The 115,343-nt window shown below is 36.7% G+C and carries 101 protein-coding genes (2 of these 101 cut by a window edge); 32 read left to right on the top strand and 69 right to left on the bottom strand.

The window, feature by feature from the left end:
* Positions 1 to 241: the 5' end (the start) of a peroxidase family protein gene (locus AO058_RS15340; RefSeq protein WP_083634196.1), read on the bottom strand. It extends 1,214 nt beyond the left edge of the window; only the first 241 of its 1,455 coding nucleotides appear in the window; the start codon lies at positions 239 to 241; the stop codon falls past the left edge of the window.
* A gap of 626 nt (positions 242 to 867) precedes the next feature.
* On the opposite strand from AO058_RS15340, the gene AO058_RS15335 reads away from it, so the two are divergent.
* Both AO058_RS15335 and AO058_RS15330 read left to right on the top strand, forming a co-directional pair.
* Positions 868 to 1,473 carry a phosphatase PAP2 family protein gene (locus AO058_RS15335; protein ID WP_232228846.1) on the top strand — a complete coding sequence of 202 codons (606 nt, stop codon included), beginning with the start codon at positions 868 to 870 and terminating at the stop codon, positions 1,471 to 1,473.
* Positions 1,474 to 1,663: 190 nt separating this feature from the next.
* The gene (locus AO058_RS15330) at positions 1,664 to 2,455 is read left to right on the top strand and encodes a universal stress protein (protein ID WP_075327345.1); all 792 of its coding nucleotides are present in this window, start codon (positions 1,664 to 1,666) and stop codon (positions 2,453 to 2,455) included.
* Positions 2,456 to 2,488: 33 nt separating this feature from the next.
* Here AO058_RS15330 and AO058_RS15325 read toward each other — a convergent pair whose 3' ends face one another.
* Positions 2,489 to 2,971 (bottom strand): PAS domain-containing protein, encoded by a 483-nt coding sequence (locus AO058_RS15325; protein ID WP_075327344.1) that lies wholly within the window; start codon positions 2,969 to 2,971, stop codon positions 2,489 to 2,491.
* A gap of 717 nt (positions 2,972 to 3,688) precedes the next feature.
* Between AO058_RS15325 and AO058_RS15320 the strand changes: the two genes are divergently transcribed.
* The 6 genes from AO058_RS15320 (at position 3,689) to AO058_RS15295 (ending at position 9,187) form a co-directional block, all read left to right on the top strand.
* Positions 3,689 to 4,267, top strand: a complete 579-nt coding sequence (locus tag AO058_RS15320; RefSeq protein WP_075327343.1) for a Crp/Fnr family transcriptional regulator — start codon at positions 3,689 to 3,691, stop codon at positions 4,265 to 4,267.
* Between the two features lie 189 nt (positions 4,268 to 4,456).
* Positions 4,457 to 5,158: a DsbA family oxidoreductase gene (locus tag AO058_RS15315; RefSeq protein WP_075327342.1), complete on the top strand. Its 702-nt coding sequence runs from the start codon at positions 4,457 to 4,459 to the stop codon at positions 5,156 to 5,158.
* 11 nt (positions 5,159 to 5,169) lie between these two features.
* On the top strand, positions 5,170 to 5,820 hold the full coding sequence (locus tag AO058_RS15310; protein WP_075327341.1) for an NAD(P)-dependent oxidoreductase: 651 nt from the start codon (positions 5,170 to 5,172) through the stop codon (positions 5,818 to 5,820).
* A 37-nt stretch (positions 5,821 to 5,857) separates the two neighbouring features.
* Complete coding sequence (locus AO058_RS15305) at positions 5,858 to 6,430, top strand: YceI family protein (RefSeq protein WP_075327340.1); 573 nt, start codon at positions 5,858 to 5,860, stop codon at positions 6,428 to 6,430.
* A gap of 67 nt (positions 6,431 to 6,497) precedes the next feature.
* Entirely contained in the window at positions 6,498 to 7,331 is an 834-nt protein-coding gene (gene ygiD, locus AO058_RS15300) for a 4,5-DOPA dioxygenase extradiol (RefSeq protein WP_075327339.1), read from the top strand.
* Positions 7,332 to 7,501: 170 nt separating this feature from the next.
* Positions 7,502 to 9,187, top strand: a complete 1,686-nt coding sequence (locus tag AO058_RS15295) for a formate--tetrahydrofolate ligase (protein ID WP_232228845.1) — start codon at positions 7,502 to 7,504, stop codon at positions 9,185 to 9,187.
* A gap of 100 nt (positions 9,188 to 9,287) precedes the next feature.
* Here AO058_RS15295 and AO058_RS15290 read toward each other — a convergent pair whose 3' ends face one another.
* On the bottom strand, positions 9,288 to 11,360 hold the full coding sequence (locus tag AO058_RS15290) for an amino acid carrier protein (RefSeq protein ID WP_075327337.1): 2,073 nt from the start codon (positions 11,358 to 11,360) through the stop codon (positions 9,288 to 9,290).
* A 421-nt stretch (positions 11,361 to 11,781) separates the two neighbouring features.
* On the opposite strand from AO058_RS15290, the gene AO058_RS15285 reads away from it, so the two are divergent.
* Positions 11,782 to 12,222 carry a universal stress protein gene (locus tag AO058_RS15285; RefSeq protein WP_075327336.1) on the top strand — a complete coding sequence of 147 codons (441 nt, stop codon included), beginning with the start codon at positions 11,782 to 11,784 and terminating at the stop codon, positions 12,220 to 12,222.
* Between the two features lie 269 nt (positions 12,223 to 12,491).
* On the top strand, positions 12,492 to 12,695 hold the full coding sequence (locus AO058_RS15280; protein ID WP_075327335.1) for a dodecin family protein: 204 nt from the start codon (positions 12,492 to 12,494) through the stop codon (positions 12,693 to 12,695).
* A gap of 607 nt (positions 12,696 to 13,302) precedes the next feature.
* On the opposite strand, the gene AO058_RS15275 is transcribed toward AO058_RS15280, so the two are convergent.
* Positions 13,303 to 14,421: a GAF domain-containing sensor histidine kinase gene (locus tag AO058_RS15275; RefSeq protein ID WP_198036114.1), complete on the bottom strand. Its 1,119-nt coding sequence runs from the start codon at positions 14,419 to 14,421 to the stop codon at positions 13,303 to 13,305.
* A 310-nt stretch (positions 14,422 to 14,731) separates the two neighbouring features.
* On the opposite strand from AO058_RS15275, the gene AO058_RS15270 reads away from it, so the two are divergent.
* From AO058_RS15270 to AO058_RS15260, 3 genes are all read left to right on the top strand, one after another.
* Complete coding sequence (locus AO058_RS15270; RefSeq protein WP_075327333.1) at positions 14,732 to 15,286, top strand: hypothetical protein; 555 nt, start codon at positions 14,732 to 14,734, stop codon at positions 15,284 to 15,286.
* Between the two features lie 252 nt (positions 15,287 to 15,538).
* Complete coding sequence (locus AO058_RS15265; RefSeq protein WP_075327332.1) at positions 15,539 to 16,303, top strand: LytR/AlgR family response regulator transcription factor; 765 nt, start codon at positions 15,539 to 15,541, stop codon at positions 16,301 to 16,303.
* Between the two features lie 11 nt (positions 16,304 to 16,314).
* Positions 16,315 to 17,421 (top strand): sensor histidine kinase, encoded by a 1,107-nt coding sequence (locus AO058_RS15260; RefSeq protein WP_075327331.1) that lies wholly within the window; start codon positions 16,315 to 16,317, stop codon positions 17,419 to 17,421.
* Here AO058_RS15260 and AO058_RS15255 read toward each other — a convergent pair whose 3' ends face one another.
* The gene (locus tag AO058_RS15255; protein ID WP_075327330.1) at positions 17,422 to 18,504 is read right to left on the bottom strand and encodes a Gfo/Idh/MocA family protein; all 1,083 of its coding nucleotides are present in this window, start codon (positions 18,502 to 18,504) and stop codon (positions 17,422 to 17,424) included.
* Between the two features lie 149 nt (positions 18,505 to 18,653).
* Between AO058_RS15255 and AO058_RS15250 the strand changes: the two genes are divergently transcribed.
* On the top strand, positions 18,654 to 19,229 hold the full coding sequence (locus AO058_RS15250; RefSeq protein WP_232228844.1) for a DJ-1/PfpI family protein: 576 nt from the start codon (positions 18,654 to 18,656) through the stop codon (positions 19,227 to 19,229).
* Positions 19,230 to 19,309: 80 nt separating this feature from the next.
* Here the strand turns inward: AO058_RS15250 and miaA are convergent, their stop codons facing one another.
* From miaA to AO058_RS15215, 7 genes are all read right to left on the bottom strand, one after another.
* Positions 19,310 to 20,230, bottom strand: a complete 921-nt coding sequence (miaA, locus tag AO058_RS15245) for a tRNA (adenosine(37)-N6)-dimethylallyltransferase MiaA (RefSeq protein WP_075327328.1) — start codon at positions 20,228 to 20,230, stop codon at positions 19,310 to 19,312.
* A complete protein-coding gene (locus AO058_RS15240; protein WP_075327327.1) occupies positions 20,220 to 21,053 on the bottom strand; it encodes an ion transporter in 834 nt (277 codons plus the stop codon). The genes miaA and AO058_RS15240 overlap by 11 nt, the downstream gene beginning before the upstream one ends.
* Before the next feature lie 69 nt (positions 21,054 to 21,122).
* On the bottom strand, positions 21,123 to 22,493 hold the full coding sequence (locus AO058_RS15235) for an exonuclease domain-containing protein (RefSeq protein ID WP_075327326.1): 1,371 nt from the start codon (positions 22,491 to 22,493) through the stop codon (positions 21,123 to 21,125).
* A gap of 17 nt (positions 22,494 to 22,510) precedes the next feature.
* A complete protein-coding gene (locus AO058_RS15230; protein WP_075327325.1) occupies positions 22,511 to 23,167 on the bottom strand; it encodes a YggS family pyridoxal phosphate-dependent enzyme in 657 nt (218 codons plus the stop codon).
* Positions 23,168 to 23,178: 11 nt separating this feature from the next.
* Entirely contained in the window at positions 23,179 to 24,423 is a 1,245-nt protein-coding gene (locus AO058_RS15225) for a DUF1015 domain-containing protein (protein ID WP_075327324.1), read from the bottom strand.
* Positions 24,424 to 24,437: 14 nt separating this feature from the next.
* The gene (locus AO058_RS15220) at positions 24,438 to 25,325 is read right to left on the bottom strand and encodes a 3-hydroxyacyl-CoA dehydrogenase family protein (RefSeq protein ID WP_075327323.1); all 888 of its coding nucleotides are present in this window, start codon (positions 25,323 to 25,325) and stop codon (positions 24,438 to 24,440) included.
* A 56-nt stretch (positions 25,326 to 25,381) separates the two neighbouring features.
* Entirely contained in the window at positions 25,382 to 26,347 is a 966-nt protein-coding gene (locus AO058_RS15215) for a Gfo/Idh/MocA family protein (RefSeq protein ID WP_075327997.1), read from the bottom strand.
* 135 nt (positions 26,348 to 26,482) lie between these two features.
* Here AO058_RS15215 and AO058_RS15210 point away from each other — a divergent pair, with 135 nt between their 5' ends.
* A complete protein-coding gene (locus AO058_RS15210) occupies positions 26,483 to 27,124 on the top strand; it encodes a protein-L-isoaspartate(D-aspartate) O-methyltransferase (RefSeq protein WP_075327996.1) in 642 nt (213 codons plus the stop codon).
* Between the two features lie 174 nt (positions 27,125 to 27,298).
* Here AO058_RS15210 and yidC read toward each other — a convergent pair whose 3' ends face one another.
* The 6 genes from yidC to AO058_RS15180 form a co-directional block, all read right to left on the bottom strand.
* Complete coding sequence (gene yidC / locus AO058_RS15205) at positions 27,299 to 29,164, bottom strand: membrane protein insertase YidC (RefSeq protein ID WP_075327322.1); 1,866 nt, start codon at positions 29,162 to 29,164, stop codon at positions 27,299 to 27,301.
* 46 nt (positions 29,165 to 29,210) lie between these two features.
* Entirely contained in the window at positions 29,211 to 30,851 is a 1,641-nt protein-coding gene (locus AO058_RS15200) for a CTP synthase (RefSeq protein WP_075327321.1), read from the bottom strand.
* Positions 30,852 to 30,973: 122 nt separating this feature from the next.
* Positions 30,974 to 31,210, bottom strand: coding sequence for a DUF3820 family protein (locus tag AO058_RS15195; RefSeq protein WP_075327320.1), 237 nt, complete (start codon positions 31,208 to 31,210; stop codon positions 30,974 to 30,976).
* A 45-nt stretch (positions 31,211 to 31,255) separates the two neighbouring features.
* Positions 31,256 to 31,624, bottom strand: a complete 369-nt coding sequence (locus tag AO058_RS15190; RefSeq protein WP_075327319.1) for a response regulator — start codon at positions 31,622 to 31,624, stop codon at positions 31,256 to 31,258.
* Positions 31,621 to 32,487: a histidine kinase gene (locus AO058_RS15185; RefSeq protein WP_075327318.1), complete on the bottom strand. Its 867-nt coding sequence runs from the start codon at positions 32,485 to 32,487 to the stop codon at positions 31,621 to 31,623. Before AO058_RS15185 ends, AO058_RS15190 begins: the two co-directional genes overlap by 4 nt.
* Before the next feature lie 11 nt (positions 32,488 to 32,498).
* Complete coding sequence (locus AO058_RS15180; protein ID WP_075327317.1) at positions 32,499 to 33,071, bottom strand: carboxymuconolactone decarboxylase family protein; 573 nt, start codon at positions 33,069 to 33,071, stop codon at positions 32,499 to 32,501.
* A 170-nt stretch (positions 33,072 to 33,241) separates the two neighbouring features.
* Here AO058_RS15180 and AO058_RS15175 point away from each other — a divergent pair, with 170 nt between their 5' ends.
* Positions 33,242 to 34,801, top strand: coding sequence for an NAD(P)/FAD-dependent oxidoreductase (locus AO058_RS15175; RefSeq protein ID WP_075327316.1), 1,560 nt, complete (start codon positions 33,242 to 33,244; stop codon positions 34,799 to 34,801).
* Between the two features lie 107 nt (positions 34,802 to 34,908).
* Complete coding sequence (locus tag AO058_RS15170; RefSeq protein WP_075327315.1) at positions 34,909 to 36,435, top strand: GH3 family domain-containing protein; 1,527 nt, start codon at positions 34,909 to 34,911, stop codon at positions 36,433 to 36,435.
* On the opposite strand, the gene AO058_RS15165 is transcribed toward AO058_RS15170, so the two are convergent.
* The 4 genes from AO058_RS15165 to AO058_RS15150 all read right to left on the bottom strand — a co-directional run bounded on the left by AO058_RS15165 (position 36,432) and on the right by AO058_RS15150 (position 41,690).
* Positions 36,432 to 37,100, bottom strand: coding sequence for a hypothetical protein (locus tag AO058_RS15165; RefSeq protein ID WP_442974331.1), 669 nt, complete (start codon positions 37,098 to 37,100; stop codon positions 36,432 to 36,434). The two genes, AO058_RS15170 and AO058_RS15165, sit on opposite strands and share 4 nt — an antisense overlap.
* A 138-nt stretch (positions 37,101 to 37,238) precedes the next feature.
* Complete coding sequence (locus tag AO058_RS15160) at positions 37,239 to 37,721, bottom strand: DUF4168 domain-containing protein (RefSeq protein WP_075327314.1); 483 nt, start codon at positions 37,719 to 37,721, stop codon at positions 37,239 to 37,241.
* A 130-nt stretch (positions 37,722 to 37,851) separates the two neighbouring features.
* A complete protein-coding gene (locus tag AO058_RS15155; RefSeq protein ID WP_075327313.1) occupies positions 37,852 to 39,717 on the bottom strand; it encodes a DUF389 domain-containing protein in 1,866 nt (621 codons plus the stop codon).
* 101 nt (positions 39,718 to 39,818) lie between these two features.
* Positions 39,819 to 41,690, bottom strand: a complete 1,872-nt coding sequence (locus tag AO058_RS15150) for a S9 family peptidase (RefSeq protein ID WP_075327312.1) — start codon at positions 41,688 to 41,690, stop codon at positions 39,819 to 39,821.
* 145 nt (positions 41,691 to 41,835) lie between these two features.
* On the opposite strand from AO058_RS15150, the gene AO058_RS15145 reads away from it, so the two are divergent.
* On the top strand, positions 41,836 to 42,276 hold the full coding sequence (locus tag AO058_RS15145; protein ID WP_075327311.1) for a VOC family protein: 441 nt from the start codon (positions 41,836 to 41,838) through the stop codon (positions 42,274 to 42,276).
* On the opposite strand, the gene AO058_RS15140 is transcribed toward AO058_RS15145, so the two are convergent.
* Positions 42,273 to 43,085, bottom strand: coding sequence for an HAD family hydrolase (locus tag AO058_RS15140; protein WP_075327310.1), 813 nt, complete (start codon positions 43,083 to 43,085; stop codon positions 42,273 to 42,275). The two genes, AO058_RS15145 and AO058_RS15140, sit on opposite strands and share 4 nt — an antisense overlap.
* A gap of 233 nt (positions 43,086 to 43,318) precedes the next feature.
* On the opposite strand from AO058_RS15140, the gene AO058_RS15135 reads away from it, so the two are divergent.
* Positions 43,319 to 45,799 carry a TonB-dependent receptor gene (locus AO058_RS15135; protein ID WP_075327309.1) on the top strand — a complete coding sequence of 827 codons (2,481 nt, stop codon included), beginning with the start codon at positions 43,319 to 43,321 and terminating at the stop codon, positions 45,797 to 45,799.
* Positions 45,800 to 45,860: 61 nt separating this feature from the next.
* Complete coding sequence (locus tag AO058_RS15130; RefSeq protein ID WP_075327308.1) at positions 45,861 to 46,979, top strand: PepSY-associated TM helix domain-containing protein; 1,119 nt, start codon at positions 45,861 to 45,863, stop codon at positions 46,977 to 46,979.
* Here AO058_RS15130 and AO058_RS15125 read toward each other — a convergent pair.
* Both AO058_RS15125 and AO058_RS15120 read right to left on the bottom strand, forming a co-directional pair.
* Entirely contained in the window at positions 46,976 to 47,332 is a 357-nt protein-coding gene (locus AO058_RS15125) for a phage holin family protein (protein ID WP_075327307.1), read from the bottom strand. The two genes, AO058_RS15130 and AO058_RS15125, sit on opposite strands and share 4 nt — an antisense overlap.
* 119 nt (positions 47,333 to 47,451) lie before the next feature.
* Positions 47,452 to 48,084 (bottom strand): SanA/YdcF family protein, encoded by a 633-nt coding sequence (locus AO058_RS15120; protein WP_075327306.1) that lies wholly within the window; start codon positions 48,082 to 48,084, stop codon positions 47,452 to 47,454.
* Between the two features lie 127 nt (positions 48,085 to 48,211).
* Between AO058_RS15120 and AO058_RS15115 the strand changes: the two genes are divergently transcribed.
* Positions 48,212 to 48,844, top strand: a complete 633-nt coding sequence (locus AO058_RS15115) for an NAD(P)H-dependent oxidoreductase (protein WP_075327305.1) — start codon at positions 48,212 to 48,214, stop codon at positions 48,842 to 48,844.
* Here the strand turns inward: AO058_RS15115 and ribB are convergent.
* From ribB to AO058_RS15055, 12 genes are all read right to left on the bottom strand, one after another.
* The gene (gene ribB, locus AO058_RS15110) at positions 48,841 to 49,989 is read right to left on the bottom strand and encodes a 3,4-dihydroxy-2-butanone-4-phosphate synthase (protein WP_075327304.1); all 1,149 of its coding nucleotides are present in this window, start codon (positions 49,987 to 49,989) and stop codon (positions 48,841 to 48,843) included. The two genes, AO058_RS15115 and ribB, sit on opposite strands and share 4 nt — an antisense overlap.
* 30 nt (positions 49,990 to 50,019) lie before the next feature.
* Positions 50,020 to 51,399 (bottom strand): LptF/LptG family permease, encoded by a 1,380-nt coding sequence (locus AO058_RS15105; protein WP_232228843.1) that lies wholly within the window; start codon positions 51,397 to 51,399, stop codon positions 50,020 to 50,022.
* 70 nt (positions 51,400 to 51,469) lie between these two features.
* Entirely contained in the window at positions 51,470 to 52,111 is a 642-nt protein-coding gene (locus tag AO058_RS15100) for a LolA family protein (RefSeq protein WP_075327302.1), read from the bottom strand.
* 17 nt (positions 52,112 to 52,128) lie between these two features.
* Positions 52,129 to 54,498 (bottom strand): DNA translocase FtsK, encoded by a 2,370-nt coding sequence (locus tag AO058_RS15095; protein ID WP_075327301.1) that lies wholly within the window; start codon positions 54,496 to 54,498, stop codon positions 52,129 to 52,131.
* 191 nt (positions 54,499 to 54,689) lie between these two features.
* Complete coding sequence (locus AO058_RS15090; protein ID WP_075327300.1) at positions 54,690 to 55,052, bottom strand: diacylglycerol kinase; 363 nt, start codon at positions 55,050 to 55,052, stop codon at positions 54,690 to 54,692.
* Positions 55,052 to 55,552: a thiol peroxidase gene (gene tpx / locus AO058_RS15085; RefSeq protein ID WP_075327299.1), complete on the bottom strand. Its 501-nt coding sequence runs from the start codon at positions 55,550 to 55,552 to the stop codon at positions 55,052 to 55,054. The genes AO058_RS15090 and tpx overlap by 1 nt, the downstream gene beginning before the upstream one ends.
* A 131-nt stretch (positions 55,553 to 55,683) precedes the next feature.
* Positions 55,684 to 55,932 (bottom strand): DUF6952 family protein, encoded by a 249-nt coding sequence (locus AO058_RS15080; RefSeq protein WP_075327298.1) that lies wholly within the window; start codon positions 55,930 to 55,932, stop codon positions 55,684 to 55,686.
* Complete coding sequence (locus AO058_RS15075) at positions 55,913 to 56,227, bottom strand: thioredoxin family protein (RefSeq protein WP_075327297.1); 315 nt, start codon at positions 56,225 to 56,227, stop codon at positions 55,913 to 55,915. Before AO058_RS15075 ends, AO058_RS15080 begins: the two co-directional genes overlap by 20 nt.
* A gap of 22 nt (positions 56,228 to 56,249) precedes the next feature.
* Positions 56,250 to 56,888 carry a peroxiredoxin gene (locus AO058_RS15070; RefSeq protein ID WP_057480715.1) on the bottom strand — a complete coding sequence of 213 codons (639 nt, stop codon included), beginning with the start codon at positions 56,886 to 56,888 and terminating at the stop codon, positions 56,250 to 56,252.
* A gap of 186 nt (positions 56,889 to 57,074) precedes the next feature.
* Positions 57,075 to 58,562 (bottom strand): Na+/H+ antiporter NhaC, encoded by a 1,488-nt coding sequence (gene nhaC / locus AO058_RS15065; RefSeq protein WP_075327296.1) that lies wholly within the window; start codon positions 58,560 to 58,562, stop codon positions 57,075 to 57,077.
* A gap of 138 nt (positions 58,563 to 58,700) precedes the next feature.
* On the bottom strand, positions 58,701 to 59,279 hold the full coding sequence (locus AO058_RS15060; protein ID WP_198036113.1) for an outer membrane beta-barrel protein: 579 nt from the start codon (positions 59,277 to 59,279) through the stop codon (positions 58,701 to 58,703).
* A gap of 88 nt (positions 59,280 to 59,367) precedes the next feature.
* Entirely contained in the window at positions 59,368 to 60,582 is a 1,215-nt protein-coding gene (locus tag AO058_RS15055) for an aminotransferase class I/II-fold pyridoxal phosphate-dependent enzyme (protein ID WP_075327294.1), read from the bottom strand.
* Positions 60,583 to 60,740: 158 nt separating this feature from the next.
* On the opposite strand from AO058_RS15055, the gene AO058_RS15050 reads away from it, so the two are divergent.
* Complete coding sequence (locus AO058_RS15050; RefSeq protein WP_075327994.1) at positions 60,741 to 61,199, top strand: Lrp/AsnC family transcriptional regulator; 459 nt, start codon at positions 60,741 to 60,743, stop codon at positions 61,197 to 61,199.
* 100 nt (positions 61,200 to 61,299) lie between these two features.
* Entirely contained in the window at positions 61,300 to 62,706 is a 1,407-nt protein-coding gene (gene lpdA / locus AO058_RS15045) for a dihydrolipoyl dehydrogenase (protein ID WP_075327293.1), read from the top strand.
* A gap of 234 nt (positions 62,707 to 62,940) precedes the next feature.
* Here the strand turns inward: lpdA and AO058_RS15040 are convergent, their stop codons facing one another.
* Together AO058_RS15040 and AO058_RS15035 are read right to left on the bottom strand one after the other, a co-directional pair.
* Positions 62,941 to 63,579, bottom strand: a complete 639-nt coding sequence (locus AO058_RS15040; protein ID WP_075327292.1) for a hypothetical protein — start codon at positions 63,577 to 63,579, stop codon at positions 62,941 to 62,943.
* Positions 63,580 to 63,585: 6 nt separating this feature from the next.
* Positions 63,586 to 64,080, bottom strand: coding sequence for an RNA polymerase sigma factor (locus tag AO058_RS15035; RefSeq protein ID WP_075327291.1), 495 nt, complete (start codon positions 64,078 to 64,080; stop codon positions 63,586 to 63,588).
* A 178-nt stretch (positions 64,081 to 64,258) separates the two neighbouring features.
* Between AO058_RS15035 and AO058_RS15030 the strand changes: the two genes are divergently transcribed.
* Positions 64,259 to 65,566 (top strand): NAD(P)/FAD-dependent oxidoreductase, encoded by a 1,308-nt coding sequence (locus AO058_RS15030; RefSeq protein ID WP_075327290.1) that lies wholly within the window; start codon positions 64,259 to 64,261, stop codon positions 65,564 to 65,566.
* 53 nt (positions 65,567 to 65,619) lie between these two features.
* Here AO058_RS15030 and AO058_RS15025 read toward each other — a convergent pair whose 3' ends face one another.
* A complete protein-coding gene (locus AO058_RS15025; protein ID WP_075327289.1) occupies positions 65,620 to 66,054 on the bottom strand; it encodes a hemerythrin domain-containing protein in 435 nt (144 codons plus the stop codon).
* Positions 66,055 to 66,245: 191 nt separating this feature from the next.
* Here AO058_RS15025 and AO058_RS15020 point away from each other — a divergent pair, with 191 nt between their 5' ends.
* From AO058_RS15020 to AO058_RS15010, 3 genes are read left to right on the top strand one after another with little or no spacing between them, the layout of a single operon-like run.
* The gene (locus AO058_RS15020) at positions 66,246 to 67,571 is read left to right on the top strand and encodes a 2TM domain-containing protein (protein WP_075327288.1); all 1,326 of its coding nucleotides are present in this window, start codon (positions 66,246 to 66,248) and stop codon (positions 67,569 to 67,571) included.
* 2 nt (positions 67,572 to 67,573) lie between these two features.
* Positions 67,574 to 67,867: a 2TM domain-containing protein gene (locus AO058_RS15015; RefSeq protein WP_075327287.1), complete on the top strand. Its 294-nt coding sequence runs from the start codon at positions 67,574 to 67,576 to the stop codon at positions 67,865 to 67,867.
* On the top strand, positions 67,867 to 68,619 hold the full coding sequence (locus AO058_RS15010; protein ID WP_075327286.1) for a LytR/AlgR family response regulator transcription factor: 753 nt from the start codon (positions 67,867 to 67,869) through the stop codon (positions 68,617 to 68,619). Before AO058_RS15015 ends, AO058_RS15010 begins: the two co-directional genes overlap by 1 nt.
* 206 nt (positions 68,620 to 68,825) lie before the next feature.
* On the opposite strand, the gene AO058_RS15005 is transcribed toward AO058_RS15010, so the two are convergent.
* The 9 genes from AO058_RS15005 to AO058_RS14965 all read right to left on the bottom strand — a co-directional run bounded on the left by AO058_RS15005 (position 68,826) and on the right by AO058_RS14965 (position 77,581).
* Positions 68,826 to 69,629: an anti-sigma factor gene (locus AO058_RS15005; RefSeq protein ID WP_075327285.1), complete on the bottom strand. Its 804-nt coding sequence runs from the start codon at positions 69,627 to 69,629 to the stop codon at positions 68,826 to 68,828.
* Positions 69,629 to 70,159, bottom strand: coding sequence for an RNA polymerase sigma factor (locus AO058_RS15000; protein WP_075327284.1), 531 nt, complete (start codon positions 70,157 to 70,159; stop codon positions 69,629 to 69,631). The genes AO058_RS15005 and AO058_RS15000 overlap by 1 nt, the downstream gene beginning before the upstream one ends.
* A 101-nt stretch (positions 70,160 to 70,260) precedes the next feature.
* Positions 70,261 to 70,857 carry a superoxide dismutase family protein gene (locus tag AO058_RS14995; RefSeq protein ID WP_075327283.1) on the bottom strand — a complete coding sequence of 199 codons (597 nt, stop codon included), beginning with the start codon at positions 70,855 to 70,857 and terminating at the stop codon, positions 70,261 to 70,263.
* Between the two features lie 103 nt (positions 70,858 to 70,960).
* Positions 70,961 to 72,172 (bottom strand): bifunctional alpha/beta hydrolase/OsmC family protein, encoded by a 1,212-nt coding sequence (locus tag AO058_RS14990; RefSeq protein WP_075327282.1) that lies wholly within the window; start codon positions 72,170 to 72,172, stop codon positions 70,961 to 70,963.
* Positions 72,173 to 72,294: 122 nt separating this feature from the next.
* Complete coding sequence (locus AO058_RS14985; protein ID WP_075327281.1) at positions 72,295 to 73,074, bottom strand: 3-keto-disaccharide hydrolase; 780 nt, start codon at positions 73,072 to 73,074, stop codon at positions 72,295 to 72,297.
* A 9-nt stretch (positions 73,075 to 73,083) separates the two neighbouring features.
* Positions 73,084 to 74,139, bottom strand: a complete 1,056-nt coding sequence (locus AO058_RS14980; RefSeq protein WP_075327280.1) for a sugar phosphate isomerase/epimerase family protein — start codon at positions 74,137 to 74,139, stop codon at positions 73,084 to 73,086.
* A gap of 12 nt (positions 74,140 to 74,151) precedes the next feature.
* Positions 74,152 to 75,291: a Gfo/Idh/MocA family protein gene (locus AO058_RS14975; protein ID WP_075327279.1), complete on the bottom strand. Its 1,140-nt coding sequence runs from the start codon at positions 75,289 to 75,291 to the stop codon at positions 74,152 to 74,154.
* 22 nt (positions 75,292 to 75,313) lie between these two features.
* Positions 75,314 to 76,549: a nucleoside permease gene (locus AO058_RS14970; RefSeq protein WP_075327278.1), complete on the bottom strand. Its 1,236-nt coding sequence runs from the start codon at positions 76,547 to 76,549 to the stop codon at positions 75,314 to 75,316.
* Positions 76,550 to 76,567: 18 nt separating this feature from the next.
* Positions 76,568 to 77,581: a sugar phosphate isomerase/epimerase family protein gene (locus AO058_RS14965; RefSeq protein ID WP_075327277.1), complete on the bottom strand. Its 1,014-nt coding sequence runs from the start codon at positions 77,579 to 77,581 to the stop codon at positions 76,568 to 76,570.
* A 140-nt stretch (positions 77,582 to 77,721) separates the two neighbouring features.
* Here AO058_RS14965 and AO058_RS14960 point away from each other — a divergent pair, with 140 nt between their 5' ends.
* Both AO058_RS14960 and AO058_RS14955 read left to right on the top strand, forming a co-directional pair.
* On the top strand, positions 77,722 to 79,428 hold the full coding sequence (locus AO058_RS14960; RefSeq protein ID WP_075327276.1) for a GMC oxidoreductase: 1,707 nt from the start codon (positions 77,722 to 77,724) through the stop codon (positions 79,426 to 79,428).
* Between the two features lie 11 nt (positions 79,429 to 79,439).
* A complete protein-coding gene (locus tag AO058_RS14955; protein WP_075327275.1) occupies positions 79,440 to 80,084 on the top strand; it encodes a gluconate 2-dehydrogenase subunit 3 family protein in 645 nt (214 codons plus the stop codon).
* 63 nt (positions 80,085 to 80,147) lie between these two features.
* Here AO058_RS14955 and AO058_RS14950 read toward each other — a convergent pair whose 3' ends face one another.
* From AO058_RS14950 to AO058_RS14920, 7 genes are all read right to left on the bottom strand, one after another.
* Complete coding sequence (locus tag AO058_RS14950; protein WP_075327274.1) at positions 80,148 to 81,065, bottom strand: hypothetical protein; 918 nt, start codon at positions 81,063 to 81,065, stop codon at positions 80,148 to 80,150.
* 4 nt (positions 81,066 to 81,069) lie between these two features.
* Positions 81,070 to 82,404 (bottom strand): vanadium-dependent haloperoxidase, encoded by a 1,335-nt coding sequence (locus tag AO058_RS14945; protein WP_075327273.1) that lies wholly within the window; start codon positions 82,402 to 82,404, stop codon positions 81,070 to 81,072.
* Entirely contained in the window at positions 82,405 to 85,671 is a 3,267-nt protein-coding gene (locus tag AO058_RS14940; protein ID WP_075327272.1) for a VCBS repeat-containing protein, read from the bottom strand. It lies immediately after the preceding gene.
* Positions 85,655 to 89,026: a VCBS repeat-containing protein gene (locus AO058_RS14935; protein ID WP_075327271.1), complete on the bottom strand. Its 3,372-nt coding sequence runs from the start codon at positions 89,024 to 89,026 to the stop codon at positions 85,655 to 85,657. The genes AO058_RS14940 and AO058_RS14935 overlap by 17 nt, the downstream gene beginning before the upstream one ends.
* 139 nt (positions 89,027 to 89,165) lie before the next feature.
* Positions 89,166 to 90,764 (bottom strand): RagB/SusD family nutrient uptake outer membrane protein, encoded by a 1,599-nt coding sequence (locus tag AO058_RS14930; protein ID WP_075327270.1) that lies wholly within the window; start codon positions 90,762 to 90,764, stop codon positions 89,166 to 89,168.
* 11 nt (positions 90,765 to 90,775) lie between these two features.
* Positions 90,776 to 93,856: a SusC/RagA family TonB-linked outer membrane protein gene (locus AO058_RS14925; protein ID WP_075327269.1), complete on the bottom strand. Its 3,081-nt coding sequence runs from the start codon at positions 93,854 to 93,856 to the stop codon at positions 90,776 to 90,778.
* Between the two features lie 288 nt (positions 93,857 to 94,144).
* Positions 94,145 to 95,020, bottom strand: coding sequence for a diacylglycerol/lipid kinase family protein (locus AO058_RS14920; protein WP_075327268.1), 876 nt, complete (start codon positions 95,018 to 95,020; stop codon positions 94,145 to 94,147).
* Positions 95,021 to 95,088: 68 nt separating this feature from the next.
* On the opposite strand from AO058_RS14920, the gene AO058_RS14915 reads away from it, so the two are divergent.
* Positions 95,089 to 96,054, top strand: coding sequence for an App1 family protein (locus tag AO058_RS14915; RefSeq protein WP_075327267.1), 966 nt, complete (start codon positions 95,089 to 95,091; stop codon positions 96,052 to 96,054).
* Positions 96,055 to 96,136: 82 nt separating this feature from the next.
* The gene (locus AO058_RS14910) at positions 96,137 to 98,263 is read left to right on the top strand and encodes a Tex family protein (RefSeq protein WP_075327266.1); all 2,127 of its coding nucleotides are present in this window, start codon (positions 96,137 to 96,139) and stop codon (positions 98,261 to 98,263) included.
* Positions 98,264 to 98,312: 49 nt separating this feature from the next.
* Here the strand turns inward: AO058_RS14910 and AO058_RS14905 are convergent, their stop codons facing one another.
* The 6 genes from AO058_RS14905 to AO058_RS14880 all read right to left on the bottom strand — a co-directional run bounded on the left by AO058_RS14905 (position 98,313) and on the right by AO058_RS14880 (position 104,387).
* A complete protein-coding gene (locus AO058_RS14905; RefSeq protein ID WP_075327265.1) occupies positions 98,313 to 98,960 on the bottom strand; it encodes a hypothetical protein in 648 nt (215 codons plus the stop codon).
* A 17-nt stretch (positions 98,961 to 98,977) separates the two neighbouring features.
* Entirely contained in the window at positions 98,978 to 99,208 is a 231-nt protein-coding gene (locus tag AO058_RS14900; protein WP_075327264.1) for a hypothetical protein, read from the bottom strand.
* Between the two features lie 153 nt (positions 99,209 to 99,361).
* Complete coding sequence (locus tag AO058_RS14895) at positions 99,362 to 100,222, bottom strand: dienelactone hydrolase family protein (RefSeq protein ID WP_083634194.1); 861 nt, start codon at positions 100,220 to 100,222, stop codon at positions 99,362 to 99,364.
* 36 nt (positions 100,223 to 100,258) lie between these two features.
* On the bottom strand, positions 100,259 to 101,608 hold the full coding sequence (locus AO058_RS14890; protein WP_075327263.1) for a M28 family metallopeptidase: 1,350 nt from the start codon (positions 101,606 to 101,608) through the stop codon (positions 100,259 to 100,261).
* A gap of 138 nt (positions 101,609 to 101,746) precedes the next feature.
* A complete protein-coding gene (locus AO058_RS14885) occupies positions 101,747 to 102,034 on the bottom strand; it encodes a YtxH domain-containing protein (RefSeq protein WP_075327262.1) in 288 nt (95 codons plus the stop codon).
* A gap of 139 nt (positions 102,035 to 102,173) precedes the next feature.
* Positions 102,174 to 104,387, bottom strand: coding sequence for a bifunctional alpha,alpha-trehalose-phosphate synthase (UDP-forming)/trehalose-phosphatase (locus AO058_RS14880; RefSeq protein ID WP_075327261.1), 2,214 nt, complete (start codon positions 104,385 to 104,387; stop codon positions 102,174 to 102,176).
* Positions 104,388 to 104,483: 96 nt separating this feature from the next.
* Here AO058_RS14880 and AO058_RS14875 point away from each other — a divergent pair, with 96 nt between their 5' ends.
* On the top strand, positions 104,484 to 106,283 hold the full coding sequence (locus AO058_RS14875) for a glycoside hydrolase family 15 protein (protein WP_075327260.1): 1,800 nt from the start codon (positions 104,484 to 104,486) through the stop codon (positions 106,281 to 106,283).
* Here the strand turns inward: AO058_RS14875 and AO058_RS14870 are convergent.
* From AO058_RS14870 to AO058_RS14840, 7 genes are all read right to left on the bottom strand, one after another.
* Positions 106,270 to 107,337, bottom strand: coding sequence for a mechanosensitive ion channel family protein (locus tag AO058_RS14870; RefSeq protein ID WP_075327259.1), 1,068 nt, complete (start codon positions 107,335 to 107,337; stop codon positions 106,270 to 106,272). The two genes, AO058_RS14875 and AO058_RS14870, sit on opposite strands and share 14 nt — an antisense overlap.
* Before the next feature lie 6 nt (positions 107,338 to 107,343).
* A complete protein-coding gene (locus AO058_RS14865) occupies positions 107,344 to 109,119 on the bottom strand; it encodes a mechanosensitive ion channel family protein (RefSeq protein ID WP_083634193.1) in 1,776 nt (591 codons plus the stop codon).
* Positions 109,120 to 109,234: 115 nt separating this feature from the next.
* Positions 109,235 to 111,049, bottom strand: coding sequence for an acyl-CoA dehydrogenase family protein (locus AO058_RS14860; RefSeq protein ID WP_075327257.1), 1,815 nt, complete (start codon positions 111,047 to 111,049; stop codon positions 109,235 to 109,237).
* A 4-nt stretch (positions 111,050 to 111,053) separates the two neighbouring features.
* Positions 111,054 to 111,461 carry a four helix bundle protein gene (locus tag AO058_RS14855; RefSeq protein WP_075327256.1) on the bottom strand — a complete coding sequence of 136 codons (408 nt, stop codon included), beginning with the start codon at positions 111,459 to 111,461 and terminating at the stop codon, positions 111,054 to 111,056.
* A gap of 31 nt (positions 111,462 to 111,492) precedes the next feature.
* Entirely contained in the window at positions 111,493 to 112,683 is a 1,191-nt protein-coding gene (locus AO058_RS14850) for an acetyl-CoA C-acyltransferase (RefSeq protein ID WP_075327255.1), read from the bottom strand.
* Positions 112,684 to 112,747: 64 nt separating this feature from the next.
* Complete coding sequence (locus AO058_RS14845) at positions 112,748 to 115,156, bottom strand: 3-hydroxyacyl-CoA dehydrogenase/enoyl-CoA hydratase family protein (protein WP_075327254.1); 2,409 nt, start codon at positions 115,154 to 115,156, stop codon at positions 112,748 to 112,750.
* A 69-nt stretch (positions 115,157 to 115,225) separates the two neighbouring features.
* On the bottom strand, positions 115,226 to 115,343 hold the end of the coding sequence (locus tag AO058_RS14840; RefSeq protein WP_075327253.1) for a MarR family winged helix-turn-helix transcriptional regulator. The gene runs 335 nt beyond the window's last position; the window shows 118 of its 453 coding nt (coding positions 336-453); its start codon lies off the right edge, out of view; the stop codon is at positions 115,226 to 115,228.

Raw genomic sequence — 115,343 nt, 5'->3', positions numbered from 1 at the left:
ACTGACCAAAAAATACCATTCCTAACGGAACTGAATCAGTAAATTTAGGAGAATTACCTCCATTCATTGGTCCATCTATTTTCCCCAACCCAGCTAACTGCGATGGCGGATTATAAAGTGGAGGCAATTCTCTAAACATTCTGCCAAAACGGCCAAAACTTTCTTTTTCAAAAGAATGATGCGAACAAAGCACGTTTTTACCCTCAAAACTGTGCATTCCATGGTGATTTGAATCTGACATGATAAACTGGTTTTTAATTATTAATAAAATTTTTAATACGGTATATCCCTGGAGCCTATAGATATTTCATCTTGCGGGTGCAATTTGAAATACGCTAAGCCGGGTATAATAGTTTATCTATCACCTTCTAATTGATCATAAAAAATGACCGTCTAGGGTGAATAGAGCTAAAATCGGGATATAAATAACCCGGGATTATAAAAGATTGTAGGGGATATGTTGAGGGTATAATCTTAAAATAAACCTGTGTTGGGATTAGGGTTTATTTTCTTTGATTCTAATAAAAAAACTTGAAATTACACTTAATTTAGAAAGAGTTTCATTCAAATATAAATATCAAAAACTACTGAAAATTAGCGCTTTAAATCAACTTTGAAGCAATGTAATAAAAAATTTTAACTATTCTTCTTAAAAGAAAAATATTTTTCAGCTTCTATTTTATGCTACTATTTTTTAATAAATCATAATTTTTATCACTTTACCTCTAAAGGGGTATCTACTTAATAATAGTTTAACCTTTTTGAGCAATGTTTATGAAAAATTTAAAAAACCTTATTTTCTATAGTTAGAACCGGCACTTATTTTTACGAATTCACGCTATTAAAATAATTTTTTAAAACTAACTAATGATTTTTCAAAACTCTAACCTTCAGCAAAATGGGCCAAGTTATGTAATAAAGAAAATGTTTTTTGTCATTTTCTGTTGTATTTTTTTATTAACCACCAATAATACCTACGGCCAGTTTTTTGAAAAAGAAGATTCATTTATTGAAAAATCTGGAGATGCTTCGGTTATCTTGCTTCCGGTTTCGGCCTTTGCTATTTCTTTAATTTTAAAAGATAAAACCGGGTCCTGGCAATTTACAAAAGGGTTTTTACTCAATTTGGCAGTAACCGGCGCAGGAAAGTATTTAATAAATAAAGAACGGCCGCTGCAGGGTGGAGGTTATGCTTTCCCTTCGGGACATACCTCGGTTGCTTTCCAGGGAGCTTCATTTTTTCATCGTAGATATGGTTTTAAATATAGTATTCCTGCCTATATTCTTGCCGGTTTTACGGGATATAGTAGATTAAATGCGAAACGGCACGATGGATGGGATGTGCTGGCAGGTGCAGCAATAGGAATAGGTAGCACCTTCTTTTTCACCACTCCCTATGAAGATCAACAAATGGAAGTCACTTTTTCCAGTGGAGATGATGCTTATCTCCTGGGTTTCAGATACACGTTTTAAACAGTGATTTTTTTATTTATTTAGCTGTTTGGGAATACCGGGCGTAGGTTTATCACTAATTTCAAGGCTGAAAATGAATGTATTAGCTTTTTCCTTCCCGGCAAAAAATTAGGATAATGTGATTTTCATCATTTTTATAAAATTATTCTTGCTATAGGTTTGCATACTTACTGAACTAATTTACAGTGGTATGAATGTACTTATTTTGACAGATCTCTCTGAGGTAGCAAGAAACGCCGGAAGTTATGCAGTACAGTTTCTGGGCGATATTCCGGTGAATTTTTATATGCTTAATATAAGGGAATTTAATCCTGAAGCCGGCCTGGAAGAGGAAAAGAAGGAACTTGCCCTAAGAAAGTTGCACCAAAGAATGGACGAACTTCAGGAAATAAGCCAGAATAAAGATCACAATTTTTTCGCTTTATATTCAGAAAGTGATCTCCTAACAGCCACTCGTAAATATGCCGATGAGAAAAATGTAGACCTTATTGTTATGGGAGCGGCTCATAAAGGCCATTCTCCCTTCACAATTATTGGTAACCACACTTATGAAGTCATAAAAAAAATAAGATATAATATTTTAGCGGTAGCTGAGCATTGCCAGTATAAACCTATAGAGAAAATGATATTCCCAATAGCTTATTCCACTTCCCTAAACAAAGATGTTTTTGCCATCTTTAATAAACCACAAATAGCTGAAGGTACAGCTTTAACCGTGGTAGAAGTAGGTGATCCCGCGAAGGGAGTAGACGTGGAAGCCGGAAGAGAAATTTTCTCTCAAATTAAGAACAGGATAGTGAAAGTGATACCATTTAAAGATAAAAACATTTTTTCTGATGATAACCTACAAAAAATCCAGGATCGTTTTGATATGATCGTTATGATGGGGAAAAACCTGGGCTTATGCGATAGTTTTCTTCATACCAAGCGCGGTATTTATTCTAAAGTATCAAATTCACTTCCCATTCTGGTGTTACATTAATTTTTGAAACAATCTATTTTCCAAATCTCTTTATTATTTACCTGCCCTTGTAAGCTCCCGGTAAAGAAATTCTTTCAGCTCCTGGTTTTCCAATTCTAATCTACTGTTTTCTTCTAGTAAGTAAGACTGCACTTCCAGTTCAATAAAAGTTACTATAAGTCCGTTAATTACTTCTTCATTTTCAGAAAAACAAGGTTGAATGCACTTTAAGAATCTGCGTTCATCATTTATTTTAATTTCTTTTTTGAGCACGGTTTCAGTAATTAAAACACCTCTAATATTTTCAATAAAAGAGCTGTGTTTCATTTTTTCTTTAATCCCGCAAATATTCCTTTCTAAATGTTCTTTTTTCAGCTCAAAAAGTTTTCCAGCGGCCGGGGTAAAATCTTTTAAATATAATTCAGCATCAATAAAAAGTTGAGGAACAATAGAATTTTCAAAATACTGCTTTAAAAAATTATTCTGGATAGAACTATTGCGCATAGTATCTTCCTGAATTTTATGAGTAGAGATCATGATGTTACGATTATTGAATAAAACAAATTAGAGAATTCGGAGTGCCAGAATTCTGACAAACCGAATTCTCATTATAAAAATGCACGGGTAATTGTGGCTGGCTAAATCTTGTTTAGCCTTAGTTTAAATTAACCCCCGACTTTCCTTCTGCCTTTCATTTTCTTTTCTTCAAGTTTACGTGCAGCTTTTTCTTGTTTTCGTGCTTTTAAATCGACTTTTGAAGGTTTTAATTTTGTACCTCGCTTTGCCATTTTATTATAATTTTAATGTGAACAAAAATTTTAATTAAACACATGCCTGTAGTAAAACCTTTATATAGCGAGTTGGGTTTCCCGTTAAGGGAAATAATAAATACCTTGAGGCAAGCCTCAAAAATTTTTAAATCTCGATTATCGAGTAAGTTATAATTGAAATAAAGGATACAGATTACGTAAGCACACTCGCGAGTGCTTAATAAGTCGGAAAGATGATCTTAAGTTTAGAAAAAGCCTTGTTCATAGCTAAATCACTAAAAATTAAAATATTAACCCGCAATTTACAACCTTCTTTCATATAAACCAAAAAGAAAAAAATAAAGGCAAGAAAGAAGATTTGGAATGGGGCAGGGGGGAATCTTTAAATCCCAGAGGTGGAGTTTTAAGTTTAAAAATCTTCTTTTTGTACCTTTAGAATTGGTATTTTTAAATTATTAATCGGGAGTGAGAAATAGCAGTATTTATGGAGAGTCTTATTAAGAAAACTATAGAAAGGACCCTGGGTGAAGAAATTTCTTCAGAAATGCTTACCGATTTAAATAAACTATCTTTTGAAAAAACCTACGAGAAAAAGGAATATTTAGTTGAGGCCGGTAGCACCTGTAATTACCAGTTTTTTATTCTTGAAGGAGCTTGTTTTTCTTATTATCTTAGTGAAAGAGGCGATAAAAATGTTATACAACTGGCTATTGAAGAATACTGGATAACAGATGCTTCCAGTTATTTTAGAGGTACCGAAGCTGTTTCAACTATTGAGGCGCTGGAACCCACCAGGGCATTGCTTATTAATAAAGAAAACTTCGAAAAACTCTGCCGTATGCACCCGTTATTCGATAGGTTTTTTAGAATTTTACTCCAAAATTCCTTAGCTTCCTTACATACAAGAATTGCCAAAACCATTAGTGAAGATGCAGATCATAGATATAAAAGTTTTTCAAAACGCTATCCGCATTTTATTAAACGCATTCCCCAATATCTTATCGCATCTTACCTGGGAATTAAACCCCAATCTTTAAGCAGGATTCGTAAGAATCTCTATTAAACTCCCGGTTTATTAACATAGGTGAATTAATTTAATAAGTTTCTTAGCCATCTTTGTATATCTATTTTTTAAGTAACTTAAGAAGTAGAATTTTACTAATGCCTCATAGCAAAATAGGCTTGGTAAGTTTTTAGGATTTTTATCTCGATTATCGGGTAAAGTTTTTATTCAATATTATAAAAAATAAATATGAAAGTTAAAATATGGTCAGATGTAAGATGTCCTTTTTGCTACATCGGAAAGAAGAAATTTGAAGCTGCGCTGGCAAAATTTCCGCAGGAGAATAAAGTGGAGGTTGAATGGAAAAGTTATCAATTAGACCCTAATCTACAAACAGATCCTAATCTTAGCACCCTGGAGTATTTTGTTAAAACAAAAGGTGTAAGCGAAGCACAGGCAAGAGAAATGTTTAGCGGCGCAACCAATATGGCTGCTGAAGTAGGTCTTAAGTTCAACCTGGAAACTTCGGTTACCGCCAACTCGTTTATGGCGCACAGGCTTATTCAATTAGCTAAATCTAAAGGCCTGGGAAACGAAATTGAAGAAGCTCTGTTTAAAGCTCATTTTGAAAAAGCAAAAAATATAGATGATGCTGAAGTTTTACAGGAAATAGGTACTTCTATAGGGCTAAAAGCGGAAGAAGTAAAAAGCACCTTACAATCTGATGCTTTTGCTTATGATGTGAAACAGGACGAAATGGAAGCCCGTAATATTGGGGTAAGAGGTGTTCCGTTTTTTGTAATAGATGATAAATATGCTATCTCAGGAGCTCAGCCATCCGATGCTTTTTTACAAACCCTGAAGAAAGCCTGGGAAGAATTTAAACCGAAAAAAAATCAGTTGGAAATTTCTAAAGGAGATTCGTGTTCAACTGATGGAAATTGTGATTAAAAAATAGAATTATGAAAATAGCACTAATAGGCGCCACAGGTTTTGTGGGATCTGAAGTTTTAAAAGAGGCATTAGATAGAGGCCATGAAGTAACCGCCATTGCGCGTAATACAAAAAATATTGCTGAAGCCCATTTGCTTAAAAAAGTAGAAGTAGATGTGAAAAATATAGAAAAACTGGCTAACGCAGTTAAGGATAGTGAAGTTGTGATAAGTGCATTTAATCCGGGTTGGTCTAATCCTAATATTTATAATGAATATTTGGAAGGAGCCAAAGCTATACAACAGGCCGTAAAAGAAGCTGGTGTAAAGCGATTAATAGTTGTTGGCGGTGCTGGTAGCCTGTTTTTAAATGAAAGAACAAGGGTGATTGATTCTCCAAATTTTCCGGAAGAAATTAAACCCGGAGCAACGGCGGCCAGCGAATATTTTGAAATTCTTAAAAGAGAAAAAGAACTGGATTGGACTTTCTTTAGCCCTGCAATTGGTATGGCTCCCGGGAAACCTAAAAAACGTAGAAATACTTATAGAAAAGGCTTTGAAAAACCCGTATTTGATGAAGACGGGAAAAGCGAGTTATCTGTGCAGGATACTGCCGTGGTCCTGGTAGATGAAGCCGAGAATGGAGCACATATAAAACAACGCTTTACAGCCGCATATTAAACAATGAAACTTTATTAATTAATCTAAACTAAATATTATGAAACAAGTATTTTCTTTTTTGTTTGTCGCTTTTTTAAGCACAAGCATTTTCGCACAAACAACCTGGAAAGCCGATCCGGCTCATACCCAGGTTTCTTTTGACATTGTACACCTTGGAATTGCCGAAATAGAAGGTCAATTTGGAGAATTTGAAGGCAGTATTACAGCATCTGAAGACGATTTTAGTAATGCTGAATACGAAATGGAAATAGATGTAGCCTCTATTAACACGGGTGTGGACAGAAGGGACGGTCACCTTAAAAGTGCTGATTTCTTTGATGTAGAAAACCATCCTAAGATGAGTTTTAAAAGTAATTCTTCAGAAAAAATTGGTGATAATAAATATAAAGTAACCGGAGATCTTACTTTTCACGGCGTTACAAAACCTGTTACTTTAGAGGTTTGGCATCGTGGTACAGTAGAAAATCCGCAGAGTAAAAATTTAACTTCCGGTTTTGCAATAACAGGAACCATAAAACGATCTGACTTTAATTTAGGAGCCGATTTCCCTGAGCCAATGCTTAGTGACGAAGTAAATATTGAAGTAGACGGAGAATTCATTAAACAATAAATATCTGGAGGAGGCTATAAGTTATATTTAAAAAATTTAGCAGCCTCCTCTTTTTAAAGTAAATAAAATGTCGACCCTTTCAGATTTTAATAAATTCACAGCCAACCTGCCCAGGCAGGAGCAACCAATGCCCGTTTTGTTTATTGGTCATGGTTCACCTATGAATGGCATTCAGGATAACGAATTTAGTTCCGGTTGGAAGAAAATGGCTAAAGACATGCCTACTCCAAAAGCTGTTTTGGTAGTTTCGGCCCATTGGCTCACGAACGGAACCAGAATTACCAGTATGGAATTTCCTAAAACCGTTCATGATTTTGGAGGTTTTCCTCAGGAATTATTTCAGGTTCAGTATCCTGCGCCGGGAAGTCCTGCAATAGCTCGGGAAACTAAAAACCTGGTAAAATCTACAGCGATTGTAGAAGATCATGATTGGGGTTTAGATCATGGCGCCTGGACCGTAGTTAGGCATATGTATCCCGAAGCAAATATTCCTATTTTGCAACTTAGTATAGACCATAGTAAAGACGAAAACTATCATTTTGAGCTTGCTAAAGAACTAATGGAACTTAGAAATAAAGGAGTTTTAATTATTGGTAGCGGTAATATGGTTCATAATCTAAGAATGTTGGCCTGGGATAAAATAGAAGAACCGGGTTATGGTTACGATTGGGCTTTGGAGATGAATGATAAATTCAAAAAGTATATTTCTGAAGGTGATTTTAGTAGGCTTATTAATTATAAAAACCTTGGAGCTGAGGCGAAACTGGCCATTCCTACTTCAGAACATTATATTCCCTTGCTTTACACCCTTGGGCTCAAAGCTAAAAATGAAAAACTTTCCTTTTTTAATGATAAAGCCGTAGCGGGTTCTTTAACAATGACTTCAGTTAAAATTGGCTGATGCTGTTTCTTTCTAAAATAAATGTCTTTAAATTCTTAGCAGAAATATTCTAAAAAGAATTTCTGAATATTAAATCTCCGAAAACGTTTGAATATTTTCCTTTATACTGATGCCCGTCATTTTTCAACACTTCCTTTGCATATAATTTTGTGGTTATAAAAGCAGTAAAGATGATGACCACAACACCACTTACCGATCTTGAAATTGCTCAAAAGATTGAGTTAAAACCTATTACTGAAATTGCCAAAAAATTAGCCCTTGATGCTGAAGAAATTGAAATGTACGGAAAGTACAAAGCCAAACTTCCGCTAAATAGAATTAATAAAGAAAAGATAAAAAATAACAACCTTATCCTGGTTTCTGCAATTTCGCCAACTCCTGCTGGTGAAGGGAAAACAACGGTTTCTATAGGACTGTCTGAAGCTTTAAACCAACTTGGCAAAAAAACTACAGTAGTTTTGCGTGAACCTTCTTTAGGTCCTGTTTTTGGTATTAAAGGTGGTGCCACAGGAGGAGGTTTCTCCCAGGTTCTTCCTATGGAAGATATAAACCTTCATTTTACGGGAGATTTTTCAGCGATAGAAAAAGCTCATAATCTTCTTGCTGCCCTGGTAGATAATAATATTCAGTCAAAAATAAATAATCTGGGACTCGACCCTCGTACTATTTCGCTTAAAAGAGTGATGGATGTCAACGATCGTGCGCTTAGAAATATTGTAATTGGACTTGGAGGAACAGGATCTGGAATTCCGCGGGAGAGTGGATTTGACATTACTTCGGCTTCAGAAATTATGGCCATAATGTGCCTTGCCGAAAACCTGGACGATTTAAAAGGACGTTTAGGAAATATTTTTATTGGTTATACTTATGGAAAAAAGCCAATTTTTGCACGAGATCTTAATGCTGAAGGTGCAATGGCGACCTTACTCAAAGACGCGCTTAAACCAAACCTGGTACAAACTATTGAAGGTAATCCCGCAATTATTCATTTAGGTCCTTTTGCAAATATTGCCCAGGGAACCAACTCAGTTATTGCCACGCGAATGGGGATGAGCCTTTCAGATTATACGGTGACCGAGGCTGGTTTTGGCTTTGATCTTGGTGCAGAAAAATTTCTTGATATTAAATGCCAAAGCGCTGGTTTGGCGCCTAAAGTGGTGGTAATGACCACTACTATTAGGGCTCTTAAGTATCACGGTGGAGCGGATTTAAAAACACTTACAATTCCTAATGTTGAGGCTTTAATTAATGGGCTTCCCAACCTTGAGAAACACCTGGAGAATGCAAAATTGTATAATATAACCCCCGTTATTGCCATTAACAGGTTTTATAGTGATAGCGATGAAGAAATACAGGTTATTTTTGATTTGGCCCAAAAATTAAATATTAAGGTTGCTCTTTCTGATGGTTGGGCAAAAGGTGGAGCAGGAGCGTTAGACCTGGCGGCCAAAGTAATAGAAGCTATAGAAGAAAATAGTTCTGATTTTAAACCCCTGTACAAATGGGAGCAGGATGTGGTGACTAAAATTGAAACTATTGCGAAAAAAATATATGGGGCTAATAGGGTAGAATTTTCACCTAAAGCAAAGAAAAACCTGAAGACTATTTTAGATCTGGGACTGGAAGAATTGCCAGTTTGTATTGCAAAAACTCAAAAATCATTATCAGATAATCCGGCGCTATTAGGAAGACCAACAGGATTTACACTCACTGTTAGGGAGATTGAAATTGCTGCCGGTGCAGGCTTTCTTATTCCTATAACCGGTGATATGATGCGAATGCCGGGATTACCAGTACATCCCGCTTCAGAAAATATAACAGTAGATTTGGAAGGAAATATTTCGGGGCTGGTTTAAGGGCAAGATCTATTTTTTTCAAATAAAAAAACCTTCCGGTATTCGCCGGAAGGTTTTTAACTTTCTAAAATGTTTACTCTATAACGGGATAAAAATGCGCTTAAACAGTTTTTTCTACAGTTTTTGTAAATAATTCGCCTGCTTTCAGTCTTCGGTTGTATTCCTTTAGGTCATTTCTAACTTCACCGGACATTATATATAGGCCAATAATATTAGGGAAAGACATAGTTAAAATCATCATATCAGAGAAATCAAGCACAGCTCCCAGCCCTACTGAAGCACCAATCACTACAAAAACCAGGAACATAGATTTGAAAACCAATTCGCTCCTGTTGGTTTTTCCGAATATATAAGTCCACGCGCGTAGCCCGTAATAAGACCAGGAGATCATAGTAGAAAATGCAAAGAGAAAAACCACAATACTCAACACATAAGGAAACCATGGCATCACGGTAGCAAAGGCTCCAGAGGTAAGTTGAACCCCGCCAACGCCCTCTACCTCGTGCATGCCGGTAAAAATAAGAACAAGTGCAGTTAAAGTACAGATGATTACTGTGTCTATAAAAGGTTCAATTAACGCTACATAGCCTTCAGAAGCTGGATGCCTGGTTTTTCCGGCGCTGTGAGCTATTGCCGCCGAACCAACTCCAGATTCGCTGGAGAATGCAGCCCTTTGAAATCCTACAATAAGTACGCCTATTACTCCGCCTTTTAAGGCTGTTGCATTAAAAGCACCATTATAAATCGCAGAAAATGCTGAACCTATATTTTCAAAATTTACACCAATAACCACAAGCGCAGAAACAACATATATAAGAGCCATTAAGGGAACAATCTTTCCGGTTACTTTGCCTATACTCTCAATACCACCAAGAATTACCAAGCCTACAAGGCCTGAAAGGGCGAGGCCAAAATAAAAACCATTTCCTTCCATAAATTCAAACTGACTGGCAAGAATCTCGAAAGATTGATTGGCCTGAAACATATTCCCTCCACCCAGGGTTGCTCCAATACAAAGCACTGCAAAGAAAACAGCCAGAACTTTACCAAAACCTTTCATATTTCTTCGCTCCAGCCCGTGTTGTAAATAATTCATAGGGCCACCAAAAATCTTTCCTTCTTTATTAATAACCCTATATTTAATTCCAAGGGTACATTCCACAAATTTTGAAGCCATACCTAAAAGTCCGGCGATAATCATCCAAAAAGTTGCTCCGGCTCCTCCCAAAGATATAGCGATAGCCACACCGGCGATATTTCCCAGTCCTACGGTAGCAGAAACTGCGGTTGCCATGGTTTGAAAATGAGTGATCTTACCCGGGGCGGTAGGGTCATCATATTTTCCGCGTGTGAGGTCTATAGAATGTTTTACCCCTTTAAAATTGATAAAACCCATTTTAACGGTAAAAAATGCAGCACCAAATATTAACCAAATAACTATAAGAGGAATATTATGGGTTTTGGGGTCTCCATTTGGGTGAGTAACTGGCAGGGGAGTAGGGTATTTAATTTCGGCTAAATTATGAGCGCCTGTTTTAATAAGATGATCGCTGTTATTGGAATCGTAAATTACATCTCCGGCTTTGGTTAAGTGTTTTAGATTTCCGCTTGTAGTGGCATAAATATTTAAATCACCTTTATTTTCGGAATTTACTATGGCAATAAGATCTCCTTCATTCACATTCTTCCCTTCATTAATTTTCCATTCCTTAAGTAAATAGCGATCATTTACCGAAGGACTCCAACCCGGGATGGGCACTTTAGCAACTTCAGCATACACTACAGGATCATAAATTCCAAATGTGGTAAACGGGTCCCAGAATAAGAAATTCCCCAGGCTTTCTACCAGCGGAACAGCAGCACCATTAAAATGTTCGGTAATTGCTTTAGGTTTTATTTTAAACTCCCGGGTAAGAGTGGCACCTTTACTATCTGTGATTTTGACTTTATAAGGAATTCCTTCGGTAAGACCGTAAGCCGATTTTGATTCAAGCCCAGTATTTTTATCAGACCATTTATAGGTATAGGGAGGTTGCCCACCTGAAACCTCCAAATCAATAAATCCGTCATTAATTAAATTAGAAATATTTCCAGCTTTAGCATCTATCTTAAGTTGCTGGGCATTTAACATTGAAAGCGGAAGTAAAAGGATTAAAAGAAAATATTTTTTCATAGTTTAATTTCTAAATTTGAAACTCCACACCGCTAAAAAGCAGCGTTTCTTCCTAAAGAAATCATTGGGTTTGCTTTTATGTATTTTAATTTAATCTTTGGATGAAAACGAAGTGATAAAAAAAGGGAAAATCATTCAAATTAGAAGAAACTCTTAGGTCACCTTATTTTCATCAGGTAGATAAAATTATAAATAAGAAAAGCATAAGTTCCCGTGACCGCCGAGAAGAAAAATAAAATGGTTTTTAGCCTGGTTTTATTTTTTATGAAATTTGAAAAATTAGCTGTAAATATAATGTATAATCCTTAGTTAGAAAAATTGAAAAACACACATTTAAATTGGAAAAGATTAAGGTTGCTTCTCAAATATTTTAGAAGCGCATAATTTTTTCCTATTTTTAGTTTCTTAAACCTGCCATAACATGAAGAACATTTTAGTAGCCGTAGACCGTAAAAATGATGCTGATTTACTTATTTCACACGCGGTTAATATTGCTAAATTAACAAACGCCAAAATCTGGATAATTCACGTAACTGTAGCTGATCCTGATGATTTTCTTGCCCGGGAGGCCGGACCTCAATATGTTTATGAAAAGAGAGCTGAGGACCGAAAAAAAGAAAAAGCTACCATAGAAAAGTGGGCCGAAGATGTTGCAAAAGATCATAATGTAGAAGTAGAGGGCCGTATAATTGAAGGTTCTGTAATAAAGTCTATTAAAAAGTTGGTAGATGAGTGTAATATTGATTTGGTAGTTGCCGGCCACAAGAAAAAAAACCTGGTGTATGGCCTGTTTACCTCAAACAAGAAAAAAGATCTTATAGACGAACTTCAAATTCCTTTATTAGCGGTCCCGCTAGGATAGATTTCTCATTTTCTGAGATAATAATGCGATTTAGCTCTTAAATTCAAAGTTAAGTGCAAGATCGCTTTGTTTTAATTCAAAAAGTTGCATTGTGCGATTCTTATCGTAATTCTAAACACACTTTGAATCTGTAGAGGAATTTTTTTAAAAAAATATTCTTTTAATTTTTTTAGGAATAAAGATTTAAGTCCATGTTATAAATTGTTAAACCTTTTTTATAGGCTAACTTGTTCATTAACTTTAAGATATAACCATAAAAACAAAAAATTATGAGTATCGTAAAAGTTATTGAAGTAATTGCAAGTTCAACAGAGAGTTTTGATGATGCAACCAGAAATGCCCTTGCAGAGGCTTCTAAAAGTGTAAAAAATATAGAATCGGTTTACGTGAAAGAGATGCACGCGAATGTGATTAATAATAAAATTGCTTCGTACGCAGTGAACGCGAAGATATCATTTAAAAAAGAGAGCTAAATTTAGTTCGTTTGAGTTTTGGGGAAGTAGTTTATTAATTAAACGCTTCCCCATTTTTATGTTTACTTCCCATTCAAAGCCCCTAAAATCCTAAATTTCTATATTATTCGAATTTGTTTTCTTCTGGAAAATTATACAGAATTTTCCTAAAAATAAATCTCTATTTTATTACAAAGTTGATTAATACAGGATTTCCCCCGTTTCAAAAACGTATTAATAGTTTTAAATTAAAGGTGAACTTTTTTGGATAATAACTTTAGAATATGGAAAATTACCTTTAAAAATTCTGGACAAATTATTTTGATCGCTAAAAGCTTCAAAAATATCTTTTCAGTAAAATAAGATTTTACCACTACTTTTTTATAGCGAATTTCTATATAGGTTCTATGTCTAACCTTAATATTTGTGCTATGAATCCTTTTTATATTTTTTTGGAGAATTACAAAACAGCCACATCAGGGTTTCATTTTCTGGCTAAACTATTTATTTTATTAATTCTGGCCTGGATAGTAGTTGCGGCTATTTTTGCAGTATTAGGAACTCTTAACCTAATATTTTAGGCTGCTATTTTATAAAGTAACTAAGATAGCTTTTTGGCTGTCCCGGATTAGCTTTGCGCCGGCATCACAAAACTGAAAACAGTTTCTTTGTCTGAAGAGCTTACTTTTATCTCTCCATTGTGTGCTGCTGCAATTTCTGAGGCAATATAAAGCCCCAGGCCTAAACCTTTTTTGGGCTCTTCTCCTTCAAGACGATAAAATGGTTCAAATAATTTTTCCCTTACTTCTTTAGGGATTTTCGTCCCATTGTTAGTAATTTCTAATTTAAACTCTCCATTTAAGCATACCGCTTCAAGTTCTATAGATTCATCTGGTGTACCATGAGTTACTGCATTTCCTAAAAGGTTAGAACATAATTGTGCAATACGGTCTGGATCACAATTTACCGGATTTTCTAATTGAATCTTAGAAGAAATTTTCTGTTGGGGAGAAATAATCTTTAATTCGTTAATCACCTGTTTCAATACATCTTCCAGTTTTTTGGAATCGGCAGTTTTATTAAGCTTTATACCTTCTCCCAGGCGGCCGCGGGCAAAATCTAAAAGATTATCTATTAAACCTTCCATCCTGATGCTGGTAGATTTAATAAGGGAAGCATTCCGCTTTACAATATCTTCCTTACTAAATTTCATTAAAATTTCAGCACTCATCCGCGTAGTGGCGATGGGGTTTTTTAGATCGTGACCTAAAATTGCAATAAATTGTTCCCGCAATTCAGCTATTTGGTGTTCTTCGTTTAATTCGGCAACCGCATTCTCCTTTTCTTCAATTGCTTCCAGGTGAAAGCTAATTAATTCAGCATAGAGTTGAAACATTCCTCTAATTTCTTCGGTATCAATTTTAGCTATCTTTTTATCTATGGCGCAAATAGTACCAAAAAAACTTCCATCTTTTTTATATAATGGAACCGAAATATAACTTGAAAAACCATACATCGCGGGAGTTGGATGCTTGGCATAAGTTTCGCTTGTGGCTACATTATCTATAAAAACAGCCTGTTCGTGCTGGCGTACCTCGTTACAAATAGTAGTTTCTACTTTTAATTCATCTCCGGGTTTTAAGCCGAATTTAATTTTATCGTTTACAGCGCAGGTAATCCATTTATCTTCTGTGACCCGGGCAATAGCGGTAAAACCCATCCCGGTTGTAAGACAAATAATATCCAATAACTGAGTAACGATGGGGATTTTATTAATATTTGCAACGTCTGCTTTATAATTTTTATGCGTAGTGGAAGTCTTAATAAGAATAATTTTTTGTGTATAAAAAGTTTATAAAATTAGTAAAAATTTTCGATTTCTGAAATAGGTCCAATTCAGTGTACGCGCTTTATATCAATTTTTTACCTGTTCATTATCAAAAAAATGTAGTCTGGATCATTCCTTATTATTTCACCTGTTTTGCTACATAACTTTAGGATATAATCAAATACAAGCTTGTACCTAAACCGTTTATAAATCTTAAAAATTAATTGTTATGAAAACATTAGTCGTTATTTTGATGCTTGTGAGCTTTAGCTTTAGTAGCTACGCCCAAAGAATTACGCAACTGGAAGAAACAAGAATTGCTTATTCTCCTCTTGTTCTCACGGAAACCGATAATCCCGATGAATATCGCTATAATGTTAGCGATAGTTTTGCTGCCGAATTCACTAAAAATCCCATGGCTTTTATGGAGTCTTATTTTGATATTTCTAAATTTATTGAAGAAGTGAAATATAAAGATTATGATAGTTATTTAGTACGTTTTCAATCTAGTAAAGGATTTCTTGAAGCCAATTATTCAAAAGAAGGAGTATTAAATCGAACCAGGCAACTATTTAAAGATATTGCTTTGCCTCTCGCAGTAAGAAATGAACTATGGAGACAAACCGAAGGCTGGAGTATGGTAAAGAATAATTATAAAGCCAGGGGCCAGGGGAAGCTTCTGGATAAAGAACTTTATCGAATTAAAGTTGTGAAAAATGATAAATCAAAGATTATTAAAATTGATCCTAAAAATATAAATGAAGAGCGTGTGGCCGGTATGTAATCTCTCCAGAACTTTAACTAATGCCTGTAAAGTATAACTTCAATCTAAATGAAGCTTTTAAAAAACTTTACAGGCTTTTTTATGCTTTATATCAAATAGGAGCCTATTCACAGCATAAAATATATCCCTGGTAGCAGAATTAGGCTGATTCATTCACTAAATTATTTGATATCAATTACTTAGATTCAAAAAAAAATATTCAACAAGAAAAAATAGTTTTAAATTACATGGGTGTATCTCAAATGTAAAATTATGAAAGCACTTGTTGTAGATGACGAAGAACTGGCAAGAAGAAGAGTGCTTAACCTGCTTGCTGAAGTAAAGGAAATTGAAGTTTTGGGAGAATGCTCCAATGGGAAATCGGCGATTACTCAAATTAATAAGCTTAAGCCGGGACTTGTTTTTCTTGATATTAGTATGAAAGATATGAGTGGATTTGAAGTGCTGCAGAAGCTTCATGTGAACCCAAAACCGATAGTTGTATTTGTAACTGCTTATGATAATTATGCCACAAAAGCTTTTGATGTAGATGCGTTCGATTTTCTTCTGAAACCCTTTCGCGACGAGCGGTTTTTTAAAACTATAAAAAAAGTACTTAATATCTCAAATAATGAAGTTCAGGAAAATTTTGAAAAACGCCTGCAAACTTTATTTGAAGTTTATAGCAAAGACAGGAAAACTTCCAAAATTCCCTTAAAACTTCCGGTTAGGCAGGGTAATAAAACCGTTTTATTAACACCCAACGAGATTAGTTATATCTGTGCTTCTGGCTATTATGCTGAAATTTATACTGAAAATAGCAAGTATTTACTCAGGGAATCTCTAAATAACCTGGAAGAATTTTTCAAAGACCACGCCTTTTTTAGAATTCATAGATCGGCCATTATTAATCTGAATCATATTAAAGAAATTGTGCATTCAGATTTCTCTGAAGTAGATGTAAAAATGAGAGACAAAAAATTATTACGCATCAGCAAATCCAATAAAAAGGAATTATTTGATAAACTCGGAATTTAAAGAACCTCAAGATGAGCTTTTCAGCCTTAAAAAATAAATATATAGACGTAAAGCTTATTTTGCTTTTGGCGGCCTTCTACACGTTATTCAACCTGGTATATTTAGGCAAACTGGCATATATGCGAGCCTTCATTTCCCGGGAAACCGTAGAATCCTGGCACGACATTATTTTCCATAACTTGCTTATAGACTGGATTATTGTAGTGGTTTATATGAGCCTGATTGCGATAAGTACTAAGCGCCTTTTAAATAAAAATTATTCGTGGATAAAAATTTTTTTACTGCATACCTTATTTTCAATATTAATAGGGTTTGTAATTCGTTTTTTCTTTGATCTTTATGGAATTTTACTCGGTCTCATGACTTTTGCCGATTATAGTTTAAAGGCCAGTATAGACCGAATGATATTCGTAATAGATCTTAATTTTCTCATCTACTTTGCGATGATTTTTATCATCTACACCTATTATTATTTAAAACAGGTAAAAGAGACCGAGAAGCAAAAGACACTACTGGAATCCCAACTTACCAATACGCGTATGAAGATGTTATCTTCTCAGCTACAGCCGCATTTTTTATTCAATACCTTAAACTCTATTTCGGTTTTAGTAGAAATAGATGCTAAAAAAGCCCAGGATACCATTGCAGATCTAAGCGACCTGCTTCGGGAAATTTTGTACAGTAGTGAGAATTATAAGGTTACATTGAGAAAGGAATTACGAATGCTGGACTATTATTTAAATATTCTCACTCTTAGGTTTTCAGATCATTTGATAATCGAGAAGAATATAGACGAGAGCCTGTTAGATCATTTAGTGCCCTCGTTGCTATTACAACCCATTATAGAAAATTCGGTTAAACACGGTTATTCTTACCATAATATACATCTAAAAATTGTGATCAATATTTTTAAATCCAGAGGTTACCTGGTGCTTAGCGTCTACAATAATGGAAAAACACTTACCGAAAAACAAGAAGCTTTATTAGAAAAAGGAGTGGGGATTTCTAATACCAGGGATCGTTTACTTACGCTTTACGGAAAAAGAGCCAGTTTTAAAATACGCAATAAAGAAGCTGGAGTAGAAACCCTAATAAAAATTCCCTTTTCCAAAACCTGATTATAGGCTTAAACGTTCCCCGTTTTTACTGGAAGATTCATATATTTTTTCCAGAATTATAATATCCTTCAATCCATCTTCCCCGGGAACCATTACTTTTTTATCATTGATAATTGCCAGGGCATCATCATCCATTTGTACAGCTTGCTGATTTTTCCCGAATGGAGCTAAAACAGTCCCATCGCTGGCTTTTCCTTTCACTCCGGAGTATGATTGGAAAGGTCTTAAATAATACCAGCCATCTTTGCAATCTACTTCAAGATTATTCATACTTTCTCCAAAACTGGTTCTGCAATTGGCAGTAATTCCGTTAGGAAATTCAAGATCAAAAACCGTAGTTTCATCAACTTCATCAAAAATCTCTGGTCTGTTAATAATATGCTTTGCGCTAACCGAAATTGGTTCTAAGCCGGTGGTATAGCGGGCTGCGTTTAACGGGTAAACGCCCATATCATACATAGCACCGCCACCCATTTCTTTTTCCAGTTTCCAAGGATTCATAGGGTCTCCATAATAACCGGCTTCGGCTTTTAGGTTTTTCATCTTACCAAAAGGTTTGGTTTCAGCCCATTTCATTAAGGTTTGCGTATTTTTCTCGTGCTGCATTCTATAACCAATAGAAAGTTTTACCCCATTTTTGTTACAGGCCTCAATTATTTGTCGGCATTCTTCCGAGGTTTTTGCCATAGGCTTTTCACACCAAACGTGTTTCCCTGCATTAGCGGCCTTAATTGCATATTTTGCGTGAAGCCCCGTGGGTACCACAATATAGATTACATCTATATCATCGTTATTGGCAATCTCATCCATATTTTCATAATTATACACGTTTTGATCTTTAATCCCGTATTTTTTTTGCCATACCGGTATTTTCTCAGGACTTCCGGTTACAATACCTCGTAATTCGCAATAATCAGTTTCCTGAAGCGCCGGTGCAAGTTGCCCGGTACTGTAGTTTCCAAGTCCTAACAAGGCTACGCCTAATTTTTCTTTATTTTTATGAAGTAGAAAATTGGGAATTGGAAGTGTAGTAGCGGCCACAAATAGCCCTGATTTTTTAATAAATGTCCTGCGATCTTGCATAATTATGTTTTTTGGCTGAGCCTAAAAGTTACTCAAGCTTTTTTAAAATTTGCAGTCAAAAATTATATTTAACTATTTTTTAAAAACTGATTACCAGTGCTTAGTATGAATTTTCTTAACTTAAAAGTCAAATCAAAACCTGATTAATTATGAAAAAAATACTTTTTTTAACCGGTGATTTCGCTGAAGATTATGAAACTATGGTTCCTTTCCAGATGTTGGAAATGTTAGGCTACACCGTGCATACGGTATGCCCGGGAAAAAAGAAAGGCGACAAGATAAAAACTGCAATTCACGATTTTGAAGGAGACCAAACATATACTGAAAAACCAGGTCATTTATTTGAACTCAACTATTCTTTTGATGAGGTATTTGCAGACGATTATGACGGATTTGTAATGGCCGGCGGCCGGGCACCAGAATATCTTAGGCTGAATAAAAAAGTAATTGAAATCACTAAGCATTTCTTTGAAAAAGATAAACCGGTGGCTTCTATTTGCCACGCTATCCAAATTCTTACTGTAGCAAAAGTTTTAAAAGGAAGAACACTTACCGCATACCCCACAATTGGTCCAGAAATAGAACTGGTAGGAGGGAATTATAAAGAAGTTGAGCCTACTGAAGCAGTGGTAGATGGCAACCTGGTAACATCACCAGCCTGGCCGGGTCACGCCGCATTTATTAGAGAATTTGTAAAATTACTCGGGGCAAAAATTGAGATTTAAGATTGGGGCTTAACCACCCCTTTCTTCAGTTGCGCTGAATTCATTCCCCTCCTTGAAAAGGAGGGGAGCTTTTTTATCTATCACTTTTCAAATTCAGTGATTTTTCCCTCAATAAATTCCTGAACTTCTTCCGAAGGGGTTTTAAAATCAAACCATTGAATATCGGGGTCTTTTCTAAACCAGGTAAGCTGCCTTTTTGCGAATCTTCGGGTGTTTTTCTTATTTTCTGAAACTGCTGTTTCAAGGGGAATTTTTCCTTCTAAATAACTGAAAAGTTCTTTATAGCCTACGGTGTTCAAAGCATTTAAATGTTTGTGAGCAAAAAGTTTTTCTACTTCTTCCAGTAATCCTTCATTCATCATCAAATCTACACGCCGGTTTATACGTTCATAGATTATTTCACGATCGGCAGTAAGACCTATACTTATCGGGATAAAATCACGCTGTTTTTTAGGCTGATTTAAATAAGAGGAATATGGTTTGCCTGAAGTTATGCAAACTTCAAGCGCTCTTATAACTCGCTGCGGATTTTCAACATCGGCTACATAATAATATTCAGGGTCGTATTTTTGAAGTTCCTTTTGCAAAGGAACCAATCCATTTTCTTCATACTTTAAGTTCAAATTTTCCCTAATTTCTGCAGGAACTTCGGGAAAATAATCCAGGCCTTGCAGAACGCTTTTGGTGTATAAACCACTGCCGCCTACCATTATCACAATATCGTGATCCTGGAAAATTTCTTCTAATTTCTGAATCGCCTCAGCTTCAAAATCGCCCACATTATAAGCATCTTCAATAGAAATATGTTGAATAAAATGATGTTTAGCAGCCTCCAGTTCTTCGGTTGAAGGGACGGCGGTGCCAATTCGCATTTCCTTATAAAACTGCCGGGAATCTGCTGAAATTATTTCAGTATTAAACTTTTTAGCGAGATTGATGGCCAGGGAAGTTTTACCGATAGCGGTAGGCCCAACTACATTAAGCAAGTAATTATTTTTCATTGAGCTTTTTTCCGCAGTTATGGCAAAATTCAGCATCATCCATATGTTTGGTTTCGTTGCAATGCGGGCAAACCTGGGTATTGGTAGGAATCTTATTTTTTTGAGCCCGGGTAATTTCAGAAGTCACAATTCCGGTGGGTACGGCAATAATTCCGTAACCTACAATCATAATAAATGATGCGATAAACCTACCAAGCGGAGTGATGGGGTGAATATCTCCAAATCCCACGGTAGTAAGGGTAACAATAGCCCAATAAATACTAAGCGGAATATTATCAAAACCTCCTTCTTCTCCTTCAACTAAATGCATTACCGTTCCCATAATTACACAAATAATAAGCACGGCAAAGAGAAAAACAATAATTTTTGGACGGCTGTTACGTAAGGCTAATAAAAGTCGGTTAGATTCGCCTATATAACGTGTAATCTTTAAAATTCTAAATACTCTAAGCAATCTTAAGGCTCTTACAGCAAAAAGTAAATTATGACCACCAAATAGAAAAGCCAGATAGGTGGGAAGGGTGGAGAGTAAATCTACAATACCATAGAAACTAAAAATATAATTTTTAGGTTTTTTAATAGCAATAATCCTTAAAATATATTCTATGGTGAAAATTATGGTAATAATCCATTCAGCAATATAAAAATGCCAGTAATACTTTAAGTTAAGGCTGCTTACGCTTTCCAGCATTACCAGGATAATACTTATGGCGATAACAACAAGTAGAGCAACGTCAAAAAATTTACCCGCCGGGGTATCGGCTTCGTAAATTATTTCGTGGATTTTAGACTTCCAGCCTGGTTTGGGTTGCGTTCTGCTCAAAAATAGAATTTTTAGGAATTATTCAAATTTAAATAAATTGCTGAAGCATCTAGGTAAATTAAAATTTATTTAAGTAGCTGGCGCTAATGGTATAATTTTTAACCGTGAATTTCGGCGTAAATAGCTTTGAATAATATGTTGGGCGTCGCGATCGTTTTTCATAGGGGTAATTATAGACCTAATAATATCTATATTATTAATCTGGTGGTTTAAATTGAAATATCCAATTCCTTTAAATTCACCATCTTCAACAAGCAATGCACTTTTTTCGTCTATATCACGACCACGATCTATAACCAGCATATGCTGGGTTTTATAAGAATGCTGATTGATTAATGCTCTCACTCTCTCATTATAAGCTTCAGCCGATTCTTCTTTTATACAGGCACCGCTGCATTTTTCTATGGTATAATTAAAGCAGCTTCCATTGCCTTTTTCAAGATTACAGAGCCTGGGGCAGAGTTCATATTTTGTTATCCACATCTCTAAAACGTTGCGAGCTCGCTTTAAAGAAGAAAAAGTAGTGATACTATTTTTCTTACCGGCACGACCAATTTTTAAATTAATATAACCATCTTCATCGGTAGAGTGGTAGAGGGCGTGACTAAATATATTCTTTTTTAAAACCTTATTGAATTTAGGCTTATTATGTTTTATTTCCTGATTTTCTTTTAAAAGTGCTGCCAGTTCATTTCCTGTGGCTTCAAAACTAACCGAGCTAACTTCTTTCTGCATTTCACGAGCTTTACGCTGCTCGTTGGTAAAATGCTGGGTAACCCGTTTTTTAATATTCCTGCTTTTTCCAATGTAAATGATCTCACCTTCTTCATTATGAAAGTAATAAACGCCCGTAATTCCCGGTAAATCTTCAAGGATATAAACAAGACGTGTATCTATTTGGCGTTTTGGCTCTAATTTTACCGCATCTTTTAGAATATTCTTTTCAATATCTTTTGCGAGTAACATTTTAAAAAGTTTTACAGTTGCCTGGGCATCTCCACTGGCACGATGCCTGTCACTTAAAGGAATTCCCAGGGCTCTAACAAGTTTCCCTAAACTATAAGAGGCCTGGCCGGGAATAAGTTTTTTAGAAAGTTCGACGGTACATAGCGATCTTCTTTCAAAATCAAAACCAAGCCTTTTAAATTCGGTTCTAAGAATTCTATAATCAAATTTAGCATTGTGGGCTACCAGTACACAATCTTCTGTAATTTCTACAATGCGCCTGGCTACTTCGTAAAATTTTGGAGCATTACGAAGCATATCGTTATTAATTCCCGTGAGGTTAACCACAAAGGGCTGAATTGGTTTTTCGGGATTTACAAGGCTTATAAATTGGTCTACTACTTTTAAACCATCAAATTTATAAATTGCTATTTCTGTAATTCCTTCTTCGTTATATTTACCACCGGTGGTTTCTATGTCTACTACTGCGTACAAAAAATATTTTCTATCTCTTAATAATTCCTTTCACCAAAAATATCACTCCCTATGCGTACCATATTACTACCGCAATCTAAAGCGATTTTATAATCTCCGCTCATTCCCATAGAAAGGATATTCATATTTGAATATGTCTCTTTAAAATCGTTAAAAACCGATTTAAGGTGTTCAAATTCTTTTTTAACCTGAGTTTCATCATCAGTAAAAGTGGCCATGCCCATAAGTCCTTTTACTTTTACTCGGTCTAAACTTTTAAACTTTTCTGAATCTAATATTTCTTTAGCTTCTTCTGCTGAAATGCCATACTTACTATCCTCTTCGGCAATTTTAATTTGCAGAAGACAATCTATAGACCGGTCATTTTTGTCGGCTTCTTTATTAATTTCTTTCAATAATTTTAAACTATCTACCGCGTGAATAAGGGAAACATAAGGCGCCATATATTTTACCTTATTTCGCTGTACGTGGCCTACCATATGCCATTTAATATCTTTTGGAAGTTCTTCCCATTTATCAGTCATTTCCTGAATTTTATTCTCTCCAAAGTTTCTTTGGCCGGCCTCGTAGGCTTCTAAAAGATCTTCTGTAGGTTTGGTTTTAGAAATAGCCACTAAAGTGACATCTTCAGGCAGTTCAGTTTTATATTTTTTTATATTTTCAGAAATACTCATGCAATCAATTTTTAGTTGGTTTCAAACTCGTAGATGGTAAGGCCGTTTAAAAGTTTGGGTTCAATATAGGTGCTTTTGGGAGGCATGGTTAAACCTTCGTCGGCAGTTTCTTTTATTTCTTCAATACTTAAGGGGAGCATGCCAAAACCGACTGCAAATTCACCTTTATCTATACGGGTTTTAAGCTCAATTAAATCATTTTTACCGTGAATATAAGAAATACGCTTATCATTTCTAAGGTCTTTAATTCCTAAAATTGGCTGTAGCACTTTCTTATACAGAATATATGGGTCTAATTTAGTCAAAGAATCTCCAAATTCATAGTTTGTCTTTCGTAAATAAAGCGAATAAAATTCCCCGTCTAAATACATATTAAAATGATGCTTTTGCTGGGGTTTATAAACTTCCATCCCGTGGTTTTCAATTCTGAAATATTCATCCAGCTGGATAAGAAATTCTTCTTTGGTATTCCCGTTTAAATCGGTAATTAGCCTGCTGTACTCGTGTATATTAAGATTGCTTTCTGAAATAAGGTAACTCATAAAATAGTTGTAAGGTTCTTTCCCCGTATGGTTGGGGTTAGCCTTCCTGGATTCCTGTGCCAGTAAATAAGAAGAAGCGCTCCTATGATGGCCATCTGCAATATACAAATGCGGCATTTGGTCAAATTCTTCTTTAATTTGACTTAATAAATTTTCCTCATCAATTTTCCAGAGATAATGGATTTCCCGGTTTACTGTGGCAAATTCGTATTCGGCGCGTGTCTGCATCACCTGCTCAATAACCTCATTTATCTTAGAATTATCGGGGTAGGTGAGTAGAACCGGTTCGGTATTGAAACCTACAACTTTAAGATAATCCTTAAACAAAGTTTCACGGCTTGCAATTGTATCTTCGTGCTTTTTGATGAGATTATTCTCATAATCTTCGGCACTGGCAGCAGCAATAATACCGCAACAGGTGGTTTCCCTGCTTACTATTTTGTAGAGATAGTAAGCCGGTTTTTCATCTTTTATAAATGAATTTTCTTCTCTGAATTCCAGGTAGCGGTTTTTTACCATCTGGAAGCGCTGCCCACCAGTTATCTCGTGCTGAAATTTATAACCCGGATTCAAAATATGTAAAAATGAATACGGGTTATACTGCAAGATCGCTCTTATTTCAGCTTCAGTATAATCTTCAAAAGATTTTGTAGCTACAAGGCCGGCTTTGGCGCGTTGCGGTCTAACCGCTCTAAATGGAAGTATTTTGGTCAAATTCTACAAATAATTTAGCTGAATTGTGAAGAAACCTTTTCGGCTTTTTTACTTTCAGAATAATCATAAAAACCTTCACCAGATTTTATTCCCAGTTTTCCGGCCATCACCATATTAGTCAATAGAGGACAGGGTGCGTATTTCGGATTTTTAAAACCGTCGTACATCACCTCAAGAATTGAATGACAAACATCTAAACCAATAAAATCGGCTAATTGAAGCGGGCCCATAGGGTGCGCCATTCCAAGTTTCATTACGGTATCTATCTCTTTTACTCCGGCAACGCCATTATAATAGGTTTCAATCGCCTCGTTAATCATTGGCATTAAAATTCGGTTAGCCACAAAACCGGGATAGTCATTCGCTTCAACCGGAACTTTATTTAGTTTTTCTGAAAGTTCCATAATGCTTTTAGTAACCTTATCGCTGGTATTATAACCACGAATAATCTCTACCAGTTTCATAATTGGCACAGGGTTCATAAAGTGCATTCCAATAACACGCTCTGGGTTGGAAACTACTGAAGCGATTTTTGTAATAGAAATTGAAGAAGTATTACTCGCTAAAATAGTTTCAGCAGAACAATTTTCGTCTAGTTGCTTAAAGATCTTAAGTTTTAGGTCTTCATTTTCTGTAGCTGCCTCAACTACAAGATCAATATCTTTTACGCCTTTAGGAATATCGGTAAATGTAGTGATGTTGTTAAGCGTTGTCTCTTTGTCTGCCGCACTTATTTTTTCTTTAGAAACCATTCGGTCTAAATTTCCCGAAATAGTTTTCATTCCCTTATCCAGACTTTCCTTGGAAATGTCTATAAGGTTCACTTTGTATCCAAATTGGGCAAAAGTGTGGGCGATTCCGTTGCCCATAGTTCCTGCTCCTATAACTGCTATATTTTTCATTTTGTGTGGTTTTTATATGAATTTCAGCCTTAAAATCGACTGAAATAGATTTTATATTATTTACTAAAACTTTCAATAACTCCATTTGCAACGCGCAAAGCTTCAGCGCCCTGTTCCAGCGTCACAATTGGAGTGGTATTATTATTAATGGCGTCAGCAAAAGTTTCCAACTCATCTAAAATGGCGTTGTTTGGGGAAACATCAGGATTATCAAAATAGATTTGTTTTTTCACTCCTTCGGCATTTTGCAAGATCATCGCGTATTCATCTTCTTTTTCAGGGGCATCTTTCATTTTTACCACCTCACATTTTTTCTCCAGAAAATCTACCGAAATATAAGCGTCTCGCTGAAAAAACCTGGATTTGCGCATATTTTTCATTGAAATTCGGCTGGCGGTTAAGTTCGCCACGCATCCGTTTTCAAATTCAATTCTAGCGTTGGCAATATCTGGAGTATCACTAATTACTGAAACTCCGCTGGCATTGATATTTTTCACCTTCGACTTTACTACGCTTAGAACCGCATCAATATCGTGAATCATTAAATCTAAAACCACGGGAACATCTGTACCACGGGGATTAAACTCTGCCAGGCGATGTGCCTCAATAAACATGGGATTTTCAATTCGGGAAGCTACGGCTCTAAAAGCAGGGTTAAAACGTTCTACGTGACCAACCTGGCCTTTAACTTTGTATTCCCTGGCTAAAGCGATAAGTTCTTCGGCTTCAGCAAATGTGTTGGTAATGGGTTTTTCTATAAAAAGATGTTTACCCGCCGTAATTGTTTTTTTCGCTACTTCAAAATGGGAAAGGGTAGGAGTTACTACATCTACCACATCTACTGCCGTGATAAGGTCTTCTATAGTATCGAATTTTTTATAACCGAATTCCGCAGAAATCTTTTCAGCATTTTCTGAACTGGCATCGTAGAAACCTACAAGCTCATATTTTTCAGACTGGTTGAGTAATTTTAAATGTATCTTTCCTAAGTGTCCTGCACCAAGCACGCCTACTTTCAGCATATTATTTAGCATTTTTCACAAAAATAGCATTTTGATTGCAAATAGTTTAGCAATAAAGAAGAGAATCTCCCCCGTTTTCGCTTGGCATCTTTGACTTCTAATGAGTATTTTTGCAGTTTAAAGGGTGAAAAAGTGATTGAAGATAACTATAGACATAAGGGGAAAAGACAGCAGTTGGTAAAAACCGTAAAGAAAAAGGGAATTACCGATAAAGCCGTTTTAGGTGCAATTGGGAAAATTCCCAGGCATCTCTTTATGGATAGTAGTTTTGAAGATCACGCCTACCAGGATAAAGCTTTTCCTATTGCTGCAGATCAAACTATTTCCCAGCCTTATACCGTTGCTTTTCAAACTGAAAAACTGGAGATTGAAAAAGGAGATAAAGTTCTGGAGATTGGAACCGGAAGTGGTTATCAAACCGCAGTTTTATGTGAACTTGGAGCAAAAGTTTACAGCATAGAACGCCAGCGGGAGCTTTATAGAAAAACAAAAATGTTTCTGAATAAAATAGGCTATCGGCCTAAGCATCTCAGTTTTGGAGATGGCTACAAAGGAATGCCAGATTATGCACCTTTTGATAAAATAATTGTAACAGCCGGCGCTCCTTTTGTTCCTAAAGACCTCTTAGGGCAGTTAAAAGTTGGAGGCAGGATGGTAATTCCTGTTGGAGACGATGTGCAAACTATGACTCTTTTTATAAGAAAATCTCCAACAGAATTCGATAAAACCGAATTTGGGCAGTTTAGATTCGTGCCTTTACTTGGGGATAAGAATTAATAGCAGTTTTTAAAAAGCTTTTCAATTTATCGTCCTCCTGAATTCATTTCAGGATCTAAAATGATTTAATTTTTTCCAACCTAATAGATCCTGAAACAAGTTCAGGATGACGTAAGAAAAAAGCCGGTTTAAAATATTTTAAACCGGCTTTTTTATGTTTAAGCTTTTATTCGCTTACTTCTTCTTCTGTTGATTCTTTTGCTGTTCTGCCTGCTCCATCATTTCCTGCATTTTCCTGGTGAACTTATTCTGCTTTTTAGGCTTTTTCTTGTTCTCCTGGATTTTCGCGTGAATTTTATCTTCATCAATAATCACATATTTAATCACCAACATAATCCCAATAGTAATTAGGTTAGAAGTGAAGTAGTATAATGAAAGTCCACTGGCATAGTTGTTAAAGAAAAACAACATCATTAACGGAGACAGGTACATAATAAATTTCATATTAGGCATTCCCGGTTGCTGGGCTTGCTGCATACTTTGTCCCGTAGTCATCATCATATAAATAAAGATTGCGATAGATGCTAAAATTGGGAATAAACTCACGTGATCTCCATAAAATGGAATGTTGAAAGGTAACTCGGCTATAGTATCATAACTTGATAAATCGTCTGCCCATAAAAATCCTTTCTGTCTTAACTGGAAAGCACTTGGGAAGAACTGGAACAAGGCATAGAAAACAGGAATTTGCATTAAAGCCGGCAAACAACCACTCATTGGGCTTGCTCCAGCTTTGCTATACAGCTTCATAGTTTCCTGCTGCTTTTTCATCGCGTTGTCCTTATACTTCTCGTTTAGCTCATTAATTTCAGGTCTTAAAACCTTCATTTTTGCTTGTGATAGATAAGATTTGTAAGTAACCGGAGAAAGAACAATTCTCACTACAATGGTCATTACAATAATCGCGATACCGTAGCTTGGTAATACTCCGCTTAAAAATGCGAAGAACGGGATAAATACGTATTTATTGATCCACCCAAAAATTCCCCAACCTAATGGTACAATTTCATCAAGGTTACGGTCGTAATCGTTTAAGATCTTATAATCTGTTGGCCCGTAGTACCAGTTCATATTATAATTAAGCTCCCCACCATTTAATTCTAAAGGCAACTGTGCAGCAAAATCTTTAGTATAAACTGTATCTATTTCTTCGTCTTCAACAAGGTTGCGAGAAGTGAATTTACCGCGGCTAAAAGGAGTGTCGGTCAATAATATAGAGGTAAAGAAATGCTGTTTATAAGCAACATAAGTAATATTCTCGTCTTCCTGTTCTTCTAAATCACCAGAGCCGAGGCTATCATCATCACCTTCATCATATTCGTAAATGAGATCTGTATAACGATTTTCGTAAGAGATACTTTTCGCGTGACGGTAACCTTTTAGCTGCCAGTTCATATTAATATCCCTGGAGCTGTTAAATACATTATTTAAGCCCTGAGATCTAATACTAAAATCCAGCATATATTCCCCCGGTTTCAGTACATAACGATATTCAAGGAATTCGTTTTCTGAAACTTTCAATTTCATAGAGATAATCTGGTTATCTCCATTTTGGGTTACTTCGGGTTCAAAATAAAGATTTTCAGTGTCTAAAGTTCTGCCGTCTGTGGTGGTAAAATTAATGTTGAAAGAAGCATTTCCGTCTTTAATTAAATAAACCGGAATAGAATCGAAAGTTTTAAAATTGGTTAACCTTGCTTCTGAAATATATCCACCTTTATTATCAATTTTAAGTTCTAAAACATCATTGGAAATGGTGGTCGTATTTTCTGTAGCCGATGGAAGACTTGCCGAATAGCCAAAAGCGCCCAAACGTTCGCGAGCCTGGGCAAGCGCAGTAGAATCGGCTCCAGGAGTTTGATTTTGTTGTGGTGGAGGTTGGTTAGCATCGGTATTGCCGGGTACTTCAACCTGTTCGGTTTCTTGCTGTGGTTCTACTTCTGCTTCAGAGGGGCTGTTGGTATACAACATCCAAAGTAAAATTCCACCAATAAGTATAAATCCAATTAAGGACTGAACATCAAATTTCTTTTCTTCCATGCTTTTCTAAACTATAACTTGCTTTTGGTCAATAAGTCGGCCACTTTTATTTTTGTGCCAGACTGGCATTTTTTCTTTTTTTCGAAAAATCGAAGGCAGCCTTAATAAAGGCTATAAATACCGGGTGCGGAGTAGCAACCGTACTTTTATATTCGGGGTGGTATTGTACACCTACAAACCAGGGATGGTCTTTAAGTTCTATAACTTCTACCAGGCCTGTTTCAGGATTTATTCCGGTGCTTAGCATTCCTGCTTTTTCCAGTTCTTCCTTGTATTTATTATTGTATTCGTAACGGTGGCGATGTCTTTCTTTAATTTCGCTTTTACCGTATGCTTTGTAGATTTTGGAACCTTCTGTAAGTTTACAATCCCAGGCTCCAAGTCGCATTGTTCCGCCTTTGTGAGTTACTTCTTTTTGTTCTTCCATAAGGTCTATAACCGGATGTTTGGTTTTAGGATCCATTTCGGTAGAATTGGCAGTTTTTAACTTTAATACGTTTCTGGCAAATTCAATTACTGCCATTTGCATTCCTAAACAAATACCTAAAAACGGTAAATTTCTTTCCCGGGCATATTTTACTGCGTCTATTTTACCCTCTACACCACGTTCGCCAAATCCCGGGGCTACCAAAATTCCGTCTAAATTGGCGAATTTATGGTCTATAGTATTCTCATTTATAAATTCTGAATGAATGCTTTCTACATTCACCTTTACCTCATTTTCTGCACCTGCGTGAATAAAAGCTTCTAAAATAGATTTATAAGAATCCTGAAGCTCAACATATTTCCCAATTAAACCAATAGTAATTTCGGCTTTAGGGTTCTTATGTCTATCTAAAAACTGGTTCCAGCGATCTAAATTTGGCGTTGTTTCATCAGGTAAATGTAATTTCTTTAAAGTAACAGTGTCCAGGCCTTCTTTCAGCATTAAATTTGGAACATCGTAAATAGTAGCCGCATCAATACTCTGGATTACCGCTTCCTGCCTCACATTACAGAAAATAGCCAGTTTACGACGAATATCGTCTGAAAGTTCGTGCTCTGTTCTACAAACTAAAATATCGGCTTTAAGTCCGCTTTCCATCAACGTTTTTACACTGTGCTGGGTTGGTTTGGTTTTTAGCTCACCTGCAGCGGCAAGATAGGGGACAAGGGTAAGATGAATAATTAACGCGTTTTCATCGCCTAATTCCCATTTTAACTGGCGAACTGCTTCAATATAAGGTAAAGATTCAATATCGCCTACAGTTCCTCCAATTTCAGTAATTACAATATCGTAATCACCATTTTGACCAAGAATCTGGATGCGATCTTTAATTTCGTTGGTGATATGTGGAACCACCTGTACGGTTTTTCCTAAAAATTCCCCACGGCGTTCTTTTTCAATTACACTTTGGTAAATACGGCCGGTAGTTACATTATTTGCCTGGGAAGTATTAACGTTTAAAAAGCGTTCATAATGGCCAAGGTCAAGATCGGTTTCGGCACCATCTTCAGTCACATAGCATTCGCCGTGTTCATAAGGATTTAAGGTTCCGGGATCTACGTTAATGTAGGGGTCGAGTTTCTGAATAGTGGTTCTAAATCCACGCGCTTGCAGTAATTTTGCCAGAGAAGCTGCTATAATTCCTTTTCCCAGGGAAGAAGAAACGCCGCCGGTGACAAAAATATACTTGGTTTCGGCCATCTTAAGAAGTGTTTGTTGCGTTGTTTGATTCAGGGCGCTAAATTACAAAGAAGAATAGAAAAGCCGTTAATTTTAAACCTAATATTTTTAAAGTTAAAACTCTGTTTTAGACTGAAGATTACTCAGGGTTTTGGAAACTTTTTTCTTATATCTCTAAGTAATTGTTCCATCCCATTGAGTTTAAGTTCAAACACCTCACTCATTTGCTGGCCAAGTTTACCTTCTGGAAAACCTTTTTGGCGATACCAAACCAAATAATATTCGGGAATGTCGCTTAAATAATAGCCTTTGTATTTTCCAAAATGCATTTTAGCGTGTGCCAGTTCTAAAAGTGCTTTGTGGTTTGGTTTTAAACTCATTTATTCAATAATCGGGATTGTTTAGGAAATGAATGCCTCGGTAGTTTACGATTGTTGCAAAATCGGTTGGAGCCGTGCAAACTTACTTTTGTTTAAAGGCTTTTCTATAAATTCTATAACCGCAGGGTATTCTTTAGCTTTATTACGGTCTACAGCACTGGTGCTGGAGGTAAGAATAATTATTCTATGTTCTTGGCCTTTAGATTTTAATAAATCAAGAAACTCCCAACCATTCATTTCGGGCATATTTAGGTCTAAAAATATAAGCGTGTTTTGCCGTTCTTCCAGGTAAACCAGGGCTTCTTCGGGGTTGGTAAAATCTACAACATCTTTATCGTAACCTTCTATTTCCAGTAGTTTTCGGGTAATAAAATTGGCTATGGGCTGGTCGTCTACCAGGATAATGGTGCTCATAACTTTTTTGCTTTTAGCTGGGTTAATTCCGAAGATGCCATTTCAATAACTTCTCTTAAAACCTTATCCATTTCTTCTGATGATTGTTTAAGTTTTGGTACGAGTTCTTCCCTGCAGGTTTTATCATCAAAAACTTCAAAAAGTTGTACTATACCCTGAATTCTCGATAAAGGTTCTCTCACATTATGAGCATTTAAAGCTGAAATATGCAATAATTTCTCATTTTTTTCAACCACTTCTTTAGTTCGTTCGGCAATAGTTTGTTTTTGATTTTCTACAATTTGATTGATCTTTTTATTCTGATTTTTAATGACGTCTAATGCCTGTAATAAAGACTGATTTTTATGATAAAGCTCTTCTTTCAAATAAATTTCCTGAAACTTAGCCTGGAAACTATCACTTATTAATTTCAGCATTTCAATATCGCCAACATCAAAAGCTTTATTCTTATCTGATATTAAGGAAACAGTAAAATCTACATCCATTTTTTTAAAGCTCCAACACCATAAAGATGGAGACTCTAAAGCAGTAGAATCAATTTTTTTACTTAATTGAGACGGAATTTCTTCAGTTTTAACCGGAATATTATTTTCCAAAATCTGCAATTCGTGCGAAAGTAAATTTTCTTTTGAAATAAGTTCAAATTCACCTCGCGAATTACACTGGCAATAGACCAGGTAAGACCCCGCCTGGTTTATACTAATTCTAAAAAGATGAAAATTAAGCAGATATTTTAGAAAACGCACTGAAACCTGCGAAACTTCTTCCAAACTCTTACAACGATTTAAATTGTTGCTGAATTTAGAAAAAGTTTCATAGGTAATTCTATAAACCCGGGAAGTTCTGTCTTGTAGGGATTCCATAATCTTCGGACTTATTCCGGAGTTTCCAGCAATTCGTTGTCTATTTTAATCCCTGATACATCAGCAATAGTATTCAACATATTTACTAAATCGGCCTGGGCCATTAATTCCTGGATTTCCTTTTGAGAAAAACCAGCTTTTTCCAGTTCCTCAAAATCTGCATCTGAAACTTCGCTATGATTTAGCGCCGCATTAGTTACAATTTTAACGGCAGTTCTAAAACTGGCCGGCATAGAAGGAGAATCTATATTTTCTGTAGCTTTAAAACCTTCATCTTCAGAGATCATAGCGCTCATACTATCAGCGAAAATCCCGTGAGCATGCGAGCAATAATTGCAACCCCGTTCCTTAGATACATTGTAGATAATAAGTTGTTTAAGCACATTCGGAACTTCTCCTTCCATTAAAGTATTCTTTAATTTACTCCAGTTACCTTTTAATAAAGTAGCATTGGTGCCCTGGCATTTAAACCAGTTTAAAACAAAGGGAAGTTGAAGAGTTTTTTTGGTATCGTCATAAATTTCCTGAACTTGGGGAGAGGCTTCATCATAGGAAACCATCGGGTAGCGTGCTGTAGAATTCATTCTGGTAATTGTTTATAATAGATTAGGGTTTTTTAAGGTTGTCCAAAATAAGTCAATATTTTAAAACGTCCTAAATTAATTTAGTGGTAATGGGCTTTTAACAACAGGCTGGTTTTTTAATTTTAAATCAACAAATTTGAAAAGTATATTTTTGTGATAGATTTTAAAAAATGAAGTACCAGTACCAAATAAGAGTAAGCCCAGAAGAGGCTGCAAATCAGCATAAACTTACGCAAGCGGTTTCCCGCCACGGTGGCATAGCTCTAAAAGATATTACTTATGTAAATATCTTAAAGCGATCTATAGATGCCCGGCAAAAAGCCATAAAGATCAATTTAAAAGTTGATGTTTATGTAAAAGAAGCATTTAAAGAAGATAAAGTTTATCTCCCAGATTACCAGAATGTAGCAACCAAAGAGGAAATTATAATTGTTGGTGCCGGTCCCGCAGGCCTGTTTGCGGCCTTGCGATGTATTGAATTAGGATTTAAACCTATTATTATAGAACGTGGAAAGGATGTTAGAACCCGTAGGCGCGATCTAAAAGCTTTAAATATTGAGCATATTGTAAACGAAGATTCTAATTACTGTTTTGGGGAAGGTGGCGCCGGCACTTATAGCGATGGCAAATTATACACCCGATCTAAAAAACGGGGTGATGTAGATAGAATTTTGAAATTACTTGTAGGTTTTGGCGCTACCCCAGAGATTATGGTAGATGCGCATCCGCATATTGGCACAAATAAACTTCCGGCGATAATAGCAGATATTAGGGAACTAATTATTAATTGTGGCGGAGAAGTTCTTTTTGAAACCCGGGTGACAGATATTCTGGTAGCGAATAATAAAGTTACCGGAATTAAAACCTTAAAAGGTGAAACAATTAATTCAAAAAAAGTTATCCTCGCCACAGGACATTCGGCCAGGGATATTTTTGAACTTTTACATAGAAAAAATATAAAAATTGAAGCCAAAGCCTTTGCGCTTGGCGTTAGGGTAGAACACCCACAGGAATTAATAGATAAAATTCAGTATAAATGTGATTCCAGGGGAGAATTTCTTCCACCTTCACCATATAGCATCGTAAAACAAATAGGCGGCAGGGGAATGTACTCTTTTTGTATGTGCCCCGGCGGAATTATAGCTCCCTGCGCTACCGCACCCGGTGAAGTTGTTACTAATGGTTGGTCTCCCAGTAAACGCGATCAACCAACCGCAAATTCGGGAATTGTGATAGAATTGAGATTATCAGATTTTAAAAATGTCGAAAAGAATCCCCTTGCAGCAATGGAATTCCAGAAGCAAATAGAACAAAAAGCCTGGTTAGAAGGTGGAAGCACCCAAAAAGTGCCGGCTCAACGCTTAGTAGATTTTACCCAAGGAAAAATTTCTACAAATTTGCCGATAACTTCTTATAAACCAGGCGTTACTTCAACCGATTTAAGTGAAGTTTTCCCAAATTTTATTCATAAAACTTTACAGGAAGGTTTTAAAGAATTCAACAAAAGTATGCGAGGTTTTTTAACCAACGAAGCCGTAGTTCACGCACCAGAATCCAGGACTTCTTCCCCGGTAAGAATTCCGAGAGATCCTTATAGTTTTGAGCATATCCAAATAAAAGGGCTTTACCCCTGCGGGGAAGGTGCCGGTTACGCCGGCGGAATAATTTCTGCAGCAATAGACGGGGAGAGATGTGCCGAAAAATGCGTGGAGAGTTTACAGAATTCTTAGTAATTTGAAAGGTTAAATTATTGATAATTGTCAAGACATTAATAGTGTTGATTTTGGTTTTTTTTATCTTCATTTTTTGAAAACAACCACCATTAAAAATCAAGATTATGCCCATAGTAGGTTCCTTAATAAAAAGTCTTATAGATCTTCGTGATACCATTGTTTCTGAACCGGAAGCAGAAGAAGCCCAAAAAGAGGTACTTACAAAGTTGCTTAAAAAAGCTAAAGACACCCAGTTTGGAAAACATTACGATTTTGAATCGATTTTAAAATCTGATGATATTCAAAAAACCTTTGCTGAAAAGGTGCCTTATTTTGATTATAACAAATTGGAGAAGGAATGGTGGCATAAATTACACGATGGTGAAAAAGACGTTACCTGGCCGGGAAGACCTCCATATTTTGCAGTAAGTTCGGGTACTACCGGAACAAGCAGTAAGCGTATTCCGGTCACCGATGAAATGCTGGAATCTATTAGAAAAGCAGGAATCAAACAGGTGAGTGCTCTTAGTAATTTTGATCTTCCGCCAGATTTCTTCGAAAAGGAGATTATGATGCTGGGAAGCTCTACCGATCTGGAGAAAGAAGGAGATCATAAAGAAGGTGAAATTAGCGGAATTAGCGCAAGTAATATTCCTTTTTGGTTTCGCGGATATTATAAACCCGGAGAAGAAATTTCAAAAATTGAAGAATGGGATGAGCGGGTTCAACGTATTGCCGAAAACGCTAAAAACTGGGATATTGGAGCCCTAAGTGGAATCCCCTCCTGGTTAGAACTTATGATGAAAAAGGTTATTGAATATAATAATCTTGATAACATTCACGATATCTGGCCAAACCTGAGAGTTTACGCTTCTGGCGGAGTGGCATTTGAGCCTTACGAAAAGAGTTTTAATGCTTTATTGGGCCACCCAATTACGGTTATTGATACGTATTTGGCTTCAGAAGGATTTTTGGCAGTACAGGCAAGACCTGATACCAATGCTATGAAACTTATTCTGGATAACGGCATTTATTTTGAATTTGTTCCTTTTAAGGCTGAATATATTAACCAGGATGGTTCTATTGTTGAAGATGCCCCGGTAATTTCTTTAGATGAAGTTGAAGAAGAAAAAGATTACGTACTGCTTATCAGTACCGTTTCTGGCGCGTGGAGATATTTAATTGGTGATACTATTAAATTTACCGATGTGGAACGTAAAGAAATTCGCATTACCGGGAGAACAAAATTCTTCTTGAATGTGGTTGGTTCTCAACTTTCAGTAAATAAAATGAATGATGCCGTACAGGAGCTCGAAGATAAATTTGATATTAAGATTCCTGAATTCACCCTGGCTGCGGTAAGAATTGATGGTGAGTTTCATCACCACTGGTATTTGGGAACCGAAGGCGATACTCCAGAAGAAGAACTTAAAGAGGCTTTAGATGAATCGCTTAAAAATGCTAATAAGAATTATAAAGTTGCGCGTTCTAAAGCTTTAAAAGGCGTGAAAGTGACTAAAGTACATCCCGATATGTTCCCTGAATGGAATGCCGCTAATAAGAAAAAAGGCGGGCAGGTAAAAATGGAAAAAGTTATGGACGAGGAGAAATTTGCAAAATGGGAAAAGTTTGTAAAAGAACAAAAAGCCTAATCGTCGTCTTCGTCAATTTCATCAATTAAAGCCATAATTTCTTCCTGCGAGAGGTAAAGTTTTTTGATTCTTGCCTTATAGGCATCAGCAAGATGGGTGTGGTTTAAAATAAAATCTTTAGTGGCAATAATATATTTTCCAAGTCCGTGGTTTACGGCATAGGTGTCTGCGGCTCTTTCGGCTTCCTGAATATATCTTTTTGAAGTAAGGTATTTAATTCCAAACCATACCATATTCGCTGCACTACGTTCACGATAATCCATAATGTGCCCCAGCTCGTGGCCAATCCAGCCAATAAGCACCTCTGACGGAACATTTTTTACATCAAAGACTTCATCTTCAATTTTAATGTGTTCGCTTATCATTACAAAATAAGAACGATTTTTTTTATTCTTTAGTAATCCCGAAACTTTTGGCTGTGCCTGCATAAAAGACTTCTGAATCTTCTTTTTGAATTTGAATTCAATTGGGGTGTTTTTTAATTCCGGATAGTGCGAAAGTGCTACGTAAGTTTCTCTCCAAATTTCATCTGGGACAATTTTATTTTCAAACTTTAAAGTATCTTTTTGTTTCATTTGTTCCTGGGCATAAAGCGCACTCCAATTCCATTGGCAAAAAAGAATTGCGGTGATTAGAAAAAAATATTTTTTAAGTGTAGAATTCAAATTAGCTTTTCTGTATAAAGCTAAAAATATAGTAAACCAGCTGGTTTCGCCAAGAAAGTTCTTATAAAATAAACATAAAAAAAGGTCATCTATACAGATGACCTAATTTTATATCGATTTCTAAAACTAATTTAGAAATTATCCCTGCATTAGTTGTTGTAATCTCTGCTGTAGTTCAGTATCGGTTTGAAGTGCCATTGCAATTTTCTCGTAACGTGCAACATCAAGGCCTTCTTCCGAAATAGCATTTTCCATTTCTTTTTGAAACTCGCCTTGCATCCCTTCAATTTCTGAAACAACTTCTTTGTGCTTTGTCAGTTCATCTTCAGTAGCATCAACCTCGGTATTTGGGTCTAAAGAAGCCTGGTGAATTTCATTAAAACGCTGAATGTCAAATCCGCTATCTTCTACTTTCTTCGCCATCTCCTGTTGCGCCTGTTGGTTTACCATTCTAATTTTCTGGTAAGCATCAGCAAATTTAGAAAGCTCCTCGTCACTAACATCTATATCTACAGTTTGTTGTTGTTGCTGTGGTAGTTGTTGAGTTTGGGCAAATACACTTGCTGATCCTAATAATGCAAAAGCAAATAATAAACCTGCAATCTTTTTTGATTTAATCATAATCGTTGTTTAAAGTTTTTAATGAGGCACAATCTAAAAAGATCATATTGCTACACAAAAGATATTGATAAATAATTTCGATTTTTTAGAGAAACTTAACTCAAATTGAGAGCCTTGTTAAAATCCTGCTCTAAAATCCCCGGGCAGAAATTACTTCCAGATGAATGGGTTCTCCAATATCTTCTTCCAATTGTTTTTTGATGTCTCTCATTTCATCTCCACTTAGGTTTTCTGGTCCTACCAGGGTAAGAGAGACCCGCAAGGGATCTCCAAACCTAACTTTCACGTCTCTAATCACTAATTCGTTTACAGTAGAACCTTCTAATTCCCGCGTAATACTGGCTTCTTTTTTAATTCGGTTAAAAGAAAGGGAAAGAGGAACCATTACCATACCAATTAAAATTAGGGTATAAACCAAACCGAGTTTTGCTCGTTTAAAAGGTGCAAAACCAAGAATAAGAAAGGTTATCCCGGCAAACATAATAATCCCCGCAAGGTTAGTTAGATATAATAAAAAAGCTCCTGAAAATACCTGCCAGTCCCACCAACCAATTCCAATTCCCGACACCGCCAATGGTGGGACCAGGGCAACTGCAATAGCTACTCCCGCGAGACTTTTTGCAATTCCTTCTTTTGCGTGTGCATATGCTGCCGCAACCCCAGAGGCTACTGCAATTCCCATATCTAAGAGGGTAGGAGATAGACGCGCATCAATTTCAGAAGTAATTAATTTTATTGGAATAATGAGCGTAACACCCGAAGAGAATAAAAGCGAAACCCCTGTTCCAATTAGAATGGTGATAATTCCTCTCTTCAGCATATTGGTATCATAACGAACCATCCCCATCGCAAAAGAAACGATAGGTGAAATAATAGGGGCCAGAATCATTGCTCCAATAATAACGGGAGAAGAATTAGCGAAAAGTCCAAAAGTGGCGATAAGTGTTGAAAGGATCATCATTACCACATAAATAGAGGTGGTTTTTGAGTTTTCCCGCAATACTTTAAACAGTTCCTGGAATTCCTCGGTGGTGGCGCGAGGAAAAATTGGTAGGGTACGTTTGGTTAACTCTTCACGTTTTTCGCCCGTAGGTAGCGTATCGGTCTTATTGCTCTTTTTGAGGTTTGCCTCATCTTTTTCTGTACAATATTTACTGGCTTGTGCCAGGCACAAAGATTCGGGTTCTACCCTAAGTAATATTTCTTTGGCTTTTTCTTTTTCTCCATCTATAGTAAATTCTACTTCAGAAGAATTTTTAATGTGCAGTTTGGCAATTTTTATTCTTCCAATAAAAGAAGGCGTTCTGTCTAGTTGCTTACCGCCAGGAAGTAAACTGCGCAATAAAAACCAGATTAATTGCAATAAATTAGTTGGCGAAATAATAAGTGTAGTAAACATTCCATCGTTCAAAGAACTTTCGGAAACCAGTCTTCTGGCTACAACCGAGCTTAAGGCATGTTCCACTACAATTATTCCCAGTGCCGAAGTATGAATTATTTTTTCATCTTCTGAACTTATTACATAGGAGTTATGTGAAAGAGAAGATAGATGTCTTATGTTTTTGAAAAATGTATAAACTTCCCTTACAAAATTGTTGTTTTGATGATCTTCAGTGAAAATAAAAACATTTCCAATATTCACCGACTGGAAGATGGGAATATCGTTACAGTAGAGCATATCCAGGTTATGCGCTTCTTCATTTTCCAGAATTTCTTTTATAACTTCCTTAGGATCGTTGGCAATGCCTAAACCTTTGGTGGTATATGTATTTTCTGGGTGAGGGAGAATTCCAACTTTATGGTTTTGCTTCGCGGCTTTTGGTAAAAATTCCCTTAGAAATTCATCGCTTAAATAAGTAACTATTATATCGTCTTTTCCTGCTTCAAATTCGGTTTCAGGGTAATCTATGGTTTGTTTTTCGGTATTTTCTAATAACGGAAAAATATCATTTTCCACAGTTTCCCTATCATCAGGATGATGTAAAATATACAGCATAGTTTTCTATTGCGATTGCAAGCGCCAAGATAAGGCTTTTTGAAATCGGCACTAAAAGTTTAACCTGAGTTTTTGAGTTCTCCCCTAAGAATAATATAAGCTTACTCTTCCTCTTTTAAATATTTATCTAAAAATTGTCTTATTTGCCTGTAACCTTCAATTTCATTTTCCTTTTTTATAAATCCATGACCTTCATCTTCAAAAACAACATATTCTACCGGTACATTATTTTCTTTTAGAGCTGCAACAATTTCATCTGATTGAACCTGAAGCACTCGAGGGTCGTTGGCGCCCTGTAAAACCATAACGGGATTTTTAACCTGTTCAGCGTGAAAAAGCGGTGATTTATTATAAAGCGCTACCGAATCTTTTACAGGATCTCCCATTTCTTCGTAAAGCGCTTCGCGGAATGCTTCCCAGTAAGGCGGGATAGATTTTAAGGTACGCAACCAGTTAGTTACCCCAAATATATTTACACCTGCTTCAAACTCATCTGGAGTAAAAGTCATGGCCGCCATCGTCATATAACCACCATAGCTGCCTCCAAGAATTCCTATTTTTTCTGAATCTATATATTTCTGTTCCTGCAGCCATTTTTTACCCCAAATACAGTCTTTTAGATCTTCCTCTCCGTGTTTTTTATCGTCCATTTTAAAGAAAGTCTTTCCATAACCGCTACTACCGCGGTTATTTACAGCTAAAATGGCATAACCCTGATTCACCAAATACTGGATTAAAGCTGAATAACCTACCCGGGATTGACCTCCGGGCCCGCCGTGAACCCATACCAGGGCGGGAACTTTATTATCTTTTGTAGCTTGATGAGGTTTGTAATAAATAGCGGGAATTTCCAGTCCGTCAAAAGATTCGTAGCGTACAACTTCAGCTGAAACCAGATCTTCGGGGTTTATTTCAGGGTTTAAAGTATTGGTTAATTTCTTTAATTCTCCCGATGAAAAATTATAAACATATAGATTATTAGGAGCTTTTGCTGTGCCAATGGTAAGCCGCATTAGTTCTTCACTATCAGAAATATTTACTGCTACAATATCTTCATTTTCCATATCGGGAAGATCAACTTCCTCACCGGTTTTGGTGTTTTCAATAATTAAGCTGTTTTTCCCGTCTTCATTAATACCTATTACCCTGTATTTATCATTTTCACTAAGATAACTATACATTACGTCCCAGTTGGTCTCAAACAAATTGCTGCTTTTATTAGTTTCAAGATTATATGCTATTAAACTTTTAAATTCCCTACCGGCGTTGGTAATGTAATAGAAATGTTCATCATTTTTATCAAAACCGGAAGCAGAATATTGAGCTGATTCTTCTGAAAGTTCTGTCATTTCTTCGGTTTCTAAATTGTATAGATACAGCTTATTTTCACTGGTGGTAATAGATTTGGTGAGGGCAATTAATTTCCCGTTGTGAGAGATATCTTCAAAAGAGAGATTTTCTTCATTTTTATAAATTAACTCACTTTCCCTGCTCTGCATATCCATTTCTAATAAATCAAAAAACTGGGGATTCCTTTTGTTTGATAGATAATAGAAACCGGTTTTCTCATTGTTCCAGCCGGCAAATTGTGCTTTTTCATTTTCGCCGGGAGTTAGATCGGTAGGAGTTTCATTTGCCTCAAGCAGGTAAATATGGTTAATTTCATTTCCGCCTTTATCTGCCGAGTAAAGGATATTCTCAGAATTTGGAACATAATCTATAGCGAAATAAGAATCTTCTTCAGAAGAAGTTACTTGTTGCATTTCTGCGGAAGAAATATCAATTTCAAACAAATTAAAAATTCCACTTTTGTCAGAACTTACCAGTAGTTTATCTTCATCAGGAGAAAAATAACCTCCGCCTATTCTGGTATTTTCATAAAACTGTTCAATGGTATAATCTTCGGGTTCCTGGTTTTGTTGCGCAAATACGGGGAGGCTAAGAAAAGCCATTAAGTAAACAAAATATTTCATAATTAGAAGTTTTGGTTGGTTATGTGGTTTGATAATCAGTAATTTAAATAAACTAAATTTACGTAATTTTCGCTGAACTGGTTTAGATAGCCTATATTTTGTAAAAAGTGGGGTTTATCACTATTTTAAAGAAAAAAATCTAAGTATGAAAAATAAGAATCTAACTTCAATTATATTATTTGCAGCTACTACAGCTTCAAAAGAGTTTAACTTTAGAAAAGATCACGATACTATTAGGGTAAAAGATCTAAAAACATCCGTAAAATTTTACAAAGATATTTTTGGGTTAGAACAAATAGATAATGGTGGCCTTGGAGACCATATTAAATGGTTTATGCTGGGTAATAATGTACAGCTACATTTGGTGGAAAGCGATACGGAAATAGAAAAAAATAAAGGTTTTCATTCTGCTTTTAATACCCAAAACCTATCGGAATTTATGGAATTTCTTAAGGATAAGAACATTCCTTTTGAAAACGGGAAAGGTAAAAAAAATACAATTACCAACCGCCCGGACGGGGTTAAACAAATTTATTTTCAGGATCCCGATGGGTACTGGATAGAGGTGAACGACAGTAAGGTTTAGCTTTTTACCGCATATTCCTTTTTAAGCAAGCCAAGTTCTTCAATAGTTTTTAAAACACCGTTTTCGTTGTTATCAAAATTGGTTAAATATTTACTTGCTTTAATAATCTCTGGATGCGCGTTTTTCATTGCGTAGCTGTATTTCGCGTTTTGCATCATTTCCAGGTCATTGAGGTAATCTCCAAAAACCAGGGTTTCTTCAGAAGAAATATTTAATTCTTCCTGGATACCGCTAATTGCGTTTCCCTTATTTGCAGTAATAGAAGTGATATCTATAAATACATGGGCGGCAATTGCTACTTTATAATCAGTGGCATATTCTTCTAAATGCGGGTAGGTATTTTCTTCAACCCCATTAAAATTACAAAAAGTTACTTTTAAAAATGTGTCGTCTACCTGAGTGAGATCGTCTACTTTTTTAATCTTTTTATAAAATTTATTGATTTCGTTAAAAAAGCTATCGTCTTTACTTTCTATATACGCCGAATTTTTCCCGCAAAGTACTAAGTGAGTATTAGAAAGTTCCCTGCCTTTTTCTACAAAATCCATCGCGGCTGTTTTGTCTAAAGGGTTTACATACAGATCTTTTCCTTTATGCACTACGTGAGTACCATTTTCGGCAAAAAACATCATTCGGTCTTTAATTCTTTCAAATTTGCTCTCCAGATTGTAAAACTGCCGGCCACTTGCCACAGCGAACATTATTCCTTTATTATTAAGTAATTCTTCTATTTCCCAAAAATCTGGATGTATCTCGTGCTCGTCGTTCAACAAAGTCCCATCCATATCGGTAACAATCAGTTTTATCATAGCGCAAAAATTAAGTTGCAAATATAAAATATTAGAATTGGGTATAAGTTAAGAAAGCATCAAATGTCCTACTATCTAAATAGAATTTCTTGATGTATGTCTTTGATTCCCAAAAAGCTGAAGTGTTATTCGTTATTTTTATTTAAAATAATTATAAATAAGCTTTTGAAAAAGGGATTTCGTTTTTACATTTGCCGCGTATTTAAATCCAATCTAAATAAAAACACTGACTAATGAAGCTTTCAAATAGCCTGATTATGTTCTTTCTTTTAGCTATTCAAATTAGCTTTGCACAAAATAACGGTGCAATTAAAGGAAATGTAGTAAATAATGCAGCAAACCCGCTGTCTAATGTTAATGTTGAAGTTAAAGGTCTTCAAATTGGTGATGAAACCAATAATAGGGGAGAATTTACGTTAAGAAATATTCCGGAAGGAAACTATACATTACAAATTTCTTATGTAGGGTATGAAACCCAGAATTTAAAAGTTAGCGTACAGCCTGGCGCAACTACCAATATTCCTTCTATTGTTTTGTTAGGAAAGGAAGAGCAGTTGGGAACCGTGGTTTTAAGGGGAAATGGAAACGGCAATAAGTTTACCCGAAATACCAGCGTGAGTGTAGCAAAGATGCCACTTAAAAAGATCGAAAATCCGCAGGTTTATAATAATATTACCACTGAGCTTTTACAGGAACAGGTAATTACCAATTTTGACGATGCGATTAAAAACGCTTCAGGCCTTACCAAACTTTGGGAATCTACCGGCCGTGGAAATGATGGTGCAGGGTATTTCTCGCTTAGAGGATTTCCTGTGCAACCAAGTTTAGTAAATGGTTTGCCGGCACTAACTAACGGGAGCCCAGATCCTGCCAATATGGAAAATATTGAAGTAATTAAAGGCCCGTCTGGAACACTTTACGGAAGTAGTCTGGTGTCTTACGGTGGTTTAATTAACATCACAACCAAAAAGCCTTATAATTATTTCGGTGGAAATGTTTCTTACACTTTAGGAAGCTTCGGACTTAACCGTGTAACTGCCGATGTTAATACGCCGCTTGATGAAACCGGTGATGTTGCTTTAAGAGTAAACACTGCTTACCATACCGAAAACAGTTTTCAGGATGCCGGCTTTAATAAATCTTTATTTGTTGCGCCTTCGTTAAGCTATAAAGTAAATGATAAACTTTCATTTTTTATAAATACTGAATTTTACGATTCTGAAAGCACAAATCCTTTAATGTTGTTCGTAGATAGAGGTGCACCGCTCAGAGCTACCAATATAGAAGAATTAGGTTATAACAACGAACTTTCTTACACCAGTAACGATCTTACTGTAGAGAACCCTACTTTTAGCCTGCAGGCGCAAATGAATTATGAACTTTCTGATAGCTGGACTTCACAAACCGCGGTTTCAACAGGATCGGCTAAAGCATTGGGCAATTATTCATATTTATATGAAACTACTCAGTTTAATCAGGGTAGAGAAGAGGTGCCTGGTGAAGCAACAAATTTAGATGAAGGACTTGTGTTTTCCCGCTACATTAGTAATCAAAATTCTACGACCATAAGTAATGATATTCAGCAGAATTTTATCGGAGATTTTGAAATTGCAGGAATGCGTAACCGCACCGTAGTTGGTTTAGATTATTTCAATAGAAAAGTAATTGATAACAATAGCGGATATGTAGGAAATGGCGAGGTTTATATTGGTAATGCCAGCCTTCAGAATGTAAACGAAAGTGTTTACGATATCTACGAGCCTGAAAACTATATCACCAATTACGATAGCGGAATTCTAAGTAAAGAAGGTGTAGCCGGCTTATTAGAAAACGTAAATAGGAATAATAATATCGCTGAAGAAGATATTTATAGCGCCTATATTTCTAACGTTCTTAATTTTACTCCGCAATTGGCTGTAATGACCAGTCTAAGATTAGACCAGTTTGAAACTGAAACCAATAGCCAGACCGCACTATCTCCAAAATTTGGAGTGGTTTATCAACCGGTTCTAGATAAAGTAGCGCTTTTCGCAAATTATATGGATGGTTTTAGCAACGTGGGTCCAAGACAGGTAGATAACCTGGAGACCGGAGAAACAAGAACTATAGTTTTTGATCCTGAAAGAGCAAAACAATTTGAAGTTGGTACCAAATTAAACCTGCTTAAAAATCACCTTTCTGCTACCTTAAGTTATTATGATATCCAGGTTTCTAATATGGTAATGCAAGATGCTGAAAATCCTTTTAATCTTGTTCAGGATGGAGAGCAATATAGCCGCGGATTTGAAGCCAGTCTTACCGCCAGCCCTTTTGAAGGTTTAAATTTAATTGCAGGATTTAGCCATAACGATAGCGAATTAACTGAATCTGATCAAACTGATTTTCTTGGAAGAAGACCGGAATCTGCTGGGCCGGAAACTTTAGCTAACTTCTGGGCAAGCTATCGTTTTGTTCAGGGAAATCTTAAAGGTTTCGGACTTGGTTTTGGCGGAAATTATGCTAGTGAGAATATGATCTTTAACCGTCAAACTGCTGGTATTTTTACTCTTCCTTCTTACACGATTTTAAATGCTTCATTATTCTATAATGTAGATAAATTTGGAATTAATTTGAAGTTGAATAATCTTACCAACGAAGAATATTATACCGGTTGGTCTACAATAAATCCTCAAAGACCAAGAAACTTTGCGGCGAGTTTAACTTATAATTTCTAATTAAATAAATTAATATGGTCACCATCAAAATTGTTTTGAGTTTTGGTGGTGGCCTATTTATATGCAGAAAAAAACAAAAAATAAAGGATTAAAGAAGTGGATTGCAAAACTTCATTTGTGGCTGGGACTGGGTTCCGGTCTTATTGTTTTTATAGTAGCAGTTACCGGATGTATTTTTGTTTTTCATGACGAGATTAAGGACATTACCCGCGATTATCGCAAGGTCGCCTCTCAAGAATCAACATTTGTAGCGCCTTCAAAACTTCAAAATAAAACAAAATCGCTTTTTCCTGAAGCCCAACCGGGAATGGTTGTTTACCAGGGCAGGGACCGTTCAGCTTTTGTTTATTCTGTTATAGATGAGGTGCCGCATCATATTTATTTCAACCCTTATTCTGCCGAATTTCTTCAGAAAGAAAACCTGGAAGACGATTTTTTTCTAATTGTAGAAGATTTACATATGCATCTCTGGCTTCCGGAGAAAATAGGAAAACAGGTAGTAGGAATTTCTACATTAATTTTCGTTTTCATGCTTATTTCTGGAATAGTGCTTTGGTGGCCGAAAAAGCGAAAAAACTTCAAGAAACGTCTTCAAATAAGATGGGATGCCAAATGGCGCCGTGTAAATTACGACTGGCATAGTATAACCGGATTATATATTTCGCTTCTGGCTTTGTTTATAGCCATTATGGGACTTAGCTTTTCTTATGAATGGATGAATCACGGCCTGTACGACCTGGCAAATCTATGGCAGGAAAAACCGGAAGACCGGTTAAATATTCAAATTGAAGATGCTGAATATTCTGAAAACGCCCTGGATATTGCAATAGTTGAAACCTTAAAACAACGGCCTGAAGATGAAATGTTTTTTGTGTGGGAACAGGGTGGAAGCGCACCAATAACAACAGGATCTTATCCTGAAGCCCTGGATTATGATCACCAATCCAACTTTTATTTTCACCCGGAAACCGGTGAATTATTGAAAAATCATGAATATTCGGCTAAAAGTACCGGGATGAAATTGCAGGAAATGACCTTTGGTTTACATACAGGGCAGTATTTTGATCTACCCGGAAAAATAATCGCATTTTTTCTAAGCTTATTTGTAGCCGCCCTTCCCGTTAGCGGATTTATGATTTGGTTTGGTCGTAGGAATAAGAAAAGTAAGCCAAAAGCTTAAAAAAGTATCCAATCAACAATTCCGCCTACAATTGCTATAAAGACAGCCAACCATAACGAGGGGAGAAAACCTTCGGTCTTAAAATCGCTACTAAACTGGTCGGCAATTTCAATGATAATTGCGTAAGCAATAACCCGGGTTATAAATCCTAATCCCAGGAAATAAAAAATCCCGAAAGTAGCTACGTTTAGTAATAAAGTGAGGACCCAACTTAATAAAAAACTCAGCACACCAATAATTAATGCTACAATAATAGCCGTTTTAAAACCGTCTAATTTTACCTTGGGCATTATATTAGCCGCGGCAAGTAAAACCAGGGCATCTATAACAATATGCACTATCCATTGAAGCATGGCTTTCTTTATTTTTTGGTTAGGTTATTTAAAGATAGAAAAAATTAGCCAAAAGATTAAAAGCAATTTTACTCGATAATCGAGATTTTCCTGCTAAATACCCGGAGCTTGACGGTAGTTTACTTAGGATATTTTTCTAAAGTAGTAGGTTGCTGATTGGTAAGAATCTCCCAAATAGCTTTAAAATTAGCCAGTTGTTCGCGGCGTTTAATAGTTTCAGAAGAGGTATATGCAACGGGAGAGGCTTCTAATCCTTTATAGTCGGCATCCAGGTTTTTAGCAATATAAAGACTTCTGGGTAAGTGAAATTTTTGCGTGATTACTATGGCATCTTCGATTTCAAAAACAGATTTTGCCCTGAACATACTATCGTAAGTATCAAAGCCAGAATGATCTAAGATAATATCTTCAGAAGAAACTCCTTTTTTCAATAAATAATTTTTAATGGCATTTACTTCATCATAATCATCGGTTCTATGATCGCCACTCACCAGAAAATTTTCAATCTTATTTAACTTATAAAGTTGGTAAGCAGTTTCTACCCGATCTTCAAGAATTGGAGATAATTTTCCATCAGCATGTACACTAGCGCCAAGAATTATTCCTGTTTTTGCTGAAGGAATCTGGGTGATTTCAGAATAGATTAGGCCAGAAGTTTCTTTTTGTACATAAGCTTCTAATCCAAATATTATAAGGATGCTTATAATAACAAACAGTGCAAAAGCGAGAATTAGTTTTCTAAACAGCTTCATAAGGCGGCGCCAATTATAAAACGAAGATAAAGAATTATAGTTTACTTATTTGTTTAATTTATTGAGGAAACTTTATGCATAAAAAGTGATTGATTACCTTTGAAAGTCTTAAAAGAATACTTGAAACATGAGCAATATAAAAGCTTTACAATGGCGTTATGCCACTAAAAAGTTCGATCCGCAAAAAATTCTCTCTATAGAGAAAATAAACATTCTTAAAGAAGCCTTTAATTTAACTGCTACCTCTTATGGCTTACAACCTTTAAAAATGGTTGTGGTGCGCAATAAAGAATTGCAGGAGCAATTAAAAACTGCTTCCTGGGAGCAACAACAGTTAAACACTGCGTCTCACGTTTTAGTGATTTGTATTGAAAAGAAAGTTGATAAGAATTTTATTGAAAAATACTTTAAAAGGGTAAAACACATACGCGAAACTCCAGATGATATTTTAGATCCTTTTAAAAAATCTTTGGTAAATAGTTTTGAGTCTAAAGCCGAAGAAGAAGTGCACGCCTGGGCACTAAATCAGGCTTACTTAACTTTGGGGACACTGTTAACCGTTTGTGCTACCGAAGAAATTGATGCTTGCCCAATGGAAGGTTTTGAACCCGATAAATATGATGAGCTCTTAAATTTAGGCGAACGCAATTTAAGATCGGTTCTGGTTTTACCGGTAGGTTACCGTGCAGAAGACGATATGTTTTCTGAATTTAAAAAGGTGCGAAGACCTTTAGATGATGTGATTATTGAAGTAAATTAATAATTTACGTACCGGGTAATTTCAAGTCCGTAGCCAATCATCCCAACACGTTTGGTTTGTTGAGAGTTAGAAAGCAACTTGATTTTATGAATTTCCAGATCGTGTAGAATCTGTGCACCAATTCCAAAATCTTTATTATCCATATTAATAGGCGGAGCTTTAACTTCGCCTTTTTTCTGGCGTTCTTTTAGCTCTGCAAGTCGTGGTAATAAATTTAAAGATTGTAGGGCAGGATTTATAAAAACAATTGCACCGCGGCCTTCCTCGTTTATTGCCCTAAACATATTATCCAATTTCTTGTCGGCATCATTGGTTAATGTTCCAAGAATATCGTTATTAATTAGCGTAGAGTTTACCCTAACCAGAATTTCTTCATCGTTTTTCCAGCTACCTTTGGTAAGTGCTAAATGAACCTGATTATTTGTAGTTTGGCGATAAGCCCGTAATCTAAATTTCCCAAAACGGGTATCGAGATCAAAATCTTCTTTCTTTTCAATTAAAGAATCGTGTTGCATTCTGTAAGCAACAAGGGCTTCAATAGAAACAATTTTAAGATCGAATTTCTGGGCAACTTCCATTAATTGAGGGAGCCTGGCCATAGAACCATCTTCATTCATTATTTCTACAATAACTCCTGCAGGTTCAAAACCGGCTAGCCTGGCAAAATCTATAGCAGCTTCGGTATGTCCGGTTCTTCGTAATACGCCACCTTCTTTAGCTTTAAGCGGAAAAATATGCCCGGGACGGTTAAGGTCTATAGGTTTGGTTTCAGGATCTATTAAAGACTGAATGGTTTTAGCCCTGTCTGAAGCTGAAATTCCTGTGGTAACACCCTTACCGCGTAAATCTACCGAGATGGTAAAACCGGTTTCCATAGGATCGGTATTGTTGCTTACCATCATTTCCAGTTTCAGGTTTTTACAACGTTCTTCGGTAATTGGTGCACAAATGAGTCCGCGGCCGTGAGTAGCCATAAAATTGATCATTTCCGGAGTCACTTTTTCTGCGGCGGCAACAAAATCTCCTTCATTTTCCCTGTCTTCATCATCTACCACAATAACAACCTTGCCTTCACGAATATCGTCTATTGCTTCCTGAATGCTGTGAAGTTTAAGCGGAGTATGGGTAGTGGTTTCCTGAGCCATGTTATGTGTTATTTTGGGCTGCAAAGATATTTAATCTATTTTTCTTTTCGGCTTAATAATACCAGCTTTTTTAAGAGCTTTACGTATAGGTTCGGTAATATTATCAAAAGCAAAAAGGCCCTGATCTGTAGTCGCCCTGTAGGTGAGATAAATTCCTAATGGTAACATAATTAAAGTAGAAAGCCAGGTGGCCAAAAACGGACTAACACTACCATCTTCGGCGCTGTTTTTAGCAAATATGCCAATAAAGTGGTAGGTAAGAAAAAGTAGAACAGCAACCACCATAGGTAATCCCATCCCGCCTTTTCTAATTATAGCGCCTAAAGGTGCACCCACAAAAAATAAGATAATACAGGCAGCGGCCAGCACGTATTTTTCGTGTAGGGCTATTTCAAATTTGTTGATTTGTTTAGTAGAATTTTTTAACTCAGATTTTTTAATATTTAAATGAGAAAGTGCGCCATTGATAGACCCAAGGGAAAGATTAACAATTTGAATAGCCTGGTAGGTATCGTACTCTTCCAGAATGGTATTTTCTATTTCTTTTATAGAATCTGAAGGATTAAGATTTACTTCAATTTTATCAAAATCTGTTCGCCGGTACATATTTTCGCTAAGATTTCTTTTCTTTTCGTTATGAGCGGTAGAAAATGAATCTATACTTTGCTTAAGTTCAGAAATATTAAGCATTCCCTGGGTGTTACTGTAACTCTCATCTTCCAGGTCTACATTATTAAAATCTGAAAGATCCAGGTTTATGGTATATTCTTCAAAATAACTCTTTGCAAAAGGTTTATTCCTTCTTTTAGAATAATCTGAAGGTTGAATTTCATCGTAATAATTACCGTCTTTTAAAATGAGAGAAAGTACCTCGGAATCTGTACTGCCCATTAATTCGCCTTCTTTGGCCTTCATTACGGTAAAGTTTCCGCTGCGGGCAGTTTTTTTATGGATAATAACATCGGTTAGATACTGGCCGTTATCGCCGCTTTTATCGTCTACTTTAATATTTATGGTCCCCAAATCGTTAAAAACCCCTTCGGTAATGGCCATTGCGGGTTTTAATTTGGCAATATTTTTCCTAAGGTTTATAGATTTATATTCTGCGGCGGGAATAACATTATTAGCAAAAAAGAATGCAGTAACACTTACTAAAAGAATGAATAAAGTTAAGCTACGCATAGCTCTTTGAAGTGAAATCCCCGAAGATTTCATTGCCGCAAACTCATAATTTTCGGCAAAATTACCAAAAGTCATTATGGAAGTAAGCAGAATAGTAAGCGGTAAAACCAGTGGCACCAGTTTGGGAGAGAAATAGAGAAGGAATTTAAGAATAATTTCAGTATCCAAATCTTTCCCGGCCAGTTCACCTATGTACAGCCAAATGGTTTGGAGTACAAAGATGAACATTAGGATAATAAAAACTGTAAAAAACGTTTTTAGGTAACTGGTGAGTATGTACCGGTCTAATATTTTCAATTTAATCTAATCTATTGATGTAAAAATCTTCGTAACGATCTTCTTCAAAGGTAAAAAGGTTTTGTGCCAGTTCCTGGTCAGTTTTAAAGCTTTTTACGGTAATAGTTATTTTGGTGTTATTATCCTGGGTTTGAATAAGATTATAAATATGCTTGGTTTGACTGTCTATTCCCAACAGGATATTCTTAACCTCGGCATCACTGTCTTTTGGAGTTAATTTTACATACTGAATTTTACGACCATTCAAATTTTGAGCGGCGTCCATTTCATAATTGTAACCTTCTTCATAAAAAGTGAACATTTTTGACGGAGTGATATTATTTTCTTCCTCTTCAACGTAGGTAGAAATATTTATCTCTTCGTCTTCAGGAATAATGGTATAAATTTTCTCTCCATCAAACATTTGGGTAGTTCCCATTAAATTTAGTACATATTTTTCTCCTGCAATACTTACATCCCCACGGGTTTCCTGGTTAACATTCGCTGCATTATTTTGTAGGGTGTATTTAAAATCTATCACCATATTGTCATAGCTTTTAACTTTAGAAGAAACTTCTTTTAAAAGGTTTTCAGCTTTTTGAGAATTCTGGGCGCTTAAGCTCAGGGTGAAAACAGCGAGCGTAATTAAAATTAAATTTTTCATCTTAGTAATTAGGTGTATTATTCTTCGTTTAATAATTGATCTAAAGCTGCAAGATCTGTCACTAAAACCTGTCGGGCTTTACTTCCTTCAAAAGGTCCTACAATGCCGGCTGCTTCTAATTGATCTATAATCCTACCGGCGCGATTGTACCCTAATTTTAGTTTACGTTGCAGCAAAGAAGCAGAGCCTTGTTGAGCCGTAACGATCACCTCGGCAGCTTCTCTAAAGAGTTTATCTCTTTCGCTTACATCTATATCAACACCTGTGCCACTATCGTCAGCTTCGTAGGCAGGAAGTTGGTGCGCTTCGGGATAAGCCTTTTGCGAACCGATAAATTCGGTTATTTTATCCACTTCAGGGGTGTCTACAAAAGCACATTGTAGACGCTTAAGCTCATTACCCTGGGTAAAAAGCATATCTCCACGCCCAATTAGTTGATCTGCGCCCTGGCCATCTAAAATCGTCCTGGAATCTATTTTTGAAGTTACCCTAAAAGCAATCCTTGCCGGGAAGTTTGCTTTTATAATCCCGGTAATTACGTTTACCGATGGTCTTTGAGTTGCAATTATTAAATGAATCCCAATGGCACGGGCCAACTGGGCTAAACGGGCAATTGGGGTTTCTACTTCTTTCCCGGCGGTCATTATTAAATCGGCAAATTCATCTACTACCAATACAATGTATGGAAGGAATTTATGGCCGTTTTCGGGATTTAATTTTCTGGCTTTAAATTTTACGTTGTATTCTTTAATATTACGAACCATCGCGTCTTTAAGCAATTCGTAACGATTATCCATTTCAATACATAAAGAATTCAGGGTATTTATAACCTTAGTATTATCGGTAATAATTGCATCTCCTGAATCTGGGAGTTTTGCCAGATAATGTCTTTCAATTTTATTGAAAAGTGTAAGTTCTACTTTTTTAGGATCTACCAGCACAAATTTTACTTCAGCAGGATGTTTGCTATAGAGTAGAGAAGTTAGAATGGCATTTAATCCAACCGATTTACCCTGACCTGTTGCCCCGGCCATAAGCATATGCGGCATTTTTGCGAGATCTACCACGAAAGTCTCGTTAGAAATAGTTTTGCCCAGGGCCATTGGTAATTCCATTTCAGCATTTTGGAATTTTGGCGAAGCAATTACCGAACGCATAGAAACAATGGTTGCGTTTTTATTAGGAACTTCAATACCAATAGTCCCTTTCCCGGGAATTGGCGCAATAATACGAATACCCAATGCTGAAAGGGAAAGCGCAATATCGTCTTCCAGGTTTTTAATTTTTGAGATTCTAATTCCGGCTTCCGGGACAATTTCGTATAAAGTTACGGTTGGGCCAACCGTAGCCTTAATTTGAGCGATCTCAATTTTGTAATTTTTAAGCGTATCTACAATACGGTTTTTATGCTCTTCCAGCTCTTCCTGGTCTACTGTAATACCACCACCATATTCTTGAAGCAACTCCAGGGTTGGGAATTTATAATTACTTAGTTCTAAAGTGGGGTCAAATTCCCCAAAATCTTTTACAATTTTATTGCTAATTTTATCTTCATCCAACTCTTCTTCCTGGGCTGTTTCTACTTCCATTTCTACCTCTTCAGGTTCAACCGGTTTAGGTTTTGGAGTAGGTGCAGTTTTTTCTTGTGTTGGAGGCGTGGTATCCAGTTTTATTTCTGCTGAAGATTTTTCAGCTGGTTTATCGGTTTTTGGGATTGATTTTTCTTTCCAGTCGGTTTCTTCTTCTGTTGCTGAAATTTCTTCATCATTAGACTTAAATTCTTTATTAAGGCTATCTTTTTTAGATTTCAGAAAGCTTCCTATTAATTCAGGCGTAAGGTTTAATCTTAAAGTTAGGTAAGCTATAAATAAGAACAACATCAATAATATTGTTCCGAAGAAACCTAGGTAATCCTGAAGGAAATCGTTCATTTCAAAGCCAATTCGGCCACCCAGCAGCGGATTTTCTGCAGCGAAAAAACCGAAGAAAATAGCCAGCCAAAGCATTATTAAAATACCCCAAAACCAGGATTCCCTTAGTTTTGTAGATTTTACACCAAGAAAAAGATGAAATCCGCTGTAGCTTACTAAAATTGAAAAGATAAAAGCGGCAACGCCAAATCCTTTGTACATAAAAAAGTCACTAACTGAAGCGCCAAATTTGCTTAACCAGTTTTTGGTTTCTACTTCACGATTTGAGAATTCGCCAAGCGTGCTTTGGTCTACCTGCCAATTGAATAAAAACGAAATAAATGCAACACTTAAAGCGAGGCCAAATAACATTAAGAAACTGCCTAAAACTACCTTTTGTTGCCGGTTAAGTTTAAAGGAAAATTTAGTCGACTTTTTCCCGGTGCTTGTTTTAGTCCTGGTTTTCTTTTTGGCCATAGATGATTTGTAGGATTTTGAGCAAAAATACAAATTAGCCCCGTCTAAAATAAAGAAAATTGCTTTCAGTTTATGGGATGCTATTTTGTATGCTTAAACGTTCAAATCTAATCAATTATTTTTTGAGAAATATAGAGGAAAATCATTTAGCATTTAAAAGCCTTAGATTCTGAAAGCTACTAAAGAATATTTTAAAAAATATAAGGAAAGTAAATAAACGCACCAATAATTACCGCAGTTACTGCGGCGATAAATACTGCGCCAGCGGCAATATCTTTGATATGCCCAATTTTACTATGAAAATCTGGGTGCACAAAGTCTGCCATTGCTTCAAGGCCTGAATTTAGTCCTTCGGCAGTCATCACCAGGCCTATAGCGACAAACTGAAACATCCATTCGGTTTTAGTAATATCAAAGAAATACCCGGCAATACACATAATTATTGCGAGCACAAATTGCACTTGTATGCTCTGCTCGTGTTTTAGTAACAACCAGGCACCTTTAATGGCATAGCCGCCTCCTCTAATTCTTTTTCCGAGGAAACTATCCCGCATTATAACAGGGTTTTAAGAGCTGCCAGGTAATCTGGTTCTTCGCCAATTTCGGGAACTTGCTGGCTGTGGATTACATTGCCGTTTTCATCTAAAACAATTACTACTCGAGAAAGTAAAGCTTCAAAAGGGCCATCCATAATTTCAAGACCGTAATCTTTTCCGAAGTTTCTATCTCTAAAATCTGATAGGTTAATTACGTTTTCCAAACCTTCATCGTTCACAAAACGCTTTTGTGCGAATGGTAAATCGCGGGAAATACAAAGTACAACGGTATTATCAAGTTCTGTAGCTCTCCCGTTAAATTTTCTAACTGAAGTTGCACAAACCCCTGTGTCTATACTTGGAAAAATATTAAGAATTACACGCTTTCCTTTAAAATCGTTTAAAGTTGCGGTACTAAGATCTGATTTAATGAGGGCGAAATGGGGTGCTCTCTCTCCTTTTTCTGGAAGGTTACCATAGGTGTTAATTTTTTCACCTTTTAATGTTATTTGCGACATGGATGTTTTCTATTAAATTGGATTGATAAATTTAGAACATCTGTTTTAGGGATTTACTAAAATTATCATAAAAACAAAGGGCTGCCTTAATATAAGACAGCCCTTTTTAAATTATAATTAAAACGCGATTTTTAACGGTCTATAGAACCAACTACTTTTTGCATAAAGTTGTTGCAGGCATCTTTTTCTGGAGTACCTCCATCTATAGAATGCTTTACTTCTACAGCTCCGCATAAGTTCGAGATCAATTCACCTATCACATCCATTTCCTCGTCTTTTACGGAACGATGTTCAGAATAGCTTTCAAGGACTTCTATGGTATGTTCCAGTTTTTGAGCCTCGTTCTCGCGTGCTAAATGTTTAATTACTGGTAACTTCATTTACTAGGTCTTTTAGAGGTTCAAATTTGTTAGTTTGTACCTGATTAACGAAACTTCCGTTTTTAAAAGTGGCAAAAGTTGGTAGGTTATCTACATTTGCCAGTTTTCTGGATTCCGGGTATTTTTCGGCATCTACCAATAAGAACGTTGCGTTCTCATTTTCTGAAGCTAATTTCTTGAATTTAGGCTTCATTAATCGGCAGTTACCACACCATCCGGCCATATACTGTACCACCACGGTTTCGTTATCTGAAACTATTTCGTTTAAATTATCTTGTTCAAGTTCTTTTATCATAACAATCTCTTTCCCTTTTTTCTTAGTTTAAGCTTAGGTAAGAAGCAACTCCGTCTCTATCGGCGTTCATTGCGTCTTTACCTTCTTCCCAGTTTGCAGGACAAACCTCACCTTTTTCCTGTACGTGAGTGTAAGCATCTACAAGTCTTAAGAATTCTGCTACGTTTCTACCAAGTGGCATATCGTTTACTCCTTCGTGGAAGATTTTACCTTCTTCATCAATAAGGTAAGTAGCACGGTAAGTTACGTTGTCTCCTTCTAGAGTAACATCTCCGGTTTCTTCATCATAAGATTCTCCGGTAATATCTAGAATTCCAAGACGTGAACTTAGGTTTCTGTTAGAATCTGCAAGGATTGGATATTTAACGCCTTCAATTCCTCCATTATCTTTTGGAGTATTTAACCAGGCAAAATGTACTTCTGGAGTATCACAAGAAGCTCCAACTACCATTACATTTCTTTTTTCAAATTCTTCAGCTGCTTTTTGGAAAGCGTGTAATTCTGTAGGGCAAACAAAGGTGAAATCTTTAGGGTACCAGAATAACAATACTTTTTTCTTGTTTTTCTGTGCTTCTTCCAAAATATTTAGTTGAAAAGTATCACCCATTTCATCCATTGCGTTTACGCTTAAATTTGGAAATTTTTTTCCTACTAATGACATATTAATTCTGTTTTTTATTGGTTTAACTTACATTGTAATTCTTGTGCAAATTTAAGGAAAGTTTCCCCTTAAAAAAGTTATTGAAATTTTAAAATACTATACAATAATAAGTTTTGCTTATTGCGATCGCGAAACTAAATAGAGAGGTTTTATTTAGGAATTGTTTTACCAGTAAAATCAGGGGTTTTAAGCAGTTTGAGTTTTAGGAGATTCGCTTAATTCCTTGATTTTTATACTAAAAGCAGCAAAAAGCAAGGTCATAAACGGACTCAGATAATTGAAGAAAGCATAGCCCGCATAACTAAGGGTTGGTACACCCAAAACACCACTGTGATACGCCCCGCATGTATTCCACGGAATTAATACTGAAGTAACTGTCCCCGAGTCTTCTAAAGCTCTACTCAAATTTTCTGGGGCAAGACCTTTATCGCGGTAAGCTTTGGCAAACATTTTTCCCGGAACTACAATGGCTAAATATTGATCTGAAGCAGTAGCGTTTAAAGCCAGACAGCTAAATACCGTACTGGCAAATAAACCAAAGGTGGTATGGAATAAATTTAATAAAGCTTTACTAATTCTGGCCAGTGCACCAATAGCTTCCATAATTCCTCCAAAAACCATTGCACAAATAATTAGCCAGATTGTACCTAACATTCCCGCCATTCCGCCGGCAGAAAACAGATCGTTTAAGTTTTCATTATCGGTTTCAACTGCAGTTTCTACAGTAATTGCCTGCATAACGCCCCGGTAGCCACTAACAAAATCCAGGTTTGTGGTACCGGCAATTTGCGCTACAATTTCAGGTTGAAAAAATAAGGCAGCGGCAGCACCAAGTAGCGTACCCAGTAATAAAGCGATTAAAGGGGAAGTCTTTTTTACTATTAATGCAATTACAATTATTGGTACTAAAAATAACCAGGGAGATATTCTAAAAGAATTTTCTATGGATGCAAGAATAGCAGAAGTATCGGTAGTTCCCGAGGTATCTAAATTCAATCCAATAATCACAAAAATAATTAGTGTTATGGTTACCGTTGGAACGGTGGTAAGGGTCATATATCTAATATGCGTAAACAAATCGGTTCCAGCCATTGCCGGTGCAAGGTTGGTAGTATCGCTTAAAGGTGATAATTTATCTCCAAAATAAGCCCCGGAAAGAATTGCTCCCGCTGTCATCCCTACCGAAATTCCTAAAGCTTCCGCAATTCCTATTAAGGCGATACCTACGGTGGCTGAAGTGGTCCAGCTACTTCCTGTCGCGACTGAGATCACAGCACAAATAATGACACATGCGGCGAGAAAGATCGTAGGATTTAAAATTTGTAATCCGTAGTAGATCATTGTGGGAATAATTCCTGAAATAAGCCAGGTTCCCGCCAAAGCTCCAACCATCAATAGAATAAGAATTGCCCCGGCTGTACTTTGAATATTACCGGCAACCTCATCTATCATTTTATCGTATTCCACATTGTTAAAATATCCAACAATAGCTGCCACAGCACCTCCAAGTAACAAGACAAACTGGTTTGAACCGCTTAATGAATCGTCTCCAAAAACAAACACATTAAAGGCCAGCATTGCGATAAGCGCAAAAACAGGAATTAATGCAGGCCAAATACCGAGTTCTTTATTTGTAGGAATTTGTTTGGTTTGGGACGGGTTTTGGTTTTCCATTAAAGCTTGAAGTATATGTAGAAAACCTTATCAAAAAAGGTTTTCGGTTGAATTTATTTTAATCAGATTTTTCTATTGGCCTGTAATTTTACGATTTTACAGGAAAATGAGCAAGTTTTCTATAAAACTATAAATTGATTAAAATTTATATCCAACTCCAAGTTGAATTCCAAAGGTGGTAAGTTTTTGGTGGAAATTTTTTTCTTCAAAAGGGATTACCGCATACCTTCTAAAATTAGGGTTTACATAAATTTTGAAATTATTAAACGCATATTGGGCGCCTAATCCAAAACCAACACCAATTCCCGCCTGTGGATCTACAGATTCACTTTCTGAGCCTTGAAAATCCATTACAGGGCCTCCATTTACAAAGAAATAATCCAGGAAATTATAATTTGCAAAAATAGGGATAGAAGTGGTTTGTAATTCTTCAGAACGTGTAGTCTGTTCGGGCATTGGTGCTGAGGTAATGAGCACATCACCACGCCAGTAATTTAGTCCGGTTTCCAGGGATAGGTTATCGGTTACAGAAAGTAAATATCGAAATCCGAATTCGTAAGAGTTTTCAATGTCAGCGCTTCCGCCTCCGGTAATTTCTTCACTTCTTAATAAATCGCTGTTAGTAAACCCGAAATAAAGCCGAACTTCATTTTGAGTTTGCGCAAAAGCATTAAGGCTAAAAAATAGGAAGAATAGGGGGAGTAGTAGTTTTTTCAAAGTTTTATTTTTTGTGAATATACAAAAAAGAGAAAGTCCAAAAATATTCTCACCCTTTAACGATTTTATTTTAGGACTTTCTTCTTTATTAAACCATCTCCTCATCCATTATGCCCACTTCAGCCATACAGGATTTCATCATTTTATAAGTTCGTTCTATATCATTATCCAGACCAATAGAAAAACGAATAAGTCCGTTGCTTAGGCCCATTTCTTCCTGCTCTTCGATTGGAATTTCAGAAGAAGTGGAGCTTCCGGGTGCGCTAAACAGGGTTTTGTAAAAACCTAAACTTACGGCAAGGTAACCAAGGTTTTTTTCCTGCATTAGTTCCATTAACGCGTTGGCTTTATCCAGGCTACCTACATCTACGGTTAATAAACCACCAAAACCGTAATCTTCATTCATCATCTTTTTAAAAGTTTCGTGGCCTGGATGCGTTTTTAATCCTGGGTAAACCGTTCTTAAGCCGTCTTCCTGGAATTTTTTAGCCAAAAACATGGCATTATGGCTATGCTGTTTTATCCTAATATGCAGGGTTCTCAAATTTTTTAAAACCGAAGCCGCTCGCATGCTATCCATTGTTGGGCCAAGTAACATATTAGCACCATCGTTAACACTACGAAGCGCGTTAATAAAATCCTGACTTCCGCAGGTAACGCCACCAACCGTATCGCTGCTACCATTAATGAATTTAGTTAGGCTATGGATTACCACATCGGCTCCCAATTCTTTCGGACTAATAGAAAGTGGTGAAAACGTATTATCTACCACGAAAGTGAGTTGATGCTTTTTGGCGATTTTTGCTAAAGCTTCAAGATCTGCAACTTCTAAAAGCGGATTACTTACCGATTCGCAGTAAAGCACTTTGGTATTTTTGGTGATGGCAGCTTCAACGCTTTCAAGATTTGTAATATCTACAAAAGAGGTTTTGATATTAAACTTCGGAATAAAATTCTTCATAAACGCATAAGTTCCACCGTAAACCGTTCGGCTGGAAACAATATGATCGCCGGCCTGGCAAAGCTGAAGCAGGGTAGAAGTGATAGCGCCCATCCCACTGGCGGCTACATTTGCGGTTTCGGTACCTTCCATTGCGGCGAGGGCTTCACCCAAATATAAATTTGAAGGGGAAGAATGCCTGGAATAAAGGTAGCAACCCTCTGAGTTTCCTTCAAACGTATCGAACATGGTTTTTGCCGAAAGAAAAGTGTAAGTAGAGGAATCAGAAATTGAAGGATTTACTCCTCCAAATTCGCCAAAATACTGAAGATCCTGGATATTATCTGCAGGTTTATATTTCATCTTTATCAAATTTATAGTTCTCTCAAAATTACAGACTAATAGAATTAAAATCAATGGGTATGGTTTAATTCAGTAAATAAAACTATATATGTAATATTTGTTAGATTTATAATCAGTAAATGCTTATTTTAGTAATTAAGCGTAGAAAAATTTTCTTTATGAAATTAGACCAAAAGGATCTCCAAATCTTAAAACATCTTCAGCAGGATAGTAAAATGACTAATAAAGAGATTTCCAACAAGCTGAAACTTTCGGTTACTGCGGTTTTTGAAAGAATTAAACGTCTGGAACGGGAAGGGGTGATTTCTAAATATGTGGCACTTGTTTCACCAGATAAAGTGGAAAAGAATTTTATGGTTTTTTGCCAGATAAAACTTATTCAGCACTCCCGGTCTTATTTAACGAAATTTGAAAGTGAGGTTACAAAACTTACTGAAGTTTTGGAATGCTATCACGTGAGTGGGGAATATGATTATATCTTGAAAGTTATTGTAAAAGATATGGAAGCATACCGGGAATTTATGGTGACTAAACTCACTAGTTTAGATCATATAGGCAGTACACAAAGTACTTTTATTATCAGTCCGGTGAAAAGTACTACGGCGATAAACCTATAATCCTTAAATTTTTACAATGGTTAAATCCTGCATTGGTCATTGGCCTGAATAGTTGTACTTTTGTGTTTACTTTGTTAAAATCAACATAAAACATAAAATTATGAGTAAATATGATGTTGCAGTTATAGGTTCGGGTCCCGGAGGATATGTGGCCGCTATACGCTGCGCGCAACTGGGAATGAAAACTGCTATCATAGAAAAATATTCAACTTTGGGAGGCACCTGCCTAAATGTAGGTTGTATCCCAAGTAAAGCTTTGTTGGATTCCTCGCATCATTACCAGGATGCCGTAAAACATTTTGAAGAGCACGGGATTGAAATTCCAGGTGAAGTAAAAGTTAATCTTGAAAAAATGATGGAACGTAAATCTTCGGTTGTAAGTCAGACTTGCGACGGGGTGAAGTTCCTGATGGATAAGAATAAAATTGATGTTTTTGAAGGCGTTGGTTCTTTTAAAGATAAAACCCACATCAATATTGAAAACAACGATGGTGAAACCGAAACCATTGAAGCTGCGAAAACCATTATAGCTACAGGTTCAAAACCAGCTAATCTTCCGTTTATCGAACTTGATAAAGAAAGAATTATCACTTCTACCGAAGCTTTAAAGCTTAAAGAAATTCCCAAGCACATGATTGTGATTGGTGGCGGAGTGATCGGCCTGGAATTAGGTCAGGTCTATCGTCGTTTGGGAGCTGAGGTTACCGTGGTAGAATTTTTAGACCGAATTATACCTACAATGGATAGCGCACTTTCAAAAGAACTTCAAAAAGTACTGAAGAAACAAGGCGTAAAATTCCATACTTCTACCAAAGTGAAATCGGTAGAGCGTAAAGGAGACGAGATCATTATTAAAGCTGATGATAAGAAAGATAAGGAAGTAGAATTTAAAGGGGATTACTGCTTAGTATCCGTAGGTCGTAAACCTTTTACTGATGGGTTAAATGCCGATGCTGCCGGAGTTAAAGTGACCGATAAAGGAATGATAGAGGTAAACGATCATTTACAAACCAATGTAGATAATATTTATGCAATTGGCGATGTGGTTCGTGGTGCAATGCTGGCTCATAAAGCCGAAGAAGAAGGAACTTTTGTTGCTGAAACTATCGCCGGACAAAAACCGCATATAGATTATAACCTAATTCCGGGTGTTGTTTATACCTGGCCAGAAGTTGCTGCGGTAGGTAAGACCGAAGAAGAACTTAAAGAAGAAGGAATAAAGTATAAAGAAGGAAAATTCCCAATGCGTGCTCTTGGACGTTCCAGAGCGAGTGGAGATACAGACGGATTTGTAAAAATTCTAGCCGATGAAAAAACCGATGAGGTTTTAGGCGTGCATATGATTGGTGCTCGTACCGCCGATCTTATTGCTGAAGCTGTAACTGCAATGGAATATAGAGCCTCTGCTGAAGATATAGCTAGGATGAGCCACGCTCACCCAACTTATGCTGAAGCCGTTAAGGAAGCCGCTCTTGCCGCAACCGATAATCGCGCGCTACACGTATAATTTTTGAATTAAATTTTATATAAAAATGGCTGTTTGATATAATTTTTAAACAGCCATTTTTTATTTTATAGTTTGAAGTCTAAGAGCATATTATTCTAACTTTTCTCTGGTAAGGGGCGTCATTCTGAACTCGTTTCAGAATCTAAGCTGATTAGACCCCCAAATAAACTGTGGAGCAGGCTCTTTTACGATGAGGGGTACGCTTTAAAGAATATTGCAACTGTAAATTATTATCTAAACCTCCAATTTCTTTAATTCTTTGTAATTTCTATTCAAACGTCTTAGTAGAATTCCGTAGATCACCCGGTAGAATATCCATATAATTCCCAGGAAAACTGCCAGTCCACCTAACATTATTCCAGCAAACATTAGCCATTGTAGCGGAGTAAAACTATATTTTTCAACATCTTCAACCACGGTATTAGAAGCGTGATAATTCATGAAAAAGTAAGTATAAATAAGGGTAATTAGCGCAGTGGAAATTAAAATATAACCTATATAGTATTTTACGGTTTTTCTTGTTCGTAGAATATTTTTAATCAATTTCGCTACACTATCTGTAGAAGATATTCTTCGGTAGTTCTTGTAAAAGCAATAGATAAAGAAAAAGGTTATTCCATAATTAATAACATAGGTTACTACGGTAAATTCTTTTAAATGAATACGTTCCATTTCGGCCCAGTATTCGTGATCTGCCCAGAAAATAGTAATAAGTGCCCAGAATAGAAATTCAAGAATACTAATTACAAAAATCCATTTTACAATTGAAGATGAGCGCTTCAACAGCATCTTATAGATTTCATCGTAGGAAAGCTGGGGAATATTACCTTCCCGTTTTTTCCAGTCTTTTTTTAATAAATCCAGTCCATCCATTATTCTCTACGGATTTAAAATGTTTTTTAACTTAGTTTTTACCCTGTTCATCTTCACTCTTGCATTTACTTCAGTAATACCCAGGGTTTCAGAAATATCTCTATAATTTTTATCTTCGAGATATAAAAAAACGAGTGCTTTTTCAATATCGTTTAATTCCTGAATTGCCGAGTACATTACTTTTAATTGTTGCTCGGTTTCATCATCATATTCTTCGGCTTTAATTTTAAAATCTACAGTATCAAAATCCTGCGTTTTTATACTTCTTTTTTTCTTTCGGTATAAGGTGATGGCAGTATTTAAGGCAACCCTGTACATCCATGTACTAAATTTTGCTTCTCCCCTAAACTTGGGGTAAGCTTTCCACAGTTGAATAGTAATTTCCTGAAATAGGTCGTTATGGGAATCCTGATCATTAGTATAAATACGACATATTTTATGCGCTATATTCTGGTGTTTCTCCAGATTTTTTACAAACTGATGTTCTAATTCTTTATCCACAATAATTGGTTAGCTCTTATATGTAGTATAACAGGCTGTAATGTTACAAAAAAGTATAAAGTATAGTTAATGCTGGCTTATTTTTTCAGCCAAAGCGGGAGAAAACTTAAATTTGAGTGCATAACTTCCATAAAAAGGGAGCGATCTAAATCTCGATTATCGAGTAAAACCAACCTTTATGAATATTCCAAGAACAAATTTACCTAGAGTCGTTATTATTGGTGGCGGTTTTGCTGGAATGGCAATGGTAAGAAAATTAATTGGCGAAGACGTTCAAACCGTTATTTTAGACCGTCATAACTATCATACTTTCCAGCCTCTATTATACCAGGTTTCTACCTCTGGTTTAGAGCCAGATTCTATTGCATATCCTATGCGTAAAATTACACGTAATAGTAAGAAATGTCTTTTTAGAATGGCTGAGGTGAAATCTATAAATACCGAAAAAAGTTATATTGAAACTTCTATTGGCGATTTAATTTATGATTACCTGGTGATCGCTACCGGTTCTAAGACTAATTTTTTCGGAAATAAAAGTATTGAGAAGAATGGAATGTGGATGAAAACCGTTCCGCAGGCATTGAATATTCGAAGTTTAATTCTGGAAAATTTAGAGCAGGCCGTAATTACTGATGATCCTGAAAAACGAAAAGCACTACTTAACTTTGTTTTAGTAGGTGCGGGGCCAACCGGCGTAGAGCTTAGTGGCGCCATTGCAGAATTAAAGAATCATATTGTACCTAACGATTATCCCGATATAAACCCTAACGAGATGAATATTCATTTGCTGGAGGGATTAGATAGGGTTTTACCACCTATGAGCGAAAAAGCTTCTAAAAAAGCTCATGCTTTTTTGGAAGAGTTAGGTGTTAAGGTTCATTTAAATACCATGGTAGAAGAATACGATGGCCATTTAGTGACTACCAACACAGACCTCGCCTTAAAAACCGAGACTTTTATCTGGGCCGCGGGAGTAACCGGTGCACCGGTTAAAGGCTTAAAGGCCGAAGCCATGGTAGAAAAAGCCAATAGATATGAAGTGAATGCTTTTAACCAGATTAAAGGTTATGAGAATATTTTTGCAATTGGAGATATTGCGCTAATGCAAACTGAAGCCTATCCAAAAGGGCATCCCATGGTTGCTCAACCGGCAATTCAGCAGGGGAAACATTTGGCTAAAAATATTATGAATATCCTGGAAGGGAAACAACTGGAAGCGTTTAAATATAAAGATAAAGGAACTATGGCCACTGTGGGTAGAAACCGTGCGGTAGTAGATTTAGAACAGGGTTCTTTCGGCGGATTTTTCGCCTGGTTTATCTGGATGTTTGTGCACCTTTGGTTTCTTATTGGATTTAGAAACCGACTGGTAACTTTCTTTAACTGGCTGTATAACTATTGGAATTATGATAAAGCTGCCAGGCTAATTATCAGGCCATTTAAAGGTTACGAAAAGCAAATGAAAGTTGATAAAGAAGAGATATAAAATTAAAAATGCAGTTAAGGTTTTTTCGCTTAACTGCATTTTTTAAATTCCAATTATCTCATTTTCTTTATCTCTTTGTTATAATCTTCTGCAAGGCTGGTTTTTTGTTTTTCGGTTAAGGCTTTTCCGGCCATTTGAAAAACTTCCTGTTCTTCTTCATCAAGATGGTGAGTTACCTTATGTTCAAGTTCTTTAGCAATTTTTAGCCAGTTAGAAGCGTCCATTTCAGTATCTTCCAATTCTTCTATTAGTTCATCCATTTCGTGATGCTCGGCCACACTGTGCCTGGCTTTTTCCTGTGTAAGATCTTTCTTTATCAACGGAATATAAAAATGCCTTTCTTCGGCATCGGCGTGAATTTTTAATTCGTGTTTTAACTGCTCAAAAATCTTTTTTCTTTCTTCGGTATCACCGTGGGTTTCTACCAGTTTAGCCACAAGATCCCGTTGTATTTCGTGTTCCTGGCGTAATGCTTCAAAAATATTCATAATTTAGTATGGGTTTTGCATCGAAATTATTGATTTATAAGTTAAGGAAAATATAATCAGGTAATTTCTTTATAGTTTAAATCGGTTCTAAAGAATAAATTACGGTTCAGTTTAAGTTTTCTACAATTCAGAAATTTTAATTAGTAAAGAAATTGACTTTCTCGCATCTTAGCTCCTGTAAATATAAATTAATGAATTTTTTTCTGAAAATATTTAAAATCAGTCTCATAATCACTTTTTTGGTGGTTTTTCTTGAAATTGTTTTCAACCAATTTAAACTGGAAGCATTGCTGGAATTTGAAACCTGGATAATTTACTTTCTATATGCTTTTATTCTAACCCTAATAAATGGAAGTTACTTTTGGTGGTTTGGCGCTAAAATAGGCTGGGAAAAAGCTACTTTAAGAAAGGTCCTGGCGGGGGCCTTTGGCGCTGTTATTTTAACTTTAATTGGTTTCTTTATTTGCCGTTTGCTACACCACGTAGTATATGACGGAGTACCACTTCAGGAATTTTTGAGCAACGAAAAAATGTCTTTTTATCTTTTTCCTTTGCTTTTCACCACAATTATCTCTTTGTTTTTTCATCTTATTTATTTCTACAAAGCTTTACAGGAAAAGAAGGTAAAGGAGCAAAAGATAATCGCCGGTACGGTTTCGGCTAAATTTGATGCGCTTAAAAATCAATTAGATCCGCATTTCTTATTTAATAGTTTAAATGTTTTAAGTGCTTTAATTGATGAAAACCCAGGGCAGGCACAAAAGTTTACCAGTGCGCTTTCTAAGGTTTATCGTTACGTTCTTGAGCAAAAAAATAAGGAATTGGTTGATCTTGAAGAAGAATTAAAATTCGCCAAAACCTATATAGAATTGCTAAAAATGCGTTTTGAAGATGCTATTGTTTTTAATTTTCCTTCAAATTTAAAGAATCCCGAAGCAAAAGTGGTCCCGCTTTCACTGCAATTACTTTTAGAAAATACTATAAAACACAACACTGTAAATTCTGAAAATCCATTAGAGATTAGCATTGTAGAAGAAGATAGAAATCTGGTGGTAAAAAATAATCTTCAGCCCAAAGGAATTCTCAAGCGGGGTAGTGGAGTAGGGCTTTCAAATATTAAACAGCGTTATAATTTGCTAACCGATAGGAAAGTGCAAATAGACAATTCAAATAACATTTTCAGCGTAAAATTACCGCTATTAACCAAAATTGTAAAAATGGAAGAAAAATCACCAGTGTATGCCGAGCAGGATGCTTATTTACGCGCAAAAAAACAAGTAAAAGCAGAACGCGAATTCTATGCAAATTTAACATCTTATTTAATTGTAATTCCTGTCTTGGGATTATTCAATTACCTCACCTACAGCGGATTTATATGGGCTATTTTTCCGGCAATAGGTTGGGGCATAGGAGTGTTTTTTCACGGCTTATCAGTTTTTAATTATAATCTTTTACTCGGAAAAAATTGGGAAGAGCGAAAAATTAAAGAATTAATGCAAAAAGATAAAATCAACTAATTATGGAAACTTCAGAAGATAAATATTTAAAAGCCCGGGAGCGGGTTAAAGAATTACGGGAGTTCTACAATCATTTATTCTCCTATATTTTAGTGAATTTATTTTTAGCCGGAATCAATTACTATACAAACCAATGGGAATATCCCTGGTTTTTATGGGTTGTAGGCGGTTGGGGAATAGGTTTAGCCTTTGATGCTCTAAAAGCCTTTAGGTTAAACCCCATGTTTGATAAACGCTGGGAAGAACGTAAAATTAGGGAATATATGGAAAAGGAAGAAAAACAGCGTTGGGAGTAATGGAAATAGTAATTGTTGAAGACGAAAAACCTGCCGCACGCCGCTTACAAAGAATGCTGAAAAAGCTGTATTTGGAAGTAAATACTATGTTACACTCGGTAAAAGAAGGAATTGATTGGTTTAATAAGAATCCTGAACCCGATCTCGTTTTTCTTGATATTCAACTTAGTGATGGCATCTCCTTTGAAATATTTGACAAGGTAAAAATCAATAGCGCAGTTATTTTTACCACCGCTTACGATGAATATGCGCTAAAAGCTTTTAAACTGAATAGTGTAGATTACCTCCTGAAACCCATAGATGAAGAAGAATTGGAAAATGCCGTGAACAAGTTCAGGGAAAATTATCAGAAGAATAATTCCCAAATTGATTTTAATGCTTTTAGAAAAATTCTTGAAACCGGAGGCAAACCAGATTATAAAACCCGTTTTACCATTCAGGTTGGGCAGCATTTAAAAATTATTTCAACCAGCGAAATTTGTTGTTTTTATTCTGAAAATAAAGCGTCTTATCTTACAACAACTTCCGGTAGAAATTATCCTGTAGATATTTCGCTTGAAAATCTGGAAAACGACCTGGATCCTGAAAAATTCTTCAGAATTAACCGTAAATCTATTGTGAATATTGATTGCATAGAAGATATTATTAGCTACACCAACAGCCGTTTAGAAGTTAAGTTGAATGCTTTTTCTGGGTTTCAATTAATTGTAAGTCGGGAGCGGGTTAAAGACTTTAAAAATTGGATTTCTTAGCCTTAAACTGTTAAAGTATAATATTTTAAAACCTTACGACTTATTTCTTCGTAAATATTGATGAAGACTGGATTTTAAACAACTTTGTTTTCTTCCGGTTTTCTATTTCTATTTTTTTGGTTGGTTATGTGAAGGTTTGCTGTATAAGATATGGCGAACCTTCATTTTTTAATGATGGAGATTCACTAAAATGTTTTGTTCTAAAATTAAGGTGCAGCTACAGTTCCTAAAACATATAGTTGTTCCATTGTTGGAGTTTCACTACCGCCCTCAGGCTCCAGGGTAATTCCAAAAGCTTCAGACTGGTTTGGGTTTTCCAGACTAAAAACTTTATTATCATCGGCTTCAAAATTTGCCAGTAAACCTAAACTGGTAGGAGTAAGAGGTTGCATGGTAAGTGACCAAACCTGGTAAACTTTTCCTCTGGGAGGTTCAGGTAGCTCTTTGGCATCTATATAAGCGGTATTTTCTTGTGTATTCCAATAAACGGAAGCAAAGGCTTCAGGAGCTACCTGCTGACCTTTTAGCGGGATTCGCTGTACGTTTCTGTCCCTTATAACCGCAAGTAATTCTTCTGCTTTTTCAACATCCTCACGTGCGTTAGCGATTTGTTCTTCCATTTGAACATTTCTGGCATTCGCAGCTTGTAATTCTTCTCTTAATTCGCTGGTTCGGTTAAAGAAAACGAAAAGGCCAATAAGCAATAATAAACTTGCTGCCCAACCGGTATAGGTAATCCAGTTTATGCTTCTAACCGGAGTCGCTACCGGAGCGGTTCCTGCTGGTGATTTGCTTAACTTCTCTTTTATTGAAGAAATTAAATGTTCGGCATTATTTGGAGCCGCAGCAGCTGAAAGTGTAAGTAAAGCTTTTTCAATTTCTTCAACTTCGGCTTTAACTTCAGGATATTCTTTTAGCACACGACTAACCTCTCTACTTTCTTCTTCAGAAAGTGCTCCATAAACATATAGTTCAAGAATTCCAGACGATATGTACTTTTGAATATCCATTACTTAATTACCATTGCTCTTAATTTATCTATACAAACACGGTTTCTGGTTTTCACCGTTCCCAGGGGCATATCTAATTCTTCTGAAGTTTCTTTTTGAGTATAGCCTTTAAAAAATAAATAATCAATCAATTTTTTACAAACCGGTTTTAAAGCGTCTATGTACTTTTTAAGTCCGATAGAATCTACAGCTTCAGAGAAATTAGTTTTAGCCTCTAATATATCTACGAAGTTATCGGTCTTAAGGTTTTGTTGGTCGTTTTTAAAATCTTTAGAGCGTATTTTATCTATAGAAGCATTTCGGGCAATATTAAGAATCCACGTGAAAAAACGGCCTTTATCAGAATTGTAACTGGGTGCTTTGTCCCAGATTTTTAAAAACACATCCTGTAATACTTCTTCAGCAACTTTTTCGTCTCTAATTATGGTAAAAATAATTCCATAAGTACTTTCAGAATATAAATGGTAAATACGCTCAAAGGCACGTTCGTTACCCTTTTGAAGTTCTAAAATTAAAGCGTCTTGTTGCATAAATAGATAATGACTTGCCGGGTAAAAATATGATAAACTCCCGTGTAAAAAAATAAAAAGCGGCAATTTGCCGCTTTTTATTAATTCTTATGTGAAAAGATTTACATTTTTATTACTCCACATCCAACTCTGGTGCCTGCAGCTCCAGAAGGTTGAGAGGTGAAATCATCAACTCCGTCGTGAACTATTATTGCTTTTCCAACAATATTCTTGTTTTCATCGTCACAATCTATACACCATTCATCTGTAGTCATGCTCACAGTACCTTCTCCATTGGCATCAACTTCAAAGTTGCCTATATCGCCTTTGTGGTAGCCTTCAGCATCACCCCACTTACCATGTTTTTCGTTGGTTGGGTTCCAGTGGCCCCCGGCAGAAGTTCCATCTTCAGCAGAGCAGTCTGCTTTCTGGTGAATATGGATCGCGTGTTGACCCTCGGCTAAACCTGTGATGGTAGCTTCCATAGTAACTTCTCCATTTTCCTGGGTAAAAGTTACTTCACCACCTAAGTTGCTTCCGCTTTTAGGCTCTAGAGGTACAGTTATTTCTTTAACTTCTTCCTCGTCTTGCTGTGCTTCCATTTCAGAATTCATTTCTGTTTCGGCAGCGTTTTCAGCGTCATTGTCTTTTTTGTCGTTTTTACAGCCAATTATAAATAAAGAGGCGCAAAATACTAATGATAAACTTATTCTTTTCATAATCTATTGATTGGTTTTTAGATTAAACATTACTAAATTAAGCCTATCCCAAGGCCTGACCAAAGATTTAAGGATAGGTTAACAAACTCAGTTTTTCAGCATTCTAAATTAGTTTGGTAGTAATATTTGTTTCAGAAGTTAAACTTCTGTGTACCGGGCAACGATCGGCAATTTCCAAAAGTCTTTGTTTTTGCTTTTCATCTAAATCCCCAACGAGCTTAATTTCCCTTCTAAAAGTATCTATTTTTGAAGTTTTCTCTTCGCAGTTTTTGCAATCTGTACTATGTTCGCGGGAATAATGAACGTGGGTTTCAACATCTTCTAAAGGCCAGTCTTTTCGTTTAGCATACATTTGAAGCGTCATAGAAGTACAGGAAGCCAGGCCAGAAGATAAGAACTGATATGGAGTAGGGCCGTAATCTTTACCGCCGGCTTTTATAGGTTCGTCTGCCAGGAAAGTATGGTTCCCGGCCTTCATTTGGGTGGTAAACCCATCTTCTGCCTCTAAGCCTGCTACCACATCAGCTTCAGATTCTGGTACTTCTTTTTTAGGAATGTCTAAATATCTTGAAGCCCAGGAAGCAATAACATTTCCGGCATAAGCGGCATCTTCTTTATTGGCAAGCAAATGTTGCGAACCGTCCAGGGAAATAAAGCTCTTAGGATGCCGGGCAGCAATATAAAGTTCTTCGGCATTTTTAATACTTACAATTCTGTCCTGTGGTGAGTGCATTATTAACAGTGACTTTTTAAGCTCACCCAGGTAAGATTTTAATTCGTGTTTATCAATATCTTCAAGAAATTGCTTCTTTATTTTAAAAGGTCTACCGCCAATATTTACCTGTGCTTCACCGTTTTTCTCAATTTCCTCAACATTATTTTGTATTAAATGCTGAACATGAGCAGTAGTTGAAGGCGCTGCTATAGTGGTTACCGCTTTAACCGATTTTAATTCTTTTGCAGCGAATAAAACTGCTGCACCACCTAACGAATGTCCAATTAAAAGGCTGGGTGCTGTAAATTCTTCCTGTAAATAAGTTGCAGCAGCCAGAAGATCCTGAATATTTCCTGAAAAATTACTTTCCGAAAATTCTCCTTCACTTTCTCCCAGTCCTGTAAAATCGAAACGTAATACTCCATAACCGTTTTGGGCCAACGTTCTACTTATATTTTTAGCAGCAAAAAAGTTTTTATTGCAGGTAAAACAATGCGCGAAGAGCACAAAATTATGAGGATCCTGATTAAATGGAAGCTCTAAATATCCAGATAAATCGTCTCCATTTTTATTCTTAAAGTTTACTTTTTCAGTTTTCATCTATAAGTTTTTATTCAAGGTACAAATTGTTTGCAATGGCTAAAACAAAAAAGCTGATTGAATTATCAAAAAAATGGATTTTTTGAATTTCAATCAGCTTTTAATAACAAGGAGGTTTCTGCTTATTCCAGTTCCCTTATTTTAATATTTCTAAACCAAACTTTATCGCTATGATCTTGTAAAGCAATGTGGCCTTCCCGATTTTTACCGAAATCTTCCCAGTCTTTAAACTTTGAGTTTTCTACCAATTTACTCCATTCTTCCCCATGTACCGGGAACTCGTTTATTAAAGTTCCATTTAAACGTACAGAACCTTTATTGGTTTTATGGTTAATTCTAATTACGGTTTTGTTCCATTCTCCCGCATTTTTGGTTTTATCTTCACTTGGCGGCATCATATCGTAAAGGGCACCGGCTTGTCTAACCTCACCATTTTTTGCATCCGGATGCAGTTTATTATCCAGTAACTGAATTTCGGGACCTGTTAAATATGGTTCAGAAAATTCTTCACTTTCCTGAACGCCCCACATAATTCCGCTATTTCCTCCTTCTGAAATTTTCCATTCCAGGGAAAGTTCAAAATTAGTATAGGTTTTTTCTGAAATAAGATTCTCAGTACCTTCACGTTCTCCTTCAGCAGGGGAAAAAGCAAGCACACCATCTTTTACCTGCCACTGGTTTGAAATGGAATCGGCGTTAAAAGCTTTCCAGCCCTCAAGGTTTTGCCCGTTGAACAAGCTGGTGTAATTTTCCTCATTATTAGCCATTGCCGTAGTATCGTTCGCTGCATCAGCTTCATAGGCCTCTTTTGCTTCCTGGTCTTCTCTGTCTGATTTGTTATCAGATTTACAGGCGGTGGCCATAATTGTTGCCGTTACTAGAATTAAACTTATTTTCTTCATTTTATATAATTAGTTGATTCCTAAGATTAGTTTTAATTTATTTTCGTCAATTTCGCTTCCTGCAAAATCATCAAATTTCTTTTGAGTAGCTTCAATAATATGACTTTGAATAAAAGGAGCTCCTTCGCGGGCACCCTGGTCTGGAGATTTAATACAGCATTCCCATTCCAAAACCGCCCAAACATCGCAACCATATTCGGTTAATTTTGAAAAAATGGTTTTAAAATCTACCTGGCCGTCCCCGGGATGTCTATATCTTCCCGCTCTGTCTATCCAGTCTCCATAACCACCAAAAGAGCCTTTTTTCCCCGTAGGGTTAAATTCAGCATCTTTTACGTGAAACATTTTTATGAATTCGTGGTAATGGTCTATATATGAAATATAATCTAATTGTTGCAACACAAAATGGCTGGGATCATACAACAAATTAACCCGTTTGTGATTATTGGTTGCTTCAAGAAAGCGTTCAAAAGTAACTCCGTCGTGAAGGTCTTCTCCCGGGTGAACTTCATAACAAACATCTACGTTTTGTTCATCAAATTCATTTAAAATAGGTAGCCAGCGTTTTGCAAGTTCCTTGAATCCCATTTCTACCAAACCTTCCGGTCTTTGCGGCCAGGGATGAGCGGTATGCCAAAGCAAAGACCCGCTAAATGTACCATGCACATCAAGACCAAAATTACGGCTTGCGCGGGCTGCACTCTTCATTTGTTCTACGGCCCATTCGGTTCTGGCCTTTGGATTGCCTTTAACTTCTTTTGGAGCAAAATTATCAAACATAGTATCGTACGCCGAATGTACTGCCACGAGCTGTCCCTGTAAATGGGTACAAAGCTCTGTGATTTCCAGTCCGTAAGATTCTACTTTTCCTTTAATCTCGTCGCAATAATCTTTGCTTTCCCCCGCTTTGGTTAAATCTATCAAAGCTGTTTCCCAGGTTGGGATTTGTATTCCTTTATATCCTAAATCTGCCGCCCATTCGCATAAACCATCCAAACTATTGAAAGGCTTTTCTGTATCCATAAATTGGGCTAAATAAACCGCAGGTCCTTTTACTGTTTTCATCTCATTATTTTTTTATGCGTCTATTTTTATCCAAACATTTCCTTTAGAGTGAGACTCTACTACTTTTTCTATAAAGTTCATTCCGCGCATACCGTCTTTCATGGTAGGAAATTCAGCAGGATGATATTTTTCACCGTTAATTGCGCGAGCAACTCCTTTATAAATATTTCCCATAGAATCAAAAATACCTTCTGGATGTCCCGGAGGTAGCTTGGTGCCGTCTAAAGATAGGGCTGAATTGTACTCGTGCCCCGGTTTTAAAACCTTCATAGGTTGCCCTTCTTCTAATTTGTAAAGGTAATTTGGGTTTTCCTGTTCCCATTTTAAACCGGCTTTTTTTCCATAAATTTTTACCGCAAAGTTATTTTCTTCCCCGGTAGCGATCTGGCTTGATCTAAGCACTCCTTTTACAAATTCTGAAAAACGAAGAAGCACTGTGCCGTCCACATCCATCTTATTATCGGAGTATACATAGTTCAGGTCCGCTAAAAGCTCTTTTACTTCCAGGCCTGTTACATATTCAATCATATCAAAAGCGTGGGTTCCAATATCGCCAATACAACAACTTATTCCACCTTTTTCGGGATCAAGTCGCCAAATACTGTTTCTTTGTTCTTTATCGTGTATAATTGAATTTATCCAACCCTGATAATATTGCACGTCAATTTTTTGAACTTCTCCAATCTCTCCGGCAGCAATCATTTCTTTCATTTGCCTAATCATTGGGTAACCGGTATAGGTATAGGTTACCGCAAAAACGGTTTTCGATTTTGTAAGTGTCTGTTCAAGTATTTTTGCTTCTTCGTAAGTGGTGGTCATAGGCTTTTCACAGATCACATGAAAACCGTTTTCCAGCAGCTGTTTTGCCATTGGAAAATGTAAAAAGTTGGGGGTAAGAATAGAAACAGCCTTTATACGCTCTTCTTCGGGCAGTTTGGCTTCTTCTGCAATTAAATGGTCCAGATCTTTATAAACCCTATCGGTACCAATGCCAAGTTCTCTTGCAAACTCCTGACTTTCTTTTAATTCTGGATTAAAAACCCCGCCTACAAATTCAAATTTATCGTACATAGAAGAAGCTACCCGGTGTAAAACTCCTATAAGGGAATCTCCACCGCCGCCTAAAACTCCTAATTTTATTTTTTTACCCATATTTCAGTAATTTTTTGATTGGTTATATTTCAATATCTTTTTTGGCTATTTTTTCGTCTTTAAAGAAAATAGCAAATAATATAAGAACTACAAAAGCAAATGCCGCGGGGAAGATCCAAATTTGTTCCCAATTATGGCTGCCATCGGCGTTCAAATACATGTCGCTAACCTGCCCGGCTACCCAGAAACCAATAAGCATCCCCACACCATAGGTAGCTAAAGTAATTAAGCCCTGAGCGGCACTTTTAATTTTTGGCCCCGCTTTGGAGTCGGTATATATTTGTCCCGAAACAAAGAAAAAATCATAGCAAATTCCGTGAAGTGCAATTCCTATTATTAACATAAAAGCAAGCTCCCCGGTATCGCCGTAGGCAAAGAGCAAATATCTAACCGTCCAGGCTAACATTCCTGCGAGTATTGTTATTTTAAATCCGAATTTTTTGAAGAAATAAGGAATAAGTAAAAGAAACAAAGCTTCTGAAACCTGGCCTATAGACATTTTTGCTGTAGGATCTTCCATTCCAATTTCAGAAAGAAAAGGGTTGGCATTTTGGTAATAAAAAGCCAGTGGAATAGAAATTAGAATAGAGGAAATAAAGAAAATAAGGAAGTTTTTGCCTTTAAGTAAGCCAATTGCTTCCAGCCCTAAAATATCGGAAATTGAAACTTTTTCTCCTTTGCTGCTCGGGGGAGTTTTAGGTAGACTAAAACTGAATAAGCCTAACATAGCAGAAGCTATTGCAGCCATTAAAAAGGTATATCGAAGCATTCCTTCTGCACGGCCCTCGGCAGAATCCCATGCAAAAACGAGACTTATTATTAATCCTGAAATTATCCACCCAATAGTTCCAAATACTCGAATACTTGAAAATTGTTTAGAAGGATCTGACATTTGATAAAAAGAAATGGAATTTACTAAAGCCAGGGTAGGCATATAAATAATCATATACCCTAAAACATAAGGATAAAAATTGCTAAAATCTTCTGCCTGAAACATCATATAAAGCAATAAGGCACCAATAAGATGAAGTACCCCAAGGATGCGTTCGGCATTAAAAAAACGGTCGGCAATTAGCCCAATAATAAAGGGAGCTACAATTGCTCCCCAGGATTGAGTAGAAAAAGCCATAGCCGTTTGTGCACCAGTGGCTTCTAAATTTTGCGGTAAAAAAGTACCTAAAGTTACAAACCACCCTCCCCAAATAAAGAATTCGAGGAACATCATGGTTGATAGCTGGAATCTGGTTAAACTTTTCATTATCTTTTGTAGCTTCTCTTAGTTATTGTTGCTGATTAATTTGCTTCCAACTTCTATTAAAAGTTCTTTGGTGGCTTTTATACCTTCCTCAGGAGATAAATTCTCTCCTTCATATTCTACCCCTATGAAACCGGTGTATCCTGCATCCTGAACAATTTTTAAGATTCTCTCATAATCAAGGCTCGTTTCTTCCCCTTCGTCATTAAAATCGTAAGATTTGGCGCTCACAGCTTTTGCATGAGGCATCATTTCTTCTATTCCCTGGTACTTTGGATATTCCTCTACACATTTTGCTTCCCAACGTTCACCGCCCTGTCTTTTAAGGCAAAAATTACCAAAATCTGGAAGGGTACCGCAGTTTTCCATATTTACATCTTCAATTACTTCTACAAGAAGTGCCGCGTTAGAAGAAAGATATCCGTGATTTTCTACTAAAACATTCACATTTTTTCCCGCTGCATATTCACTAAGCGCTTTTAAGCCTTTGGCGGCTGAAGCTTTCCATTCTTCCGGTTCTTCACTACCAAAAAGATTAACTCTTATAGAGTGAGCGCCTAAAAAATTAGCGGCATCAACCCATTTTTTATGATTTTCAACGGCTTTTTCACGTTCTGCCTGATTGGGGCTGGCTAATTCTCCTTCACCGTCTACCATAATTAAAACGTTCTCTACATCAAATTCTTCACTCTTTGCCTTTAAAGTATCCAGCACTTTTTGCATTGCCTCTTCAGGATTACTGGCTTCACTAATGCGTTGGCCGTAAAAGCTGCTAACATATTCAATGCCTTCAAATCCCATTTCGTTCGCTTTTTCAGCAAAATCTATTGGATCTAATTCCCCGGCAAAAATTGGCTTATTAAGAGACCATTGTGCAAGAGAAAGTTTAAAAAATGGTTCAGCATTTTCTTCGGTTTTAACTTCAGCGGTTGTTGCGTTGTCTTTTTCAGCTTTTTGATCTTTACAGGAAAAAATTCCGAAGGAGATAAAAAGGAATAATAAAAAATAGGAAAGTTTGGTTGGTCTTAGGTTCATAAAATTGTATTTAAGAGTTGATTTTACTGATAGTTTAAGATCTTAAAAGTATACTTTTTTTTAAAGAAGCAAAATTATAAGCATAAATTTATATATTTGAAGGCATTCGATTAACTAAATTATTAATTAACTACAGGACAGTGAGCAATTATTATGACAAAGACACTTATGATGCAATAGTCGTAGGTACAGGAATTAGCGGTGGTTGGGCTGCAAAAGAGCTTAGTGAAAAAGGATTTAAAACCCTTGTACTCGAGCGTGGACGTATGGTAAAACATATTGAAGATTATCCTACAATGAATGATGATCCCTGGGATTATAAATTTAAAGGACAATTAACCCGGGAAGAAGAAAAACGTCAGGAAAAACAGGCACGTACCGGTTATACAACCAATAAAGCCAGTGCACATTGGTTTGTTGACGATATTAAGCATCCTTATAATGAAGTAAAAAGATTTGACTGGATGCGTGGTTATCACGTGGGAGGAAGATCTATTATGTGGGGGCGGCACAGTTACCGCTTAAGTGATTTAGATTTTACGGCAAATAAAGAAGATGGGCACGGTGTAGACTGGCCAATTCGCTATAAAGATATTGCACCCTGGTATGATTATGTTGAATCGTATATTGGGGTTAGTGGTGAAAATCTTGGCTTAAGCCAATTACCTGATGGAAAGTTTCTTCCACAAATGCCGCTAAACTGCGTTGAAGATCACCTTAAAAAAAGTATGGCCGACAATTTTAGTGATGGCCGTGTTTTAACTGCAGGTAGGGTTGCACATATTACCGGAGACAAAGAATTTGAAGGTCGTTCCAGTTGTCAGTTTAGGAACCGTTGTATTAGGGGTTGTCCTTACGGCGCTTACTTTAGTAGTAACTCCTCTACATTACCGGCTGCAGAGCGAACCGGAAATATGACTTTAAGGCCTAATTCTGTAGTAAATCAGGTTGTTTACGATCCTGAAACCAAACTGGCTACTGGGGTAAAAGTTATAGATACTGAAACTAAGGAGGAAATAGAGTTTAAAGCCAATGTTATTTTCCTTTGCGCTTCTGCCATTGCATCTACGAGTATTCTTATGCAGTCAAAATCTGATAGGTTTGAGAATGGTTTGGGGAATGATAGTGGAGAACTGGGGCATAATGTAATGGACCACCATTTTAAAGCCGGAGCATCTGGTAAATATGATGGTTTTGAAGACCAATATTATAAAGGAAGAAAACCTAACGGAATTTATTTGCCCCGTTTTAGAAATATTAATGGAAGCGATAACCTTGGATTTACCCGTGGTTATGGTTACCAGGGTGGTGCAAGTCGTGGAGACTGGAGTGAAGGCATTGCTGAAGCTTCTTACGGCAAAGAATTAAAAGAAGCCATTGTGAAGCCGGGTGGCTGGACCATGGGCTTAATGGGCTTTGGGGAAACCTTACCTTACCACGAAAATAAAATGAGCCTGGATTATGATAAAACCGATGAATGGGGCTTGCCAACAGTAACTTTTGATGCAGAGTTCAAAGAAAATGAACTTAAAATGAGAGAAGATATGGTAGGCCAAGCAATAGAGATGTTGGAAAAAGGCGGATTTGAAGATGTACAGGGTTATGATGATATTGGCGCACCGGGACTTGGAATTCACGAAATGGGAACTGCCAGAATGGGAAGAGATCCTAAAACTTCGGTTTTAAACGGAAACAATCAGGTACACGCCGTTCCTAATGTATATGTTACCGATGGTTCTTTTATGACTTCTGCTGGTTGTCAAAACCCATCATTAACTTATATGGCAATGACTGCAAGGGCTGCAGACCACGCTTCTAAAAATTTTAAAAAATCATCTAACGCTTAATTATTAGGATTATGAATAGAAGACAGGCATTAAGAAACATAGGACTTGGAGCGGGGGCTATAATTGTAGGTCCAACTACTTTAAACCTTTTGCAAAGCTGTAAAAATGACCCTTCTTATAACTGGGAGCCCACTTTTTTAAGTGCTTCTAACGGATTTGCGTTAAAACAGATTTTAGAAGTTATAATTCCAAAAACTGATACTCCGGGTGCTGAGGATTTAAATATAGCTGAATTTATAGATTCTTATATGGAAGAAGTTGCTCACGAAGACAGACAGGAGAAATTTAAACAATCTGCAGATGCTTTTTCCAGGGCTTTCAAAAATGAATTTGATAAAGGTGAAGGAGAGGGCAGTGCTGAAGAGTACGAGCAAATTGTCGCGAAATACCTCAAAGCAACACCCGCAGAAAGGGATGAAATAGCCAAACGAAATACAGAAACCCAGGATCCGCAGGATAAAGATCAAAAAATAACTTTAGATGCTGATGCAGGTACTTTAGCTTATTTAGAAGAAGTAAGAAGTATGGGAATATGGGCTTATAAAACCAGTGAACAAATTGGTGAAGAAGTAATGTGGTACGATCCAATTCCCGGGGAATATATTCCTTGTGGTTCAGTAGATGAACTGGGAGGTGGAAAAGCTATGTCGCTTTAGTTTTTAAAGAGTACAGTGAATAAATATCAAACCTCACAGATTTTAAAAACCTGTGAGGTTTTTTTAGTTCAAATTATTGCTCTCAGAGATAGGCAAGTATATTTCAGCTTCCCATAGCGATGCATTTCCACCCATTTGCGGATTATCTTTAAAAATTTCGAGAATATTTTCAGATTTTACCTCAATATTATTTTTTTCGGCATAATCAAGTAAATGAAACCAGGCATTATGCGAAAACATATAATTCCCGTGAAAACTCGCTTTTAAAGCTTTTCTTGAACTAATTTTTTGAATATCGATTAATAAATTCCGGGGGTAACTTTTCATTTCTGCAATAGGGAGGCAAAAACTGAAGTTGATATTTTTAGTTATTTTATCCCAGGATTTAATTTGAATTCTTGGTCTTCCACGTGTTTCAAGATCGTTATCGAGGATATAATTTGAAAGTATATCTATAGTCTTCATCATTTCAAAAGCTTTTTGATCTACTTTACTATTGGCGGTTATACAAGCGCAGGTGTTTCCAGGAGAAACACTTTCTCCTTCAATTTTTACGGTGTATAATTCGTGATTTGTGGATAGGGCTTTTTTAAAGTAAGTTATTTCAGCTTTCATTTCTTTTTGAAAATCGTTTTGGCCTATCAGTAAAAAGAAGCGATCCTTAAAAGAATTATTTTTATTGTTTACCTTAACCTTTACCTCACTTATTGAATCGTTTTTTGGTTTAATAATCCAAATGAGTTCATAACTTTCTGCATTCAATTCCGTTTCCTGAATTACCCTGGAAAAATCAGACTTAATTTCAGAATTATTGATTTCCATTTTATCAAAAATTGGAGAATCTACCCTATAAACTATTTCACTTGGAAGCGCTTTTGCTTCAAATTTTATAGCGTAATCATTATTTTTAATTGTAAAATACCAGAGCAAAAAAAGCACAGGTAGACCAATAAGAAGCAGTAGCCAGTATTTTTTTGACATTAAATTAGTAGGTAAGAGGTTGTATGTTGAGGTTTTCTACTACGTGGTTTCCAAGATTTCTTCCCTGTACAATTCCATTTTCTACAGCAGAGCGGTAATGAATTCCCCCATATAATCTACTTATTGCCGCTTCGTTGGCAGCCTGGGAAAAAGAAGTAAACGATCTTACCGGTAAACCATATTTTACCTCGGTATCATCTTCAAAATTGAATTCTTCACCAAAAATACGGGTAAGAACAATAGAAGCCGCCCCGGAAACTACAGAATGCCCACTAGAATATTCAGGAAATGGTGGCGTTTGCAGTACAGGTTTCCAATTCTCGTCTATATGCTTATTAATTAAAGTTTCAGGCCTTACCAGGTTACTTCTGTATTTTTCGTCCCAACAGCTTATAAACCCGTCGGCCAAAGCGATAGCAGTTGTGGTATAAGCATATGAACTTTGTGCGAAGTCTAACTCTGCCTTTTTAGAAGCAATTTTGCAAATTCCCATCCAGTGCCCGCCAGGAGTGATTTTCTTAGTCGCAAACATAAGATGACCGCGTTGGGTAGACACATAAGGATTGCAATCCCAAAATTGAGCAATTTTCATTTCTTCGGCTTCGTCTCCTTTTTTCTCCATTTCGTTTTTAATCTCGTAGACTTCAACGAGCTCATCGTAAAAGGCGGTTCCTTTTTTTAATGAAAACTCGGGATGAGGTAAAGGTTTAAATTGGGAGGCAGAATCTAATGTAAAAGGTCTAATTTTTGGCCAGTGAGGCTCAATACCATCCATATAAGATGGAGGGGTAGGCTGCCAACGGCTGGGATCGTCACTATACACCGAGTATTTGGGCATAGTGCGGGTTTCTTTATAATTATCTTTATCTATCCAGGAGGAAAGATGCTGAGCAACCGCCAGGCCATAATCTTTTGATGAGTTAAACTCATCTTTATTCGTTTTTTCCCATTCTGTGTAGAGACTGTCACGGTAAGTGGTAAGTAAATCTTCAGAAAAAATTAATTTTTTTCCAATTTCTATTTTTGCCACAAGCGCGGCGAGTTTATAATTGATATTTGCAGTAGAATCGACACTAGGGATAGGTTCCAGCTCTTCAAATTTTGAAGTGAGATCTATTAAATCTTTATTTTCCTGCCGCATAATCTGATAAGCAGCCAGGTTGGAGTACGCATAAATTCTGCTGGCTACCGGTGGTGAAAAAATATCGTGCACCATAATATCGGTAATTTTATCTACCGTTTGGTGATAATTCTCGGCTGTAACTATAATAGGTTTTTCTTCCTGGGAACAGGAAGTTAAAATTAATGTGCTTATAAAAAAATAAAGATATTTTTTCATTTAATTGTTCAATTTATAAAATTGTGGTTTACCATTGTTCAGGCTTAGCATAAGATAATCTTTTCCCTTAAAATTAATTAAATCAAGGCTTCTTACACTCTTTTGAGTAAGATTTAATCCCAGTTCAACTCCTTCTAAAACCTCACCATTTTGCGTGATTAAATTTCCCGCTAACGCATCAAATCTTCCGTGGTAGGGCGTTATTCCAAAATAATTGCCGGCAACCAGTACTTCTTCCTGATTATCTTTATTAAAATCGGCTTTTAAAAATGCTAAAATAGGCGCTACCTGTAATGCACTTTCAAAAGGCTTAAAAATATACTTTCCTTCCTGATTTAGCAAATATCCCGACGCCATTGTATGCACTTTCAGTAATTTAGCTTCTGCAAGGGTTTCTTTTTCAAAAACTTCTTCAATAGTTTTCCCGGCAAAATCTTTATACTGCGGGAACTTCTTTCGTAAATAGGAAAGCTGGCCTACCAGTTCATCGAGCCCGTTTGCGGGATAATATTTTTGATTTTTGGCATAAGCTATAATTGTTTCTGTACTTCCATTTTTGTCAAAATCTGAATAAAACATTTTTAGCGGAAATTCTGCCGAAGCTGGGAATTTAGTATTCAGGCCCCAGTTTCCGAGTAAATAATCCATTTTTCCGTCGTTATTTATATCAAAAGGAATAATACGCTGCCAAAGCCCATTTAGCTTTTCTTCCAGTATTTTTCCTGAAATATTTTCTAAACTTCCATTATTATTTTTGAAGAATTGAGGTGACATCCATTCTCCAATAACAATTAGATCTTCCTGGCCATCCTGGTCAAAATCTGTCCAAATCGCATCGGTAACCATTCCTATTTTTTCCAGCTCTGAATTTTCCTGGATTCTGAAATTACCATTTTCATTAATGAGCAGGTAGGAGGAAGGGATCTTGCCAAAATCGTTGGAAACTGCTGCACCACCCACAAAAATATCCAGGTGGCCATCGCCGTCAATATCGCCTAATTTCGCAACTGAAGTGTTTTCAAAAAATTGCGGTAATTTTTTAGCTTTTAATTCACCGTTTTCAAACCAATATAATTTATCTAAAAGGGCATCTGCTTCCCCGTAAAATTCTCCACCACCTGAAGTGACAAAAAGTTCATTCTTATCATCCCGGTTGAGATCTGCGATAATGGCTGATGTATTTTCGGTTTTTTCATCATTTTTCAACAATTTAAAATCCTGCTTTTTAAAAATGTTTTCCTGCTGAAAATAAATTTCTGCAGGTTCAAATTTAGAATTTCCGAAGAAGATATCATCCAGCCCGTTCCCATTTAAATCGCCAACGGCCACCGCGGGCCCACGGTCAGAAATTTGATAAGGAATCAATTTTTGCCTGTCAAAATCGGTATACCTGTTTTCGCTGTGGTTAAAAGTAATTCCCGGTAGAGAATCTACCTTTTCAAACCATTGCTTTGGCGCAAGGAAAAGTTTTTTATAATCAATAGCATCGCGCTTTTGGTTCGGACTTATTACCAAATGCTGATTTAAATCCAGTTTTTCCTTTTTTTGGTAAGTATTGTCTGGCCAGATAATCAATAACGAATCTAACTTTTCTTTCTTCGGAAAACCAAAATGAATAATGGGTTCTGAAGAAGACTGAAATCCCCTGGAATTATAAAGCTGGCGCGTTTGCATTTTTCCTTCCTGCCAGGCAATGGCTTTGGTGCCAATGCCAAAGGTATTTTGAGTATCTAGCTTAAAAGATAATTTTAAATAGGTAGAGGTTGAGTCTGCCCGATTTTCATAAATGCTCGCATTTGCATTAATATTATTGCTTACAATATCTAAATCCCCGTCATTGTCCAGATCGGCATAGGAGAGGCCCGTAGAAATAACCGAATCTCGAGCCATCCATTTCCCCGATTGGTCTTTAAAATTTAGGCTGTTAGAACCTTTAAAAACGTAATTATGCACCTTTCCCGAAGGCATCATTTCTAAAGCTTCATTATCTACTAAACGTGTATTATTTATTTTTTTCTGTATCTGGTTGCTGGAAACGTATTTTATATAATCTAAATCATTGGGACGTTTGGGTATCCCTGTAGCTATATAAAGATCCTGAAAGCCATCCTGGTTAAAATCGGCAAATAGGGGAGCCCAACTCCAATCTGTAGCAGCTAAACCGCTTAAAAGACCGGTTTCCTGAAAGTAATCCCCCTGCTGATTTATTTGCAGCATATTTCGGGTGTACTGGTAATGATAGCCTAATTCTTCGGTTTTTAATTTATCTAAATCGCGTGGGTCGTCTCCTACAGAGGCTTTTAAAACCTTTTCATCCTGGGGAAGCATATCCAGGGTAAGTATATCTATAAATCCATCATTATTCACATCGGCGGCGTCATTTCCCATAGAAAACCGACTAACATGCCCAAATTTAGATTTTAGCGTTTCGGTAAAAGTACCGTCGCCGTTATTCAAATAATAATAATCATCTTCGTGAAAATCGTTACTCACGTAGATATCTGTGAAACCGTCATTATTAAAATCGGCAGTGGCGAGTCCGAGACCATAACCGTTTGCGCCACCATAGATTCCGGCTTCTTCGCTAACGTCCACAAATTTTCCGTTATCATTTCTTAATAGTTTATCACCGCTTTCAGCAATACGTTTATTTCTAATATCTGCAGGGCCATAAGTATTCACCGTATGAACAGCGTGATTAAGCAGATACATATCCAGATCGCCATCATTATCAAAATCAAAAAAAGCAGCTGTCGAAGAATAATTTTGAAAATCCAACCCGAATTCTTCAGCTTTTTCAGAAAATGTGCCGTCACCATTATTGATAAATAATTCGTTTTTCCCATTTAAACCGTTTATTCCAGAGACTGCGCAAACATAGATATCTAACAAACCATTACCGTTAACATCGGCCATAACAACTCCTGTATTCCAATTAGACTTGCCTGAAACTCCTGCCTTTTCGGTAATATCTTCAAACTGCAAGTTTCCTTTATTAAGAAAAAGTTTATTTTTTACCTGATTTCCGGTTAGGTAAATATCTGGTAAACCATCCTTATTTATATCGCCCACAGCAACGCCGCCGCCATTGTAGAAATACAAATAATCTAAAATATTTAGCGCATTTGTTTCGGTAAGATCGTTGCTAAAATTTAGGCCTGTGGTTTCTGCCGGCAGGTTTTCAAAAAGAAAATCTTCCGAAGTTTTTTCTTTTTCACAGGAAGTGAGAAAGATGAATAAAAATACCAGGCTAAAGAGCTTTCTCATCAAACTTAAAGATTTTTGGTTCCTGATTATTTATGGCTACCAGAATAAGAATTTCTCCATTTTTATTTGATATTTTCCTGATGTGTTTCACTTCACCTTCAACTAAAAATCCAGATTTTTGTGAAGATATAATTTCCATCTCACCATTCCCACTCACTTTTAGGAGAAGCCCTTTACTTGCATCCAAACGCCCAAATTGGGGTTTTAAGTTGAAATCGTTTCCGGCGAGTAAAAAATAACTATTTCCATTTTTTTTAGTTAGATGTTCAATAGCGTGAATACTTGATAACTGTGCTTCGGTAGGAAGTTCTTTAAACTCATAGTTACCTTCAGCATTATTTAAAGCAAGAAAACTTTTAAAAGTGGTTATCTCTTTTACAATAGAATTTTCAACAATTTTTTCTGAAAAAAGTTCCTGAATTGACTTCGTAGCATATTCTGAAAATTTAAGATTTTGTTTTTTTATTGCTGAAATTTGCCCTGCCAGTTCTCTTCTTAAATGAATTGGGATATCTCTGCCATCAATATTTCTGGTAAAAATTTGCTCTATAGTGCCATTATTATCAAAATCGTTGATATAAACTTTAACCGGATTTTTGGCTGAAGTTTGATAAAACGAATTGGTGCCCCGGTTTCCTAAAATAAAATCAGGATATTCATCCTCATTTATATCTGAAGCCGATAAACCTGTCCAGGCTCCGGAAAATTCGTTCAGATTACTATCTGCAAGGTTAAAAGAATTTCCGTTGTTTTGAAGAATTTTAGGCGCCATCCAGTCGCCGGTTAAAATTAGATCTTTCTTCCCATCAGCATTTGTATCTTCCCAGGTGGCATCGGTAATCATTCCCAGGTCGTTAAGTATATAAGCTTTAGCATCGGTTACATCTTTAAAACTGCCTTTACCGTCATTTTCTAATAGCTGATGTTTGGGGTTAATTCCAAAAATTCCCGGCACGCTTCTCTTTCCTATAAACAAATCTATGTCGCCATCATTATCAAAATCATATGGCGCGATCACTGAAGTATTTTGTGCAGAATTAGATAGTTGATATTCTGAAGCGCTAAAACTCCCATTTCCCTGATTTATATAAATTCTATCGCGAAATACTTCATTATCAACGTTAGCTTCATTCCCGCCTGAACCTACTATCAGGTCTGGTTTATTATCGCCATTTACATCAGCAAAAACAGCATAGGTGTCCTCAAAACTTGAATTCAAGGCAAAAATTTCAAGATTCTTTTCGCTAAAGTTGCCAGAATTATTCTGTAAATAGAGAACTCCGGCCTGGCCTTTTGCGCCTCCTAAATAAAAATCATCATTTCCATCACCATTTATGTCTCTTACAGCTAATGCCGGGCCTTCACGCGATAACATTTTTGGTATTAATCCTTCGTAATCGTAGTCTATATAATTATTCTCTTTGTGGTTTTGAAGTTTTGAATTTATTTCAGTAAGAATTGGTTTCGTTTGTTTTTTTTGTGAATTATAAGTTGAATTTGCCTCTGTTTGACTCAGTTGTAAAGTGGTATTGATCTTAGGATTTTTAATGACTTGTGTAGCTTTATTGGGCCAGATAATTTGGAGAGAATCGATTATTTTTGTTTTTCCCAGTCCAAAAGTTAGGCTGTAATCTATTGAAGATTGAAAACCTCGCGTAGGAATTAATTCTTGAGAAAGCACCTGGTTATCAAGATAGAGTAGGGCTTTGCTACCAATAGCAAAAGTGTTTTTTTCATCCCCTTTTAGATTCAATTTCAGGTAATTATTTTCTGATTGTTCTGAAGTTCTGTTTTTATAAATATATACCTCCTGATTTACGTTATTGACAACAAGGTCAAGATCACCATCATTATCCAGATCGGCATAAGCAGAGCCGTTGGAAAAGCTGGGTTCATCTAAACCCCAATCCTTGGTTTTATTATCAAATGTTAGGTCTTGATTATTCTGAAATGCATAATTGGAAATAGGATTGCTAGGCATTTCACTTAGAATGGAATCAAATTCTTTTTTCTTACCGGTAAGAACCATCTCCTGAAGAATATCGTTGGCAAAGAAATCCATAAAATCCTGGTTAGTAAGGTCGTGATAGATCCCATTACTCACATAAATATCTTTGAAACCGTCATTATCCATATCAAAAATTAGAGCGCCCCAACTCCAGTCTGTTTGTGCCACACCACTTTGAAACGCGATTTCAGAGAAGGAATTTTCACCCGTATTGAGCTGTAGGGTATTTTGCATAAATTGGTGATAGAAATCCCTGCTTTCTTTGAGCTTATAGATATCATATCGCTCAAAATCTGAAGTTTCTTTAAGGCGTTTATCGCTTTCGGGAAGCATATCGGTAACAAAAATCTCAGGACGCGCATCGTTATTGATGTCGGCCATATCTGCGCCCATCGAAGAAAGACTTAAATGGGAAACACGGTTTTTAATATCTTCAGTAAAAGTACCATCACCATTATTGATATAAAGATAATCGCGTTCATAAAAGTCGTTAGAAATATAAAGATCGGGGAGTTGATCGTTATTTACATCCCCTACGGTAACTCCAAGTCCAAACCCTATTAAGCTTCCGTAAATTCCTGCTTCTTCGCTAACATCGGTAAATTTCCCATCATCGTTGCGAAGTAATTTATCACCACCGCCTTTAAAAATTTCTGGTAAGTCCCAATCTTCACTTCTTAGATCGCGTTTGTTATTAAAACTTAGACTGGAAACCGGGATAAAGCTATTGTTAAGAATATATACATCAAGATCACCGTCCCCGTCATAATCAAAGAAAGCGGCGTGGGTGGTAAATCCATTTTCATCTAAATTATAAGAAGCGGCGTTTTCAGTGAATGTAAGATCTCCATTATTGATGAAAAGTTCATTTTTACGATCTGCACCTTCAATATTTCCGGCATTGCTCACATAGATATCCAGGAGTCCGTCGTGATTAATATCTACCATACTTACACCGGTGCTCCAGTTTTTTGTTCCTGCCGTTCCTGAGCTTTTTGTAATATCTTCAAATTTAAAATCGCCTTTATTCAGGTAAAGTTTGTTTTTACCAAGATTTGAGGTTAAATAAATATCAGGTAGACCGTCGTTATTGATGTCGCCCATACCTACACCCGCACCATTATAGAAATTTCTATATCGAAAAATGTTGAAATCTTTAGTATTGGTTATTTTGTTTTCAAAATTGATTCCCGTTTCAGCAGATGACATTTTGGAGAATAATGCATCCTTATTTTCTTTTTCCGCAAGCATTTCATTTTCTGTTTTATCATTAGCACAAGCCATAAAAAACAGCATAATAAAGATTGAACCAAAAATTGAAGATGATAAATGAGAAGTGATTTTCATTGAGAAAAACAGGTTAGAAGGGAGGCTATTTTAATTGGCAATTTAAACAAAATTTAAGAAGAATTTAGGAGTCTAAAAGAAAAGAGACTAAAAATGCAAATGCATTGATAGTCTCTTTAAATAAAAACTATTTCAAGAATTAGTAACCTTCGTTTTGTTCTAAATTAGGATTAGATGTTAAGGCTGTGGTAGGAATAGGGAACAAGACTCTATATTCTTCGGAAGCCGGTTTGAATCCCCACTCTTGGGTAAATTGACCAAAACGGATAAGATCTTGTCTTCTCCACATCTCATTATATAACTCTCTTCCTCTTTCGTCAAGTATTTCCTGATCGGTTACTGCTGATATTGGGGTGGCATCTCTCAACACGCGTAACTCGTTAATCAACTCTAAAGCTGATTCTTCAGAGGTTCCACCTCTATGAATAGCTTCTGCTTTCATAAGATGAGCATCAGCAAATCGGAATAAAATCATATGTTCTGCATAAGATCCATTGGAGGGATGGTACTTAAGTACCCTAACTCCAGTATTATCGGGATTACCTACTAAAGCGGGAAGTTCAGCGGTGTAAAAGAGAGGGTTACCGCCGCGGTCTACAGTTTCACTTCCATCCAGCTCATGCTGCTGACCATATAAAAATCCTATTCCAATATCTGAACCATCGATAAAACCATCATCATCTACATCGTTATTTCCTTCAAAAAAACCTTCAGCTGCAGCAACCGTCGTTCCTTCAAGAGGTACAAAGCCCCGTCTTTCTTCCTGACCTACATCAGGGTGATTGGTATCCGCTGGACCTTCAAATAGATCATAAAATTCTGCAAGTGTTGAAAATCCATTCCAACCTCCGGCATCCTGTCCTGGTGCACCCTGGTTGTAATGTAATCCATTCCAGATTCTAGAACCTACTCCTGTAGTTGTAAACCAGATAGTTTCTGTATCTATTGAAGGTTCAAAAATTTCAAAAAAACCACTCTGTAATCCAAAACCTAATTCTTCAATAGCTTCTACGTGGGTAATAACCTGATTCATATCTTCAACTGCAGGTTCGCCACCTACATATATATGCTTATTGAGATATAACTTAGCCATAAGATAATGTGCTGCTGCCTTATTGGCAAAATTAGCTTCGGCACCAGGACCAACTTCTCGTAGATCTGGTAAGGCATCGGTAATATCTGTCATTACAAAATCGAATGCTTCATCCCGTGTCATAACTCTAGGGTTTTCATCAGCTCCCTGATCAACTTCTCTAAAAGGAACCTGTCCGAAAAGATCCATCACCCAATACATACTAAAGGCTCTAAGGAATTTTGCCTCTGCTATTTGCTCTGGGTTAGCATTACTTTCTGGAGCAATAATTTCAGATAAATTAAAAACATTTCTGTTATTATTGTTCCACGTGTTCAAAAGAAATTGATGGTTGGGATCCCATGTATGTTGGTGAAGTGTTCGCCAAAGGCCATTATCACCCCAGTCCGTACCTCTTGTCGGTACTACCATTTCATCTGACGTAACCTCTTGTAGTGCATAAAGATTTTCCTGAGTATTCATCTGATCTCTTAAAGCATTATAATTGTTTGCAAGAGCAGAAGGTACATCGCTTACCCCGGAAAAGCCATCATCTGAACCTTCACGAAAAACCGAATCGGTTTCCTCTAGTTCCAGGTCGGTACATGCCGTAATACTAAAGATTGCTCCAAGTATTAAAACTGATTTTATAAATTTATTTTTCATTTTTCTTTTTTTTAAAATGATAAGTTCACTCCTAAAGTTACCGTTCTCGCACGAGGGTATGAAGTGTATTCAATTCCCGCGGTAGGAATCCCATTTAAGGATTTATCGGTATTTACTTCAGGGTCTAAACCGGAATAATTTGTAATAAGGAAAAGATTTTGACCGGTTAGGCTTACCCTTAAAGCATTTAAGAAACTATTTTCACCTACTTCAAAGTTATACCCTAGAGTAGCGTTTTGTAACCTTAAGAAATCTCCTTTTTCTAAGAAACGGGTGGATACATCAGGAGCGTTGCCCACTGATTCTCCATTTCCGATGACATTCCTAGTAACATTCGCCCCCGAGCCCAGAGAACCTGCAGTAAAGAAGGCATTTTCTGTATTATTATAAACCCAGAAGTCGAATTGACCGGTAAGGAAGGCTGATAGGTCCCAGTTTTTATATTCTACTCTAGTCGATATGCCTAAATTAGTTGTAGGTAAAGCACTTTTACCTACAAATTCTTGGACGTCTCCATTAGGATAGATGGTTTGCCCACTCTCATCAAAGCCGCCAAATTCTCTAAGATAATAGGAGAAGAGGGGTTGGCCTTCTGCTAGAAGTTGAGCATAGGCATTGGTTAGTCCCTGACCATTAATTCCACCGGTTTGAATGGCTCCATCAAAATCTTCAACCATGTTTTCATTATAGGAAATATTAAAACCCAGATTCCAATAAAAATCCTCCTCTTGAAATAAATCATAATCGATGCTAAATTCAACCCCCTTATTTATCACATTTGCATCAAGATTTTCCCATACGAAATCTTGAGCCGCAGGTTGAGCAGAGAAAGTTTGGAATAAGAGATCGGTTGTGTTTTTACGGTAGAAATCTAATGAACCGCTCAAACGATCTTGCAGAAACCCGAAATCTAGACCAATATTGGTCTGGCTTGTTTCTTCCCATTTAAGATCTGCGTTTCGGAAGGTTACCTGTCCTGTTCCAGGAACATTTACAGTGCCCCCATCGCTTATGCCTATTCCGCCAAACCTATCACGTGGAGTATATAGGTTGTAAGGTATTTCTTGATTACCAGTTACGCCATAGCCTAATCTAAGTTTTAAGGTGGAAAAGGTCTCAGGCACGAAATCTTCATCTCCTAATTGCCAGGCAAATGCTCCAGAGGGAAAGTATCCATATTGATTATTTCCTCCAAACCTGGTAGAACCATCCGCTCTAAGGGTGGCAGTGAATAAATATTTTTCTGCTATCGTATAATTCAGCCTTCCAAAAAAAGATTGCAATTCATCAATGGTGTGAAAAGTATCTCCTGCCACCGCTCCAACATTGATTCCGGATGGTGTATTAGGACGATCTGTTGCAATTTCAGGAAATAACCTGTTTACGAAGAAGCCATTTGAATCAAATCCGTATTGTTGGTAGGATCCATTAATACTACCTTCCAAAATATCTCTTGAACGCTGAAGATCAGCAACCATTGCTCCCATGTTGGTGCTCTCAAATCCCCAACCCTGTGCATTAATTCCCTGACGGTCAAATTCTTGATAGGAATAGCCCGCTAGTACGTCAAGTTTTGAATTTTCAAATTCCAATTCATAATTAAGAGTAAATTCCAATAGAGTATTTGTACTTTCAATTTCGTTGATTTGGGATCTACCATTACCCGGCACAGCACTTCCAACGCCTACAATATCTCCAGAAATTCCAAAACCTCTATAAGACTCAGCTTTGTCATATCCAAGATTCAGCTTAGCGGATAAATTTTCCAATACAGAGTACTCTGTAGAAAAATTGATCAGGAAGCGGTCTGTTTCTGTTTCGTCCGAAACATATTTTAACATAGCATTGGGATTTATCTGTCCTTCGTAAAAGTCTGGGTCAGATGGGGAAGTAGGGGTCATCATATACGTAGCTCCGATAAGATCTCCTTCGGAACCTGCGTTATTTGAAATAGGTGCTCTTTGATCATTTACTCTTGAAATGGATGTCTGTAAACCTAATTTAAGTTTATCATCAAATAGCCTATGATTTACATTCAATCTTCCCGAAAGACGCTCCATAGATGAGTTTTCTACGATACCCATAAGGTCTGAATAGCCAATAGATGCCCTATAGTTTCCCTGATTGTAGGAGTTGGAATAAGAAAGATTATGTTCCTGGGTAAATGCAGTCCTCATAATCTCATCCTGCCAGTCCGTATCACCCCCGTAATCCAACGCATCTGCATCAAGGCTGGTATCAGAGTAGGCATCTAACCATTCTTCACGATCGAGCAAATCATATTTATTTGCCGGAGTAGCAACTCCAAGATTAGCACTGTAATCAAATCTAGCTTGCATACCACGACCTGATTTGGTAGTGATGATTACAACTCCATTAGCACCTCTAGAACCGTATATAGCAGTTGCAGAAGCATCCTTTAAAACACTCATGCTTTCTATATCCTGTGGATTAAGAAAATTCAAAGGATTTTTAGGGGAACTGTCCCCAAATCCTGCATTTGTTCCACCTGCTGAAACATCGTCACCAGCCAATGGTACACCGTCTACAACGAAAAGAGGGTCGTTTCCACCTCTTACAGAAGTAGTTCCCCGAATCCGAATGTTAACTCCTCCACCGGGTTCACCACTTGTAGTAGTAACCTGTAACCCGGCCGTCCGCCCTTGAATAAGTTCTTCCGGGGAAGCTACTACACCTCGGTTGAAATCTTCAGTTGAAACTGTAGAAACGGCGCCGGTGGCATCTCTTCTTTCTACATTACCATAACCAATAACCACTACTTCGCTAAGGGCACTGGCATCTTCTGCCATTGTCGCATTAATAGAAGTTCTTCCGTTTACCGAAATCTCTTGTTGGGCATAGCCTACAAAGCTAAATACCAGAACACCATCACCTGGAACATCGTTTAACGAATAATTTCCGTCAAAGTCGGTTACCGTACCATTAGAGGTACCTTTAACCACAACGTTCACTCCCGGTAAGGGCATTTCCCCATCGGTTACCGTTCCTGTTATTGTTTCCTGCGCCTGGACAAACCCGAAGCTGCAGATTGCAAACAGAAACAAACCGATTTTGAGTAATCCTTGTTTCATAAATTTAATTTTACAGTTGATTAATTAAACCATTAAGTTGATGACCTAAATTAGTAAAAAATTATGCTAAATATTAAGTAGTCTATACACGCAAACGTTTTCGTGTTTTCAAAGATGTGAATATTGAAGGGGTTTTTTAGACTAAAATTGAAGCTAAAATTTTATTGAAAATATCGTAATACGAGGTAAACAGCTGTCTTACAGAATTGTAAAAATTAAATGTAATAATTACACGTGATGAAATTGTAATTTTATAATTTTTGTTGATAAAATTTCATTTTATTCCCTTTAATAGGTCATTATTGATAGTTTTTTGGCCGAAATTTTGACAGAAATTTCTTCCTTTTCTCCAATATATTCCCCATCAACCTGAAAAGCGACCGGTTTTCTACAAAAAACTCTAGCACTTTTAACCGGTATTATCTCCACAAATTCAGAGTTTACATCAGTTTCATTACGTAATGTTTTTAGAATCTCCAGGATGTCGAAATTTTTGAATAAAAGGATTTCAAAAACACCATCATCTATTTTTCCTTTGGGATTTACATTCGCACCGGTGCCGTATTTTTTTGCATTGGCAAATGCCAGGAGAATACCTTTTTTGGTAATAGTTTTATTTTTTAATTCAATTTCAAATTCAAAAGGATATTTACTTTCCCAAAGCGTAGGTATAGATTGTAGTAAATAGCCCATTTTTCCTCTTATTCTGGAATGTTCGTAATTTTTAATTAATTCAGCATTTAATCCCAGATCACTAATGTGCAGGCAGAGTTCTCCATTAATCTCCAGCATATCCATTTCTTTATGCTCATTACCCAGCGCTATTTTCAATTGTTCTTCCAGGATGTTGGGAATGCCCAGGTTAACAGCAAGCCCGTTGGCTGAACCTGCAGGGAAGATTGCTATAGGAATTAAAAAATTAATTAAAGCCTCTGCTACTTGTTTTATAGTCCCGTCGCCACCCGCTACAAAAACCCGGTCAAAATTATTTTCGGTAACCAATTTCTGAATTTTCTCGCGATCATTTTTACCGGTTGTTTTATAGGTTACGAGTCCAGCATTAATTTTTAAAAGCTCATATTCAAGAGTTTGTATTATATGGTCCTTATTAAGACCTCCTGAAATTGGGTTCACAACAAGTAGTACCTTCTGTATTTCTTTCATATAGCTTCTAAAATATGCTTAAATTTAATTATTTTGGAGTAAGAAAAATTCAATAAAAATCTAAAATTTTGAAGTTAGATCTAAAACTTTATCGTGGTTATGTTAATAATCAGGAGCTGGTTGTGTACGGCCATTTATTTAAATCCTGGGCGCCAGATAAGTACAGGCTGGATAGAAAAGGAATAAAACATGCGGTAGCTATTATTCATATGTTTCGCATTAGTCCTTTAAAAAACAAGGAAATCACCTTGAAATTTCGCAATACTACAGTCACCACTAAAACCTTGGACGATGGCTATTTTAGATTTACAATTCCTTTTTCAGAGGAATTAAAAAGCGGCTGGCATGAATACGAGGTGAGTTGTAATATCAAGGATTTTGGAATGATAGAAAAGGGGGAATTATTAAAACCGCACCCATCTAAATACGGTATAATTTCAGATATAGATGACACTTTTCTTATTTCGCATAGCAATAGTTTTTTTAAGAAGTTATATGTAATGCTATCAAAAAACATCAATAAGCGTAAGATTTTTGATGATGTTGTAGATCATTATAAAGAATTAAGCCGGGCAGGGCAGAATTCAGATGAGGCTTCCAATTCCTTCTTTTATGTTTCCAGCAGTGAGTGGAATTTATATGAATTTGTTAATGAATTTGCCAAAATGCACCAGTTACCAAAAGCGGTTATTAAACTTAAAAAGATTAAAACAGGAATTTCAGATTTTCTCTCCTCCGGTCGTGGAAGCCACGATCATAAATTTGAAAAAATAAAAGATATTATTTCCTTTTATCCCCACATTCCTTATGTACTTTTAGGAGACGACTCACAAAGAGATGCCTACATTTACGAGCGCATTTGTAAAACCTTCCCAATGAGTTTAAAAGCGGTTTATTTACGGCAAACAGGAAGAAAAAAGAAACCGGAGATCACTAAAATTCTCAAAAATATAGAAAGCCTTGGGGTAAGTATCTGTTATTTTAAACATAGTAATAAAGCCATAAAACATTCTCGCGAAGTAGGGATAATTTGAATTATTGGAACCTTATATTTGCTGAAATTAACTTTTTCGGAATTATAATGAAATCCGAAGTTTTAATCTGAAATTCTCTCTTTTGAACGTACAGGACTATATACAATCCAGGGCGCAGCTGCCCATCAGGAGTATTCAACATACTATTGCACTTTTGGAAGCCGATGCCAGCATTCCGTTTATTTCCCGGTATAGAAAAGAAGCCACCGGGAATTTAGATGAAGTTGCCGTAGAAAAAATTGCGTTACTACTTAATTCTTTTAATGAACTCGAAAAAAGAAAATTAGCAGTTCTTAAAGCTATAAAAGCCCAAAATGAATTAAGCGAAACCTTAGCTGGAAAAATTGATAAGGCCACAACTTTAACCGAAGTTGAAGATCTTTACTTGCCTTTTAAGAAGAAAAGAAAAACAAAAGCAGATACGGCTCGCGAAGCCGGACTTGAACCTCTGGCCAAAATTTTAATGGCACAAAATTCTCCAAAAATTGATTTCACGGTAAAACAATTTCTTTCGGAGAAAGTAAAAACTAAAGAAGAAGCTTTTAGCGGTGCCGGGAATATTATTGCTGAATGGATTAATGAAAATACCTATATAAGAAATACACTCAGAAGATTATATGCAAGAAAGGCGCAAGTAATTACAAAATGGATAAAGACAGAAGATGAACATCCAGAAGCCACCAAATTTTCCCAGTTTGAAAAATGGGAAGAACCGCTTAATAGAATTCCTTCGCATAGATTTTTAGCTATTTACCGTGCCGAAAAGTTAGGAATAATCAAGCTGAAAATTGAAGTAGATAAATCTGAGGCTTTAAAAATAATTGAAAAAACAATAATCAAAAATCCCGGGTTTTCAGGGGTGAAATATTTAAAAGATGCTGTCGAAGATGCTTTTACCCGATTACTAAAAAAATCTTTTGCTACTGAATTTCTAAATGATGCTAAAGAAAAAGCCGATGACGATGCCATAGCTGTATTTGCATCTAATCTTGAGCAACTTCTAATGGAAGCTCCCCTTGGAAGTAAGCGAATTCTTGCATTAGACCCGGGTTTTAAATCGGGCTGTAAATTGGTTTGCTTAGATGAACAGGGAAATTTATTACATAATGAAACAATATTTCCTCACCCGCCACAGAAGAAAACAGATGCGGCATCAGGGAAGATTAAAAGTTTGGTGAATGCTTATAAAATTGAAGCTATAGCTATAGGTAATGGCACCGCAGCCAGGGAAACCGAGCAATTTATTAAAAACATTTATTTACCAAAAGAAGTTTCGGTTTTTATGGTTAATGAAGCAGGAGCTTCGGTTTATTCTGCCTCAAAAATTGCCAGGGAAGAATTTCCTAATTATGATGTCACGGTGCGTGGAGCAGTTTCTATAGGTAGAAGATTAAGTGACCCGTTGGCCGAATTGGTGAAAATAGACCCAAAATCAATAGGAGTAGGGCAGTACCAGCATGAGGTAGATCAAACCAAATTAAAAGAAAAACTTGATGTTGTGGTGATGCGTTGTGTAAATAAAATAGGCGTAAACTTAAATACTGCAAGTAAAGAATTATTGTCTTATGTGTCTGGAATTGGCCCGGGATTGGCACAAAATATTCTGGATTACAGAAAAGAAAATAAACGTTTTACAAGCAGAAAAGAATTGCTAAAAGTACCTCGCCTGGGAGAAAAAGCCTTTGAACAATCTGCGGGATTTTTACGAATTAAAAATGCTAAGAATCCATTAGATAATTCGGCTGTGCATCCAGAAAGTTACTTTGTGGTAAAAAAAATGGCGAAAAATAATGCCTTGAAGCCGGAAGAACTAATAGGAAATACTGAAGTTCTTGAAAGGATAAGACCGGAAGATTATATTTCTGATAATATTGGATTACTGAGTTTAAAAGATATTCTGGGAGAATTAAAAAAACCTGGAGCCGATCCCAGGGCAAAGAAAAAAGCCTTTAGTTTTGATCCTTCAGTAAAAAGTATTACCGATTTAAAGCCGGGTATGAAACTTCCGGGAATAGTAAATAATATAACCAATTTTGGCTGCTTTGTAGATATTGGAATCAAAGAAAGCGGGCTCATCCATATTTCAAAACTTGCCAATGAATTTATAAGTGATGTAAATTCGGTGGTTAAACTCAACCAGGAACTGGAAGTCACCGTACTTTCAGTAGATGAAGAAAAAAAGAGGGTTCAACTTTCTTTAATAGATTAATACAACGAGGCTGTTGAAAAACTTAACAGCCTCGTTTGTTTTAAACTTTCTAATTTCTTTTTCTAAAATTGGCGCCGTCAAATTCTTCTCGCTCATAAAATTCATCATCAGCGTAGCGATCTTGGCTATAGCGGTCTCTACGATCATTTTCATCATCAATAATTTTCCCTTCCCTTTGTTCAGAAATTGGCTTATCGGAATATTCCTCTTCTTTTCGGCGTTGGAGATGCTCGTCTTCTCTTTCAGCAGCAGACGGACGATTATAAGAGCTTAACACGTTTTCTTCATAATGCCTATCTGGATTAGCACCGCGTTCAATGCGTTTTGTTTCAGCAAAGGTTTGGTGGGTGATTCTTGAAGTATAGATGTATTTTTCATCTTCTTCGAGCTCTACCAGGCCTATGGGTACAATTACGTGATTCTGGCCGTCCTTGTTTACAAACTCCTTGATTTCAGGATCTGCGGGTTTACCATAAGGATCGTGCCGGGAATCTATAATGGTCTGGTCTACTTCCACATCTACGTAAACTACGCGATCAAGATTTTTATTAATCAATAAATTATCGACTTTACCAACTACACGTTTATCAGCATCTCTAACAACCCAGCCTCGAATATCAGGATAACCGCCTGCTATTTTATAGTCTTTTAATTCACTTAAATAGTATAAATTCTTATTCCTTATATCCTTGCTCATAATTCACAATTTTTTAGTTATGCAATCAATTTTTTTGAATAAAGAAAACTGATCTTGCTATTTTCATTAAAATAAATGCCTGAAGTATCATTCAATTCTTCAATATCATTGGTATCATCAATGGCGTCTACATCATCAGTAGTGTCATCATAAGCGAAAACATAAAATAATATTCCCAGTATGATGATAGCGATTAAAAGAACCCAGGGCCAAACCGGCTTTTTCTTTTCAACTTTAATTTCTGCCATAATCTTAGTTTTTGTTTGGTTAGATTACTAAAGTTAAAAAATATTGTTACTAACTATTATTAAGGTTAGCCCAAACTATTGTTAATTAGGTTATAAGCCAAAAAAAAGGCATCCCTACGGAATGCCTTTATAAAAATAAATATGTATAAAAGTTTATTTTAAAAGATCTTTAAGTCGCTTCCAGGCTTTATCGTGTGCTTCTTTATTTGGGTTTTCGGCATCTGGTTGGTGGCCACTGCGCATAAAAGCGTGGCCGGCGCCTTCATAGATTTCATATTTATAAGTCTTGCCGGCTTCTTCCATCCTTCTTTCACTGGCCTCAATGGTAGAATTTACCCTATTATCATCACCGCCGTAATAGCCATAAACCGGGGCTGAAATATTTGCAATTACTGAAGCATCTTCAGGCCCGGTTCCGTAGAAAACGTGCGCTGAAGGGATTTCCTGGTTATTTGTAGCATACTTAAAGGTTTGTGAACCACCCCAGCAAAAACCAACTACAGCAACTTCTCCGGTTGATGCCGAATCCTCCTTAATATAGTTGAAGGCAGCATCAAGATCTGCAGTTACCTGTTCTGGGTCTAAGGCATAAATGGCATCTCTTGCAGCATCAGGATTTTCAAAATCTGTGGTTCGACGTTTACCTTGAGTATTTGAAATTAAATCTGGAGCGATTACCAAATAGCCGGCTTCAGCAAGTTTATCGGCAAACAACCTTGCCCAGTCATTTAAACCACGGTTTTCGTGAATTACAATTACAGATTTTGTAGCTCCATTTGTTTCCGGATAGGCTACAAAAGCCTGAAACTCCCTATCACCGTGAGATAAAGTAACCCATTCGTGATGCCTTGGAGACTCAGAAAGTTCTTCGGCTTCAGTTTTTTGAGCAATTGTAGTATCGGCCTCAACTTGAGCTTCCTCTTTATTAGACTCTTTTTTATCATTTTTATTTCCGCAGGAAAAAAGCGAAAATGCAAAGAAAAACAGCAGAAATACGTGGTTTAAATGTTTCATAACTATAAAGTTTTAATTGAATATTCTTTCAATTTCCTATCTGAAAACCCCTGAAGGAAAAACTACCACACTTTCGTGACCGTCTTTTCCAACCGCTGCAACACCAAAAAAGAAATTATCTATAACAATTCCGTCAAGGGTGAATTCACTTACATCACCTACAAATCGGGAGTATTGCCATTGTGCCTCGGTGGTTTCTCTCCAGTAAATCTTATACCCGGCAATATCGCCCTCAACTTTATCCCATCTTAATTTTGCTGAAGGTTCTACAATTCCACCTATTTCAACATTTTTTGGAGCAGGAGGTGCCCAAGCGAGACTTGCCATATTTATAGCATTTACTGCGGTAAGTTTTTTGGCATAATTGAAATTTACCCCTTCTATAACATCGCCATATTCAATACCGTTTTCGGTTCTAATATCCTGGTGTTGGCGGTTGTAATTTTCGTGGGCTTCCATAATCCTAATTCCGGCGAAGCCAAGATCGTTGAATGGCCTGTGGTGACCACCACGACCAAAACGGTCTAAACGGTAGATCATCATCGGGTTCATTTCAGGCATATAAGTTTCAGTAGTTGTATGAACATAGCGAGCCAATTGACGGGAAATACCGTCTACCTCGCCACCGTAAAACCTACGCATTGTTCTTTCTCTTTCAGATTCATTTGGAGGAACGGGTTCAGAAAATATTCTAAAAGTGCGATTATCAATTACGCCATCTACACCTTCAATATTCCCAATCATATCGTTATTTAAAACGCCAATAATTTCCCAGTCATTTTCTTTAGCATACTCTGCAAGGCCTTTGCCGCCAAACAAGCCCTGTTCTTCACCAGAAAGGCCAACATAAACCACGCTGCTTTCAAACTCATATTGCGATAAAACCCTGGCGGCTTCTATGGCTCCGGCCATACCGCTGGCATTATCGTTGGCTCCGGGTGCATCGGTTTCAAAATCCATAGTATTGCTGGCGCGAGAATCTATATCACCACTCATAATAATATAGCGGTTTGGATATTTGGTTCCTTTTTGAACCGCAACCACATTTACCACCCAGGCATCGTGCGGAATGCGTTCGCCATCTTCTGTAGTAACAAAGTCTTTTTGGTAAAAAACATCAAGACAATTATCGCAATTATTAGATATATTATCGAATTCAGATTTTATCCATCTACGTGCGGCACCTATTCCACGGGTGTCAGAAATTGTATCACTAAATGTATTCCTTGTTCCAAAACCGGCAAGTTTCCTAATATCGGCTTCAATCCTATCTGCAGAAACGCTATCCATTATTTCGTAAATACGCTCATCGGTTTGCGCATTTGTTTGTTGAAAAATGAGTCCTGAAAATAGGAGTAGGGCAAGACTGGGTATATTTCTTATCATAAAATTATTTTTTTAAGCTTCTAAAATACCTAATGTTTGGATGATTTCACAAATAAATACGCTTTAGAAGTATTATGAAACAAAAAAATCCCGACAAATAATGCCGGGATTTTAAATCACATTCTAATTAACTACAATTTAGCTTGCTTTCATATTATGAATTTCAGCTTTTGCTTCGTGTGCTTTTTGGTCAGCTTTCGAGTTAGAAAGGCTGGCTTTGGTTTTGTTTTTTAAAGCATCAACTTTGTGGCTTAAAGAGTCAGAAAATTCATTGAATTTTCCTTTAGTTCCTTGTATAGCTTCGTTGCTTGAATCTGAAATCGCCTTTCTGGTATCTGCACCTTTTTTAGGGGCAAATAATAGTCCTAAGGCCGCTCCTGCAGCTGCTCCTGATATTAATCCTAATAACATTTTTCCTGATTTCATCGATCTAAGTTTTTAAGTTTTGGTTCGTATTTTTGTTTAATGTAAAATTAGATCATAATCACGCCGATACCATATTTTTGAAGTTAAGTTATGCATAAACTTTCTTAGAAAATGTCAAGGAATTTAACAGTTTAAAGGCTTATGAATTTTCAGCAAACTTTTTAAGTATATCCCTTACCTTTAAAGTGTCTTCAACATAATAACGTGCATTGGTTTTTTTCATTCCAACTTTAACCGTAAAAGAATTTTCTGGAAGTTCCTCAAACATATATTCATCTGTCCAGTCGTCTCCAATGGCAAAGATGAAATCGTAATCTTTGCCTACCAGTTTTTTATTGGAAGCTTTTCCTTTATTTACTCCGCTACTTTTTATTTCCAGTACTTTATTTCCTTCAAGAACGCTAAGCCCGCGGTTAGAGATCAACTCTTTTAAAACATTTGAAAGCTCATTGGCCCTAATTTCACCAAGTTCGGGATCGGCTTTTCTGTAATGCCAGGCCAGCGAATAGTTTTTATCTTCTATAAATGTACCGGGCGTTCTATCTACAAAAGTTTCAATTACCGGTCTCACCGCGCTCATCCAATCGTTATTTACATTTTCTGAAAGTTCCCATTCGCTGTTTTTTTGACGCATCCAAACCCCGTGTTCAGAAATAAGTTCTACAGGAATTTCCTGCCACCAGGAGCCAAGAGTGTCTTTATCCCTACCGCTAATAAGAACTACATCCGTATTTGCTGATTGATTTAATTTGTGAACTAAATCTATTAATTCCTGGTCTGGTTTTGCTTTTTCGGGTTTATCAGTGAAATTCACCAGTGTTCCGTCATAATCGAGAAATAGAATTCTATTCTTCGCATTTTTAAATTTCTCCAGAATCTCACCAGAAACTTTAGAGGAAATCCTGGTGGCTTTAAATGCGTCCCGATCCTGACTTGTATTATCTAAGGCTTTCATAAAATCACTTGCCCATTTTTCTACGCTATAGCGTTTTAGTCGCTTCTGAAGCGTTTTATTACGTTGTTGTTGCTCTTCTACCGGCATTTCTATAGCCTGGATCAAAGTTTGTGAAATTTGCTCAAAATTATTCGGATTGATAATTAAGGCTTCATTCATTTCGTGTGCCGCACCGGCCATTTCACTTAATATTAGCACCCCGGTTTGATTTATCCGTGTGGCCACAAATTCTTTTGCCACCAGGTTCATTCCATCTCTTATTGGTGTTAATAGCGCAATATCACAGCTCGTATAGAGGTCAATTAAATTTTCAAAGGGCATAGAGCGGTAAAAGTACCAGATAGGCGTCCAGCTTACCGTAGAGAACTTACCGTTTATTCTACCTACCAATTCATCTATTTCCCTTTTTAAACGTTGATATTGCGGCACGTTAGATCTTGAAGGTACTGCAAGCATCACCAACCTTACTTTTTCAATGAATTCCGGATGATTATCAAGAAAATATTCAAAAGCCCTAATTCTATTGGCGATACCTTTTGTATAATCCAGGCGGTCTATACTTAGAATAAGTTTAGCTTCAGGGGTTTCATTGGTATGGTGGTCTAACCTACGCTGTAACTCGGTGCGTTGCTCTTCGGTATTTTTAAAATGATTTAAAGCGGCATCTTCAAATTTGTTGTAATCTATCCCCATTGGGAAAGAGTCTACTTTTACAATTCTCTCGGGCAGGGTGATTTCATTAAAACTTACCTGGTGACGTAAAATTCGACTTACAGAACTTAAAAAATGCCTTTCATAATCGTAGGTATGAAAACCAATTAAATCTGCACCCAGTACTCCTTTTAAAACTTCATCACGCCAGGGCAGGGTTCTAAAAACCTCATAAGAAGGAAAAGGAATATGATTAAAGAAACCAATAATGGCTTCAGGCTGTTGTTCCCTAATCATATTTGGCACTAAAAGTAATTGATAATCGTGCACCCAAATGTGATCGCCATCTTCATAATGTTTCAGAACTTCTTCGGCATATTTTTTATTTACGCTTTTATAAATTTCCCAGTGATCTTTATCGGCTTCGGTATATTCCATAAAATAATGGAAAAGTGGCCAAATGGTACGATTACTAAACCCATAATAAAATCCATCAATTTCTTCTTCACTAAGATTTACAGCAATACAATCTTCTTTTCGGGCTTTTTCCTTAACATCTTCCAAAAGATTTTCCGGAATTTCCTCTTCGGTAAGTCCGCTCCAACCAATCCAAATACTATCACCATCCTTATGGAATGATTTTAAGCCTGTTGCAAGGCCACCTACACTTGGCGTGACCTCCAGGTCATTCTCTTCAAGGTTAATTTGTAATGGTAATCGGTTGGAAATTATTATTGTCTTACTCATAATTATATGTGAATGCTGTTGTTGCGAAATTGATTTTTATTAAATTTCCGAAAATCATTTTACACGACAAGTCTTTTTAAAGAATTTTAAGAGTATATGGAGAATTTAGATTACGGAATTATAGGGAATTGCAAGAGTGCTGCGCTAATATCAAAAACAGGTTCGTTAGAATGGTGTTGTTTGCCAAATTTTGCTTCGTCTGCAGTTTTTGCAAAACTACTGGACGAGAAAAAAGGAGGAAGTTTTGAAATTATAGTAGACGATTCTTATAACATTACCCAGGAATATCTTTGGGAAACCAATATTCTAAATACTGTATTTAGTGATGGTGAAAATTCTTTTCAGGTTATAGACTTTATGCCGCGCTATCCCCGGGAAGATGGTTCTTTTTACGCCCCGCCAGATGTAATAAGATTTATAAGATTAATTAGCGGAAAGCCTAAGTTTAAAGTGAAATATGATCCTCGTTTAGATTTTGCCCGGGAAAAAACCTACAATGAATTTAAAGGAAATTATATTAAAAGTTTTACCAAAGAAGGTAAATACGATTCTCTTTTTCTTTATTCCAGTTTTGATTTGAATGATGTTCTGGAAGGTAAAGAACTTGAATTAACAGGAAACGCATATTTTTTACTTGGTTATCACGAAAAACTTATTACCCAATCTTTAGACCGCTCTTATTTAAAATTTCAGCGCACCAAAACCTATTGGATGAATTGGAGCGCGAAGACTACCCGTTATACGCATTACGAAAATGAAATAATGCGCAGCGCTTTGGTTTTAAAGTGCCTTAGTTACAAAAAATCTGGTGCAGTTTTAGCCGCAGCCACCACTTCTTTGCCCGAAACCATTGGCGAAGAACGCAACTGGGATTATCGTTTCTGCTGGATTCGTGATGCTTCTATGGTAATTAAAGTAATGGCAGGCCTTGGCCATATAAAATCGGCTAAAGATTTTCTTCAATTTATCATAGATATTATCCCAGATAAAGATGAGAAAATCCAGATTATGTATGGAATTAACGGGGAGAAGGAGCTTACCGAACATATTTTAGATCACTTATCAGGTTATAAAGATTCTCATCCCGTAAGGACCGGAAATGCTGCTTATATTCAGAAGCAAAATGATATCTACGGAATTTTGATGGAGGTAATCTATCAGCAGTTCAATCAATTTGAAACATCTTTAGAGAATTCTGAAGAACTGTGGACCGTGGTACGCGGAATAGTAAGTATTGTTGAAGAAAACTGGCAAAAGCCTGATAAAGGAATTTGGGAATTACGTACCGAAGACCGACACTTCGTATTTTCAAAACTACTATGTTGGGTGGCGATAGACCGGGCAATAAAGATTGGAGAAGTTTTAAGAATGGGTATTAACGATACACATTGGAAGTCTTTACGTGCCGAAATTTATAATGATATTTATAATAACGGCTGGAATGAAGAAGTACAGGCATATACCCAATATTATGGGTCTAAAGATTTAGATGCTTCAACTTTATTAATGGAGCAATATGGGTTTATTGAAGCGAAAGATCCTCGTTTTGTGAGTACGGTACACGCCACAGAAAGGGAATTGTGTAAAGATGGGTTAATGTACAGGTATAAGAATAAAGACGATTTTGGGGAACCAACTTCATCATTTACCATTTGTACCTTCTGGTTAATTGATAGTCTTTTCAAGATAGGAGAGAGGAAAAAAGCAAAACAAATGTTTGACCAGTTATTATCTTACAGTAATCACCTGGGATTGTTTAGTGAAGATATAGATTTTGAAACCAAAAGGTTGCTGGGTAATTTCCCTCAAGCCTATTCGCATTTAGCGTTAATAGAAACCGCTGCCAATTTTAGTTTAGGAACAACCTCTGAAGAAACCTGGCTTAGCGAGTTTTAGGATTTTGAACTTGTTTGTCATCTTCTTTATTAATTTGCACGCGACTTTTAGGGAGGCTCTCGGGATAATTTTCTTTTAGAAAATCTATGAGTTTCTCCCTAATATATACGCGTAAATCAAAAGCGGTTGGAGAATCTTTGGCACTTACCAAGATCCTTATTTCCATAGACCTATCGGTAGCATCAGTTACCTGTACTACTTTAGCTTGTTTATCCCAAAGGGGGGTCGTTTCCAGTAACCTATCCAGTTCTTCTCTAATCTTATCTATAGGTACTGTGTAATCTGTATACAAAAACACGGTTCCTAATAAATCGGCCGAATTTTTAGTCCAGTTTTGAAAAGGTGTTTCAATAAAATAGGTAGAAGGCACTACCAATCTCCTTTTGTCCCAAACTTTAATCACCACGTAAGTGAGCGTAATTTCTTCAATCCAGCCCCATTCGCCTTCAACAATTACGGCATCCTGCAGCCTTATTGGTTGAGTAAAAGCAATTTGAATTCCCGCGAGTAGCGTTCCAATAGCTTTTTGTGCAGAAAAACCTATAATAATCCCTGCAATTCCTGCTGAAGTTAAAACACTTACCCCAACCGAGCGTATGCTTTCAAAACTCATGAGAGCAATTCCTATGGCCAGAATAACGATAATAAAAATGATAATATTTTCAAGGATATTAAACTGAGTATTAATTTTCCTGGCTTTTAAATTATCAGATGTGTTTACGTCATAACGCTTCAGCATTCGGTTTTTAAGAATTTTTAGCGTCAGAATAATTAACCACGTAGCACTTAGAATTATCCCCAGCGTGCTTATGGGCTGAAGAAGTTCATAGGTATATTCAAATCTAAAAATCTTGCTTAGCAGCGCAATTTTTAAAATTAAAGCAGCCAGGAAAATTAATAATGGGATCCAAACCCTTTGTGCAAAATTTACAGGAAGAATATTTCGAGGATCTTTGCCTATTTTCTTCAGAATATAAAACGCTATTAAGAAGCAAACAAGCAGGCTAATTACACCCGCAAGAATATATCTAAACGTTAAAGGGTCTAAGCTCATAAGTAATTATTTATTGGCTTTTTTAGGATCTTCGGCGTTAAAATGAGGTTTTTTTAATTCAACGCGTGACCTGCTAAAGTATATGCCTTCTTCCAATTCTTTAATATAGGCTACCATTTCTTCTCTTAATTTACAATGAAGATCCCAGGCAATAGTGGCGGTACTGGCACTGCAAATAGCTCTAACTTTTAGTGATTTTTCTGTCATTTCGGTAACCTGTAGCATAGGTGGATGTTCTTCGTCCCAATCTTCAGAGTTTTCGACTAATTCTTTAAATTTTGTTCTTAATTTATCTACATCTACACGATAATCTACATAAAATTCAATTTCATTTATAGAATGTGGGCTGGTAATTGAAAGGTTCTCAAAAGTATCAGAAATTACTGTTTGCAAAGGAACAATTAGTCTTCTAAGATCCCAGGTTCTCACTATCATATAAGTAAACCTTATATCTTCAACATAACCCCAACGGTCATTTATAATCACAGTATCACCAATTCTTGCCGGTTTAGTGAGCGCTATTTGAATTCCTGCAATAATATTTCCTAATGTACTTTGTGCTGCTATACCTAAAATGATGGTGGCCAATCCTGCTGAAGCCAGCATAGAAATCCCCAGTTTCTCTAAAGATCTAAATTGGGAAAGAATAATTGCTGTACCCACAATTACCACGGTAAAGGTTAAAATTCTTCTGGCAACAGATAAATAGGTGAAAAGCTGCCGGGATTCATGACTATTTTCAGAGGTAACATCTCCTATTTTATTTTCGGCAACATAACGCATTGCAAAATCCAGAATACGCATAAAAAACCAGGTTATTGCAGCTATCACAACGGCGAGTAAAATGGCGTAAATCGTACTCGAAAAGGCACCAGAATAGGAAATTAAATTGTTAAGAGTGATATAGAAAAACAATACGCCGGTTGCAAGGGCCGCCGGTACCCCTAATCGCTTAGATAAAGCCAGAATGATTGGCCTATTAAATGATTTTGCAATTTTTCTAATTAATAGAATAACCACTCTTCCTAAAAGGTAGGAAACTATTAATAACAAGATGGTTACAACCGGTTTCCATAGAGGCACGGTTCCTATTTGGGCCTGCGACCAGGTTGGCATATGCCGGTCTAAAAACGTGGGTCCGTAAACCTGGTAAAGCTCTTCTGTATTTTCTACGGTATTTGCTGAAATTAACCAAAAAGCCCCATACTCCTGATATTTTACTCTTTGCAGCCTAAAAATTATATCACGGTCTTCTATGGTTGTTTCCCCAAAAACCACACTTCTTCTGGGCGTTCCCGCTACCGCCTGGTTGGTGGTGGTTCTAATATCTACCTGCCCATCGGGCCGGTCGGGTAAACCGTGCCAGTCTATAGCAACCCTTTGATCCATCACAAAATAAAGCTTCTGGGCAATATCAACCGCTTCCTTGTCGGTTATAGAATTAGGCATTAAATTAAGGTTTAGAGCATAAGCAGCATCTTTAAAATTTTTATTTCTGCAACTAATTATAAAATGCTCTAAGGTGGCCTGTGGAGTTTGTAAATTAAACTTGTTAGGAGGGAACCCCAGCGGATTATTTAACCTGGTTAAGGAATAATAAGCTTCATTATAATCTTTTAAACTATTAGGCAAATAATTAGAATCAGTAGAATCTGCTATTTTATCCTGGGAAGGAAGTTCATCTTTTGTGCTAGTGGAATCTTGCTGATAAGCAAAAACTGAAGCCTGCGTCAACAAAACACAAAACAAACTTAGCATGAGCAATCTTGTACGGTTTATCATACCTAATTTTTGAAAATTATTTGATAAATAATTATTGGAATAATTTTAAAATTAAGGAATAAAAAAAGACCGTCTAAATTTGACGGCCTTTTTACAATAGTTTTAATAGAAATTATTAGAAACAATATTTATTTTCTGAAGTTAGTTTTTCAGCAATAGTATTTCTTAATTCTACCACATTTGGCATTCTGTCATATTTAGTGAAACGTTTAAGTCCCATAAGCATCATTCGTTGCTCATCACCTTCAGCAAAAGAAGCAATTCCTTCCTTGGCTTTTTGGTTAACGATGTCTACAGCGTGGTATAAATACAATTTTGCCATAGCAATTTGTTCTTTCTGCGAGTCTTCACCAAAACGATTTACATTCTTTTCGGCTCTTAAAATTGCAGATTCAGCCATATAAGCTTCAATTAATATATCTGAAGCGGCTAATAACAGTTGCTGGTGTTCCTCCAGGTCCTGGCCAAATTTTTGAACTGCGCTTCCGGCTACCATTAAGAACACTTTTTTCAGTTTCTTAATCATGTCCTTTTCTTCAGCGAATAATTCGTTGAAATCTGGCTTGTCCATAGAGGGAATTCCTGTAAGTTCTTCACCTACAGCCTGTGCAGGTCCTAAAAGATCTACGTGGCCTTTCATTGCCTTTTTAATCAACATTCCAACAGCCAACATTCGGTTAATTTCGTTGGTTCCTTCGTATATTCTGGCAATTCTGGCATCTCTCCAGGCAGATTCCATAGGAGTATCTGCTGAAAAGCCCATACCGCCTAAGACCTGTATGCCTTCATCACTACAATTCTGAACATCTTCAGAACAAGCAACTTTTAGAATAGAACATTCTATTGCATATTCCTCGAAAGTCTTTAATTCAGCATCTGAATGCGATTCTCCAGCTTCTAAACGAAGATTAATTCGGTCTTCAATATTTTTAGCAGCGCGGTAACTTGCAGCTTCTCCAACCCAGGCCGAAGTAGCCATTTCGGCAAGTTTAGATTTTATAGCACCAAATTTTGCAATTGGGGTTTTAAACTGAACTCTATCATTAGCATATTTCACTGCAACATCTGTCACTCTACGCTGTGCTTCTAAAGAAGCAGCGGCAAGTTTAATTCGCCCAACGTTTAAAGCATTCATCGCAATTTTAAATCCGTTTCCTCTTTCTGAAAGCATATTTTCAGCAGGTACCACAGTATCGTTAAAGAATACCTGACGGGTAGAGGATGCGTGGATTCCCAGTTTCTTCTCTTCCTCACCAAAAGTGATTCCGTTAGGATTCTCTTTATCGTATTCTACAATGAAACCGGTGATATTTTTATCATCCTGAATTCTTGCAAAAACGATAAAAACACTTGCAAATCCCGCATTGGAAATCCACATTTTTTGCCCGTTTATCTTATAGCTTTTTCCATCTTCAGTAAGTTCAGCTTTAGTTTTCCCGGAATTGGCGTCACTTCCCGCTCCCGGCTCGGTAAGACAATATGCGCCAAACCATTCTCCCGTAGCTAACTTCGGAATATATTTTTTACGCTGATCTTCATTCCCGTAAAGTAAGATTGGCAAAGTTCCAATTCCCGTGTGTGCACCAAAAGCGGTTGCGATAGATCCGGTTGCTCCTGAAATATAATCGCAAACCAACATTGTTGAAACAAAGCCCATTCCGAGGCCATCGTATTTCTCGGGTACAGCAACTCCTAAGAAGCCAAGTTCTCCTGCTTTACCCATTACCTCTTCGGTAAGCGCGTAATTTTTCTTTTCAAATTCTTCTTTTTTCGGCCAGATTTCCCTGTCTACAAACTCCTTAACCGAATCGCGCATCATTTTTTGCTCCTCTGTAAAATCTTCAGGAGTAAATACATCTTCTGCCTTGGTTTCCTTTACCAGGAACTGCCCACCGCGTAGAAGTTCTTTTTTATTTTCTGTTGTTTCCATGCTATTATTTTGAATTTTGAATTATAAATTTTAAATGCTCTAGCTTTTTATAATTCAGTGTTGTTAATATTTTTTGAGCTGTAATAATGATTTTAGTTATAATGTTTATTATATGTGTGATTTCATTTAAATGATTTGAAACTTCAATTTTTGTTATTTCTGAATCTTCTAAAAGTCGCAGCCAGTACTTAGTTTCTCTCGCTTCCTTGGAAGCGATTGACATTTTACTTATAAAATCTCGCTTTGATTGTGCCGCAGTTGCTTCTTCTACATTCGCACCAATACTTGTTGCAGATTTTAATAATTGCCTGGAAATTATAAACTCTCTTTCGTCTTGAAGTTTTTTGAAAAGCGAGATAATATCAAGAGAAAACTTAAAGGTTTTGTCTACTATGATGTTCTCACTTTTCAATCTTATTCATTTAAAATTCAACATACATCATTTAAAATACTTCATAAACCCCAGCAGCTCCCTGTCCGGTTCCAACACACATGGTAACCATGGCGTATTTATCTTTAAGGTTGCGTTTACGCATTTCATCAAAGATTTGCACCGAAAGTTTTGCTCCTGTACAGCCAAGTGGGTGTCCCATAGAGATTGCGCCTCCATTTGGATTTACAGTTTCAGGATTTAAACCAAGTTCCCTGATTACCGCTAAAGATTGTGACGCGAAAGCTTCATTTAATTCTATAAGCTGCATATCATTCTGCTTTAATCCAGCTTGTTTTAAAGCTTTTGGAATAGCATGAACCGGCCCAATTCCCATAATTCGAGGATCTACACCAACAGGCGAATAACTCACCATCCTTGCAATTGGTTCAAGATTAAATTCTTTCACCATTTCTTCACTCATCACCATTACAAAAGCGGCGCCATCACTCATTTGTGATGAGTTCCCTGCTGTTACACTTCCGCCTTCAGCAAAAACTGGTCTTAGTTTACCTAAAACTTGTTTAGAGGTATCGGCACGCGGACCTTCATCTTTATTTACCGTATAGGTTTTGGTTTGCTTCTTACCGTCTTTCCCTACAAAAGTTTCTTCAACATCTATAGGCACAATCTGGTCCTGAAAACGATTTTCTTCCTGAGCTTTCAATGCCTTTTGATGTGAATTAAAAGCAAATTCATCCTGGTCTTCGCGGGAAACTTTATACTTCTCGGCTACGGCTTCTGCAGTAAGACCCATTCCCCAGTAATAATCTTCGTTGCCTTCCTTAGCGGCTTTGTAATTAGGAACTGGTTTGTAACCGCCCATTGGGATATAGCTCATACTTTCAGCTCCACCGGCGATAATACAATCGGCCATTCCACTTTGGATTTTAGCCGAAGCAATCGCGATAGTTTCGAGTCCTGAAGCACAATAACGGTTAACCGTCATTCCGGGAACCTTATCGGTGTCTAAACTCATTAAAGAGATTAAACGTCCAACGTTAAGGCCTTGCTCTGCTTCGGGCATCGCATTCCCAACAATTACATCATCGATCCTGGTTTTATCAAAATCGGATAATTGCTTCATCATATATTCTATGGTTTCGGCAGCCAGATCATCTGGACGCTTAAACCTGAACACGCCCCGGGGAGCTTTCCCCACGGCTGTTCTGTATGCTTTTACTATGTATGCTGTTTTGTTCATTATTCTAAATTTTGAATTTTAAATTTCGAATGATTATTCATTCAAAATTCAACATTTATAATTCTTAATTTCTTAGTGGTTTCCCTTTCTTCAACATATGCTGAAGTCTTTCCAGGGTTTTGCGTTCTCCTGTTAGGGAAAGGAAAGCTTCTCTTTCCAGGTCTAACAAATATTGTTCGCTTACCATTTGTGGTTCAGAGAGATCACCACCGGCCATTACATAAGCCAGTTTGTTAGCGATTTTTTTATCGTGGTCACTGATATATTTCCCCGCGTTCATCTGGTCGGTTCCAACTAAGAAAGCACCCAATGCCTGTTTTCCAAGGACTTTTATATCGGTACGGTGAATTGGTTTTGTATAACCATTTTCAGCCATTAATAAAGCGTGTTTCTTCGCGATAGTAAGCTGACGTTCCTGATTTACCACTACGATATCTTTTCCTTTCTGAAGGATATTCAAATCAAAAGCTTCGTGGGCTGAAGTAGAGACTTTTGCCATTCCTATAGTTAGGAAATGCTCTCTTAAGCGGTTCAGTTCTACATCATCTTTTTCAAAAGTATCTGCGGCACGAACGGTCATTTCTTTAGAACCACCTCCGCCGGGAATTACCCCAACGCCAAATTCAACCAAACCAATATAAGTTTCGGCTGCTGCCACAACTTTATCGGCGTGTAGTGAAAGCTCACATCCACCACCAAGTGTCATTGAATGGGGTGCGGCGACTGTTGGAATAGAGGAGTAGCGCATACGCATCATGGTATCCTGGAAATATTTAATCGCCATATTAAGCTCTTCATATTCCTGTTCTACAGCCATCATAAAGATCATCCCAATGTTGGCGCCAACAGAAAAGTTCTTCCCGTTATTTGCAACTACTAATCCTTGATAATCTTTTTCGGCCATATCTATGGCTTTGTTGATGCCGTCTAAAACATCACCACCAATGGCGTTCATTTTACTTCGGAATTCCACATTCAGGATTCCATCGCCAAGATCTTCAACTACAACACCGCTGTTGCTAAAGACTTCTTTTGATTCGCGAATATTTTCTAAAATGATAAACGCATCCTGACCAGGAATTTTCGTGTAATCCTTTTTCTGAATATCGTAATAATAGGTATTACCTTCTTTTACAGTGTAAAAAGAATCTTTCCCATTTTCCAACATCTCATTCACCCAGGCCGCCGGTTCTTTACCTTCGGCTTTCATCATCTCAACACCTTTCTTTACACCAAGGGCATCCCACATTTGAAATGGGCCGTGCTCCCAACCAAATCCGGCTTTCACACCATCATCAATTTTATAAAGTTCGTCTGAAATTTCTGGAATTCGGTTAGAAACATAAGCGAATAATGCTGCAAAGTTCTTACGGTAAAATTCACCGGCTTTTCCTTTATCACCAACTAAAACTTCATAGCGGTCTTCCAGGTTATCAATAGTTTTGGTTTGTGCCAGTACATCGAATTTCGCACTTTTTCTATCGCGATATTCCATTTTTTCTAAGTCTAAAGACTTGATTTCACTGGAGCCATCTTCTTTCTTTACTTTTTTATAGAAACCGGTATTATTGGTTTTGCTCCCCAACCATTCGTTATCCATCATCGTCTGGATAAAATCTGGTAAAGCAAAAAGATCGTTCGCTTCATCGTTTGGAACACCTTTATGAAGCCCGTTGGCTACGTGTACCAAAGTATCTAAACCAACTACATCTACCGTACGGAAAGTCGCCGATTTTTGACGGCCAATTACCGGCCCGGTAAGTTTGTCTACTTCCTCTATGGTCATATCCATATCTTTAACCATATGGAAAAGACTCATAATGCTGAAAATACCAATTCGGTTACCAATAAACGCCGGAGTGTCTTTAGCTAATACCGATTTCTTACCGAGGAATTTTTCGCCATATTCGTTAAGAAACTCAAGAACTTCCGGTTTCGTGTCTGGTCCCGGGATAATTTCGAATAACTTCAGGTAACGCGGTGGGTTAAAAAAGTGCGTTCCGCAGAAATGCTGCTGAAAGTCTTCGCTTCTTCCTTCATTCATTTGCTGAATAGGAATTCCCGACGTATTAGAAGTAATTAGCGTACCTTTTTTCCGATGTTTTTCCAATTTTTCAAACACCTGTTGTTTAATATCCAGGCGTTCTACTACTACCTCAATAATCCAATCTACTTCAGAAACCTTAGAAATATCATCTTCCATATTTCCGGTTTCTATGCGATTGGCAAAATCTTTATGATAAATAGGAGAGGGCTTGGATTTTAAAGAAGCTTGCAAAGATTCATTTACCAGGCGGTCTCTAACTTCCTTATCTTCTAAAGTGAGTCCTTTTTTCTTCTCTTTCTCATTGAGTTCCCGCGGGACGATATCCAGCAAGAGAACTTCTACGCCAATATTGGCGAAGTGGCAGGCAATACCGCTTCCCATAATTCCGGAACCGATTACCGCTACTTTATTAATTCTTCTCTTCATAATTTTTATCTGGTTTTACTATAAGGTTTTCGATTATTAACTTAATTGTACAGGTTTGTGAACCGAGGTCTATTCAATTTTAATTTCTTCTTTGTAAATTTTCTTTTCAGAAATTAGGTTTAAAATTGTATTAGCGACCTCTGTAAAGGTTTTTAGATCTTCTTCTGAAACATTTTCCTTTACGGCT

It is taken from the genome of Salegentibacter sp. T436 (genome assembly GCF_001932675.1).
GTDB lineage: Bacteria > Bacteroidota > Bacteroidia > Flavobacteriales > Flavobacteriaceae > Salegentibacter > Salegentibacter agarivorans.
This window is presented reverse-complemented; position numbering and strand designations above follow the sequence as displayed.

Coding starts and splice junctions, on each gene's coding strand:
- AO058_RS15335 (WP_232228846.1), top strand. CDS start 868: ATGATTTTTCAAAACTCTAACCTTCAGCAAAATGGGCCAAGTTATGTA.
- AO058_RS15330 (WP_075327345.1), top strand. CDS start 1,664: ATGAATGTACTTATTTTGACAGATCTCTCTGAGGTAGCAAGAAACGCC.
- AO058_RS15325 (WP_075327344.1), bottom strand. CDS start 2,971: ATGATCTCTACTCATAAAATTCAGGAAGATACTATGCGCAATAGTTCT.
- AO058_RS15320 (WP_075327343.1), top strand. CDS start 3,689: ATGGAGAGTCTTATTAAGAAAACTATAGAAAGGACCCTGGGTGAAGAA.
- AO058_RS15315 (WP_075327342.1), top strand. CDS start 4,457: ATGAAAGTTAAAATATGGTCAGATGTAAGATGTCCTTTTTGCTACATC.
- AO058_RS15310 (WP_075327341.1), top strand. CDS start 5,170: ATGAAAATAGCACTAATAGGCGCCACAGGTTTTGTGGGATCTGAAGTT.
- AO058_RS15305 (WP_075327340.1), top strand. CDS start 5,858: ATGAAACAAGTATTTTCTTTTTTGTTTGTCGCTTTTTTAAGCACAAGC.
- ygiD (WP_075327339.1), top strand. CDS start 6,498: ATGTCGACCCTTTCAGATTTTAATAAATTCACAGCCAACCTGCCCAGG.
- AO058_RS15295 (WP_232228845.1), top strand. CDS start 7,502: ATGATGACCACAACACCACTTACCGATCTTGAAATTGCTCAAAAGATT.
- AO058_RS15290 (WP_075327337.1), bottom strand. CDS start 11,360: ATGAAAAAATATTTTCTTTTAATCCTTTTACTTCCGCTTTCAATGTTA.
- AO058_RS15285 (WP_075327336.1), top strand. CDS start 11,782: ATGAAGAACATTTTAGTAGCCGTAGACCGTAAAAATGATGCTGATTTA.
- AO058_RS15280 (WP_075327335.1), top strand. CDS start 12,492: ATGAGTATCGTAAAAGTTATTGAAGTAATTGCAAGTTCAACAGAGAGT.
- AO058_RS15270 (WP_075327333.1), top strand. CDS start 14,732: ATGAAAACATTAGTCGTTATTTTGATGCTTGTGAGCTTTAGCTTTAGT.
- AO058_RS15265 (WP_075327332.1), top strand. CDS start 15,539: ATGAAAGCACTTGTTGTAGATGACGAAGAACTGGCAAGAAGAAGAGTG.
- AO058_RS15260 (WP_075327331.1), top strand. CDS start 16,315: ATGAGCTTTTCAGCCTTAAAAAATAAATATATAGACGTAAAGCTTATT.
- AO058_RS15255 (WP_075327330.1), bottom strand. CDS start 18,504: ATGCAAGATCGCAGGACATTTATTAAAAAATCAGGGCTATTTGTGGCC.
- AO058_RS15250 (WP_232228844.1), top strand. CDS start 18,654: ATGAAAAAAATACTTTTTTTAACCGGTGATTTCGCTGAAGATTATGAA.
- miaA (WP_075327328.1), bottom strand. CDS start 20,230: ATGAAAAATAATTACTTGCTTAATGTAGTTGGGCCTACCGCTATCGGT.
- AO058_RS15230 (WP_075327325.1), bottom strand. CDS start 23,167: ATGAGTATTTCTGAAAATATAAAAAAATATAAAACTGAACTGCCTGAA.
- AO058_RS15220 (WP_075327323.1), bottom strand. CDS start 25,325: ATGAAAAATATAGCAGTTATAGGAGCAGGAACTATGGGCAACGGAATC.
- AO058_RS15215 (WP_075327997.1), bottom strand. CDS start 26,347: ATGCTGAAAGTAGGCGTGCTTGGTGCAGGACACTTAGGAAAGATACAT.
- yidC (WP_075327322.1), bottom strand. CDS start 29,164: ATGGAAGAAAAGAAATTTGATGTTCAGTCCTTAATTGGATTTATACTT.
- AO058_RS15200 (WP_075327321.1), bottom strand. CDS start 30,851: ATGGCCGAAACCAAGTATATTTTTGTCACCGGCGGCGTTTCTTCTTCC.
- AO058_RS15195 (WP_075327320.1), bottom strand. CDS start 31,210: ATGAGTTTAAAACCAAACCACAAAGCACTTTTAGAACTGGCACACGCT.
- AO058_RS15190 (WP_075327319.1), bottom strand. CDS start 31,624: ATGAGCACCATTATCCTGGTAGACGACCAGCCCATAGCCAATTTTATT.
- AO058_RS15185 (WP_075327318.1), bottom strand. CDS start 32,487: ATGGAATCCCTACAAGACAGAACTTCCCGGGTTTATAGAATTACCTAT.
- AO058_RS15180 (WP_075327317.1), bottom strand. CDS start 33,071: ATGAATTCTACAGCACGCTACCCGATGGTTTCCTATGATGAAGCCTCT.
- AO058_RS15175 (WP_075327316.1), top strand. CDS start 33,242: ATGAAGTACCAGTACCAAATAAGAGTAAGCCCAGAAGAGGCTGCAAAT.
- AO058_RS15170 (WP_075327315.1), top strand. CDS start 34,909: ATGCCCATAGTAGGTTCCTTAATAAAAAGTCTTATAGATCTTCGTGAT.
- AO058_RS15160 (WP_075327314.1), bottom strand. CDS start 37,721: ATGATTAAATCAAAAAAGATTGCAGGTTTATTATTTGCTTTTGCATTA.
- AO058_RS15155 (WP_075327313.1), bottom strand. CDS start 39,717: ATGCTGTATATTTTACATCATCCTGATGATAGGGAAACTGTGGAAAAT.
- AO058_RS15150 (WP_075327312.1), bottom strand. CDS start 41,690: ATGAAATATTTTGTTTACTTAATGGCTTTTCTTAGCCTCCCCGTATTT.
- AO058_RS15145 (WP_075327311.1), top strand. CDS start 41,836: ATGAAAAATAAGAATCTAACTTCAATTATATTATTTGCAGCTACTACA.
- AO058_RS15140 (WP_075327310.1), bottom strand. CDS start 43,085: ATGATAAAACTGATTGTTACCGATATGGATGGGACTTTGTTGAACGAC.
- AO058_RS15135 (WP_075327309.1), top strand. CDS start 43,319: ATGAAGCTTTCAAATAGCCTGATTATGTTCTTTCTTTTAGCTATTCAA.
- AO058_RS15130 (WP_075327308.1), top strand. CDS start 45,861: ATGCAGAAAAAAACAAAAAATAAAGGATTAAAGAAGTGGATTGCAAAA.
- AO058_RS15125 (WP_075327307.1), bottom strand. CDS start 47,332: ATGCTTCAATGGATAGTGCATATTGTTATAGATGCCCTGGTTTTACTT.
- AO058_RS15120 (WP_075327306.1), bottom strand. CDS start 48,084: ATGAAGCTGTTTAGAAAACTAATTCTCGCTTTTGCACTGTTTGTTATT.
- AO058_RS15115 (WP_075327305.1), top strand. CDS start 48,212: ATGAGCAATATAAAAGCTTTACAATGGCGTTATGCCACTAAAAAGTTC.
- ribB (WP_075327304.1), bottom strand. CDS start 49,989: ATGGCTCAGGAAACCACTACCCATACTCCGCTTAAACTTCACAGCATT.
- AO058_RS15105 (WP_232228843.1), bottom strand. CDS start 51,399: ATGTTCATCTTTGTACTCCAAACCATTTGGCTGTACATAGGTGAACTG.
- AO058_RS15100 (WP_075327302.1), bottom strand. CDS start 52,111: ATGAAAAATTTAATTTTAATTACGCTCGCTGTTTTCACCCTGAGCTTA.
- AO058_RS15095 (WP_075327301.1), bottom strand. CDS start 54,498: ATGGCCAAAAAGAAAACCAGGACTAAAACAAGCACCGGGAAAAAGTCG.
- AO058_RS15090 (WP_075327300.1), bottom strand. CDS start 55,052: ATGCGGGATAGTTTCCTCGGAAAAAGAATTAGAGGAGGCGGCTATGCC.
- tpx (WP_075327299.1), bottom strand. CDS start 55,552: ATGTCGCAAATAACATTAAAAGGTGAAAAAATTAACACCTATGGTAAC.
- AO058_RS15080 (WP_075327298.1), bottom strand. CDS start 55,932: ATGAAGTTACCAGTAATTAAACATTTAGCACGCGAGAACGAGGCTCAA.
- AO058_RS15075 (WP_075327297.1), bottom strand. CDS start 56,227: ATGATAAAAGAACTTGAACAAGATAATTTAAACGAAATAGTTTCAGAT.
- AO058_RS15070 (WP_057480715.1), bottom strand. CDS start 56,888: ATGTCATTAGTAGGAAAAAAATTTCCAAATTTAAGCGTAAACGCAATG.
- nhaC (WP_075327296.1), bottom strand. CDS start 58,562: ATGGAAAACCAAAACCCGTCCCAAACCAAACAAATTCCTACAAATAAA.
- AO058_RS15055 (WP_075327294.1), bottom strand. CDS start 60,582: ATGAAATATAAACCTGCAGATAATATCCAGGATCTTCAGTATTTTGGC.
- AO058_RS15050 (WP_075327994.1), top strand. CDS start 60,741: ATGAAATTAGACCAAAAGGATCTCCAAATCTTAAAACATCTTCAGCAG.
- lpdA (WP_075327293.1), top strand. CDS start 61,300: ATGAGTAAATATGATGTTGCAGTTATAGGTTCGGGTCCCGGAGGATAT.
- AO058_RS15040 (WP_075327292.1), bottom strand. CDS start 63,579: ATGGATGGACTGGATTTATTAAAAAAAGACTGGAAAAAACGGGAAGGT.
- AO058_RS15030 (WP_075327290.1), top strand. CDS start 64,259: ATGAATATTCCAAGAACAAATTTACCTAGAGTCGTTATTATTGGTGGC.
- AO058_RS15025 (WP_075327289.1), bottom strand. CDS start 66,054: ATGAATATTTTTGAAGCATTACGCCAGGAACACGAAATACAACGGGAT.
- AO058_RS15020 (WP_075327288.1), top strand. CDS start 66,246: ATGAATTTTTTTCTGAAAATATTTAAAATCAGTCTCATAATCACTTTT.
- AO058_RS15015 (WP_075327287.1), top strand. CDS start 67,574: ATGGAAACTTCAGAAGATAAATATTTAAAAGCCCGGGAGCGGGTTAAA.
- AO058_RS15010 (WP_075327286.1), top strand. CDS start 67,867: ATGGAAATAGTAATTGTTGAAGACGAAAAACCTGCCGCACGCCGCTTA.
- AO058_RS15005 (WP_075327285.1), bottom strand. CDS start 69,629: ATGGATATTCAAAAGTACATATCGTCTGGAATTCTTGAACTATATGTT.
- AO058_RS15000 (WP_075327284.1), bottom strand. CDS start 70,159: ATGCAACAAGACGCTTTAATTTTAGAACTTCAAAAGGGTAACGAACGT.
- AO058_RS14995 (WP_075327283.1), bottom strand. CDS start 70,857: ATGAAAAGAATAAGTTTATCATTAGTATTTTGCGCCTCTTTATTTATA.
- AO058_RS14990 (WP_075327282.1), bottom strand. CDS start 72,172: ATGAAAACTGAAAAAGTAAACTTTAAGAATAAAAATGGAGACGATTTA.
- AO058_RS14985 (WP_075327281.1), bottom strand. CDS start 73,074: ATGAAGAAAATAAGTTTAATTCTAGTAACGGCAACAATTATGGCCACC.
- AO058_RS14980 (WP_075327280.1), bottom strand. CDS start 74,139: ATGAAAACAGTAAAAGGACCTGCGGTTTATTTAGCCCAATTTATGGAT.
- AO058_RS14975 (WP_075327279.1), bottom strand. CDS start 75,291: ATGGGTAAAAAAATAAAATTAGGAGTTTTAGGCGGCGGTGGAGATTCC.
- AO058_RS14970 (WP_075327278.1), bottom strand. CDS start 76,549: ATGAAAAGTTTAACCAGATTCCAGCTATCAACCATGATGTTCCTCGAA.
- AO058_RS14965 (WP_075327277.1), bottom strand. CDS start 77,581: ATGAACCTAAGACCAACCAAACTTTCCTATTTTTTATTATTCCTTTTT.
- AO058_RS14955 (WP_075327275.1), top strand. CDS start 79,440: ATGAATAGAAGACAGGCATTAAGAAACATAGGACTTGGAGCGGGGGCT.
- AO058_RS14950 (WP_075327274.1), bottom strand. CDS start 81,065: ATGTCAAAAAAATACTGGCTACTGCTTCTTATTGGTCTACCTGTGCTT.
- AO058_RS14945 (WP_075327273.1), bottom strand. CDS start 82,404: ATGAAAAAATATCTTTATTTTTTTATAAGCACATTAATTTTAACTTCC.
- AO058_RS14940 (WP_075327272.1), bottom strand. CDS start 85,671: ATGAGAAAGCTCTTTAGCCTGGTATTTTTATTCATCTTTCTCACTTCC.
- AO058_RS14935 (WP_075327271.1), bottom strand. CDS start 89,026: ATGAAAATCACTTCTCATTTATCATCTTCAATTTTTGGTTCAATCTTT.
- AO058_RS14930 (WP_075327270.1), bottom strand. CDS start 90,764: ATGAAAAATAAATTTATAAAATCAGTTTTAATACTTGGAGCAATCTTT.
- AO058_RS14925 (WP_075327269.1), bottom strand. CDS start 93,856: ATGAAACAAGGATTACTCAAAATCGGTTTGTTTCTGTTTGCAATCTGC.
- AO058_RS14920 (WP_075327268.1), bottom strand. CDS start 95,020: ATGAAAGAAATACAGAAGGTACTACTTGTTGTGAACCCAATTTCAGGA.
- AO058_RS14905 (WP_075327265.1), bottom strand. CDS start 98,960: ATGAGCAAGGATATAAGGAATAAGAATTTATACTATTTAAGTGAATTA.
- AO058_RS14900 (WP_075327264.1), bottom strand. CDS start 99,208: ATGGCAGAAATTAAAGTTGAAAAGAAAAAGCCGGTTTGGCCCTGGGTT.
- AO058_RS14895 (WP_083634194.1), bottom strand. CDS start 100,222: ATGAAACATTTAAACCACGTATTTCTGCTGTTTTTCTTTGCATTTTCG.
- AO058_RS14890 (WP_075327263.1), bottom strand. CDS start 101,608: ATGATAAGAAATATACCCAGTCTTGCCCTACTCCTATTTTCAGGACTC.
- AO058_RS14885 (WP_075327262.1), bottom strand. CDS start 102,034: ATGAAATCAGGAAAAATGTTATTAGGATTAATATCAGGAGCAGCTGCA.
- AO058_RS14880 (WP_075327261.1), bottom strand. CDS start 104,387: ATGAGTAAGACAATAATAATTTCCAACCGATTACCATTACAAATTAAC.
- AO058_RS14875 (WP_075327260.1), top strand. CDS start 104,484: ATGGAGAATTTAGATTACGGAATTATAGGGAATTGCAAGAGTGCTGCG.
- AO058_RS14870 (WP_075327259.1), bottom strand. CDS start 107,337: ATGAGCTTAGACCCTTTAACGTTTAGATATATTCTTGCGGGTGTAATT.
- AO058_RS14865 (WP_083634193.1), bottom strand. CDS start 109,119: ATGATAAACCGTACAAGATTGCTCATGCTAAGTTTGTTTTGTGTTTTG.
- AO058_RS14860 (WP_075327257.1), bottom strand. CDS start 111,049: ATGGAAACAACAGAAAATAAAAAAGAACTTCTACGCGGTGGGCAGTTC.
- AO058_RS14850 (WP_075327255.1), bottom strand. CDS start 112,683: ATGAACAAAACAGCATACATAGTAAAAGCATACAGAACAGCCGTGGGG.
- AO058_RS14845 (WP_075327254.1), bottom strand. CDS start 115,156: ATGAAGAGAAGAATTAATAAAGTAGCGGTAATCGGTTCCGGAATTATG.